Raw genomic sequence first — 115343 nt, 5'->3', positions numbered from 1 at the left:
GGCGTCGAAGCAATCGGACGCGAAATAGCCGCGCAGCTTTCCGCCCACGGACAACAGGCCGATCACGTTTTTTCCTGTGCCGGCGGCGGCGGACTGACGCTGGCCGTCGCACGCGGCTTTTGTACAGCGGTCGAATTCGAATCGATCGACGCTTCTCCGCATGTTCACTGCGTTCAGCCGATCGGCAACAATACCATCGCCGGTCCGCTGCGCGACGGATCGGATCAAGCTCAAGCAACCGTGTGCACCACCAAAATCAGCGGGCTGCAGGTTGCATCGGTGATTGACGGGGACGCCGTTATCGCCGCTTGTCGCGCGAGCGGCGGAACCGGCTGGTTGGTGGAAGACGCGGAGATCTACGAATCGCAAACAGAGTTGGCGCGGCAGGAAGGCATCTTCTCGGAACCAGCCGGAGCCGTACCGTTGACCGGACTAAAACAGGCGCTTGCCGCCGGCCAAATCCCGTCCACCGCGACTATAATTTGCTTGGTGACAGGGACCGGCTTCAAAGACCTCGACTCGGTCGACGCCATGTTGGGCGCCAACGCCTGCCCTACGATTTCGCTTGCTCAGTTCGTACAGCAACTCCGCGAGACGCCGCTCCTTTAAACTCACCACCACATAGGATCGTCTCCGATGCGAACCACAAGTCATATCGCAACTTCGACGCTTTTTGTCCTCACCGCAGCAACCGCCTTCGCAGGCGAGTCAAACAAGATCACAGCCGCTACTCGGAATCAATGCATGAAAACCTTGCGAGATGGACTCTCGACGGATCAGTTCTGGCCCTCGATGCACGCCGCCGAAGCGCTAACCTTGACTGGATGCGGCGATGAAGTCCGCACGGTTCTCAAGCCGAAGCTGCCAACCGTCGAAAACCCGCAACATCGCTGCGGGGTTGCCCGCGAACTCTTTCGCGCGGGCGACGCATCCGCAATCGGCGTCTTGTGGGAAGTGCTCGCCAGCGAAGATCCTTATGGACATGGTCATGCCTGCGAGTCGCTTTTCAAAATCAAACAGATCGGCGACGGCGTGCTGCTCAAGCAACACATGAACGATGAGACGTCGCCAATTAAACAACTGTTGGCGGCGGCGGCTCTTGCACGACATGGCGACGCCGAAGCCCAACAATCGATTCACAACTATTTGATCGGCGACGATGATAACATGGCTCGCCTGGCTGCGTGGACGATGGCGGTCAGCGGCGACGACAGCGATATCGCCGCTTTGCGTAAGCGTGCCCAATCGATCACCGATCCTCGCCACAAAGTTTACTTTCATGCCGCGCTGGCGACTTTTGGCGACGAAGCAGGCAGTACGGCGCTGCAAGCAGATCTCAACCACGAAGAGTCGACGGTACGCGTCTATGCGGCCGAGTTTTGCGGACACGCCAAGCTCGCGACTGCCATCCCGGCGCTGACAAAATTGCTCCACGACGAAGATCTCGACGTTCGCATCCGCGCCGCTCAAGCGTTGTGCATGTTGGGAAAGAGCATGTAACAACAAACGCGTTATTACATCTTCACAGTCCGAAGCGCAAACGCGGGCAATGCGACTGGGCAAAAATGACGAATGTCGAATGAATAACGAAAAATCCGAATGACGAAATCGCTTCGCTATCGGATCTTCATTCCTCATTTGCTTGCGACCCCATTTTTTTTTGCTTTCGCTGCACGCTACGAAGAGAATTCGACAAGCGAAACGAAATATGCCTACCACCCTTCTAATCCTCGGTCGACGCGTCACTCTTTTCCTCGTGGCGACCGGGTTATTGACGGCGACGCCGGCGTTTGCCGAAGAGCGTGCAGACCACCCTCTCAGCAAGGTCCAACAGCAACTCGCCGACGGCGAATTGACCAAGATTGTTTGCTTTGGCGACAGCATCACCGGCGTCTACTATCACAGCGGAAGCAAACGCGCCTGGTGCGATATGCTGGGGCTTGCTTTGAAGACTGCCTATCCGAACGCCGATCTGCAAATGATCAACGCTGGCCGCAGCGGCCACACGACGGTTAACGCGCTCGCACGAATTGACAGAGATGTCATTGCGAAACAACCGCAACTGGTTATCGTCAGTTTCGGCATGAATGACGTCGCCCGCGTTCCGCTCGAGGACTACAAGCGAAACATGCGTGAGATCATTCAGCGCTGCCAGGACGCAGGCGCCAAAGTTATTGTATGTACGCCGAACGCCGTTTCCGAAACGGCAGCGCGTCCGGAAGCGAAACTAGCGCAGTACGTCAACGCCGCGCGATCCATTGCCGCTGACTTCCAGCTGCCGCTTGTCGATCTGTTCGCCGCATGGCGGAAGATTCGTGCAGAAGATCCGCTCGGCTGGTCGTTGCTGATGAGCGATGAGATTCACCCCAACATGACGGGGCATCTTCAATTTGCAGAATTGATCGGTTCGACTATTTCTGGTCGCCCGATTACTTTTGACGAAACCCCAGCTCCGCTCGGCACGCTCCAAGTCACTTTAAATCGACTTGCGCGAAAGGAAACCGTCAAGCTAGTTGCGGCGGCGCCGTACGATTCGATCGTGCCGGAGCAGTTGAAACGACTTTACCCAGATGCGAAGTTTAACGTAGTTGTCTGGCCCGCCGAGGAGCAGACGATCACTGCGGCAGCGCAATGGGCGAAGCAGATTCGCGGCCTGAAACCACACTTAGTGATTCCGCCGCTTCCTCCCCAAGCGTTTGCGGCGCCCCCGGAAGAATTCATTCGCGAGTACGAATGGGTGCTGAATTACAGTTTGCCGCAAAGCGGCGGAACTTGGGACGTCGTGCCGGTCCTGCCGCTAGAATTGCAGCACGCGTCGGCAGAGCAAACGAAGTATCTCGAGTTGGCGATCCGCATCATCGCCGGCAAAGACATGCTCTTTGTGGGACGTCCGCCAGGCGAGTCTGGCAGCGCCGCTGAGATCGTCGGCGATTGGTTCGCGAAACAGCAGCAACCCCCATAAAATAAGGCCTGCGAATCGATCGACTCGCAGACCCTGTTCTGATTTTCAAGGTGATCGCAACTACGCGTTCTTGCAGACCTGTCGTTGCTCGCCCAAACCGGCGATCGACAGCTTGATCGCATCGCCTGATTTCAGAAAGCGGGGAGGTTTCATCCCCAGCCCAACGCCTGGCGGAGTACCGGTCGACAGCAAGTCGCCGGCTTCCAACGTCATGAACTGCGACAGGTAGTAGACCAAATAGTGCGGGTCAAAAATCATCGTCCGCGTATTGCCGGTCTGCATTCGCTCGCCGTTGACGTCGAGCAGCATCGCCAGATCATTGACGTTGGCAACTTCGTCCGAGGTCGCCAAAAACGGGCCGAGCGGGTTGAACGTATCGCAACTTTTGCCCTTCACCCATTGGCCGCCCCGTTCCAATTGGAAGTGACGCTCTGAGACATCGTGCGAGATGCAATAGCCGGCGATGTGCGCCGCAGCATCCTCGACGCTCTCGAGATAGCGAGCCTCTTTTCCGATCACGACTCCCAGTTCGACTTCCCAGTCGGTCTTTTCGCTCTTGCGCGGAATCAACACATCGTCATAGGGACCCACGACGGTATTGGCCGCTTTGAAAAAGATGATCGGCTCTTCCGGAATCGGCATTCCCGATTCGGTCGCGTGATCGGCATAGTTCAGACCGATGCAAACGACCTTACCGGGCCGCGCGATGGGCGCTCCCCAGCGAACATCTTCCGCGACGTCCGGGTAAGTATCTAGCGCTCCGCTGAGCTCAGCCAAACGCCCAAGTCCGCCCGACTGGAAGAACTCGCGGTCGTAGCGGTCGAAAACAGAGCTTAAATCTTTCCTAGCGCCGCTGGAGGTTAATAGGCCGGGCTTTTCTTTGCCCAACGGGCCAAACTGAACTAGCTGCATCGCACCGTATCCTTCATCGATGATTCAATTGCGTTGATCACATGCTCCAAGACGGCTTCATCATGCTGCGTACCAATATACCAGCGCGCGTCCGGCAACAGTTGCACGCCGTTGTCGAGCATCGCCGCCCGAAAACGGGTGTACGTTTGCATGTCGGAACGGGTCGTGTCACGATAGTCACGGGGAGCTTGCTTCACGCCAAAGTGTACGGAAAAGACCGAGCCGACGCCGCTGACGACGACGTCCAGCCCCACATCCGCCGCTGCCGAGGTCAGCGCCTCTGCGATTGCTTGCCCATGGGCGTTCATTCGCTCGTACGTGCCTGGCTTGCGCAATTCGCGAATCGTCTCGATGGCGGCGATGATATTGAACGTGGTGCCATTATAAGTGCCGGAATGAATCGTTCGTTGATCGCGGAGAACTTCAAACATCTCCGCTCGTCCGCCAACGGCCGACATCGTAAATCCGCCGGCCAACGCTTTGCCGTAAACCGAAAGATCAGGCTCAACGCCAAAATATTCTCGCGCGCCGCCCAACGCGATCCGAAAGCCGGTGATCACTTCGTCGAAAATTGATACGGCGCCATGCTCGCGGCAAAGCTCAACCAACGCTTCCAGATAACCCGGCTTCGGCATGCAGCTGCCCGAGTTCGCCAAGATCGGCTCGGTCAAGACGCAGGCAATCTCGTCGCCGCGAAGCGCAAACAGGTCTTTTAACGCGTCGATATCATTCCAAGGCAAGACGAGCGTATCGGCATATTCGCTGGCCGGCTGTCCACCGCAGGTTGGCTGCGCCAGCGTCGTATCTTCCGACTTCGGCCGATAAGAGACCAAAACGTTGTTCAACCAACCGTGGTAATGCCCCTCAAATTTCAAAATTTTGTCGCGGCCGGTGTGGGCGCGAGCGATCCGAATCGCTGACTGGATCGCCTCGGTTCCGGTATTCGAGAATATCACTTGCTCGACGCCGGGGACCGATTCGACGATCAGCTCGGCCAATTCAATTTCGGCGACGTGCTGACAACCGTAGGTGTACCCTTTGGTCAGCTGCTTCGCGACGGCCGCGTTGATGCCGGCATGGTTCGAGCCGACGATCAACGGTCCCCAACCCAGGGTATAGTCGGCTCGGCAATTGCCGTCGACATCGTAAAAGTGAGCACCGTCGGCATGGTCGATATATAAAGGCGTTTCGGTCACAAAGCGCCGCAATGAGCTAGAAACGCCGGTCGCTAACGAGCGGCAGGCACGCTGATAAAGTTCTGCAGAACGCGATGTCGTTTCTGTGGACGCCATGAGGTTCTCCGGAGGGGGGGCCGTTCGTAAGCTTGAACGGCGAAAACGGACGGGAAGGGAACGCTTTGACAGTCGCCCATCGTTCCATTATTCTGAATCTATTATTCCACATCGCAGAAGTCAAGGAGTTTCCGTGAAACCATTTCACGCGATCCACAATCCCGATACGCCGATCAGTCACTTGCCCTTCAGCCCAGCGGTTCAAGTCGGACAATTTGTCTTTGTCTCGGGTCAGGCCTCGGTCGACGAGACCGGCAAGATTGTCCCAGACACCTTCGCCGGAGAGATGCGTCGCAGTCTCGAAAACATTCGTAAAGTTCTCGCAGCCGCTGGCCTGACCATGAACGACGTCGTGCAAACGCGCAACTATGTCGGCGACCAGGCGGACTTGCCCGAGTTCAATCAAATCTATGCGGAATACTTTGAACAACCGTACCCGGCCCGCACCACATTGATGGGCTGCTTGGGCACGCTGTTGAAGTATGAAGTTGACGTTGTCGCCGTCGCGCCGCGTCTTGCTTAGGAGTTGGATATGCGCGTTGGCGTCATCTCGCTGTTGCATGAGTCGAACACGTTTGTCGCGGCGCCGACCACGCTCGACAATTTTCGCCGTGACATGTTACTGGTCGGCGACGAGATCATTCCGCGCTATGAAGCGGCCCACCATGAAGTCGCCGGCTTTATCGCCGGACTGCGCCAAGCCGCGATCGAGCCGGTCGGAATCTTTGCGGCGCGAGCGCTCCCCAGTGGAGTGATCGCGGCCGACGCCTTTGACGAGCTGGTCCGGTGCATGTTGGAACAGTTGGACCAGCATGATCAACTCGATGGACTCTTGATCGCTCCCCATGGCGCGACGGTCGCCGCCAATCATCCCGATGCCGACGGCTATTGGATGCAGGCCGTCCGTGACGCCTTTGGCCGCGACAAACCGATCATGGGGACGCTCGATCCGCACGCGAATCTATCTCCGCAGATGGTCGCCGCGACGGATGCGCTCTTTTCGTATCGGACCAATCCGCACGTCGACCAGGCCGAGCGGGGGCGAGAAGCGGCCGAGATGATGGCCCGCACGTTGCGTGGCGAAATCCGTCCACGACAAGCGGCCGCCTATCCGCCGCTGGCGATCAATATCGAACGGCAATGCTCTTCCGAGTTCCCCTGTCAGCAATATGCCGAGTGGGTGACAGAGGTTCGCAGTCGCCCAGGAATTTTGGGCGCTAGTTTCTTTTATGGATTCCCGTACGCCGATGTCGCCGAGATGGGATCGGCGATGCTATGCATTGCCGACGACAACGCCGATCTAGCGACGAGCACCGCGCACGAACTTGCGGAGCGAATGTGGAACGACCGCGCCAGCACGCTCGGTTCGTTTTGCAGTATCGACTCGGCCATTGATCAAGCGCTCGCGTGCGCGGGTCCGGTTTGCTTGCTCGACATGGGAGACAACGTTGGCGCCGGGTCGCCGGCAGACGGAACCTGTATCGCACAAAGGCTGGTCGATCGTCAAATTCCGCGCGCCTTTGTCGCGATCTGCGATCCGGCGGCAGTCGCCATCGCCACCAAGTCTGGCGTGGGTGCGGTGCTGCCGCTTTCGATCGGCGCCTGGCAAGATCGCTTGCATGGAGAGCCGCTGCAAGTCACTTGCGAGGTCATCTCCGTGCACGCCGGACGCTTTGCCGAAGAAGAGCCGCGGCACGGGGGAAAGACCGAATTCGACATGGGCGCCACGGCGATCGTTCGCACGCAAAGCGGCCTGACGGTGCAAATCACCTCAGAGCGAACCGCTCCCTGGTCGCTGCGGCAACTGACGCACTGCAATTTGGCGCCCACAGACTTCCAGATCCTTGTCGCCAAGGGAGTGAATGCGCCGCTGGCCGCTTATGCCAGCGTTTGTCCCTATTTCTTCCGCGTCGATACGCCGGGCGTCACGACGGCCAATCTCGATCGCCTGCAATACGCGCATCGTCGCGTTCCCATGTATCCATTCGAAATTACCGCAGGCAAGTGAGGGTACCCGAAGTTTTGAGATTTGTTTGTAATATTCAACTTTGTTATCCGCTTAACTAGAAGAGAAGGCAATCCTAATAGCGGAGGACAAAACGATGCCAGACGGATCACGAAAACGACGCTTTTCCTGCGACGCAGCCAAACGAACCTGGTACGCCAACTGGCGTTCGCTCCGCTTTGCTCGTCGCTTTGGTTAAGCCGCTTCCCGCCAACCGCACACCTTGCCAGGCTGCTTGCCTGAAAACTTTGGCTCCATCATTCCACCTGCAGCGAGCCGCTTCTACTCATCATTCTCGCCGATCAGCTTGCGGAGCTTTCTCAATACTTCGTGCTCGTTGAGCCCCTGCTCTTGGCAAGCGAACTCTAAAGATTTGCCGCCGCAGCAGTAGTCGATTTCCAGCTCTTGAAAGACCACGAGCGTCTCTGGATGATCGACCACCCAATCCGGAACGGAAGTCTCTAACGAACAGTGCGACATCGGTGCTTCTCGTCGAATCGCGCAGATTCGCTTGCGGTGCAAATTCAAAAAACGGACCAGCATACCGCGGCGACACGCGGTCCGTTACCGTCGTGGGAACGCTTTTTAGCTTGACGCTGCCGTCGCGACAAGGTATTTCTGTAAAAGATGCACCACTTATACTTCTTTTAAGATTCGAGCCCCATGAAGCTCACGACGCAAACCGATTACGCGTTGCGAACGTTGATGTTTCTCGCAACGCGTTCGGATCGAGCGAACGTCGCCAACGTGGCGCAACTGTTTGGCATCTCGGTCCACCATGTCGCCAAGGTCGTGAACTCCTTAGCGAAATATGGATATGTGCGCAGCATTCGCGGAGTCGGCGGGGGTATCGAGTTGGCTCGGCAACCACGAGAGATTCGCTTAGGAGAAGTCGTCGAACGGTTTGAGGGAAGCACGCACCTTTTGGACTGCATCGACACGGAAGATATTTGCGCGATTCAATCCTTTTGCAAGTTAAAAGGAGTGCTCGCCGAAGCGGAGCGAGTTCAGCGCGCTTACCTCGACAGCGTCACCCTGGCCGACGTCGCTCCTACTTCGCGGCAATTGCAGCTTCTCTAAGAAGCGTCCGCATCATCGGCTGACGCTTTCCCTTCCACTTGCTGGAATCAATTTCGACAGGCAACACCTAAGGCAATAGGCGAAACCAATGGAATACCAAGCGGCCTCGATTCGGCCCCTGCTATGGATCGCAGTCCTACTGGGAGCGAGCGGATTCCCCCTGCAACAAAGCGTGGTCTTGGCTGACGAAGCGGATACCGAAACCACCAGTGAAGCGGTGAAAGCGCCGATCCGCTTGCCAGAGGCTCGTGCGCGGGCGCGACTCTTGCACGAGACGATTCATGGAGCGTTGCAAGTCGTGCATCGCGATTTCTTTGACGAAGACGAATCCCATGCAATCCCCTCGCGCTCGTTGGAAGATGTCTTCGCCGAATTGGCTCGCAGCCATCACGTAACGATTCGGTGGATCTCCGTAAATACGGACGCGATGAATATCGACAACGAACCGACGAGCCCCTTTGAAAAAACCGCCGCTCAAGAACTCGCGAAAGGTCAACCCGAGCATGAAGCGGTCGAGCAAGACCAATATCGTTTCGCGGGCGCGATTCGGCTATCGTCCCGCTGCCTAAAGTGCCATGTGCCGCATCGTACGAATACGAACGATCGCATGGCAGGCCTAGTGATTTCGATTCCGGTGGAGCAGGAGAAATAAGCGATGCTGCAAAGCGCCTACATTCAAAACCTGCGAATGATGCTTGTCGCCGGTTTTCTGTTCACGCTGCCACCCCAACTTTGGGCGCAGTTCGACTTTGAAAAAGAACCGATCCACTACGGCGAAAATCTGCAGCACGACGCTGTAGCGCAGCTCCAACAGCAGCTCAGCGACCAGAAGTCACAGCTTGAATTTGATGCGCAGCACGGATACTTGAAATCGGTGCTGGAGAAACTGAACATCTCGCCTGAATCTCAGGTGCTGGTTTATTCGAAAACGAGTTTTCAGTTATCCAGAATTTCCCCCCGCAGACCGCGTGCGCTCTACTTCAATGACGAATCCTACGTCGGTTGGGTCCAAGGTGGAGACGTCGTAGAAATCATGACGACCGATCCTCAGCATGGGGAAGTCTTCTACACGCTTTCGCAAGAGAAACAGGAGACTCCGCGATTTGTGCAAGATCGCGGTCAATGTATTACCTGTCACGCTTCGTCGCGCACGCAAGGAGTTCCCGGCGGCCTGATCCGTTCGGCATTTGTCAACGCGGCCGGTCAGCCTCACTATGGATCAGGCACCTTTACGACCGATCACAGCAGCCCGTTCGCAGATCGCTGGGGCGGTTGGTACGTCACCGGAACTCACGGAACGATGCGTCATATGGGAAACGTCCTCTCGCTCGATCGCGACGACGCCGAGAACATTGATCGCGAGTCTGGCGCCAACGTGACGGATCTTTCCCGAAAGTTGAAGATCGCACCGTACCTGACGCCGCATAGCGACATTGTCGCATTGATGGTTTTAGAGCATCAAACGCAGATGCAAAACTTTCTGACCCTGGCGAATTTTGAAACACGGATGGCGCAGCATCATGACCAGACGATCAACCAGGCGCTCGATCGTCCTGCCGATTATCAGAGCGACACCACGCGCCGTCGCATCGCTTCGGCCGGTGAGAAGCTGCTGCGGTACCTGTTGTTTGTCGATGAGTTTCCGCTTGAGTCGCCGGTCACCGGCTCATCGGGCTTCGCCCGCGAGTTCGCGGCTCGCGGTCCGTTTGATTCTCAGCAGCGATCTCTGCGAGATTTTGATCTGCAAACACGTTTGTTCAAGTATCCGTGCAGCTACCTGATTTACTCCGACTCGTTTGACCAGTTGCCCGTTGTGGTCAAGAAATACGTTTCACATCGGCTGCGAGAAGTTCTCTCAGGCGACGAAACGGACGAAGATTTTTCGCATCTGACAGCGGAAGACCGTCGCGCCATTCGCGAGATTCTGCAAGAGACCAAGCCCGATCTTTGGGCGACCGCGGATCAGCAGCCGTGATTCACCATTTCCAAATCAAACGGATTTACGATCCGCCCAGCAAGTCGGACGGCCTGCGCGTACTCGCCGATCGTTTATGGCCACGCGGCGTTTCCAAAGCCGCCGCCCAGATTGATCTCTGGGCCAAAGAACTGACGCCTTCGAACGACTTGAGAAAATGGCTGCACGAAGATCCGGAGCGATACGACGATTTTGTCCCCCGGTACCAAGCGGAATTGATGGACCGACGTGCTCAGGTCGATGAGTTTCTCATGCAGTATGGTTGTCCTGTGATGACCTTGCTAACCGCGACCAAAGAACCCAGCCGAGGGCATCTTCCGGTGCTCCAAGCTTACTTGGAACAAAGGATCGCCCAATCGTAGACCAAGACACGCGTCTTGAAGCGGCTTAATCTGAAGCCGTGGGCGCCTCTTTTTCGAGACCAGATGCGAACCTTGCGGGGATTCTACCTCTCCAACTTGGCGCAAAAGAGAGTTTTGTTTCCGCTTCGCCAATACTTCGTCTATTCGCCTGTCCTCGTTTCATGTTCCACTTTCGAGAAATCCGCGCCAGCTTTGATCGCGATACCATTGTGGTCTATCAGGCCTACAACGACGCGATCGCCAACGCGGCTCTGACGGTAGGCAAATTTGTTCCACCGTTCTCATTCCAACGAATGACCTGGATCAAACCATCGTTCTTATGGTTAATGGAGCGAAGCGGATGGGGAACGAAAGCGAATCAAACGCGAATCCTAGCAGTTCGTATTGCCCGCAGCGGTTGGGACGCGGCGATTGGCCAAGGGGTTCTTACTTCGTATCACTCTGACATCCATCGCTCGCAAGATGATTGGCGAACGCAATTTGAAAACGCAATGGTCCATGTCCAGTGGGATCCTGAACGTTCACTGCGCGGCAAGAAGCTGGAATATCGATCCATTCAGGTTGGAGTCGGTCGGCGACTGATCACCGAATTTGCGGAGCAGTGGACGCAAGAAATCGTCGATCTCACGCCTTTGACCGCCAAGCTGCGACAATTCCGCCAGGCAGGCGATCATGACAAAGCGAAGCGACTGTTGCCGCGTGAGTCGATCTATCGTGTCAATAATGCAACGGCATCACGACTCGGCATCGAGTCGTGATGCGGGCGCAGCAGATCGTCTAGCGCCGCATTCAAATTGGGAAACCGAAACACGAACCCTTCGGCCGGCAATCGTTCCGAAACGACATAGCGCCCATACAACGGCAATTCGGGATCGGTCCGCAAAACATAGTGGGCGCCCAAGCGAACCAACCAGGTAGGCGACGGAAGACCGATCGGCATGCCGATCGCCTTCCGCATCGCGCGCATGAACTCCAGCATCGACACCGGATGCGGCGCCGATGCGACATAGACGCCGTGCATCGTCGGTTTGAGGATCGCTCTGGTGATCAGCCGATTCATGTCAAACTCATGAATCCAACTCATCCCTTGCTGGCCGTTGCCGATTCTTCCTCCCAAGCCCCAGCGGGTCAGCCCGGCCAGATGCGCCAATGCTCCGCCGCCGGCGCCTTGATCGCGACCAATCACAAAGCTGGTCCGCAAGATGACGCCGCGTTGCGTCGGCAATCGCGCCGCGTGAAACGCGTCTTCCCACGCTTTTCCGACTGTCGGCGCAAAACCGACGCCGGTTGCGGAATCTTCGCTGCAGACCAGCGACGGCGGATCTCCATAGATATGCGCGGTGCTCATCTGCACCCAGACCGGCGGCGGTGCTGCGACGTTGCGGATGGCTTTTCCCAGTACGTGGGTCGACTCGACGCGCGAGCGGACGATCTCGTCCTGATGATCAGGCGACTTGATGCAGTTGACGCTCCGCCCAGCGAGATTAATCACCGCGGCGGCCCCGTTCAATTCGTCTCGCCAGGGGCCTAGCGTTCTGGCATCCCAAGCAACATGCCGCCAAGGGCCGATCACTGGGGGCGCCGAGCGGGAGAGAACAACGACCTCTGCCCCTGCGGCGGACAAGTGCGTCGCCAACGAAATGCCGAAAAACCCACTTCCACCGGCGATGACGATCCTGCCCGGAACCTTATTCGCGATCATGTTGGTCACTTCTCTTGCTTGCAGAACGATTTGCTATCCGTTCAACCGCAAAAGAAAGAGGCGCATAACCGCAACACCGCATCTTGTCCATCTGCGTCAGCGTTAGACGACGCTCTTCACGATCCCGCCGTCAACGCGCAGCGCCGCGCCATTGATGGCCGACGCGTTGGGGCTGCAAACGAACGTCACTGCGTCGCCGATCTCGTTGGGATCGATGAACCGCTGAATCAACGAAGTTGGTCGGTTCTCGACGATAAACTTCTTTTCCGCTTCTTCTGACGGCAATCCGGGAAAGACGTCCGCGACAAACTGTTGCACGCTTTCCGTCATCGTCGAACCTGGCAATACGGAATTAACCGTCACCGCGGTCCCCTTGGTCAGTTCGGCCAAGCTGCGCGAAATCGACAACTGCATTGTCTTGGTCGCGCTATAGTGGGCCATCTCGGGCGCCGGACTGACGCCGGACTCGCTAGAGATAAATATCACGCGTCCTGCGTCTCGCGATAGCATGCCAGCCAAATAGTGCCGACTGAGCCGCACGCCGCTCATGATGTTGATCTCGAACAATCGCTGCCAGGCCTCATCGGTCTCGTCAAAAAATCCAACCGCCTCATAGATCCCCAGATTGTTCACCAAGATATCGACCGCCGGAAATGCTTCGATCGTCGTCTGACATCCCTGGGCGGTTCCGTTGTCAGCGACCAACGCGACAAGATCGGCGTCGGGAACATCGCTGCGAATCGCGACCAGCGCGGCGGCGACGCTTTTCTCAGATCGACCATTGATAATGGTCTTGGCGCCTTCGCGCGCTAGCGACGTCGCAATCGCCAAGCCGATTCCGCCGGTCGATCCAGTAACTAGCGCGGTTTTACCTGTCAGTTGCAGATCCATATTTGACTTCCTGCTCGAGATTTTGCGTCGCTTGCCGGACGTTTGACAGCGCTCACTGTTGGATTCGATGTCGTAAGACGCTCGGTCGATACGTCGTCACTCCATTTTCTGGTCAAATTGCGCTTGAGCGGCGCCAGGAGAGCGTCCCGTTGATTTCTTCGTGCGAAAACGGAATCAGGCATTTACAATAGAGCAGCGTTCGCCGCGCCATGCCAACTTAGCGGCCGCATTTACGCCAACTGCCCCTTATCATCGAATCGAAAACGCCCTGCGTTATGAGCGAGTTTCTCGAAGCGGTCCAAGCGATGGAGTCCGGCGATCCCCAGGCCGCCGACCGAATTCTGCCGCTGGTCTATGAGGAACTCCGCAAATTGGCGGCGATGCATTTGGCGCATGAGAGACCTGGTCATACGCTCCAACCGACCGCGTTGGTGCATGAAGCCTATTTGCGGCTCGCCGGCGGCGCTGCGCCGGATCAATGGAAGAGTCGAGCCCATTTTCTCTCGGCGGCGGCGATCTCGATCCGGCGAATCTTGATTGACCATGCTCGCCGGCGCAATTCCGCCAAGCGCGGAGGCGACTTCGCACGCACCGAGCTGGATGACTTCGCCGCGGCGCTGCCTCAGCCGCGCGAGGACCTCCTTGCCCTCGACGAAGCGCTCCAACGGCTGCAGAAGATCGACTCGCGAGCCGCCGATCTGGTGCAACTCCTTTATTTCGGGGGGCTTACAATTCCCGAAGCGGCGCAAACCTTAGACATTTCGCCGCGCACCGCTCGGCGGATTTGGACCTATGCGAGAGCTTGGCTCCGTCGCGAAATCGAAGGCACGGAGCCGCCGCCCAATAGTTAGGAAAATCTTTGGCCGCATTTCCAGTTCGTTTGCGCACTTTCCTGTAAGACGATTGCTCCTCTTTGCAGCTTGATTTTGCGACAGCCCTGCTTGCTATGAATGAACAACAAATTTTTCATGCTGCTCTGAAGATCGCCGATCCGCTGGCTCGATCGCAGTACCTGGATTTGACCTGCGGAAATGATTCGACGTTGCGCGGCGAAGTCGAATCGCTGCTCGCCGCTCATGCGCGTTCCGGCGAGTTTTTAGATATCCCGGTTCTCGCCCAACTGGGGTCTCCTGCCGAAGAATCCGGCGAAACGCGCGAGCATCCTAACGGCGCCGACTCTCAAGTCGACCTCTCATTTCTAGAACCATCACAGAAAGCGGGATCGCTCGGTCGACTCTCGCACTATGAAGTGCGTCAAGTACTGGGTCGCGGCGGATGCGGTATCGTTTTCAAGGCCTTTGACGAAAAGCTGCAACGAACCGTCGCGATTAAAGTCATCGCCCCCGAACTTTCGGCGACTTCCCCGGCGCGTAAACGCTTCCTGCGCGAAGCTCGCGCGGCGGCTGGGGTTCGCCACAATAGCGTCGTCAGTATTTATGCGGTGGAGAACCTGCCGATTCCTTATCTCGTGATGGAATATCTCGACGGCGGCACGATGCAAGACAAGTTGGATCAGTCGGGACCGTTTGCACTGCCAGAGATTCTCCTCTTTGGACGTCAGATCGCCGAAGGGCTTGCCGCCGCGCATGCCCAAGGGCTGATCCATCGCGATATCAAACCATGCAATATCTTGCTTGATGCGGGAGGACAAAGCGTCAAGCTGAGCGACTTCGGTTTGGCGCGCACCATGGACGACGCCCGACTTACGCAAAGCGGCGCCGTCGCTGGCACGCCGCTTTACATGTCGCCCGAACAAGCGCGGGGCGAAACGCTTGATCAACGAAGCGATCTGTTTAGTCTCGGCAGCGTGCTGTACGTCATGTGCAGCGGACGCCCTCCGTTTCGCGCACCGACTCACTATGCAGTGATGAAACGGGTCGTCGAAGACGCGCCTCGTCCAATCCCAGATATTATTCCTGAAATCCCCGCTACGTTGACGTCGATCATTGACAAACTCCTTGAGAAAGATCGAGCGGATCGGATTCCGTCAGCGGCGGAAGTTGCGACACGGCTGCGCGAACTAGAGCGACGCGATCTTCACGCGGTCGCCAACCCGTTCCGCACCACCGGCACGCCGCCCGCCGCGAAGTTCGATCCTCCGCCGCGGACTTCGCTGGGCACATGGATCGCTCTGGTGACGGTATGTCTGATTGCCATCGGCGTGCTGTTAGCCGGCCTGATGTTCAATCGGTCGCTTTCTGATCCGAGCGCCCCGCGCGGAGTTTGGGTTCAACGCGAGGATCAATTGATGCAGACCGAACCGCTCGATAGTCAATGGATTTTCGGCGATCCCAACTGGAGCGACTACAACATGGATGTGGAGACAAGAAATCTCTGCAACCACGCCAACGCACGAGTCGGCTCAATCCTGTTTCGCGCCGAATCGCCGCACGATTTCTATCGCTTCACGATCGATAATGTCAGTACCGGCATGACGACACTCGTCAAATCGACAGGAGACGAGACCACAAAAATCGGCCCCTTCCGACAAAATCGCCCGCAGCAGAATCCGTGGTACAAGGCCCATATCGAAGTTCGCAAAGATCGCATTCGCTGCTGGGTCGACGATATCGAACTGTTTGACGAACGAGATTCGACCTTTGCACGGGGGCGAGTCGGCCTGGCGACTATCGGCGTCGCCGCGGCTTGGCGCAATCTGAAAGTGACCAAGCCGGACGGGTCGATTTTGTGGGAAGGATTTCCAAAGATTGAGCCCGGCATGTTCGAGTCTCCCACGACGATCCGCAACTATCCGTGCGGCGAGATGATCATGCCCGCCAAGCTAGTGCTGCCCCCAGACGTTTCGCCCGATCGCCGCGCCGCCGCGTACGTACTTTCGGCAGGCGGTTCCATTCGCATCAACGGCGAACGCTTTCAGTCAATCCGACGTCTCGACCAACTTCCCGACGAACCGTTCGAACTAACGCAAGCGTCGCTCAACGATCCTCGTATCAAAGAGGCCGAGCTCCAGATCTTCGCCGAAACAACCCATCTAACCGAGCTTGCTCTCGGCTCCGAGTTCACTGACGCGGCACTCCAAAACTTTCGCCACAACAAGAACCTGAAGACTCTCTATTTTTTGCACTCCCAAATTACTGGAGCGCCGCTTCACGATTTTGACTTGTCTCAGTTAACCCACGTCGACGTACGCTATTCTCAATTTGACGGCGGCAACGTGATCGTGCTGCAGAACTCGCCAGAATTAATCGAACTCCATCTCACCAATACGAACGTCCAAGATGAAGATCTCGCTTTGCTCACAGGGCTAAGCAAGCTGCAACATTTGCACCTGTATGACACGCGGATTTCGGATGCTGGCTTGGCTCAAATCGGCAAGCTGACAAAGATGAAGATCCTCTCGATCGACAAAACGGAGATCACCGACAAAGGAATCGCACACTTGACGACGCTTCATGATTTGGAGGTTCTGAACGCATCCAACACCAATCTGACCGACGTCAGCGTCAATCATCTCGCTCAGCTGCCGCGACTGCAGCGACTGCAAGTGCAAGGAACCCAGATTACCCGGCAAGCCATCGAAAAACTGCACGCGGCGCTGCCGGATTGCGTCATCACTTGGAACGGCGGAGAAATCCGACCTGCCGGCGATGCGCCGCCGACGCCGGGCCTGGACATCTAAGCTTGAGCGGTGAAATCTCGGCCGAAATGGTCATTCATTTGCGCCCATCGGCATTTCCATTGCCCAAGCTTGCAATCCGTACTCAATCCACCTAATCTGGCGCTATGAATATCGCATCCAAAATCACCGCCGCGTTTGCTCTTTCGTTTCTCTCCTTGGGCTTGGCGATTGCCGAAGAGCCCGCGTCGAGCACGCTGCCTAAAGCGTTTATCGACGGTCAAGGAGACGGCTGGCGAGCGCTCGGCGAAGCCGACTTTCAGAACGTCAACTGCTTTGACGATACCTGGTCCTTCAACGATGGCGGCATCCAATGCACCGGTAAGCCGGTCGGCGTGATGCGAACCAAGCAAGAGTTCACCAACTTTGAGCTGGTCGTCGAATGGAAGCACTTGAAATCGGCCGGCAACTCCGGCGTCTTTGTCTGGACCATTCCGGCCGAAGTCGAAAAACTGACCAAGCCGGGGCTTCCGGCCGGCGGCATCGAAGTGCAGATCCTCGATCACGGCTACAAAGACGCCTACAAAAAGTCGTCCGGCAAAGAGGGAGATTGGTTCAGCACCAACGGCGATATCTTCCCGGTCGGCAAATCGAAGCTGACCCCCTTCCCTCCCCTGTCGCCCAACGGCGCTCGCAGCTTTCCTTCTAAGGAACTGAGCAAAGGGGTCGGCGAGTGGAACCACTACTACGTCCGCGCGATCAACGGCGAAGTCCGCTTGTGGGTCAACGGCGAAGAAGTCTCCGGCGGCAAAGACGCCGTACCGGCCACCGGCTATCTCTGCCTAGAGTCGGAAGGAAGCCCGATCGAATTTCGCAACCTTCGCATTCGCGAACTTCCGTAGAGCGAAGAGCGTAACAAAGAAGCTGGAGGTGCGTCGTGACGCACCTTTTTCTTTGCGCCAGCGCTAGCCCATGCCGCTGCGGCATGCGACGCCACAAGCAAGGACGATCATTCCATCTTGGTGAGCGATTCCAGATAAGTGAGAGTTGCCGTGCGGTCACGAAATATCCTGGTATCGCCATCGCCGATCTCGACCGAGCCGACAATTTGATCTCGCACCTCATCCACACTGGGCCAATCGGGGTAGCGATCCATCGGCGGCGTCACATCACGCGGCTCCATCCAATGGATACCTGAGTGCTTGATCTCAAGCACGACAAATGGCTCTCCCGGCGGCAGATAGTGACCAGTCTGGGTTACCGATGGCAAACGAACCTCTTTTTCTCGCAATTGGCCGTTGACCAACGCGACGAACACGGTCTCTTGCATTCGCGGCGAATCGTCTGGCAAATAGACTCTGCCTGCGTTGACAAGTTCGTTCGGCTCATCGCTGTCCATTCTCCTCGTTCCATCTCGCAGATCGATGTTCCGCTCACCGTTCCAAGCAGTCTCAAAATCATATTGGTCGTAAAAATTGTTCGCTTCGATCTGCGGCAAGATAAGCACGCGCCAACTATGCAGTGACTCTTCAGCATCGTTGGTGACAACGATCGGCGGGTATTCCTTGAAAATGTCACGATAAACGCCGATTGCAAAAGCAATCGTTTCCAACTTGTTGTGATTCGTCCACTGAGCGGGAGAATTCCCACAGCCCAGGAAAGCCGGGAGAACCATTGCTAGAAGCAACCGAGCGAACCAATGCAGCGGCGATCTTTTCGACTCTGCGTTAGACCATTTGCCATTCATGACTAGTTCGCTCGCAGTGAGAACGAGACCGGAATCACCACGCGCGTCGCCACATCCTGCCCTTCGCTTTGAGCCGGCGTAAACTTCCACTGCCGCACGGCGACCAACGCCGCTTGATCAAGCCGCATGAAACCGCTGGATTGATGGATCTTGGCCGCGGCGACTTCGCCAGTTTCGCTGATCGTCAAGCGAAGCAGCACGCGTCCTTCTTCGCGCCGCGCTTGTGACGTCGGCGGATAACCGGGCGCCGCGTTGGTGGGCGCCGGTTGCGGAGGAACGTCGATCCTCGCACCGGCCATGCTGTCTACGGATGGAGAAGCCGCTTCGGCCAACGCCGACTCAGGCAGCGGCTCTTTGGCGGCCTCTTTGCGCGGCAGCGGTTCAACTTGCTGCGGTTGCGACGGCTTCTGCGACGCAGCCTGCGATCGGGACATTGCGGCCGGCGCACTACGCGGCGTGTAGATCACTTCCGACGTTTCTAGCGGCAACGCAATTGCGGTCGGCTGCTTGTGCAGCTCCAACGGCGATTCTTCCTCGGTTAGTTCCGCCGGCTGCTCCGCTTCGACCACTTCCATCTCGATGGCCGGCGCTTCGATCGGCTCAGTAGCGGCGGAAGCCATGGTCGCGGTCAGAATAACGGCCCCGCCCACGTCGACCTGATGTCGCCAATCGTAGGAACGAACGCTCCATGACACCAGCGCAGCCGCCGCCGCGACATGCAGCGAAATGCTGGTGAGATAGGAGATTGTCGAAGTCCGAGCGAACATGTTTTTCTGGAGAAAAGCAGTGACCTAAGTAGCGGCGGAGGTGATCCCTTTCCAAATCGACTGAGCGACCTCCACATCTTCCGGCGCATCAAAGTAAACCGACAAATGAACGTAACCGTCCGCGTCGGCGACAAAGCAATAGAGCGAATCGACATCGACGCCGTCATGATCTTCGACCAACCGATAGGCGATTCTCAGCAACGCGCCCTCTTGCAGCTCTTGATAGTCGAACGCGGCCGAATCACGTTCTCGGGTCAGCTCGCGCAGCGTGTCGGCGGCCGAATCGCCATCTTCGGGCAACCCCCAGACGCTGGCGTAAATCGTCACGCCGGGTCGCCAGAGAACCATTTGCCCATCTTTTTCTAGCCGTTGATTGAAACGGTGCGGCAGTTGCATCGACCAGCGATCGGTCAACTCAAACAAGCCGGCTTCGAGAATGGGAAAGTCGGGGTGCAATAATTCATCCGCGTCAAAGGGACTATCGACCGCAATCAACTGACCGGCGTCCCCTTCGCGCGCATAAGCGCTGCCGATCGGCGAAGAAAGAAACGGAATGACGTCGCGATCATAATTGGCGATCGTATTGACGTCGTAGACTTCCAGGTTGCGCGCCTGATCGACGTATTCTTCCGACTCGTCGCCAGAGAAGAATCGCCATCCGCTGTCCCCCTCATTGTCAGGCGGCTCCCGGTACATGTAGCCGATCGGCATTCCATCCACCGTAATGCGGTCGGTGGCGATGCAGCCTCCCTGGCCTTCGACTAATGCTTCGATCTGATCGGCCGGCAAATGAAACTTCTTTTCGGTCACTCGTTTTCGATTCCTTCGACAACAAAAGAGAGCGGCGACTACTCGCCGCAACAGGGACAGATTTCCGGCACCAAGACGGTCAGCGTCGCCGAATAGGCGGTCTCGTCATACTCGGCCGTTTTTTCATCGGTCGCATGGTGATGCGCCACAATCAGATATTGATCGCCGGTAGTCGGCGTAAACGTGGCGATCCCTTGGGGGTCGGTCTTGCGCTCGTAGGTCTCGTCCCAGTCGGCCTTCAGCGTTGCGCGCCGCGGGACAAACGAGACGACCGTATCCGAGAGCGGTTTGCCGCGAAGCAGTAATTGAACGGTGATCGCTTGCCCTGGCCCCATCGGCGCGACGGTGCTGACCTGCGGGACCAGCTCCAGCGGATGGCCCTGCGGTTGATCAAAGCCGGCGGCGTTCTCGGCGACTTTGTCCAAAGTGTCACTGACCAGGAAGAAAGTTTTGCCGCTCTTCAAGCTGCGCACCGGATGGCCGTGATTCACGATCTTATCCAATGCGTGCGAGACCTGATAAAGCCCCGGCTTGGCGGCCGCGAACTTGGCGTTCCAGAAACCTTCTTTCGGAGCGTAACCCACATCTACCAGCTCGGGTATCAGATCGAACTCCTTCCCAGAGGGGGCCACGATATTCAGCGAGCAGCCTGCCAAATCGATCTTGCTCGCCAACTTAAAATCGCGATGATCATTGCCGTGATTGCCGAGCTTGAGATCGACATAGATCGCGTCGCCGGTCCGGATCACATTGGAGTTGGTTTCCACCCAGGTATCGTGGGCGCATAACGGCGTCGAAAAGCACAATAAGCATAACAGTGCTCGCACGAACATTCGCGGAATCCCTCAAAAACCGAGAAAATCTACGGCCAAGCTTGTAATGGAGCCGTAGAATAAAAATGATGTAACCTTCCCCATGATACCTGCGGCGCTGGTCAGGATCGATCCGCCCACCACCCACCGAGACGAAATGCCTACCGCTATTGCTCCTGTGCTCCCCCGGCACGAGGAGTTCTCGATCGACGAATTGATCGACGCCTACCAAAAAGGGGCCTCTGAAATCCGCGAAGCAATCGAAGGTATGACGGACGAGGAAATCGCCGCCAAACCGGTTGATGACATGTGGAGCACGCTGGAGGTGGTTTGCCATCTTGCCGACTGCGAGCAGTTTTTCGCAGACCGGATGAAGCGAACCGCCGCAACCGATCGGCCAGAGTTGATGGAAGTTGACGGCTATCGCTACAACGACGCGATGGATTATCAACATCACGACCTGGAAGAAGAGTTGCTGCTGATCGAAGCGACCCGTCGGCAAATGGCTCGCACTTTGCGACTCTTGCCGCGAGACGCTTGGAATCGCGTCGCGACCCTCAGCGATCTTGGCACGCTCACGCTGCGGCACTTGGTTTTACACGCAATCAATCACGTCCACCATCATCTGGAATACGTGAAAGAGAAACGCCAAGCGCTCCGCCGCGGCTAGAGATTCATTGGCATCGACCAAAGCGATCGCCGACAGCGACCGCTCTCTCTCCGGGTGATTCCCTCTCGAATCATCCTTGTCGTCGTGGAATCCTCTACTCGGCTCCGCGCCTTTCCATCCAGCGACTTCGCCCTGATTTTTATGCGAACGACGAGACGTCTCGGGATTCATTGATCAGCGCGATTTGGCGAATCGCTCCCATGTGATACGCCAAATGAGCGATTGAAGCGAAGGCGCCGGTCAGCATCATCGAATCCCACTCGTGCGGCGTTTCGCACGCTTCCAGCCAGACGCGACCGAGCGCGTCGATCTCGGCGATCAGCGCGTTCCAATCAGCGTCGCGAATCATCTTTACTTCCCAGGCCGCCGACCAATCGGCCGTCGCAAATGCGTCGGCCTCGCCGCGGAGGGTCGCCTCGATCAGCGAAAGGTGATATCGCAGATGTTCGGCATGAGCAACGATCGGCATCCGACCAGCCGCCGGAGGAGTAGAAGCCTCCAGAGCTGAATAGCGCCGGAGCAGGCGTATTAGACCGGGGTCGTTTCGATGGATGAACCAGCTGCTTTCGACCGTACCGCCATTCAGCGCTTCGCCCAAGAGAGTCGTGAGCGATTGCGCGATCATGTCCGCATGAACCATGGTATTGGATCCGCCTGGACCATGCTGGAAGTACTAGGTCGTCGCCGCTACCTCCGCTGACGGCATCCGACTTTCGGCTAGCGTCGTGTCGATTTCCAGCTTCATCGTCACGCTCCAGCGCCCTTCTTTGTCTCCCTGAATCCACCAATGCGGCATCAGAGCCACACTTTGGTGCACCAACTCAAAGCCTCCTTCGGATTGACTGACCGTCTCAATCGGGAAGGTCCACATGCTGGTCGGCTGATCGGCTTCCCAACGCACATCGATCCCCAACCATTGATCGGTCATGCCCAGCGTCGTCATCTCGTGCAGATCCAACCGTTCGCCCAACTGCCCCAATGGGTCGCTTCCTTGATGGAAATAACGATCGTCGGCGCCCGACGGCAAGCCGGCGAAATTCATCTCAACCGCAAAGTGCATCGGCTGATCTTGCGGAACTCCTTCGATCAGGTAGGCGATCTCGAGCGTCGAACTGCCGGCCGAGAGGGTAACTCCCTTGGTGATCTTCAGCGGCACGCCCCACGCGTTCCCTTCGCGGTACATCTGCACCTGAATGCGATCAGGATTGCGGCGAATCTTCGCTTCGTAGGCGCCGTCGACAAAGTCGCCGCGCTCCTGGGCTTCGCCGTTGGCGACCAATTCGGGAGCGACGTCATTGTCATAGAAATGATCGATCAAGCTTTTTCGAGCGTAAGAGTCGTACTGCAAACGTTCGTCGAGCCCTTCCTGCTTGAAGACGACCCGATCATGGATGCTGGCGACATCGCCGCCGGCAGCCGACGGCCCAGCCAACACTTTGCGGTGATACGCTTCTGGGCGACGCGTCAGCGTGGCGAGCAGATTGTGGCAAATCGTGCGGACGTCCAACTCGTACATCATCCCCCCTTGAGCCGGGGCGAACAGCGCGAGCAGCTTCTCGTCGACCAGTTTGATCTCTTGGCGAGCGTCAAAGTTGAAGTCGGCCGCTTCGGCGTCAATGTAGCTCGCTGGCTGCCCGACTGCGGCGTCGATGAGATTGTCGGCGGCAATCAGAGCGGTGTAGACGGCATTGCGCAGGTGAGGCAGATAGACGCCGCCAAAGGCGCCGTGCCAATAGCTGCAGTTGCATTGCCCTCGGTACAGCTCGGTCTGGGCCAGGTCTAATTGGGCCTGATCGACATCGCTCTGGCGACGCGCGGCGTCCAATCGCTGGCTGACCGCCATCATGCGGCTATACATCTCGTCCGTTTCGGGATAACGAACTTTGAAGTTCCGCCAGTAGCCGCCTCGGACGAACTGCTTGATGCGCGGCCAGTTCGGTTCGTGTTCCAGTTCGTGCACCAAATCTTCATAGGCGACTTGTTGCGGCACCGGCAACACCCATTCGGTCATTTCGCGGTAACTACCTTCCGGCAGAAAGACCTTGCCGACCGGCGGCAACCCATCGACGGCTTCGGCCAGCGTTGTCGTATGGATCCAATCTTTGTTCTTTTCGAGCGCCGTAAAGAAGTCGTTCAACCAGCCCCGATCGTAGACATGCGCCTTGGTATCCGGCCAGGTGCCGAACTTCTCGCCGTCATCGCCAAACACGACGACGCTGTTCGGATGATTCTCGGCGATTCCTCGCAGATAGGCGATCGTGTCTTGCGGCGGTGCAAACGGCAGCAAATAACGCATTCGTTCGCTGCCGGGGAAGATCGAGAGCAGCTTTCCCGCTTCTTCCGTGACGTAGTAGCCATACAGATCGTCTTGCTGAACGCCCGCATTTTTGAAATGGAAGTCATCCAACAGCGTATAGCGAATTCCGGCCTCGGCGATGTCCGAGGTGAGCTGCTGCTCCCAGACGCGTTCCGGCATCCACATGCCGCCGATCGTCGCTCCCAGGCGATTCTCGAGCCACTGGGTGTAAGTCCGGATCTGACCGACGCGATCGCGGCCGGGGATCATCGTCAGGATCGCTTCGTAGAAGACGCCGCCGATGATCTCGATGCGGCCCGAACGCACATGAGCGGCAAGGCGATCGAGATACTCAGGATGATGGAGGTCGAGCCATTCCATCAACGGCCCGCTGGTATGCAGACCGATTTTGATCGCGTCCGAAAAGCGATCAAAAACGTCCAAAAACGGCAGATAGCTGTCTTGATACGCCTGTTCAAAGACGCCGTCAAAGTTGCCGATCGGCTGATGATTATGAAGCACAAGGCAGAGGCGGATCGAGTTGCTCATCGCTTGGTCGTTCAAGAGAAAGGTGAATGCGACTGCTATCTTTACTGATCGGCAAAATTGCCGCCGACGTGAGAGCTTTTCAAGGTTGCGGTCGCCATGATTAACGGCGACGCTGCGGATCTGCCCTACTGCGCCGATCGCATCAGCGCTGCAGCTCGTTCCGGCGGAAGAGGATTCACAAACATCCCAGTCCCCCACTCAAAACCGGCTTGCGTTGTTGCGCGCGGCAATATCACTAAACGCCAGTGATAGTAAGCCTGCGCATTTATGTCAAACGGAGTCGTGTGAATCAGATAGTTGTAAGCCGAGAATTCTAACGCATTTTCGATTTGTGACACGCAGCGCTGAGTAAGCTGGGCAAGCTGTTCCAATCGTGCAAGATCGACCCCGCAAAAGTCGCTATCCGCTCGCCGCGGCAAAATCCAGGTCTCCAGCGGCACGCGAGACGCAAATGGGCAGAACGCGACAAAGTGGTCATCGGCGTAGACAATCCGCTCGGCCGCCGCTAATTCTCGTTCAATCAACTCCGCCCAATAAGAACGGCCATAGCGGTCGAAATAGTCGCGGCTCGCCGCCAACTCTTGCTGCACCCGCAACGGAGTCCGCTCGGTCGCCATGATCTGGCTATGGCTATGCTCCAGCGAAGCTCCGCCGCCCGCTCCGACGTTTTTAAAGATTTGCGCATAAGCGTAACGCCCCTCACTTTTTAGGGCGTTGAGCCGAGCTTGATAGGCGAGAAACGTCAATCGGGCGTTCTCGGGCGAGAGCTCAGAGAAACTAATCTGATGCTGCGGAGACTCAATCACCACATCCTGCCAACCGCTCGCTGACTGACGGGGAAAGAACTCGTCGCCGCATTGCGCCTCGCCGGGCTGCTCTTCGCGGTCGAACGCCGGAAAGCGATTGGGGACGACACGAACTTGCCAGCCGGGACCATTGGCCGGCGAATCGTGCGGGCGAGCCGCCCATAACTCGGGCGGGGCCAGCTGCTCGGCCCCTTCGCAAAAGGGGCAAGCGAGCGACTTCGCGACCGGGGGCGAATGGTCCCATTGTTGCGGACGCTCAGCGCGCCGCGCAGCGATGACAACTTCATAACCCAACAAAGGCTCGCGGCGAATCTCGCTCATAAGGTCCGTCTACGCGTTGATTGCGGCCAATTCCGGCAGCCACTGCGACTGCGTCGCGAAATAGCGTTGCGTCACGCAACGTTTCATGAGGGCGCTACGGCTCTGTGAGCCGTGCTCCCCATTTTCTAGCCGTGATCGCGACTAGCGTTTCTTCTTGGCGCCGTCCACCATTTTCAGCTTGCGGGCAACCGTTTCTTCAAACAGCCGCACGTACTCGACGGCGCTGCGCTTCCACGACCAGTCTTGTTCCATGCCGGTTTCGACGATCTTTTTCCAGGTCGGCTTGTCGCTCTGATAAATTCGGCAAGCACGATGCAACGTATCGGCCAAAGCGTGCGAACTGTACTCGCGGAAACTGAAGCCGTTGGCCGTACCTTCGGCCAACGTCTCTTCGTCCGCATCGGTGATCGTGTCGGCCAGCCCGCCTGTCTCGCGCACGACCGGCACGGCGCCATATTTCAGGCTGTAGAGTTGGTTCAACCCACATGGCTCGTACAAACTGGGCATCAAAAACATGTCGGCGCCCGCCTCGACGCGTCGAGCTTTTGCTTCGCAGAATTCAACTTTGACGCCTACTTTGTCTGGGTATTGCTGGGCCAGAGTCGAAAGCTGGTTTTGGTGGCCCGGTTCGCCGGTTCCCAGAATGACCCACTGCGTATTACGCGTGCGGGCCCACTCTTGAATGACTTCGGCAACCAGATCAAATCCCTTTTGATCGGCCATGCGGCCCACCATGCCGATGATCGGCGCCTGGGGATCGGTCGGCAAATTGAACTCTTGCTGCAGCGCCTTTTTGCAGGCCGGTTTCCCCATTTCCCAATCGTCGATGCCGAATTTTACGGCAATCGCGTCGTCGGTCTCGGGATTCCATTTGTCGTAGTCAACGCCGTTCACGACGCCGGACAAGACCGCAGCGCGATCGCGCAAGACTCCTTCCAGACCGCAACCGAGCGGACTGCTTTGGATCTCTTGTCCATAGCGGGGACTAACCGTGCTGATCGAATCGGCGAAGACGATGCCGGTCTTCAGGAAGTTCAGATGGCCGTAGAACTCCATCTGGTGCATGTTGAAATACTTCCAGTCGAGTCCGGTCAGGACCATGTCCCAGTGCCAGAAATTGCCCTGGTAAGCCATGTTGTGAATCGTCAGCAACGTAGCGATCTTTTCGTAGCCATGCGTCGCCGCGTACTCGATGTCCAAGTAAGCAGGCGCAAGCCCGGTTTGCCAGTCATTGCAATGAATCACGTCGACCGGCAATTCAAGTAGGCGAATCGCTTCGAGAATGGCGCGCGAGAAGAAGACGAACCGCTCACAATTGTCTTGGTAGTCTTCGCCGTCTTCCCGATATAGTTGAGGGCGATCGTAATATTCGTCGTTTTTTACAAGGTAAACGGGAACATCCGAGCCGGGCAAATAGCTCTTTAAAAGCTGACCACTGACGACCTTGCTGCCGATCGGCAGGTCGAAATGAATGGGCAGTTCTTCAATCGGCTGACCGCATGTAAAGGTTTGCCGGAACGCGGGCATGATCACCGCGACATCTTGGCCCAAACGACGCAGTTCTAAGGGGAGAGAACCACATACATCTGCCAATCCGCCAGTTTTGGCGAACGGATAAACCTCACTGCTGGCGAGTAGAATATTCAAAGTCGCCAAACTCCTGGGGCGGGGCTATCTAAGGTGGAGACAGCAAAGGTGCGAAAAATAATAACACACAGACGCATTGTTCGGTAAGACAACAGGAAAGATTGGGGGATTCCGAAAAATGCGCAGATCAAAAGCTTTGCGAAATCTTCGACGTTTTTGCAGGGGTGCAGGTCAACTCGAATCGCATTTGGCTAAAGTGTTGCACAGTATTGGGTTACTTGCAAATCCATCTCTTTCGACGCCGGGGAAGCGGGCAGGTTACGCAATCTGCCTACGTAATTGAACTTACGCCCGTGGGGAGGGCACTAACGTATGTATGGAGAGATCAGGCCAAGTCCGACAGCCAACCCAGGCAGGAAAGATTGCAGGGCGTTAATATACCGTTAAATCGAAACCGATGCGGCGTTACTTCGCCTTGGATTGCCTAGCCTGCCAACGGAGCTTCAAGAAAATTTTTTCATGAAAATTTGTGGACTTGATGTCGAAAAGCTGACCTCCCTCTATTTCGACCGGATTCACCGGGCGGCGCTGCTGATGAGCGGCAATGCCTGGGACGCCGACGATTTAGCGCAAGAGGTCTTTTTGATCGTCGCCAATGACCCGACCAAGTTTGAAGGACGCAGCAGCCATTACACCTATCTGTACGGCATTCTGCTGAACTTGGAGCGCCGGTTGCGCCGGAAAAGGCGAATGCATCAGGAAAAAACCGAAAAGCTGGCTCAACGTCAGGATGGTCCCACGGCGGCCGTCGCGGCGGATGTGCCGGTCGTATCGGAAGAGTGGAAGCGAAGTCTCTGGAGCGTTGCGGCCGAATTGCCCGACGGACAACGTCAGGCGATCGTCCTTCGTTTTGGCGAAGAACTTCCGTATCAAGAGATTGCCGACATCTTAGGGTGCCCCCTGGGAACGGTAAAAAGTCGCATTTTCCATGGATTGGGCACGCTCAGAAAACTAGTTGCCGAAAGCCCCGGCCAACTACGCGAAATCCCGCGCGAACTTGGAGACGCACAGTCTGATGTCATCTGAACCTCGAATTTTTGATCCCGATGAGCATGATGATGTTCATCTCGAAACCGAACTGCCGGAAGCGGAACTCTCGGATGAAGCGTGGGAAACCGCCGCGCTGCCCGATGATTTGCTGTTGCTGGGCGATCAGCTGCGCTGTGACGCGACCCGTCTGCACGAGTCGCATCGCGCCGATCGCTTGCAGCACGAACTGCTCCGTCCCGAACGAGCGCAACGCGCCGAGACCCTGGTTCCGGCTCGCGGAATTTCGGCTTGGCTCCCCCTGCTCTGGCTGCTGCCGGTCGTCTTGATCACCGCCGCGCTCGTCTCCAACGGCCAACCAACGGTTCCCCGCATTCCCGCTTCTCCCGCGGTCGCGGTGACCCCCAGCGTCACGCCGCAGGCTGAATATTCGCCGCAGGTTTACTCGGTTTCGTTGCCGGCCGAAACACCCTCCCAGCATGGCCCCAGCGCCGCTGAACTCGACGCACTGCTTGATTTGATGCAGAACGAGACCGCTTCCGTCGCCGTTTCGCTTTAAAGCCGCTTATGAATTTGAAGTCGACAATTCGATTTGCAGCGCTGCTGTTGGCGCTCGGCGCCGCAGGCTTGGTCCATGCCGCAGAACTACCGCAGTTCGAAACCGCCGTCCAACAGCTGGCCGCCGCGACGGTCACGGTGCGAATGATCGCGCTGTCTGCCGCGCCGCCAGCCGGCGAAGCCGATCCTTTGGCCAAACAACCGAAGTCCCCGTCGCGCGTGACCGTTTGCACCGGCGTCGCCATCTCCGCCAAACAGATCGTCACCTGCTTGCGTTACGAATCGGGCAGTCGACTGCGCGTCACGCTGGCCGATGGACGTCAAGCCGACGCCGAACTCAAGGTGATCGATCACTTTTCCACGCTCGCCATTTTGCAACTCCAAGATCTCGAGGTTCCGCCGATCTCGCTCGCCGCACAAGATCCCGCCGCCGGTCGGTGGGTCGTTTCGGCCGCCGGCTGGGGCGCCGCGCCGGCGGTTCAGACCTTTGGCATGATCGGCGCCGTCGATCGTCAAATCCCCGGCGCCGATTTGCCGCCGCTGCTGGAGTGCGACTTACGCGGCGCCGCGACCGCCGCCGGATCCGGCATTGTCAATCCAGACGCGACCTTAGCCGGCATCGTCGTCGCCGTGCAAAAGCCAAATGACGACGCTCCGCGGACGTACGCCGTGCCGAGCAAACATATCCAGCGTCTGCTCGCCTCCCAAGCGGCCGACAAAGTCATCGTCTTGCAGCGTCGTCGTCCTACCTTGGGACTGACCCTCGCAGCCGGCTCCAAGGCCGAGACGGTCGTTGTTGAAAAAGTCGCCGCCGATGGCCCCGCCGCTCAAGCCGGCATCGCCAAAGGAGATCAGGTTCTCGCCGTCGACGGACTCTACATTCGCTCGGTCTATCAAGCGATCGGCCCGGTTCTCGCCAAACAGCCCGGCGACAAAATTCGCCTGAAGGTGCTGCAAGGCGAAAAGCTGGCGCTCGTCGAAGTCACCCTCGGCGGCGGAGTTGAGTTTCCCAATCAACTGGCCCAGCTCGGCGGCGATCGCCGCCTGCTGACCGATCCGCGGATCGAACTAGCTCGCTTGGCCGCCAAGGATCCCAATCTTCAAGATCCTTTGGCCGCGATGGAAGTCGCCGGCGAAGATGAACAACCGGTCGACCCCCGCGACGAACAAATCGAAATCTTGCAACGCGCGATCGATCGCTACGCCAAATTGATTGAGTTCTACCAACAGCAGCTCGACGCCCAACGCGACAAAGTGAAGCAGTTGGAAGCCAAGCAAGCGACCGCCGACTAATCGTCGGCGATTTCACGTCGTTTACAGCGTAGGGTCCGCTGTACGGACCATCTTTTTAACGTCGAGTCCAACGCACTACGTTGGTCCGCAAAGCGGACCCTACGACTTCTTACAGCAAGGTATCGAGTTCGTCGACCAAGCCTTCAAAGTGGGTCAGCGCCGTTTCGACTGCCGTCGGTTGCTCCATATCGACGCCTGCGTCTCGCAGCAGGTCGAGCGGGTACTTGGAGCAGCCTCCCTTGAGGAACGTCAGGTAGTCGTTCAGTTCGCTCGCGCCGCCGTTCAACACGCGTTTGCTCAGCGCAATTGCGGCCGAGAGTCCAGTCGCGTACTTATAAACGTAGAACGCACGATAGAAGTGCGGAATCCGGAAGCACTCGAGCGATAGATCGTCGTCGATGACGAAGTTCGGGCCGAAGTACTTCTTCAGCAGTTCTAAGTAGGCCTCTTGGAACGACCGCACGGTGAGCGGTTCGCCGGCTTCGCACATCGCGTGCGTGATCTTCTCGAACTCGGCGAACATCGTCTGGCGAATGATCGTGCCGCGGATCGCGTCGATGTCGCGATTGACCAGGTAGGCTCGTTCACGATCGTCCCCCGCGTTTTCCTGCATGTACTGGCTAAGCAACTGTTCGTTGAACGTGCTGGCCACTTCGGCGACGAAGATCGTGTAGTTGTAGTACTGATACGGCTGATTTCCGGCCGAATAGTAGCTGTGCATCGAGTGTCCCGCTTCGTGAGCGAGCGTAAAGACGTCGTCCAACACGTCCGGTTTGTAGTTCATCAAAATGTACGGCGCCCCATCGAAGGTGCCGCAGCTGAACGCGCCGCTTTGCTTGCCGGCGTTCGGATAGCGATCGCTCCAGCGGGCCTTGGTCAGCCCGTCTTTCAGGACGTCGCAATATTCCGTTCCCAGCGGAATCAGCGCGTCCATGATCGACTCGACCCCTTCATCCCACGTATGGCGCGACTTGATCTCGCTCAGGATCGGCACATAGGTGTCGTAGTGATGAATGTCGCGCAGTTTCATTTTGCGGCGACGCAATTCGTAGTAGCGATGCAGCGCAGGCAGATGATTGTGGACCGACTCGATCAGGTTGTCATAAACCGATTGCGGCACGTCGTCAGCGTACAGCGCTTGATGGATGGCGCTGTCGTAGCCGCGGACTTTGGCGTAATAGACGTCGCGTTGGATCGAACCGGACAAGGTCGCCGCGAGCGTATTCTCGTGCCCCTTGAACTGGGCGTAGTATTGATGGAACGCCGTTTTGCGAACGTTGCGATCGCTCGATTGGAAAAACTCGCTCAGGTTCGAGTTCGCCAGTTCGACCTCTTCCCCTTTTTCGTTCTTCAGCGTGCCGAACTTCATGTCGGCGTCCAGCAACTGACGAAACGCCTGACCGGCGGCCGAGGACATTTCGCTTTGCATCGCCAAGATGCGTTCTTCTTTTTTGCTGAGCGTGAATTTTTTGAAGCGGGTCAGTCGTTCGACCATCAGTCGATACGGCTTCATCGGCTTTTCTTCCAGCAGTTCGGCCAGGCGCTTGCCCGGAATCGACTGAATCTCAGGCGAAATGTAACTCGCGGCCTGGCCCAGTTTACTGCCAACCGACTGATACCGAGCGATCCGCCGCTGCGAATCATCATCGGCCTGATTCTCGGTCGTCTTCAAAAACGCGTAAGTGCCGACCCGCTCCAACAAGCGATCGACGTCCAGGTCAAACTTCAAACAAGCGGCCAGGGCGGCGCCGCTTTCGGCCAAGGTTCCTTTGAATTTCTCGAAGCCCTTTTCCTTTTTGGCAAGCTTGGCGAAATCCTTTTCCCACGCCTCCGGCGAGTCATACAGACTCGCCAGGTCCCAGGTATCGCTCACGGCGACTTCGCTGCGCTGCGGCAGGGATTTTGATTTCGACTTCGATTTCAAAGACTTCTTCGCTGTTTTCTTCTTGGCGGCCATCAATTTCCTCGACAATATGTTGCAGGTCTGGTCGCAATCGTATCGGGCTACGCCGCGTGCGAAAAGGGAGACCCTAGTAAAGATTGGCGTCTTACGAGAGAAGAATCGATCACCGCCAAGCCTTCGAGGGTAAACGATAAGTCACTACAAAACGTTCTACCCCAGAGGGCAATTCACCCCGGACCCTAGGACCGGACCGCTCTTCTTTATTTTCGTCGCACCGCTTCCCTTGGGCCGCATGTTAAATTGGGCGATTTGGCAGCCGATGCCAAGCCGTTGGATTGGACGGTTGGACTGGACCGGACCGCTCACGTTTTTTTTCGTCGAAATCCCCCCACTTTGCCCGAGCGTTAACTTGGGCAGTTTATCTACCGGTACCGAGTCGTTGGACCGGACCGGACCGCACGCTTTTTTTTCGTCGAAACGTCCCAACTTGCCCGGGAGTTAACCTGGGCAGTTTGAGTATTGACGCCGCGTCGGTGGACTGGACTCGTTTTTTTCATCGCTCCCCGTTTCCATTGGCTCGTGCGTTGACTTGCGCAATTTAGGAACTGATGCCGAACCGCAGGATCGGACCGGACATGGGTAACGCGGATCAGTTGTCTTACCGTCCCGCTGGTCCCCCGCTCAGTAAGCCGGCGCGCACACCGCCGGACCTTTCAGTCAATCGGCAGGCCGTGCGCAATGTCAATCGACAATATTTGACTTACCTGCGCCGCAAATGTTAGGAAACGCGGTGCAGAATTCGCCTCCCACCTTTTCCGAGAGTGATGACAACCGATGGATCTATCGAAGCGGAAAGCGTTAATCGAGCACATTCAGTCGATCGGCGGACTGGGGATGTCGGCGCCGGCTCCGGTGGCGCCGCTCCACCTGTTCTTTGACGGCAATGACGACTACGGCTCGATCGGTTGCAATCTGACCGATCATCCAGGCCCCCAAGGATTTTACGAAACGCTACGTTCGATTCACCAACGGAGCGATGTCGTTGACGTCCTGGTTCAAATCTACGAAATCGAGGAAGACGACGTCACCATGTGGCCGTTCTCCGAACGGGTGTTTATCGTTACCACGGCCGATCGAGAAACGATTGCCGAACTACTGACCCGCTTACAACCGACCGACATTGAAAGCGAATACCCGCTTCCGCCGCATGCCGAACAACCGCCGGAAGATTGCGTTGTGTATGCAGTCTGGTGGGACTGACAATTCTGTCCTCTCACAGGAAGCGTCGCGCCGATGAATCGCAGCGGGCGTCGCGTCCTCAGCTCGTTTTTTTGTTGAAGTGGCCCGATTGGCTAAAAGAGAAGAATCAAACATGGCGAAGCCACGGCTGAAGAACGGAAAAACAGGGCGGGAAGGTGAACAGCAAGACCATGGAGAAGGTCTGGCCGAAAAGCATTTGATGAATTACGAATGGGAGTGCGCCTGATTGAGCAAGTCAGCACCATCTCGTTTCTCACCGTGTCTTTGCGTCCTTTTTCCATGGCATCCATGTTCTATTTCTTACGCACCTGCCAAAAAGCGCAACGTCAACACGCGCGCCGCAACCGAGGGAAGTCGTCATTCGTTCTTCCCCATTCGTTGCGCCGTTCGCCGCACGCCGTTTTGGAACAATTCGACCGAGACGCCGCGTCCTGACTTATCGACCTGAAACGTAAGCGTTGCGTCCACAACCTTGTAAAACCATTCCGTCTCACTGCGAGGATAGACCCGCAGCATGGACTGTCCGGTCAGACCGACCAGCAATTTGTTTCCCTGGACTGACACCGTGAACACGGCGCCAGGCGCCAACTGATACTTGCCCGTTAGACGCTCCATCTTTTCGGGCGATACCTCGACCAGCTTGGCGAACTCGCGCGGCTTCTCGTCGACGCCGGCCACCATGCGCATCAGTTGCTCGGCCAGCACGTCAACCTCGCCGGTCGCCGTGTTGGCCAGAACGACCACCGCAGCGTCGAGCTTGCGACTGACGAAGATGGACGAATGATAGCCGCCGGTCTGACCGCTATGCCAACGCGTCGAGCCGTCGTGCGCAACGTGCCAGCCCAGCCCCATGGCAAAGTCATTCGCGTCGAGCGGTTGCTGTTGAATCCGCCAGGCGAGGTCGATTGCGACGCCCAGTTTTCCCGCAGGCGGATCCAACTGAGCCTGAGCGAACTTGAGCAAATCATCGACATCGCTGCGAATCCCCCCGGCGCCGGCAAACACGTCAAAGTCCCAGGTGCGCCCCGGTGCGCCTCCGTCGACATGCGGCGACGCCAGACGATTTTGTTGTTTGGCGCTGAGCACGATTTGCGTCTCGTCTAGCTGAAGCGGCGTCGCGATCCGCGTTTGCAACAGCGTCGCATAATCGGTCTTTTGGTCTGCGGCCAACAACATGCCGAGCAGCGCGGTCCCCAGGTTCGAGTATTCCATATTCTCGCCGGGCTTCTTCCGCGGTTGATATTGCGCGAGAAACTCGGCCATGTTTTCGCTCGTATATTCGGCGTACGGATTCGGATCGGCCGCTTTCAGATTGTCCGGCAGCCGCGGCAAGCCAGAAGTGTGCGTCGACAAATGCCAGAGCCGAATCGGCGCCACCTCATCTCGGCGACGCATCGAGAATCCCGCCGGCAGCAACTCTTCAACCGGCGTGACGAGTGACACGCGGCCTTCGACCACGGCGTCGGCCAACAGCAGACCGGTAAACACTTTGGAGATCGAGCCGATCTCGTAGATCGTTCGTCCATCGGGAACCCGGGAATCGTCGGCCGAGAGTTTGCCATATCCGCGGACGACGGTTTTGTCTCCTTGGATGATTCCAATCGACATGCCGACGACGGTTTCGCTGTCGATGTAAGGTTTCGCCAGGCGGTCCACTTGCTGGGCCAGATCGGCCGCTTGGCTTATCGACGCGATCAGCAGTAAGAGGATGGCGATCGTTGCAGAAGTTTTCATGAGGCGCCTCTTACTGGAAATGCACAGTTTAGCAGGGTGGGTAGAGCAATCGCAAATGACTCTGCAACGCTCGCCTGCGCAACCCACCTCTTACCGCTTGAAGTTGAAGATCGCAGCTTGCGGGGTTTCGCTTCGCTGCATCCAACCGACATAGCAAACCGCTTACTCGACTGATGTTGCCGCAAGTTGGCTACCACACCCGCCGCTGCAACTTGGCCAGCAACGGCTGATCGGCAGCCGAGACCGCCAAGACTTGCAAAAGAATTTGTTCCCATGGAGTTGTTGGGCGTTGCCCTGAAAATCGTTTTCCCAATTATGTCGCCAAATAAAGGGAAGGTCGAGCGTTTTCTCCATTGAATCCGGCGTCTGACGCGCGGGCTAGTTCAATTCGAACTTCAGTTCATTCTCGCCCGGTTCGATCGCTGCGCTTCAGTTGCTCGTGGCCGGGTTGGCGTAGTGAGCCGGCAACAAGTTTTTTTCGCGGGGAATGCCGGGAGAGCTTCCCGGCGCGGAGGCGTCGGCTTTTACAACGGGGCCATCGTCTTCGCTTCGTTGAGCAACCTGCGAGAAACGACACAAAGAGAGACGCAAGCGCTCCTCGCCGCAGATAAGCCCAGGCGGGATGCGTAGCCGACGACGTGACGATCGTTCCCAGCTCAAACATAGGAGTACTCTCCACATCTTCTCGAATCGGATTCAAAACCAAGGGACGTGGGAAACTAAGGCAGACTTGGGACTTCTCCCCCTGCTTTGGAAGCGGCCGTACGATACGCCACGCCGTCGATGGTTTCTGGCAGAAAACGAACCGATCCATCGCACAACAAAAACTCGGCGCCGCCAGGATGAAAACTGCGGAAGGCGATATTCTCCTTCCAGTGAGTCCCGGTGGGGCCCAGCGTTCCGTTCATGAAATCACGATTGCGATGATTGATCGGATATGCCGTACTAGAGAAGCAGGTCGCTCCCCAGTTTTGCCACTCGCTCCACGCACCGATGCATTCGCCCACCAGATACGTATTGGATAAGCCGTCGGTAATCTCTGCGAACTTGGCCGAATAATCTCAGGCGCCGATGACGCCGCGGGGGAATTCCAACGAATTGCCGGCGGTTGTGGTGGGCAGAACGCCGACGCCGCCGACGCCGCTTCCCGAGCTTGCTGCACGGCAGGCGACAGCAACGCGATCAGCACGCCGATGATTGCAACTGCGACTAAAAGTTCCACGAGCGTAAAACTTGCTTTTCACTGCACCACTTTTAAAAGGCTCAGAAATAACGAAGGAGGTAAATGGGATTTCTACCAGACTAGGCGGTCGGTTCAATCATTTCGACAGGCAGCCGACGCACGGGTATTTGAGGGGCGTCCCCTTGGGATTGCTCGACGAGAACTTTCGCCAGAAGTGCGCCGACCGAATCGGGCGAGTCGATCGTGCGAATCGATTTCCAGGGCAACCGCGCCTGGCTGCGACCATAGACTTCCGATACGACGATCTTTGTCTTTTTCGCTTCCGGTTGCTGCAAAGTCGTCAGCATCCTGGACGCCGCTTCGACCAACGGTTGCGATCGGCAAATCAGTCCGGTGGCCTCGTGCAGGTGAATCAAATCGCGTGTCGCGTATTGAATCGCCTGGTCGTCGGCGGGAAGAAACCGGACGGTCAAATCGCTCGGCGTCAGGCCATGTTCGGCGGCTGTCTTCCAGATGGAATCCAGAAACGAATGGTCACCCGGCAAAATCCTATCTCGCATTAGGACGCCGATCTTCTTCACGCCTTGCTGGATCAACGACGTCATCAGCAGCTTGCCTGCCGCGAAGTGATCGTTGTCGATCGAAGGAAGCGACTGAATCGACGGAAATCGTGAACCAAAAATAACGCTGGGCAAGCCGCTCGCTTGAAATAAACGCTGCGAGGTCAACGACGAGCGAATCAGAACGAAGCCGTCAGCATACGGCGAACGAGCCGTCGTCGCGATGAGGTCGGAAACCCACTCCGCGTCTTCACTGTCAGGCAAGTGGTTAAACTCGATCTCGGCATGGGGCAGCACGCTTTGGATGCCGACAATTACCCCGTCCATCATCTTGCCTTCGGTCGCCAAGCAAGCCTTGTTCACGACCAGATGAACGCGATCGATCGAACGCTCGTTACCAGCGTGAATGCCGTTCGCAACGAATGTTCCTCGTTTCTGACGACGCGTTAGCACATTGCGTTGCACCAATAGCTGCATCGCTCGGTTGGCCAACGTGGTGCTTACTCCGAGCATTTTGGCCGCATCGGCCGTGCCCAAATAGGGTTCGCCGGAATGCAAGCCGCGCCCCTCGATATCGGCGTGAAGTTGCTCGGCAAGTTGAATGACGCGGGGTTTGGCTGCGGTTTCCATAGTACTTAAGCTATCGCGGTTTAAACGAATTGCAATATTTATTTCCAACCCAAGCAGGAATATTTCTAATTCGTTTGAAAATAAATCCACGGGACATTACAGTGACCTTAGCGAGCTTTGAACGCAGTTCGCATAGCCCCGCCTCCTTGTCCACCTTCGACTTACGAATGGAAATTTACCCATGCCCTGGATTCCCCCTCGATTGCTGGCGACGCTTTTCGCGCTGTCGCTCTCATTCTGTTCGTTCCCTGTGTTTGCCGAGTCGCTCCACGCCATCGAAGGCGGCGTGGCCCAGGAAGTCCGCTTCGACGGGCTCGCCTGGAAGAGCACGGAGTCGGGATTGCAGGGGCACGGCATAGGGACCGTGGCTTGGGCCAATCGTTCGATCATCGGCCCCGACGCAACCGTTCGCGTGCGGCTCTCGTTGAACGAACTTGATCACACGGCGGCGTCCATCTCGTTCGGATACGGCAACCAGTTTGGTTTTGATGGCAAAGAGCAGGCCCTCTTTGTCCAAGGGCCCGCCTTTGGAAACGCGACCACCTATCTGGGCCCGGCGAAGTCGAAGATTCAACCGAACCAAACATTTCTATGCGAGCTGAAGTCTGATCAGGGACGACTCCAGATTTTGATCGATGGCGAAGAAGTCTACGAAGGGCCCCTCGCGCAACCGCTGGGCTCGATCGGCCTACGCCCTTGGCGTTCTTCGATGACCGTGCAAGAGTTCACGCTGGCAGGAGATCTTGGCGCGGGGAATTGGTTGCCCAGTACGCAAGGGCAAGAGATCACCGTTCCCACGATCGATATTTCGGACGATGCCGCGCGGCAGGTGGTTGTTGCACGCGGCACGAAGGACGTTTACCAGGGGCATCCGACCACGTTGTTGATGCCTGATGGCAAAACGATCTTCGCCGCTTGGACCTACAATCACGGCGGCGCTTGCGGCCCCTTGAAACGTAGTGATGACGGCGGCCTGACCTGGAGCGAACTGATCGATGTGCCCGACAACTGGCGCACCGTTCGCAACTGCCCTTGTCTGCATCGGTTGGTCGATCCCGCAGGCGTCGCACGGCTGTTTGTATTTGCGGGCAATGGAAACATGGTTCAATCGATCTCGTTGGACGAAGGCCAAACCTGGTCGGAGATGAAACCGAACGGTTTGCGATGCGTCGTCGCTCCCATCACCATACTGCCCATCGCCGGCGGGAAACGTCACTTGGCCCTCTACCATCGCGGGGCGGGCGATAAGGATCGTCCACCGCTTCAGCTTTGGCAATCAATCTCTGAGGATGGGGGTTTGACGTGGGGGGATGAACGGATGGTCGCCGCTGTCGAGGGCGCCAATCCATGCGAACCCTTCCTGCTGCGTTCGCCTGATGGCAAGCAGATCATGTGCTTGATCCGGGAAAACGCGAGTCGTTTGAACACGCTCGTGATGGTCAGTAACGACGAAGGAGAAACCTGGTCCGATCCGCAAGAAGTGAATTCGGCTCTGACGGGCCATCGCCATTGTGCACGTTACACGGAAGATGGTCGGCTGCTGATCGTGTTTCGGGATGTCGCCAAGTTAAGTCCCACCTATGGCCATTTCGTCGGTTGGGTCGGCTCGTACGACGATATCCTCGCCGGCAAGGCCGGAGAATACCGCGTGCGTTTGCTCAAGCATCATGGCCGCAAGCTAGACACTGGTTACCCCGGCTTGGAACGCCTACCCGATGGGACATTCGTCGCGACCACCTATGTCGGCTATCGCCCTCGCGAGAAGAATTCGGTGGTCGCAGTTCGCTTTCGGATCGAGGAAACCGATCGAATCGCCGCCGAAGCGTCCCCTGGAAATGCAACCGGTAAGTGATCTTGTCGGCGGTCCGCGAACGCGGCGCGAGTCATCGAGGGACGGTGAAGCCAACCGTTCTAAAGTTCGCAACTCGCGTCGACCAAGACTCGCTTGCGCCGCTCGCCTCTCGCCGCTTACAAGTAGACTCCGTCACAAGGTGGGCTGCGCTTGGCTGCGCCCCACCTTCGTGTTTGGAGTGGCGCGTCAGGCTCGGCCAATCGTCTCCCGCTCATGCGGCGCAGAATCCGATCCTCTTCTGATCGAGATCGCGTCCCGCCGTAACGCAGACGCGATCTTGCGACGCTTGCGCTAAGCGATAGGCGAACTTCCCATTCTCTGCCGTCGGCGGCTAACCGGGGATGCCCACACAGAAGAGAAGCTCTCTAGACTCGCCCTACGAAGAGTTCAACCGCCGATAAGCAACCACTAACCTTGCTTTTGGGGCGAACGAACAATCCTCCCCTTTTTTGCTAAACAAATCAAGAAAACCTTTGACCGCATTTATCCCTCGCCCTAGCATGGGATCCCAGTGGGATACTTTCCCTTGCAATAACCGCGGCGCACGACCCGCCGTCAAAAAAACATCGCTCAAAAATTGCTCTTCAAAATTCAATCGAACCTAGCGGCTTGAGACATTCGTCGTTCACCCGATCTGGTTCGAAGAGTTCATGGATCTCTCTATGTCAGATTGCGTATCTCATCTTCGCAAAGGTATCGACTCATGTTTGCTCATTCGACTCAATTTCGAGAACGTCGTGCTGGATTTACGCTTGTCGAATTGTTAGTTGTGATCGCCATCATCGGGGTCTTGATCGCGCTGTTGTTGCCCGCTGTGCAACAGGCGCGAGAAGCGGCTCGCCGGATGCAATGCAGCAACCACTTAAAACAGATCGGGTTGGCTTTGCATACCTATCACGACTCGTACGGCGCTTTTCCGCCGGGGGGCTATAGCGACGGAAATCAACTGAGTTGGCACGCGCGGATCTTGCCGTTCATCGAACAACAGGCCTTCTATGACCTGATCGACTGGAAGGCCAGCGGGTACCAAGCGAATAAGCCGCTTTCGCTTGACTTCATCCCCGACGGCTATCACTGCCCGAGCAACTCTTCGGAGAAGCTGCGAGGAACATGGGGCAGCGGCAAAGTGAACGGCGAACCGACCTACACGCAGCACTACAACGGCGTCGCAGGCCCCATCGGCGTGAATCCGCAAACCGGACAAAACTATCCCCTGTTGATCGGTGCGACCTATCACTCGGCATGTACGGGCGGAAGCGACGAGCGGAACGGAATGGCGATCGGCGGAATGCTCTACGTCAACTCCAAAGTACGGTTTGGCGATATCACCGACGGCGCCTCGAATACGCTGGTCGTCGGCGAGCGATTTGAGGGAGAAACGAGTTGGTTGGCGGGAACCAGCAACACGGTCGCTTGGCCCTGTGACGCCGCCGGCTTTAAGAACCTGGAATATAGCGTCAATTTTTGCGGGCCCAATGAATCATGCGGCTCGTATTACAATTCGCGTCCGTTTTCGAGCAATCACCCAGGCGGCGCCCTCTTTGCGATCGGGGACGGATCGGTCAAGTTCATCGCGGAAACGATCGACTTTGATATCCTCCTTGCGCTCGCTAGTCGCAACGGCGGCGAACCGTTGACCGCGCCTTAAAGCGTTTCGAGCGGGCCAGCGCGGCCGCTAGAAACGGAAGCGGAACGACGAGCTTGAACGGGTCTTTCCACGGCACTATTCCCCACATCCTCCAAGAAGTAACCGAGATGGTGAAGCAATTCCAACTCTGCTCATTGACGGCGCCTTGCTGGCTGGGGCGCCTGTTACTGATCGGCGTGATCGCGCTGTCGGGCTGCTGGTCGCAACCGTCCGATCAGATCGTGATCTCTGGCGAAGCGACCTACGACGGGAAACCGATTCCTGTGGGCGAACTCATTTTCACGCCGGATACCAAAAAGGGGAACAAAGGTCCTCAGGGACGCGCCAAGATCCAACAAGGTAAGTTCACTACCGCCGGCAGTGGACGCGACATCGTAGGCGGCCCGTATCAGGTGGAACTCAAAGCGTTTGACGGGGTCGCCTTTGAAGGGCGCGAGCTGGTGGTCGAAGAAGGGAAGCCCTTGTTCGGTTCCGTGAGATCTCCGATCGATCTTCCCCTAAAAACGGCGACGCTCCATGTGGAAGTGACGACTCACCAAGACAATCCCAGGATGACGCTTTCGGTCGCACCTTAGTCCGGCGGCGTCGGTCAAACTCCGACTTCTTACTTGAAATGCGTATCGCATGAATTGCTGGAAACATACGCGGTTGCAGCGACTCGCAACTTTCGCGTTCTTGTTGTGTGGTCCGATCATGTTCCCATCGTCGAGCAGGGCCGATCCGCAACCCGAAGCCAGGTCGCGGGGACAACGACCTAACGTGCTGTTCATTGCGGTCGACGACCTGCGCGTTCAACTGGGATGTTACGGCGATCCGATCGCCCAAACTCCCCACATCGACAAACTAGCGCAACGCAGCATGCTGTTCGAGCGTGCCTATTGCCAGCAAGCGCTCTGCAACCCGTCGCGCACTTCCGTGATGACCGGATGCTATCCCAACGCGCTGCAGATCTGGGATTTACCCACCCATTTTCGCCAGCTCTATCCTGACATCGTGACCTTGCCGCAGTTCTTCCAAGCACATGGTTACTTCACGCAAAACATTGGCAAAATCTATCACAACTATCGGCAAACGCTGCGCAACGATCCGCAATCGTGGTCGACGCCTGCCGTGCATGACTGGGGCGCTCATTCCAATGACTGGTTCGTGAGCGGCGAGCCGTTTGGGCTGAAGTCGATTTCCAAAGGCCCTGCCGTGCAGAAAGTCGACGTCGCCGACGAAGCCTATCTGGACGGACGAATCGCCGCCGACGCCGTTTTGGCCATCCGCGAACGCGCCGCCCAGAAACAGCCGTTCTTCCTGGCCGTCGGTTTCTGGAAGCCGCACCTTCCCTTCAATGCCCCGAAGCCCTATTGGGACAAGTACGATCCCGATCAAATCAGGGCGCATCTGGATCAGCTCCCAAAATCAGACGCCCCCCAGATCGCGTTCCACCCCTACGGAGAAATTCGGAGCTATACCGACATTCCCAAAACCGGAGACATCTCGGCCGAACAAAATTTGGTTTTAAATCATGGCTATTACGCCGCGATCTCTTTTCTCGACGCTCAGATCGGCAAGGTTCTTCACGAACTCCAGCGCCAAGGTCTCGCCGAAAACACAATCGTGGTTCTGTGGTCGGACCATGGATTTCATCTCGGTGAGCACGATCTCTGGTGCAAGACAAGCAATTTTGAACTCGACACGCGCGTCCCGCTGCTCATTGCGCCCCCCGCCGCAGCGAACGCTGGTCAAAAGACGACGGCATTGACCGAATTGGTCGACCTCTACCCAACTTTGGTTGACCTGTGCGAGCTTCCTATTCCAACAGCGCTGCAAGGAAAAAGCCTCCGACCGATCTTGGCGGATCCAACGGCGACCGTTCGCGACGCCGCATTGTCGCAGCATCCGCGTCCCGCCTACTTTAAAAACAAGCCGGAAGTACTGGGCTATTCACTACGAACCGATCGCTTTCGATACAACGAATGGCGCGACTTTGAATCGGGCCAAGTTGTCGCCCAGGAACTCTATGACCATGAAAGCGACCCGCAAGAAAGCCGCAACCTGGCCAGCGCCAAAGCTTATCAAAGCGATTGTGCGACCTTGGCGAAATCGCTCGCGCAGCGTTTGCAGACGATCGCTCCCGTGCGGCGTATGAGTATGTCGTCCAAGCCACAGGCTCCCCAATAATCGCACGATTGTGCAATCCACCTCTTACCTCGCATTCCCCTAGAAAATTTTCTCAAGCGAGCAGATCACGTTCCGACCTAACGGTTGAGCCAATAGTTCGGTTGTCGACTCGTATGAGCGACTGCAACCACGACAACTTCCGTTTCTAGAATCACGAAAATCACCGCGTACCGAAAGACTTTTAGCAAGGCCCGGCGATACGGATCATTGGGGGGAAGCGTCTCTAGCTTGGCGAAACTCTCGGGACTGGTCGAGATTCGCTCTAGCGCTAGTTCCAGGTCATCTAGAAATCGGTCGCCTAGAGCAAAGGCCTGACGATTGAAATACTGCCGGGCAGCTTCGATCTCCGCTTCGGCCTCCCCTAGAATTCGAAGATTCAACTGTTTCTCTCGTCCGATTGTCGCTGTCGCAAACCGGCTACAACATCCGACGCTGCACGCGATGGAGCTTGGCCAGAGCGATACGCCGCACTGCGTCTCCGCAGTTCGGTCAGCAACTGCTGCCCGGCGGCGTCTGCCGATTCTTCTGTTTCGGGAGCCAAATTGGCGATCAGATGATCTTCAATCGATTGCGCCAGAAAAGCCTGATCGGCGGTCGGCAGAGCCAGGACTTGTTGCAGAAGTTGTTCTCGTGGATTCATTTTGGTAGTCCTGAGTTTCCCTCGTTTGTTTATGGCGTCCATCAACAGGACAGTCGATCATTTTCGGCGCGTTGACGCCAAAAAATCGCTTGCATAATCCACCTATTGCCTTGCAGGTGAACTACCGCTGCTTGTTGGGTTTCGCACCTCTACACCAACCTACATGGATTCCGAGTCTTTTTTCATTACGAGTTCCTCAAGTTCGGCAAATTTCGAAACGTACTCACTCTCCCAGACAGCGAGAAACATTTGTATCTCCTCCAAGTTATCTATACATGGTGGGTCAAGCCTAGCTTTCCAAGACCCGCCACGTCCATTAACCACGTTTTTTCTTGTGTCATGTGTTGGAAACGGGAGAGGCATTTGCGACGGGATTGCTGGAAAATTTGGCGAGGCGTCAACAAGTAATTTTCGCTGAATTTCGGTCAGATCCTGTAACTTACAAAGAAAACGATCACTAGAAACCAATTGGACTCCCGAATCAATCAATCGTTCCCGACGAAAGTCAGGGGCAACTTGGAACTCAAGCGTAACTTTATCCCTGCTATTCTGCATCTTTGGCTCCTCCATCATTGCTATGGGAGGTAGGGAGAATAGATCCGTATCGGCCTTAGCTAAGCGCCCTACATAATCTCGAAGCCTATCCGCGCTACTCTCGGGCCAACGAACAAATTCCTTGATTCGAAAGTGCAATTCTTCTCCTGGATGGCGAATATATATCAGTGATATCCACTTAATCGCATCGCGGATAAAATTGTAACAAGAACCACCGGGGTTTAGCTCCTCGGATTCCTTTACAGTCGCAACCATAGATAAAGCGTAAATTGCATTCTGATAAGCACCCCGAATTTCAGATGCTTGCTCCTTTATTGTGTTGCGCTTCCACGCCAACTCTTCAGCGGTTTGGGTCCTGTCAAATTCTTGTGCTGCCTTGTGGGCCGCAAACCATTGCTGAATGCCATTTCCCACCAAAGAGAGAACGGAACCAATAATCACTCCCCATAGCGTATTGTCCATCTGTCGATCCAGTCGAATACTTGCATAAAAGTTGACCCCAACGATGCTCACTATACCCTACTGATTAGGCACGCCATACCTGCCAATAAATGGGCGACTTGCGTCGGCGAACGCTGAACGCTTTGTAAGCAGAAAGCACATGGCGATGGCCCAACATGAATACAAACTCACTTAGGGATCGTTATGAGTACATGGCGCCCAACACTATCCAATAATCTCTCGCTTATGCTGCACGTAATCCCAGATCACGTACCGATCGAGATCGCGGCCGGCGGTAAAGAAGACGCGGCCTTTGGACGTTTGCGCCAAGCGGTAGGCGAACTTCACATCTTCTTCGGTCTGCGACCAACTGGGGATCAGAAAGATGTTGATCGTGATGCCTTCTCTCGCGCACAGCGCCCCTTCGCGCAGGGTCGCCGCTTCGGTCGCCGGGTCCGGCGGGTAAAGCAGGAAGAGCTGCGAGCCTTCAAAGTGGGCGGTCGGTAGTCCGTCGGTGATCAGAATGATTTGGCGGTTGGGCGTATCTTGGTTGGCCAAAAACATCCGCGACTGCTGCAGCGCGTGTTGGATGTTGGTGAAGTGGGGCGGGATCCGATATTCGCTGGCGCCGGGGTCGCTCATGTCGGCCCGCAGGCGCACCACCGGATCGTGCAGCGTCACCGGTTTGGGCAACAGTCCAATCACGTCGCCGGGGCGAACCGGCTTGGCGAAGGAGTACATCTCGAGCATCTGCAGATAGTCGCCGGGGTACTCGCTGCGGATCAAGCCTTGGAGGGCGAGGGCCATTCGCTTGACGTTGACATACTGTCCTTCGTACCGCATCGAACCGCTCATATCCATGATGACCGTCGTGGCGCACTTGGGAGTGTTGCGCGTGCGGTGGATCTCGATATCTTCGGGCTTCAGCCGCAGCGGCGTCTGACCTTCTTGTCTTAGAATCGCGTTGATCATCGACTGCGGGATATCCATCTGCGTGATCGAATCGCCAAACTCGTACGGTTTGGTCTGCTGCAATTCGACGGCGCCTTCGCCCAGGATCGGGCCTTGATGGCGACCTGACCTGGACGCTTCAAGATTCGAGAAGATCTTCTCCAGCAGTTTGCCCTGGAAAATGCGAAACGCTTGCGGCGTGATCTGGAACGCGCCGTTTTTGTTGCCGGTCAGCCCTTGCTGTTCGGCCATATTGCGAACGTACTCTTCCAGCTGACGCTGCAGGTCCATCAGCTGCTGCATCTGGCCTGGCTCGGCGAACTGCGACAGCTCGGACATGTCGATCACGCCGATCTGAGCCGACTCTTTCGCTTCTTCGAGCTGCTTTAACAGCTCGCCAATTCGCTCCAGTTCTTCTTTGATCGCGATCGCTTCCGGCACGGTCATCGACGTTTGCCCGGTGAAGTCGTACTTGGCCGCAAGTTCGTCGACCTCATACTTTTCGCCGAGACGTTCGATCAGGTGAACCAATTCGCCGGCCAACGGCGAACGCGCTTCGTCGGCCAGATACCAGAGCCGCTCGAGATCGTAGATTTGTTCGCGATCGACGGCGGCTCGCGCGGCGTCGCCTAACCTTCCCTTCGGATAGTGGATCTGCTTGCCGGCTTTGTAGTAATTTTTGCGAGCCTTTTTCAGCACGCTGTCGGTCTCGTACGTCTCGAGGATCTTCCGCTTGCGCTCCTCGAGCATCTTGATCAGCGCATCAAGACTCGGGCCGAGCCCGGCGATCTGACTAGGGTCAAGCTTGATCGCACGGGCTAGTTCTTCCGGCGTCAGCTCGCGCATCTCGCCGTACATCAGCATATGTTCCATCGCCGGCGAGACGAGATCCGGCGCCTCTTGCGTGGGACTAGGGAACCGCTGCGGATCGTACTTTTGGTACGTATGAATCACGCCGCCGGGTCGATAAGGTTGGTTCACCTGAAACGCTTTCTGTTATTCGAACTCGTACTCGATCCGACCATGCTGCTGCGAGCGAGAAATGCGATCGAGCGCGTGCAATCCGGCCAATACAAACTCGACGCAGGAGGCCCGCATCGCTTCGTTTTCCGATGCGTTCAGCTCAAACGCTTTGTCCCAAATCGGCGGCACATGCTGCAGACGTTCGGCGTATTGGCTGGAAGGAAGCAAATCGCCCACTTCGATCTTCACGCCGCGGCTGAAGATCTGGCCGATCTCTTCCAGTCCATGCTGCTCGACATACTCGCTAAAGACGATCCGGACCGCTTCGGCGACCAGCGCATCAAGCACCTGGCGTTCAGACATCTGATGGCTTCCCATCATGTCGAGCTCTAATTTGCCGAGCGACGACGAGTAGAGATGCCCCAGGTCCGAGAGACGCACAACCGCCGGTTTCTCGCCCACGATGACGCCGCGATGGCGAGCGCTGGCGACCGCGGTCCGAAAGTTGGCGATGCTAAAGCGAGCGCTGACGCCGGACTGATGATCGATGTACTTGCTCTTGCGACCGCAGACGGTGATCTGCTCTAAGATTTCGCGAATGAAGTAGGGGACGACGACGGGGTAATCTCCCTCCAGATCGACCGCCGCTTCCTGCTGCATGATCTGAATGCCGAGATCGCGCTCACGCGGGTAGTGCGTATGCACGACCGTGCCGATGCGATCTTTGAGCTGCGGAATCACTTTGCCGCTACGATTGTAGGTCGCTGGATTCGCCGAGAAGAGCAACAGCAGATCAATGTCAAACTGCACGGGATAGCCGCGAATCTGCACGTCCCGTTCTTCCAACATGTTGAACAGCCCGACCTGCACTAGTTCGTCCAGTTCCGGCAGTTCGTTCATCGCAAAAATGCCGCGATGCATGCGGGGGATCAGGCCAAAGTGGAGCGCCTCTTCGGTCGACATGCTGACGCCGCCGACCAGTTTGGCGGGATCGATTTCGCCGATGACGTCGGCAAACTTGGTGCCTGGCGCCAAACGCTCGACATAACGCTCGTCGCGCGGCCACCAAGCGATCGGCACTTGATTTTCGTCATGCGTCGCTAAGTAAGTTTTGGCGATGCTTGAGATCGGATGGTAGGGATCTTCGTGAACGGGACAGCCGGGGATGTCGAGATAGGGCACTTCTTCATCCAGGAACCGCGAGATCATCCGCATGATGCGGCTTTTCGCTTGTCCCTTCTCGCCGAGAAACAGCATGTCGTGCCCGGCGATCAGCGCCAAGTTGATCTCGGGAATGACGGTGTCGTCATAACCGACGATGCCGGGATAGAGGGTCTCGCCGGCGGCGAGCATGCGAATAAAATTGTCGCGAATTTCGTCTTTTACGCTTTTCGATATCCAGCCGCTTTCGCGAAGTTCGCTGAGCGTGTGCGGTCGATGAGTCCGCGGTGCGGACGATTCAGACGCCATAAGTTTCCTGTGGCAAAGATTCGTGAGTGGGAGCGTCGCAGCGCATTATAGCGCGCGGCGACGGATCGCCAACTCACGAGGAAACTTATCCCCTGCCAAGGTTCACATGTTGGTCAAATCGTCGACCCGATTTCCGCCAAACAACGCGTCCAGCGCAGTCGATAACTGCGGCGCGTGGTCCGTATTTCGCGCATAGATGCGACAAATCTTGCGGCTGATCGGCAAACTGCGAAAAATTTGATCGCTCGTCAGCGGTTTCGCGACGTTTTGTGCGGCATCGTACAAATAGTTCTGCTGCGCCGTCTCGTGGCGGAAAATATAACGGCTGACCGCCACCTTTAGCGGCAGCTCTTTGAGTTCTGCGGGCAACCCTTGGCGAATTGCAAATTCGGCCATTTGGTCAGACTGCAAGATGTTCGACTGCTCGGTGGTCGTATCGTTGAATCCGAGCGAGCGCTCGCAGACGAACTTCCACTCAATCTTTCGCTGCAGCAATTGATCCCATCGCGCGCCCAAGGCGCGAACTTCTGGATTGTCGCTTTGGCTCCACCGCGCGACATCGATCAGTAGCGAAAACTCGGTCAACTCGCGATAACGATCCAAATCGGCCGACGGATCGCCGGGAAAGAAATGTTGACGGCTATCGCGAAACAAGTCTTCCAACGTTTTGTCGATCGCCATCACTTCGCGATGGAAATAGACGTTGTGGAACAGTTCGGCTCGCACATTCATAAAGCGGATGAGCGCGCCCATGCCGCGGTGATGGATCGTCAGCCCGCTGGGGGTGAAAAAGCTGTAGTGCAACAAGCGATCGAGATCGTACGACCGACTGCTGTAGCCGGTCATGTAGGCGTCGCGGAGGACAAAATCCATGTTGTCGATCGTATAGATGCCGCTGAGCAAACTGCGCAAATGGATCAACCACTGTGGATAGGGCGCCGCATCCGCTTCGCGAGGGCGCTGAATCAGCCAGGCGATCTGCTGCGGGTCGATCTGCTCATTGGGTTCGAGCACGCTATGGGGGTTTCGCCGCAATTGTGACAGCATGTCGGCCAGTTTTTGTTCAATAATCTGGGCTCCCAGTTTTTCGTGGGTCAGATTAAATTGCGACAAAAAGTGGGTGTCAAAGAAATGGCCAAACGGACCATGTCCGACATCATGCAGCAGTCCCGCCATACGCACCAACGTTTCGACATATCCCCGGCTGGGGACGTCGGCGCACGACTCTTGCAGGCTCGGATAAAGCTGGGCGATGGCGCGGCTCGCTAGGTGCATCACCCCCAGAATGTGCTGAAAGCGGGTATGTTCGGCCGTCGGATAGACCCACCAGGCGGTTTGCAGCTGATGAATCTGCCGCATCCGCTGCACCCAAGGAGAGTCGATGATGTCACGCTCGGTCACTTCTCCCGGTTCGCCGTCCACGACGAAGGGGATATAGCCGTGAATAGGGTCCGAACAGAGACTTTCGCTGGAATATGGATTCATCCGGCCGATTATGGAACTTGTCCCCGATAGCGTCCACCGGGTTTGCCCTCTTCCGTCAGGTCGCATAAACTGCGCAAGCGTTTCAGAGCCATTAATCCGGAACATTCGGTACAGCTTTACGGAAGTACGGGAAGACGCTCAGAATCGCTTTGGTTTCCTGACGACACATTGTTTTTATTTGAGTACGCCGCTGCCGATATTAAGAGAGTGCGCGACGGGCGAACGTCTGGGCACACTCTCTCGATCAGGCAGTTAATCAGAAGGCGGAGGAAGAAAAGAAGTGAAATTTCGCATGCCACCGAGTTTCCGTTTGGCAATTTGCGCAATTTGCGCCGCCACTTCCTCCTCATTGGCCCTGGCCGTACCACCACCGGCGGCCGACCTGCTGCCCGATACGACGAAAAGCTACATCTCGACCCCCGACATGGACGAACTACGCGTTCGTTTTGAAGCGACTCAGTTGGGGGAGCTGGCCGCTCATGAAGACATGAAGCCGTTCGCCGACGATCTGGTCAAACAGCTCAAAGCCAAACTGTCTGACGGCGGCGTCAAACTGGGGATCACCTTCGCCGATCTCGAAGGGGTCTATGCCGGCGAAGTCTGCGCCGCGGCGATTCAACCGAACAACGATGACAAGTTGCACGCGATGGTGCTGCTGGTCGACGTCACCGGAAAATTGCAGCCGGCCAATGCGCTGCTGAAGAAGATCGAGAAAAACCAGATCGAACAAGGCGCCGCCAAAGCGACCTTGAAGATCGAAGGAGTCGATGCGGCGAAGTTCACCTTCCCCAAGAAAAAGGGTGAAGTTGAAAACAAAATCGCTTTCTATCTGATCAACCAAGATTTGCTGCTGGCCGGCGACAACCTGGATGTGCTGACCGCGATCGTGAAAGCCCAGACGGCCGGCAAAGCGGCGAAACCGCTCTCGGACTTCGAGCCGTTCGTCGAAGTAAAAAAACGCTGCGAGCAAGACGCCGACGGCCTGGCCCCCAACATTCGCTGGTTCGCCGAACCGTTCGGCTTTGTCGAAGTGATGCGCGCCCAAGCCGGCGGTCGCAAGAAGCGGGGCAAAGACATTCTGAAGATGCTCGAAGGCGAAGGTTTTGAAGCCCTTAAAGGGGGCGGCGGTTTGATCAATTTCAACGCCGGACCTGACAAGCAATACGATATCCTCCATCGTGAGTTCGCCTATGCTCCGACCGATCCCAACGCGGCCGCTGGGGATCGCTTTGTGCTGGGCGCTCGGATCATGGACTTCCCGAATGGGCCGATCGAAGCGCCGCCGGCGTGGGTTCCGGACGAAGTTGCGACTTACTTCTCGGTTCGCTGGGACATGCAAGACGCGTTCAAGTACGTCAAGTCGATCGTCAACGCTTACGCCGACGACGAGATCTTTGACGAAGTGATGGAAAGTCTGAAAGAAGACAACCTCGGCCCGCAGGTCGATATCCCCCACGACATCGTGCCGTTTCTCGATGACGAAGTCATTATGATTTCAGACTCTGCCGTACCGATTACGCCCAATAGCGAACGCCGGTTATTTGCGGTCGAAATCACGAACGTGGCGATGGTGAAAGCGGCGATTTGGAAGATTCTTGAGAACGAACCGAACGCAGAACCGATCGAGATCAAAGGCGCCGAAGGCAATTTTGACGCTTGGCGAATCGAAGAGGCCGAAGAAGAACTGCCGACGCTGACGATCATCGGCCCCGGCTTTCCGACCGCCTTTGTCGCGGCCCCCAATCCGCAACCGGCGCAAAAACTGCCGAACATGGCGATCACGATCCATGGCAAATGGCTCTTCGTTTCGTCCCATGTCGGACTGCTGGAAAAAGTGTTGCAAAATAAGAGCGACTTGTCGAAGTCGGCCGATTTCGTGCGCGTCAAAGCCGCGTTGACCGATTTGGGCTTGGCCCAGGACAGCTTTTTTCAATTCGGACGTACCGACGAGATGTTCCGCGTCACGCACGAAATGATCCGCACCAATCGCATGCCCGAAGCGAAATCGCTGCTGGGCGAAGCGATCAATCGCATCTGGCGCATCGGTCACGAAGACGAAGTTCGCCGGCAAGAGTTGGACGGATCGAAGCTGCCTCCTTTCGCGCAGGTCGCCCCCTTTCTGGGACCAGGCGGCTTCTTCGTCAACACCGAAGGAAACGGCTGGATGATGACCGGCGTCACCCTGCGAAAGTAGATTCGCCAATCAGGTTTGCCCAGATCGCTCCGCTATCTGGGCCGACGAAGTCGGCAAGCAGCATCACGCCGCGGGCATCCAAAAAGCGGAGGCTTCCCCCGGCAATTTGATCCGGCGTGCCCATTCGCCGCCGACCGGGAACCGATGCTCCCCACGGCTGCGCCGCCCTATCGGGGCCAACCACGCTACTGAGGTGCGCTTCGGCGCACCTTTTTTTGTACCTGGGGGGCAAACTTCCCCGCGATCCCTTGGCCAGGGCGGGAAATTCTTGCAATCTCGCCAACTTTTCGGTTAGCATAAACCGTAAGTCATTCCGCGCCGCGCTTCCTCGGCGGCGCTCCTTCCCTTGCCTGCTCACCAAGCCTCCTTACAAGCCAGCGCTTTCGACAAGGATCCGTTGCGATGCCATCGAAGCTGTTCGTATTCTCGTTGGTCCTCTTCTTCGCCCCCGCTCTGCTGGCGGAAGAAGATCGGACTGTCAGTTACTTCCGTGACGTGCGTCCGATCTTCCAGGCCAACTGTCAAGGCTGTCATCAGCCGGCCAAGCAAGGGGGCGATTATGTCATGACCGATTTTGAGAAGCTGATCGCCGGCGGTGAAAGCGGCGGCGCTGCAATCGTCGCCGGCAAGCCGGACGAAAGCTATTTGATCGAGTTAATCACGCCGGACGAAGGCAAAGCCGAAATGCCAAAAGGCAAAAAGCCGTTGGCCGACGCCGATCGCCAAACGTTGGCGCTGTGGATCTCGCAAGGTGCGAAAGATGATACGCCGGCTTCGACGCGACCCACGATTGATCACGATCATCCGCCGGTCTATTCACTGCCGCCGGTGCTGACCTCGATTGAGTACTCCCCCGACGGCAGCATGCTGGCCGTATCCGGCTATCACGAAGTGTTGCTGCAAAAAGCGGACGGCAGCGGCGTCGCCCAACGCTTGGTCGGCATGTCCGAGCGAATAGAATCCGCGCGGTTCTCTCCCGATGGCGAACGCTTGGTCGTCGCAGGCGGATCGCCGGGTCGCTTGGGCGAACTGCAAATGTGGGACGTGGAGAGCGGTGAGTTGACCTATTCGCTTCCGGTTTCGTACGACACGATCTACGGCGCCAACTGGTCTCCCGACGGTAAACAAGTTTCGGTCGGTTGCGGCGACAACACGGTTCGCGTCTTCAACGCCGAGACCGGCGATCAGGTGTTGTTCAACGGCGCCCATGAAGACTGGGCGCTCGATACGACCTTCTCGGTCGACGGCTCGCACCTCGTCTCGGTCAGTCGCGATATGACAATGAAACTGTACGAAGTCAAAACCGAACGCTTCATTGACAACATCACCAGCATCACGCCGGGCGCACTCAAAGGGGGCATCGCCGCCGTGATGCGTCATCCGACCGAAGATCAACTGCTGATCGGCGGCGCCGACGGCATCCCCAAGATCTATAAAATGTTTCGCGAGAAAGATCGGAAGATCGGCGACGACTTCAATTTAATTCGCGCCTTTCCGGCGCTGCCGGGCCGCGTGTTTGATGTCGCATTTTCTCCCGACGCTTCGCTGGTCGCCGCTTGCAGCAGCAACGACCAAACCGGCGAGATTCATCTGTTTAACACGGCCGATGGCAAACTGCTGCGTCAGATGGCCGCCCAACAAGGCGCCGTCTATTCGATCGCTTTCAGTCCCGATGGGCAGCAGTTGGCTTCGGTCGGATTTGACGGCGTCGTTCGCATTAACCTGGTCAAAGACGGTACGCTGGTGCGTCAGTTTTCGGCCGTCCCGCTGGCCGCTCCGGCGGCTGCGGCAAACTAGATTTTCCGACGTTCTCACGGCGCTATTATCCCCCGGCAAGGAAACGCTTTTATGATTTCGCGAATCTTACTTAGCCTGTTGCTCGCGCTCGCCGTGTCGCTCGGTTCGATACGCGCCGAGAATACGATCCCCGCCGGGAAGCGCCTGGTCAAAGTTGACGTTTGGCCCGAGCGGATCGAACTCGATTCTCCTTTCGCCTACGCCCAGGTGCTGGTCACCGGCACGCTCGACTCAGGCGAGATCGTCGACCTGACCCGCGTCGTCGAACGGCAAGATGAATCGACGCAGTTCAAAATCACGCCCAATGGACTCGTTTCTCCGGTGGCCGACGGCGAGACGCAACTGGTTTTGAAGTACGCCGATCAAGACGTCAGCGTGCCGGTCAGCGTGCGTAACCTGGAAGGGGAAGTTCATGCCGACTATGTCCGCGATGTGAATCCCGCGATGTCGAAGATGGGTTGCAATCAAGGGACGTGCCATGGATCGAAAGATGGCAAGAATGGCTTCAAGCTGTCACTGCGCGGCTACGATCCTCTGTACGATCACCGAGCGCTGGTCGACGATGTCGCCGGTCGTCGTTTCAATCGCGCGGCGCCTGATCAAAGCTTGATGCTGCTCAAATCGAGCGGCGCCATCCCGCATGTCGGCGGTCAACTGACCAAGCCCGGCGACCGCCGTTACGAAATCTTGCGCAACTGGATCGCAGGCGGCGTGAAACTGAATCTCGAATCGCCGAAAGTTACCTCGATCGAGATCCTGCCGAAAAACCCGGTCATTCCGCTGCCCAAGATGAAGCAGCAGTTTGTAATTCTCGCCAACTATGCGGACGGTACGACCAAAGACGTCACCGCCGACGCATTTATCGAAAGCGGCAATATCGAAGTCGCCGTGGCCGACGCCTACGGCGTGTTGTCGCTGCTGCGGCGCGGCGAATCGGCGGTGCTCGCGCGGTTTGACGGCGCCTACGCCGCAACGACGGTCACCGTCATGGGCGATCGCAGCGGCTTTGAGTGGACCAATCCGCCGACCGAGAGCTATGTGGACGAACTGGTGTACGACAAGTTGCAGCGCGTCAAAGTGCTGCCCAGCGGACTGTGCACCGATGAAGAGTTCATCCGCCGCGTTTATCTCGACCTGACCGGATTGCCGCCGACGTCCGAGGACGTGAAAGCATTTCTGGCCGATACGACCGCGACTCAGGCCAAGCGTGAAGCGTTGGTCGATCGTCTGATCGGCAGCGCGCCGTTTATCGAATTTTGGACCAACAAGTGGGCCGACTTGCTGCAGGTGAACGAGAAGTTCCTGGGTGAGCCCGGCGTTCATGCGTTCCGCGATTGGATCAAAGAATCGATCGCCGAGAACAAACCGTATGATCAGTTCGTCCACGAGATCCTGACCGCATCCGGCTCGAACATCGACAATCCCCCCAGCTCTTACTACAAGATCCTCCGCGATCCGGAAGGCGCGATGGAGAACACGACGCAGCTCTTTTTGGCGGTCCGTTTCAATTGCAACAAATGCCATGACCATCCGTTCGAGCGCTGGACGCAAAGCCAGTACTACCAGCTCTCGGCTTTCTTCGCCCAAGTCGGTCGCAAAGAAGACAAGCATTTCGCCGGTCAGCGGATCGGCGGCACGGCGGTCGAAGGCGCCCAACCGCTGGTCGAAGTGATTTACGACACCGGGTCTGGCGAAGTGAAGCACTTGCTCACCGGCAATGTGGCGCCTCCCGAATTTCCGTACCAGAACGAACTGGTCGCAGACGCTGACAGCCGCCGCGAGAAGCTGGCCGACTGGATGATCTCGCCCGAGAATCAATACTTCGCCAAGAGTTACGTCAATCGACTTTGGGGCTATCTGTTTGGCGTCGGCATCATTGAACCGATCGACGACATTCGCGCCGGCAATCCGGCCGCCAACCCGCAGTTGCTCGATCGCTTGACGCAAGAGTTTCTCGAGAGCGATTTTGACATGCAGGTAATGCTCCGCCGCATCTGCAAGTCGCGCGTCTATCAGCATTCGGTCGAAACCAACCGTTGGAACGATGACGACGGCATTAACTATTCGCACGCTCTGCCCCGCCGCCTCCCGGCCGAAGTGCTGTTCGATTCGATTCACTTGGCGACCGGCAGCGCGGCCAAGTTGCCCGGCGTACCGACCGGATTTCGCGCGATGCAATTGCCTGACGTGTCGGCTCGTATTCCGTTTCTCGACGATTTTGGGCGCCCGCCGCGAGAAAGCTCGTGCGAATGCGAACGCTCTGGCGGCGTGATGCTGGGCCCGGTGATGAAGTTGGTGAACGGTCCGACCATCGCTGACGCGATCGCCGATCCCAACAGCGAACTAACCAAGCTGACGCTGGAGACGCCGGATGACGAGCAGCTGATCGAAGAGCTCTTCCTGCGATTCTATGCCCGCAAGCCGACGGCCGAAGAGCGCGACCTGGCGATTCGCACATTGCACGAATCGATCGGCGACTACGAAGAGGCGCAGCAAGAGTTGGCCACCTACGAAGCCGACCTGATGGCCAAAATGCCAGAGTGGGAAGCAAGCTCGGCCCGCACGCCAGAGTGGACGCCGCTGACCGCCGCCGCGATGAAGTCAACCATTGGCGCCGAGTTCAAATCGCTGGAGGATCAGTCGATCGTTGTTTCAGGTGCGCTGGCGAAAGACGAATACGAACTTCTCTTTCCGACCGATCTGACCGGCGTCACCGGAATTCGAATCGAGGCGCTGGCCGAATCTAGTTTGCCTGCTGGCGGTCCAGGTCGCGCCAAAAATGGCAACTTTGTCTTGAGCGAACTGAAAGTCGCCGCGACCAGCGCCACAGACGCCGCCCAAACGGTCGACGTGCCGCTAACCGGCGGCGAAGCCGATTTTTCGCAACAAGGTTGGGACGTACGCGCAGCGATCGACAACAACCCGGCCAGCGGTTGGGCGGTAAGTCCTGAGTTCAACGTGCCGCACGTCGCGATCTTTGAAACGGCCGATGACGCGGGATTCGCCGAGGGAACCAATCTGGCGGTGCGGATGAACTTCCAATATCCCGATGGGACGCACCTGCTGGGCAAGTTCCGCGTTTCCGTCACGACCAGCCCTCGGCCGCTGCACTTGAAAAGCAACCTGCCGCCAGAGATCCAAGAGATCTTGGCGCTCGCCGCGGCCGAGCGGACCGAAGAACAGACGAAAAAGCTGACCGAGTTCTATCGATCACGCGATGGTCGCCTGAAAGAAATGCAAGTTAAGGTTGCGAAACTCGCCGAACTGGAGAAGAATCAACGCTTGACCGGCGTGCAAGACTTGGCTTGGGCGTTGATCAACAGTCCTGCCTTTTTGTTCAACCGTTAGTCACGGCGGCCCCAGGTCGCTACGAAGGGATTCGTTGGATGCGTATCAATTGGTTGCTCCTGGGTGCGTGTCTGGCGATCGTCTCCCCTGCCCTGGGCGACGATTGGCCGCAGTGGCGCGGTGAAAATCGAGACGGCGTCTGGCGCGAGGATCGCATCTTACGCAAGTTTCCGGCGGAAGGGCCCGAAGTCAAATGGCGAGCGCCCATCGGCTCTGGCTATAGCGGGCCGACCGTCGCCGCCGGCAAAGTCTATGTCACCGATCGCTTGGTCGAACCGAAGCAAATCGAACGCGTTCATTGCTTCGACGAACGATCCGGCGAGAAACTCTGGTCGCATGAGTACGACTGCCCATACGTGGGCGTTGGCTATCAAGCAGGCCCCCGGGCCAGCGTGACGATCGACAACGGCAGCGCCTTCGCGCTTGGCACGATGGGCAATCTGTTTTGCTTTGACGCGGCGAGCGGCGCGATCCTCTGGCAGCGCGATCTGAATACCGAGTTAAAGATTCGCATGCCTGACTGGGGCATCGCCGCGGCGCCCCTGGTTTACCGCGATCGCCTGATCTTGCAGATCGGCGGAGCGGACGGCGCCTGCATTGTCGCTTTGAATACGAAAACCGGCGCAGAAGAATGGCGCGCGCTCGACGATCGCGCCGGCTATTCGGCGCCGATCTTGATCAAGCAGGCCGGTGAAGATGTCGTCGTTTGCTGGACCGGCGATAGCGTCGCCGGCATCGATCCCAAAAATGGGAAAGTCTTTTGGCGATTCGCTTGGCCGCCGAGAAACATGCCGATCGGCATTTCTACGCCGGTCGTGCAGGGAGATCGCTTGTTCTTGACCGACTTCTACGATGGCGCACTGATGTTACGGCTGCATCAAAACAAACCGACCGTCGAAAAGGTATGGCTACGCGTCGGCCGCAGCGAGCGCGATACCGACGCGTTGCAGTCGATCATCAGCACGCCGGTCTTTTTGCCAGGCGTCATCTATGGCTGCGACAGTCATGGTGAGCTGCGCTGTCTCGATCCGCAGACCGGCGATCGCATCTGGACCGATTTGACGGCGACTCCCCCCAACCGCTGGAGCAACATACATTTTGTTCAGAATGGCCCGCTCTTTTGGCTCTTCAATGAAATGGGAGAGCTGATCATCGCCAAACTGTCGAAACAGGGTTTCGACGAAATCGATCGAGCGAAAATCATCGAGCCGACCACCGCCCAACTTTCGCGTCGCGGCGGGGTGACCTGGGCGCATCCGGCGTTCGCTGGTCGGCACGTTTTTGTTCGAAATGACCAGGAAATCGTCTGCGTAAGTCTCAAACGTTGATTTTCCCTCGATTTTTCTGCTGCTAGTCGCCTGGCAAAGCCCGATTAAAATAAGGGCTCCTTTCATTTTCACGATCCCCATCAAGGCGAACTAGCGCGTGTGCGGCATCACCGGGGCGGCATGGACCGATCCACAATTGGCGGTTTCGGCCGAGGCGCTGCGGCGCATGACCGACTGCATTTCGCATCGCGGCCCCGACGACGCCGGCTATCTGCATCGTGAGCTAGAAAATCGAAATCCCTATCCCGCGGTTCCCGGGGTCGCGCTAGGGCATCGCCGACTCTCCATCATCGATCTTGCCGGCGGCAAACAACCGCTGGCCAATGAAGATGAAACCGTCTGGACCATCTTCAACGGCGAGATCTTCAACTTCGCCGCGCTGCGTGGTCGGCTCGAAGGGGCCGGACATACGTTCCGAACGCATAGCGACACCGAGACGATCGTCCACCTGTACGAAGACGAAGGGCCCGATTGCTTTCGTCACTTCAACGGAATGTTCGCGATCGCGATCTGGGATCTTCGCGAGCGACGTTTGGTATTGGGGCGCGATCGACTAGGGCAGAAGCCGCTCTATTACTACCATCACGCTGGGCGGATCGTATTTGGAAGCGAACTAAAGACGTTGCTGGCGCTGCCAGACGTACCGCGCGAAATCGATCCGACCGCGATCGACGAGTACCTGACTTACCAATACGTGCCGCATCCCAACACCATCTTGAAAGGGATCAAGAAGTTGGCGCCTGGCGAGTTGGCGGTTTTTAGCGACGCAGGTCTGCATGTCGAGCGGTACTGGAAACCAGACTTCACGCACGAAGATCGCCGCCCCGCCGCGCTGCAAGACGCCGAACTGCGCGAACTGTTTGACGACGCAGTCCGGCTGCGAATGCAAGCCGACGTGCCGTTGGGCGCGTTTCTCTCTGGCGGCGTCGATTCGTCGTTGGTCGTCTCGTCGATGCAAAGACAGAGCGATCGCCCGGTGAAAACATTCTCGATCGGCTTTCCGCAGAAGGAATATGACGAGACCAGTTTCGCACGCCAGGTCGCTGAGCACCTAGGAACCGAGCATCACGAGTTTCAAGTCACCCCCAGCGCGCTCGAAATCTTGCCAAAACTGATTTGGCACTACGACGAGCCGATGGCCGACAGCTCTGCGATTCCGACCTGGTACGTCTCGCAACAAACTCGAGCCGAAGTAACCGTTGCGCTCAGCGGTGACGGAGGAGACGAATTATTTGCAGGCTATCGTCGCTATCGAGCGGTGGGTCTGGGAGCGATGATCGATCGCTTGGGCCCGCTGAAACGCGTGCTGGGCGCCAAACTCTGGCAACAGCTGCCGTCCAGCGGACGTCAAAAGTCGCGAATGCGGCAAGCGAAACGTTTCGCCGAAGCGATCGCGATGGCTCCGGAGCGGCGCTATCTCGATTGGGTCAGTATTTTCAACGAGACGCGTCGCGGGCAGTTATACACCGACGCGTTTGTCGCGCAATTGTCCGATAGCGATCCATTTGACTTTCTAAAATCGGCCTGGCGACGTTGCGGCAAACGGGACGCGATCACCTGCGCTTCGTTGGCCGATCTGACGACCTATTTACCGTGCGACTTAAACTGCAAGGTCGACATCGCGTCGATGGCGCATGGGCTCGAATGCCGGCAGCCGTTTCTTGACTATCGCCTGGTCGAATTTGCGGCCGCATTGCCGATTGGCCGCAAGTATCAACGAGGACGCGGAAAACAGATCCTACGCAAGGTCTTTGGCGATCGACTGCCGGCGCAGATTTGGGATCGCCCCAAGATGGGCTTCGGCGTGCCGCTGGACTATTGGTTCCGGCACGAGCTGAAAGAACTGCTGATCGATTCGCTGTTGTCCGAAAAAGCGCTCAGCCGCGGACTCTTCCGCGAAGAAACGGTCCGCCAGTTGCTCGACGAACACATGGCGGGGCAATTCGACCATAGCGCCCGGCTCTGGGCGCTGCTCGTGCTCGAGCTATGGCAGCGCGAGTGGATCGACGCCTAGGGCATTCGTTCTCTTCGCGCCATTTCGCATCTCTTGGTAGCCCGATTTGGAAGTTGCGATATTCCCACGGTTGGCGGCGATAGCTCCGCTAGCGGGGCGCCGCAGCCGCAGGATGCATTTGTTCTCGGCAAGTAGTTCGGCGGTTTGGCGAAATAACGCAACTTCAAAACCGTTTCGGGCTACGACGACGCGCTGCGATAGCTGAGCAGCGCTCGCTTGAAGACCCAGCGTGAGCCGAGGATACTGCCGGCGGTGGCGACGACGGCGAAACAGGCGAGCATGACATTTTCGCTCGACGAAATCCCCAGCGGCTTGGCCATGATGCGGGCCGGTACGTTGACCACCACCAAAATTGGGATCGCGAACGTAAAGATAATCCGCAGCGTGTCGCCGATTCCACCCTGGTAGATCTCCATCGGGTAGCGGGAAAAGCTGGTGATGTAGAACCAGAAATCGTACAGCGATTGGTTTCGACCGAGCCAAATGCTGGTCGCCGCCAACACGATCATCAAGCTATAGAGAATGCCGACGCCGCAGAGCAAAAACAGGGGATACGCGATCACCATGTACGGCGTGATCACCAGCGGCTGGTCAGGGCGCTCGGTCAAGTTCCAGAGCGAGATGCTGAGCAAGACTAGGCCGAACAAAAAGTTCGACATCGACGGCCAGTTCACCTTCTGGAACGAAATCAAAAACTGCGTATCAATCGGCTTGAGCAGCGCAAAGTCGAGCCGGCCTGTCCGGATGAGCTCTGAAAATTCCTGGGCGTTCGGCATAAAGAAGGTCTGCATCAAACTGTTGATGAACAGCGTCGTCGCCAAAAAGACGAAGAACTCGTACTTCTTCCAGCCGGTGCCGTCGCCGATCTCGGCCGTAAAGGTGAAGATCAGCAGATAAAACCCCAGGTTCATCAACACCCACGACAAGCTCGAAGCGCATTCAATGACGAAATTGCTGCGATAGCTCAAGTCGCGGATCAAACTGTTCCGCACAAATGTGAAAAAGACCGGCCAATACGCCGCGCGATCCGAAGACATCTTAACCCCCGTATCCGCTATAGCGTTTGACGCCGTAATGCAGCGCCATGCGACAGGTCACGTAAAAGAAAATCACCCAGGCCAACTGCACGACCAATCCAATCACCAACTCGGTTCCTTGGATCTTTCCCAGGAAAACCGCCGCGGGAAAATAAGCGAGATACATCAGCGGCAAGACCCGCACGATCGTTCCCCACGGGCCGCCGACGCTGTCGAGCATGTCGAGCGGAAACATATGTCCCGAGAGGAAAAAGTTGAACAGCATATACACGAACAGCAGTGAACTGACTTCCAAAAACCAAAAGCCGATCATGCCGATCGTCGCTTCCATGAAAAAGCCGAGGGCAAAACTCATCAATAGAGACGCAAAGAACGCCAGCAGCGTTGTAGAGTCCGGCCAGCCTCCAAAAAAGTCGCGGCAGAGCCAAAAGACCAGTGCGAACGGCAGCGCGGCGACAATGTAGTAGGTCAGCTTGTGCGCCAAGCGATTGAGAAACATGAACGAAATCAAATCCAACGGCTGGATCAGATACTTCTTGATCTCCCTTCGCGGATCTGCAATGCAATCCCCGAGGCCAGACCCGGCATGCTGGAGAAGGCGCGGCTGACCGTCGAGAGCAGGTAATAGGCGACGATGTTGTCATAAGTGTAGCCGGCGATTTTGGCGTTGCCGGCGTCACTTCCGCTGTTCGCCCGAATCGAGTCAAACACGGCGTACCACAAAAAGACTTGCGTCACGATCGGCAAAAAGCGCATCAGCGTGCCGAGCATGAAGTCGCCGCGATAGACGAGCTTCTCGTGAAAGTTGATCTTAAATATTGCCCACCAGGTCGAAGCGCGGGCCGCCAATTCGGTCATGACGTAGGTCCTTCGCTGCGATGCTTAGTGGATAGCGGCCGGTTCGGGCGATTGCCCTTTGGACAACGAGAAGACCTCGGCGATCACTTCTTCGAGCGGCGGATCTTCGACGCTGACGTCGGCCAACTCATACTGATCCAGGATCGAACCGAGTACGCGGCCGACCGCATTGCGATCGACCCGAATCTTGGCCCGGGGATGCTGAATCTCAATCACATCGCCAAACCGCGATAGATCGCCAGGCACGGCTTCCTGTTCAAACTGCAGCGTGACAATTTTGTGCCCGCCAAAACGATCAATGATTCCGGAGAGCGAACCGTCATAGATAATTTCGCCCCCGGCGATCACCACAACGCGCTGACAGAGCGCGGCGATATCTTTCATGTAGTGACTGGTCAGCAGCACCGTGATCTTCCGCTCGGCCTGATAATGCTTCAGGAACTTTTGAATGTTGTGCTGAGCGACGACATCAAGCCCGATCGTCGGTTCGTCCAGAAACAGCACTTCCGGCGAATGCAACAGCGCCGCGATCAGCTCCATCTTCATCCGTTCGCCCAGCGACAAGTTGCGGACCGGCTGATTGAGCAAACGGCGGACATCCAACAGATCGGTCAGTTCGTCCTGAGTCCGTTGAAACTCGTTGGCGTCAACGCGATAGATCTTCTGGTGGAGCCGGAAGCTGTCTTGAGCCGGCAGGTCCCACCACAGCTGATTCTTTTGCCCCATCACCAGCGCGAAACGGCGACGATACCCATTTTCGCGCTTCCAGGGGACATAACCCATGACGGTCGCGTTGCCGCTGGTGGGGTTAATGACCCCAGAGAGGAGCTTGAGCGTGGTCGTTTTTCCGGCGCCATTGGGGCCGAGAAATGCGACAAATTCGCCCTGATCGACGGTCAGATCAATGCCGCGAACCGCTTCGACTGTCTTATAGTCGCGGCGAAACAGCCCCTGAACCGAGGCCAGCAGCCCCTCTTTTTTCTGGTAAACCTCGTACGTCTTCGTCAGTCGCTGAATTTCGATAATTGGGGGCATAATTCGATTGTAACCCTGACGGGTCATGAAGGAAGTGCAGGTTCAGCCGGTGCGGGAAACGCTGCTTCGTCGGAGTCACTCGTTCGCGTTGTCGGTTTTCGCCAAGTGGGCTATAATCGCCCGCCACTGGGAGTTCACGCAAGGTGCGTAAACTCTGTCGGTTTTTATAGTTACCACCCCAACCCCAGCAACTGGTCATGATCCGCATCGGTTTAGGACACGACACGCACCGGCTCGCCGAGGGCGGTCCGCTTCGCCTGGGAGGGGTCGATATTCTGCACGACCAACACCTGGTCGGGCACAGCGACGCTGACGTTTTGATGCATGCGATTACCGACGCGTTACTGGGCGCCGCCAATTTGCCCGATATCGGCGAGTGGTTCCCCAATAGTGCGGCCGAAAACCGCGGTCGTGATTCAGCCGACTTTCTCCGCTTCGCCTACCACAAGGTGAACGAAGAGGGCTGGCGAATTATCAATATCGACACCGTCATTTTCGCCCAAGAGCCCAAACTTTCGCCTTACAAAGAGGCGATGCGCACGGCTCTGGCGAATATCCTGACGATCGAACCAGCCCAAGTCGGCATCAAAGCCAAAACCGGCGAACAAGTCGGCCTGGTCGGTCGCCGCGAAGCCATCCAAGCCGAATGCGTCGTACTGCTCGAGAAAATTGACGAGTTTATATGAACAAGATTTAAATGGGGTCAGGTCTCATGTTTTGCGACAAAAAATGAGACCTGACCTCATTTCAATCACCGCACGCACATTCTGCACCGTGCTCACCGTGCCATCCGTGTTCCATTCTTAATCCAAAAAGCCATGACCATTCGCGTTTACAACACGTTGTCGAAAACCAAGGAAGAGTTTCAAACGGTGACGCCGGGCAAGGTAGGGATCTATCTCTGCGGTCCCACGGTCTACGCCGAGGCGCATATCGGTCACATGGTGGGCCCGGTCATTTTTGATACCGTCAAACGCTATCTCGTCTACTCTGGTTATGAAGTCAACCTGGTCGTCAACATTACCGACGTCGACGACAAGCTGATCAAAAAGGCGACCGAGCGCGGCATCAGCATGGAAGAAGTCGCCAACGAGAACATCGCCGACTATCTGCACAACCTTGCCGCATTGGGCGTTGATCAGATCGATCAGATGCCGAAAGCGACCGAGACGATGGACGGCATCATCGCGATGGTCGCCGAGCTGATCGAAAAAGGGTTCGCCTACGCGTCGGAAGGAGACGTTTACTTTGAGGTCACCAAAGACCCCGAGTATGGCAAACTGACCAATCGAACCGTCGAAGCAATGCAAGGCGAAGGGGGCGAGGCCGCTTCACGCAAACGCTCGCCGGGCGACTTCGCGCTCTGGAAAAAAGCGAAAGCCGGCGAGCCCAGCTGGAAAAGTCCTTGGGGAGACGGTCGACCAGGCTGGCATATCGAATGTTCGGCGATGAGCAAAGCGATTTTGGGTGAAACCTTCGACATTCACGGCGGCGGGCTCGACCTGATCTTCCCCCATCACGAAAACGAAATCGCCCAAAGCGAATGCTGCCATGCCAAGCCGATGGTCAAATATTGGATGCACAACGGGCTGCTCCGCAGTGATCCCGCGGCCGGCAAGATCGGCGGTCGCGCCGAACGGGAAGGCGCCGCCGAAGCCGGCGGCAAGATGAGCCGATCCGGCGGCGCCGGCGGTCTAGCCAAGTTGATCGAGCGTCAATCGGGCGAACGAATCCGCTTCTTCCTGCTCCGCACGCACTACCGCAGCACGATCCTCTTCAGCGAAGAAGCGATCGCCGAAGCCGGCATCGGACTCGACAGTTTTTACCGCTTGTTTGAACGGTACGAACGTCTGACCGGCGAAAGCTTTTTCGACCTGCCGGCCGCCAAGACGCGGAAAGAGGGAGACTTTGAGCCGAAGAAATCGGAACTGCTGGTCGCAATCGCCAAGCATCGAGACGCCTATCTCGAAAAGATGGACGACGATTTCAACACCGGCGGCGCGGTAAGCGAACTGTTCGAGATGGCTCGCTTGATCAACAAGACGATCGATCAGCAAAAGTTGGAAGGAGACAAGTCGGCCGATTTGACCAACATCAAAAAGGCGTTCTCGGTCTTGCGTGAACTGACCGGCATCCTGGGTATTTTTGTGACGGCGCCAGAGAAATCTTCCAGCGGCGACAGCGAACTGGTCGGCCAGCTGATGCAATTGTTGATCGACGTTCGCGCGTCGGCTCGCCAAAAGAAAGACTTTGAGATGAGCGACGTCATTCGCGATCGTCTGACCGCGATGGGCGTCACCCTCGAAGATCGCAAAGAAGGCGCGACCTGGCGATTGGGTTAGCTCCGCGTCCCCTGCTCTGTCCCTAGCCGTCGAGATAACCTCGGCGGCTTTTTTTGTGATTTCAGCCCAATTTTCATTAGCATTCGCAACCACCGACTGGGGTCGGTACAATCGGCGTATCTCTTCGCCCCTCTCTTTTTAGCGACGCACGTTGACCATGAAACGTTTCTTCCGCTTCTCGCTGCTGGCCCTGATGCTGGCAGTGACCGTTGTCGCGGTTTTGCTCGCCTATGTCGGCTATTATCGCATCCGTTCGGCTCGCTTCGCCAGTCTGCAAAGCGAACTGGCGGCCAACGGTGGAGCCGTGACTTTGACGACAGAAACGGAGGAGGAAGACGAGCAGCCGGCGCCTGGTTGGGCGGATGGCCTCTTTGGCGAAAACGCCTTCGCCGAACTGGAAGAAGTCACCCTGTTCCTGAACCAACCAGCGCCTGGGCTGGTCGGACGAGTCATTCGATTTGACTCGCCGGTCTGCATGAACGCCTATGGCCAAGGAATCAGCGACGACGACGCAGTCGCGATCGGCGCTTCGTCGATCGAAGAACTCGATCTCGACAGCACTACCCTAACGCCGAAAGGCTATGCGGTTCTCGCCCGCGCTCGCCAATTAAAGCATCTGACGCTGGTCGGCGGAGAAACGGAAGCCGAAAAATTGGCGCCGATGGCCGACTGCGCCAGTCTGAGTGAGCTGACGCTGATTGACGCCGAGATGACGCCTGAGCTGGTCGCCGCGATCGCCAAGATCCAGTCGCTCCGCGATCTCTTCCTTTACCAGGTCCGCTGGCCCAGCGCCGCTGGTTGGCAGGCCCTCGGCAAACTTGCTCAACTCGAAACGCTCCGGATCACCTCTTCCAAAACGCCGGCTGGCGCTGCGCCGGCGCTGCGAGAATTGTCGAATCTAAAGCACATCGAAATCGATTTCGGCGAGTTACGCTCGTTTGACGGCGTCCGCGTTTCGCCTGAGTTCGTTCAAGAGCTGACGGCGATCAAGTCACTGGAATCATTAGATATCGGCCTGATGAAAGTCGATCCGCCTTTGGACACGTGGCCGGCGCTGGACGGACTGACGAAGCTGACGCAACTTTCGTTATTGAAAGTACGCGGCGTCGAAGACTTCACCGCGATCGACACCGCGACCCAGCTAGTGTCACTCAGCATCGGCGAAGGCTTTTCCGATGCGACGCTCGCCGGCTTGGACAAGCTGACCAAGCTAGAGCAGCTAACGATCGAAGGGGACACGGTGACAGACGAAGCGATCGCGATCCTAGCGAACCTCAAAACGCTACGGCAGGTCACGCTGGGGCCCAATGTCACCAAGAAAGCCGCCCAGCGTCTAAAAGACGCGCTGCCAAAGTGCAAAATCACGCTGATGTCTTCGACCGGGCAAGAGGTGGAAAATTTCTAGCGTTAAACAGGGTGAGTTTAATGCCAAAAAGCGCGAACGATTTGGCATGAGCAACTCTGGAATCTCCGCCGCTGGCAATACGAGCGATCCTTGCCTGATCTTACTTCGATCAAGGGGATATCACCTCTGGCTTGAACCAACGCAACGAGGCTCACTCTGGGGCGCCGAAAAGTCAGGGATCTCTTTCACGGGATATTCCGGGCCTGAGCTGCTGGGAGTTGTCACGCACGGGGAAGCCTATCCGGGCGATTGGAACCGGCAGTCGCCAGATATCTATGGCGATTTGATGGAGCTCACGGACGAATTGCCGCCGGAAGAATAGTCTCACAGCACGACTCGGAACGCACCACGAAATGCGATCCGTTCGGAAGTAAATCGAACTGTGCCAACGCGACCGTCGATCACGGTTCGCGTTACCAACACGAACGAGATGTACACCCGTTTGTCAAATTTCGGTGCATCTCAAAACGCCAGTCCGCCGCTATTACAGCTTCGGCGGAACCCAAGCCGGGATCCCCTCCCCTTTCTCCTGGGAGTAGTACGCTTCAAAGAACGGTTTGGTCGGCGACATTTTCGCCGTTTCGTTGACCATCATCGGACGGGTCTCTTTCCACCATGCGTCGTAGGCGGTTTTCATCGCCTGCGCGACGTCGGGATGCTGGTCGATTACGTTGGTCTTTTGGCTGGGATCCGCTTCCATGTCAAACAGCGCGTTTTCGCCCACTAGGCGATACTTTTGGTTGCGGACGGCGAAGTGCTTCCACTGGTAGTCGTTCGGTTCTTCGCCGGTCTTCCAGCGGCCTTGATGGGTGAAGAGGTAACGATCTTTCCAATCGGCGTTTTCGTTTTCGGCCAGCGGCAACAAACTGCGGCCTTCGACCTGACCTGCCGGCAGCTCGGCGCCGGCCAAAGCGGCGATCGTCGGGAAGACGTCGATATGGGCCGCGACGGTATCAACGTCGCGGTTCGGCGTGAGGTGACCATCCCAGCGGACGAAAAACGGCACACGCACGCCCCCTTCATCGCTGGATCCTTTCAAGCCTTTCATCTTTGCGTTGTAGGGATAAAGCACTTCTCCGTCGGCCGTCTTGCCGATCGGTTTGCCCAAGCGCCCCGATCCGCCGCCGGTCATGCCGTTGTCCGACATGAAGATGACGACCGTATTGTCGAGCAACTTCCACTCTTCCAACTTGGCCATCAACCGGCCGACGTTGTCATCGATGTTTTCGATCATGCCATAGAAACCGGCCTCGGATTCGCTAAAGCCCATTTCTAGAAACCGCTTCTTATCCGCGTCGGGAGCCAGAAACGGTCCGTGCGGCGCGTTGGTCACGATGTAGGCGAAGAAAGGATCGTCGGCCTCTTTCTTTTCCTGGATCCAACCGAGCGCAGCGGTAAAAAAGAGATCCGTGCAAAAGCCTTCGGTTTTGACGAACTTGCCGTTGTGACGGATCGCCGGATCAAAGTACTTGTTGCCTGGCGCGTCGGCGCAACTGCAATCGTAGGCCTGACCAATGCCGCCGGCGCCATGGATGAACGTCTCGTCAAATCCGCGATGATTTGGCTGGTATTCGTCTTCGTCACCCAGATGCCATTTTCCGAAGATGCCGCTGGTATAGCCGACCTTCTTTAACGCCTGGGGCAACGTGACCGCATCAAGCGTCATTCGCTCTCGCTCCAAGATCGTATGGGTCACGCCGTTACGCATCGGATGGCGACCGGTCATCAGGGCCGAACGCGTGGGCGCACAAGTCGGAGCGACCAACATCCGTGAGAAACGGACGCTCGTGTCGTACAGCTGATCCATGTGCGGCGTCTGAATCCAAGGGTGCCCATGACGACCAACCGGGCCGTAACCCTGATCGTCGGTCATGATTAAAACGATATTCGGACGATCGGATGACTCGGCATTAAGTGATGTAGTAAAAAGAGTTTGTGCAACGAGCGCTGCAAAGCCCGCGAAGACGAGTGCAGTAATTCGGTGTAGTGAACGACGCGGGAAAGTTTGGCGGCAACCGGTTTCTCCAGAATGTCGCGTCGAAATAGCAAGGAATTGAATCATGTTGGCTTCCCCTCTTTGCATAATGGGTGCGCTGCGCCCGTTTTGAATTCGCGAATCGCCGCAGTTCTACGCGGCATTTTCTGCGCACAAAAAAACCAAGGGATCACGGTCGGCAAACCGTATGTTGACACCTTGGCGGCAAGGAACCGAACTCGGCTCCCAACCCTAGTTTCTTCTCTCCGCTTTCCCCAGTCAATTCCTGGCGGCAACCAGGGCAACTGAACTGCCCCGAAAATTTGCGGCGACGGACAGATATTCTCCTCACCATCCGTTTGGGAAAAATGATGGATCGAGTTTTTCGTTTACCAACCAGACAATGGTCACATACCAGCTGTATATCGACATTCCCAGGCTGTTTCGCCGCCTGCGTGTCAGAAGTGGCTGACGCAATGCTTTGAGATAAAAGAGGTTGCGGAATTCACTTTCAAAGTGGAATACAACCTGGTTGTGTCCACGACTAAGTCCAAGTCTACTTTCATGAGCGCCCCACATGATCTCACGGGTGACCGTAGCGCAGAAGAACGGCTTTAATTTCTTCCAAGCTGCATGCCGACCGCTGAGTTTCAATATCGATGATCTTCATAACTGCGCACTATTCCGACGCAAATCAGTTGAGCCAGCGCCCCAGTAGTCGGCGAAGAACTTCTTGCCTCTCCTGTTGATCGTCTCTTGTTCAACCACCTCGGAGTTGTGGATTTCGCAGACTTCCAAGTCGATCTTAAAGCGAATTGCATGAGGGTCGTCGATCCGTTGATCGATGCCGGTTCCGGACGCCATGGTAAGGAACAGTTGAATGAAACGATCCACCGTCGCTGCAGTAGCTTCTCTGGCTGCCGCTTTCTGTTCTGGAGTAAGTGACGCCAGCGTGTCGTATTTTTCTCGACGAATCGTCCCCAAATTTTTCCGCGACTCTTCCGATTCGACCAATTGCGCGGTGGCGGTAACCGACCAATTTCGGAGCCACGTGACATGTTGGCCGAAGAGATCGACCAGCGCCTCATGGCGATCTCGAGGGTCTACGGGAAGACTATCGAAATCAAATTCTATCTTTGGAGGTTTAGGATCGCTCATGGAGTTTCCAGTCGACGTAGCGGTAGATCGTCCTAGGGGATCCGTTTCACGACTCCCTCGAACCAAACCCATTGGTTAAGTTCCTCCGTCATTTTACGCACAAGATTGCCGAAGTAGGAGTAAAAGTGGGAATAGCTAACCAGATCAAGAGATTGGTGCCTGAACCCTCCTGCATCGTCCCTGTTTCATCTCGCAGTCCCGGCAGCGTGCGTTTGGATGCCTATTCCAGTGGAGCTTGAGACCAATCCTTGGGAGCGATCGTATGGTTTGGGCCTAATGGCCATCGACGGAGGTTCTTGGCTTACGTGTAATACTCGCCGTCCCATGGCCCCATGAAGGTCAGAATCGGTCCAGGCTCAAGGTTGACCGATTGCGTTTTTTCGGAAGCGACAAGTCCGAAGGTATTGCCGTCAATCTCGACCTGAAACAATTGCACGCGAATGTCGCCTAGCCGATACGATTCCAGTTCACCTAGGAAGGCGTCCATTTTCTTTTGGAGGTCGATTGGCGAAGCGTCGCTGCCGAAGACCGCGTGGTCGACGCTCTTCAGTTCACCTGACGCGTGAAAGAGGTATCTCACGACACAGGCATTTGATCCATCGCACACATCAGAATAGTCAATAATCATGAACTGGCCACCGCGGGACAATCCGGTCATGTTGGTACGCAAGTCTTCCATGTACTTTATTGGAATAACGCTAGGAATAGACATGTTGCGTCTCGATGTGACTAAGGAGTATTAGGACGAATGGTCATTCCAGTATTAAAGTCTACCGGGCACGGCCAGCGCGCACTTTGGGTAATCTAGCGTAGCGCCTCCGGCTCAATTCTGCGATGATATCGGTTTTCCGATTTCCCGTCACGCGCTGCAGGAAGAGCCGATGTCTCGCCAGGTCGATCAGGACGATGTCGTTTCGATTCTCGAATACTTTGCGGAGCTGGATGATCCGCGTCGCCATATCAATCGTAAGCATTTGCTAGGCGACTTGCTCGTCATTTGCGTCCCCGCGGTGATTGCCGGAGCGGATGGGCCGCGGTCGATCGCTATCTGGGCCGAAGCGCATGTCGAGTGGTTGAAGTCGCGGCTCGAGTTGCCAAGCGGCGTCCCTTCGCACGATACGATCGGTCGCTTGCTCGCGCAGCTCAAGCCGACCGCGTTTCAACAATGCTTTGACGAATGGCTGACTGCGATGCGGCAGGCAGCGACAACCGACGATGATGCCCGCGAGATCATTGCGATCGACGGCAAGACGTTGCGACGATCTCATGATCGTGGGAAAGGACTCGGGCCGCTTTGCCTGGGGAGCGCCTGGGCGGTCAGGGCAGGCGTCAGTCTCGGGCAAATGGCGGCCGCCGACAAGTCGAACGAAATCGTCGTATTCCCCGAGCTAATCGAACAAATCGACGTTCGTAAAGCGATCGTCACGCTCGACGCGGCCGGCTGCCAACGGGACGTCGCCGAGAAGATCATCGCCGGCAAGGGAGACTACGTCCTCGCGCTGAAAGCAAATCAAGAGCGACTGCACGAGCAAGTCCGCGACTACATCACGACGCAGTTGGAAAATGATTTCGCCGGAGTGAAGGTGGAGCGTCATGAAGAAGAAGCAAAAGGGCACGGCCGCCTCGACAAGCGGTTTTACTATCAGGTGAAGCTGCCAGACGAAGTGCCTGCTGGCGAAGATTGGCGCGGTTTGAAAACGATCGGCGTCGCGATTCGCATCAGCCAAGAGAATGGACGAGAAACGTGCGATACGAGATATTATATTAGCTCGCTGAAGCCGGACGCGAAGCAATTCGCCGCCGCCGTTCGCGGCCACTGGGGAATCGAAAACTCGCTTCACTGGACGCTCGACGTAACGTTCCGCGAAGACGAAAGTCGCCTGAGAAATCGGATCGCAGCGGAGAACCTGGCGTGGCTAAAACGCCTCGCCGTGTCGCTGATCAAACAACACAAAAGCAAGGAAAGCGTCGTCATGCGAAGACGTATGGCGGGCTGGAACGTGAACTTCCTGGCTGAAATCCTTGGTCTGGGAAGGAGTTAGTGTGCGTCAGCCGTGTCGCCGATAGTTCCTTGGATTTTGTCATCATCGATATGGAGCATAGCACATCGAATAACGCGCAAGGTTCCCCTAATAGCAGACACGCAACTTTACGGAGCTTTCGACTGCGGCACTTTGTTGAGCGTATAGTAGGCGTCGGGATGGAGGAGCGGGTCCCCTTTGCGGCTGCGGATCCCCTCGGCGCGGAGCTCATGGACGAACAGCTTCCGTAAGCCGGACACTGTCAGGCGGACGCTCAGACCATCCTCAGAAACCTGGGCTTTGGTAATTTCTAGGTCCTGCTTCTGAATCTCGTCACTTCCGTATGCGCCATGGTAAAGATACGTGTGGCTTGTCATCGCATAAGATGCGACGTCGCTGGCGGTCATGAGATCGACAGGCCGGGTGAATTTTAGATCAAAACCGTCTGGTAACGCGCGCATCTCTTGGATCTCAAACGGGGTCTGGCCCGTCCAGACGAGCCGCTGTAAGCCATAAGAAGCGGTCCCCAGACTGCTCCATCCACGATTACTTAGGCCGGCCAGCATGCTCCCATCCGCTCCTTGGCCTAACCGCAAAACAGCAGACGCAAATCCTGAACGAAAAGGAAATACAGCTCCCTGATACTCTCCATCCACCTTCTCCAGAAAGACTCGGTGGACCGACGAAAGCGTAAACTCGCCCACGAATAGTTGGCCGCTAAATGGACCAAACTTGCCATCGCTCGCGTCAAGCAGAATATCGGTCGGGGATTGCCCTACCTTCTTGTAGGGAAACCAAACAGCCGGAGGCCGCATTTGCGGTAGGCGTTGGACTGCTTCGGGAAAAGGGACGCCTTCGGGAATCGCCGTTATTTCGTCGATGGGGGAACCCGGCAGATTCATCGAAGCCAGCGCCTCTGGGTGGTGATAGAAGGCCCCGTCACGCATATGATGCAGGCTGTTCGTCGCTACCCAGTTTCCTTGCTGATCGGTATAAAACATGTCCCCTTCCTGATTCGCGCCCAAACCAGAGGGGGACCGCATCCCGGCGCAAACGGGAATGAGCTCGCCATCCGGCGTAAGCTTCATTCCCCAACCGCGCCAGCGCCCCTGCGTTACATTCAGGATCGGCTCATGGATGGCTCGTTTCAATTGGTCACCGCGGAGACCAAGGCCGATATTCAGCGTGAGCCATAGGTTGCCTTCGCCATCCAACTCTGGTCCGTAGGCATATTCGTGATAATGGCCTGTCACCCCCCAGCCTTTTGTGATCGTGCTGTACTGATCGGCAAGGCCATCTCCGCTCGTGTCGCGAATGCGGGTCAGTTCAGTCCGCTGAACGGTATAGAAGGCTTCGTCTTGCCAGATTAACCCCAGAGGCTCGTGCAGCCCGGCGGCGAATTGGTGATACTCCACGTTTGTCGGTGGATCGTCGAAGACTCCCTTCAAAATCCAAATCTCTCCCTTGCGGATCACTACGGCGACACGGTCGTCGTCCAGCACCGCGATGCCGCTGACTTCCAAGGCAAGGTCCTCAGGCGCGGGCTTCCAGTTCGCCGCGCGGGAGTTCTGAGCCGATTTCGAAGTGTGAACCGAAATCAGCTTGTAGAAGTCGTTCTCGACAGGATTCTGAGCGAGTCCGACCTCTCCTGCCGCAATCCCCGTTGCCATTATGATCAGCAGCGCCAAGCGTCTTACCATTGATAGGTCACCTCCAGCTTACGATGGGAACTGACGGGCACGCGCCATTCCATCCATTCGGAATCGTCCGGATCGTGCCATAGAATTGCGTCGCCGTTCGGTGCTTGTAAAGTAACCATGACGCCGCCGGGGGCAGTGCAGGCATTCTCCTGCAGTTTCAGGTTCTTGCCTCGATGTGCTCGGAACCAAAGCGTATCTTCCACCGCATCTTTGTCCTTGGATGCAATGCTCAGGATGCGTTTCAAGCCTCCGCCGTTGGCGGCTTCAATGCGATCCTCAATCACATAACCGCGATAGCGGTAGCGGAGCGTGGGGATGCCCAGAGGATCGAGTTGATATCCCAGAAATTGATACTGCGCCGCTTCTTCCTCTTCTGCAAGCCAGCGAGCGTCGCCGGTCGGCAATTGAGCAAACGCCAGGCCTGGTGGAAGCGAGACGACATCCGAGCCGAGAGGATTAGCTGGGGGCGCGGCACGAACAAACCAAGTCCCATAAGCATCGAGAAAGCGACCACGCCACGCTTGGGCCAGTCTCATCTGCTCGGCGTCAAACGCATAGTGAACGCGTTCAGGAAATCCCACAGCAATCGCATGCGTTCCCGCCGCTTTCATAAATGTTCTAATCAGTATCGGACGCTCGTCGGGAACGAGCTCAAATTCCTGAGAACGCGCCTCCAATATCTTCTCGGGCAGCTTTTGCGACTTCACATCTTTCAGATAACTCCACATGGCCGCAATTTGACGATCCATGTCGCCGTCCAGGATATCCGGTATCGCGCTCTTTCCGTTAGGAAAGAACGAGGGCATGCGCGTTCGCTTTTTGAGTTCTGTAGGATTTCTCAGGAACTCCAGAAACCAGTCGGGATTCACGCGCTGGGCCGCTAATGCAAGATCGACGCCCATTGCCCCCGAAACCGCTTCTCCACGAATTGGATGACACTGGACGCAGCCGTTGTTGAGCAACATGCGTCCGGCGTCTTCCAAGCCCGGCTGCTTCGAGAAGACTTCCGTTCCATGAACCCGCGATGGTTGATCGGCGCTGGCGAAAGCCTTGGGCAAGCGATCTACCAAGCTCTTGGGAAACTGGGGCATGCGGATCTGCACGTGCGGTCGGACGTCGCCCGACCCCTCTAGCACCTTGGCCAACCAAGCGGGGGTGAGTTTATATCCCACGTGATCGAGCGGAGGAGGTAATCTGCCTTCATCCCCCAAGTCGACGTGAGAAACCGTTTCAAAATATTTTTCTCGTTCCGGACCAATTCCGCCGCGGTCGTTCCGCTGATGGCAGGCATAGCAATTTTGTTGCAGGAGTGAAAGCTCCAGCGAAGCCTGTGTGGATTCCTCGCTACCCTTCGCCGTCAATTGATGGAGAGCAGAAGTAATCGATTTGATTTGCAGCTGGTCCAGACTGAAATGAGGAAGTCCGGACGACGGCTCGCCAAGGCAGCCCAAATCGAAAGTCGGAGTGAGTTGAGCGAGCGACTTTGCATTGCTTGCTGGAGCCAAGCCATTGACCTCGTGACAATTCACGCACGAAAGCGAGGTAAACAGCGCTCGCCCCTTTTCAACAAGGGAGGAATTTTCAGAAAGGGAGGCTTTGTCAGATTTGCGTGGCGTGTCTTTTGTTAGGTAGGCCACGAGATCGGCTGCCTCGACCAATTCCAATTTCAAGTTCGGCATCCGAGCATTGGGGCGCACGCTCTCTGGCGAAGTCAGAAAGAAAGTCAAGGCTTTGGGGGTGTACTTAGCCGACAGGTTCGGGAGAGGAACGGATGGCGCCGGCCGGACCGATTCCGTCAATCCCATCTCTTCGATATCCTCGGGATCCAGTGCCGAAAGAAGCGCCGCCATGGCCGATGGCTGTGAATGCCCTCCCTGATATTCAGCATCGGGCGCGTGACACGCGACGCAGCCGACGAGGTGATATAATTTTTCACCACGCTGGGCGTCCCCCTTCTTCCAAAACTCGTGAGGTAAGGGATTCGCGCCGCTTGCGGTAGCTGTTGGAAAAGGACTTTGTAGCGTCGATAGAAATGCGACCAGCGCATCCACCGTCGCCGCGCGCTCCGCTTCCGGCAGGGAGCCCAGCACATCGGGCATCGTCGTTCCTGGTTTGACCTTGCCTGGTGAACTCAGAAACTCCCGCATCCACTCCTCGCGCACCCGATTTCCGGCGCCTGTCAGACGCGGCCCCCGTTTCGGCATCAGCGTCAACGAGTCGGTTGCGTGACACGCGGTGCAACTAAGCTCCGAAAGCAGCAATCGTCCGCCCACGCTCGGTTCGACGACTTTGTGGCGGGCAAACCGTTCGAATCCAGCGACAAAGGGCGAATCAGGATTTTGAGCGCGCGCCAACGATCCGATCAGCAAAACTACAAGGAGTGTCACCCCTCCGATTCTTCTCGGTCTAGTCACTTCGTTCTCCGATAGGAAGGTAATGTCGGCGAGCCCATCAATCACTCTTGCGGCCTAAACGATCTGCCCAGTGAGTTGCGGCGCCCTGTTACCTACTTGCCGTTCGTCGAGTCATTCGCTCGAGGTGAAAAAAAGGCCCCCCTGTCTTTTACCAATCGGCCAGCGCATTGCCGCGCTGGGACAAGGGGAATGAGACGGCGCGACCCTCTTCTCGATGTGATTGGAACACGCCGCAAATCATTTCCACGGTTGTTGCTCCTTCGTGAATATCACAGATAGGGGCGCGGTCGCCGTCCACGGCCTCGATCAAATCGCGAATCGGCAGCACATGATCATAAACGGAACGGACCAACTCCGGATTCGGTTCCGGCTTGCCCACTCCGGCGGACGTAATCGGTATCCACGGCCGGCCTTCTGGCGAAACTTTGAATGGATTGCCCGGTGTAAAATGGGCTATCGGCGTGCGGTCGATGTGCAGAGTCACCACTCCTTTGCTGCCGATCAGTTGCAGGCAGTAGCCGTCTGGATTCGTACCGTCATCAGCGACCGAATCGAAATAGGCGATTGTGCCGTGTTCCATTTCATATCGAGCTCGGACCTCATCCGCCGCCAAAGGCCCCAACCCTTCTGCGCCCCGTTTAACATCGCCTGCGGTAACCAGGCGTCCCTCTTGTCGTAGCACCGCAGAGACCCTCTGCGGAGAACCGGCAAAATAGGTGAACAGGTTTAGCACATGCGATCCGAGCACCCACAAATCTTCCCCGCCTCCGCGACGATCTCCTTTACCTTTACCGCGGATTTCCAGCAGACGCCCCATTTCGCCTGACTCAAGCAATGCGGTGATTTGAGCCAGGGCGGGATGGTAACGATTACGATGGGCTACCGCCACTTTCGCTCCCCTTTTCTTTGCTGCAGCAATCAACGCATCAGCCTCGGCTGGCGTACGACAAAACGGCTTCTCACAGTAGATGCCTCTCGCGCCTGACTCAATCGCCGCCAAGATCATGTCGTAGTGCTGATCCGGATGCCGCGGAGCGACCGAGACGAATTCCGGCTCAGTTTCCCGCAGCATCTTGTTGTAACTGGAAAAACCGCGATCAAGTTTTAGTTTCGCCATCTCCTGGGCCAGGCCTGCTTCGTCTGGATCAGCGACGGCCACAATTTTCGTTTCAGGAATCTTTTGCCAGACGGTGTCCAATCCATGACCGTAATTGCCGCGGCCGGTGTGCCCGATCACGGCCACGCGTCGCTTCTCTGAATCACCAGCTTGGAGCGAAGAAGAAAGTAACACGGCAGCTGAAGAGGCGGCCAAAAAGGTACGGCGGTGCATGATGAAGAGTCCTGGATTGAATGCCGAGCGGCATCTGCGTGATGCGTGGGAAACTTAGGGGCTTTCCATCCTAACAAGCTTTACGGACAAAGACCACGAAGAGGCGACAATGACCGCAAGGACAGGCTAATGTCATTTATGCACGCATTCGGTCCGTCAGCATTGCCCTCGTTCTTGATGGCAGGAAGCAACTCTCGGCCGTGGGCGCTTGGCGATCGATGCTTCCATGGAAAAAGGGAATCGCCGTCGATCGACAGCATCACGCAAAGATCGACGCGCCATCAGCGTACGCAAGGAGAGTTTTTGGGCAAAAACAGGTGAGACTTTTCAATGATGACAAACATCATCCCTTGGAACAAAATTCCCAACTTTGCCGAGGCCGACGCCTGACGCTTAAAACGACAAGCCCGAACGAATCATCGACGTCGATCAGACTCGCCATGCAGGTGGCCGGCTTGATTAAGAGCTTTTTGGAACTGAGATGCTCCTGCCATGTCGCTCCCAGATCCCACATAGTCATTACGACACGAGAGGGGCCACTGTTGTAGCGAAAATTGAGAATCAAAACGCCGGGGAGAACCTCGACGACCTGAACCTCGGTCGTATCGGGATGTGCGCAGGTACCGACCGCCCTTCGTTCCCCTGCACGTTGACCGTCACGTCAATCACAGGCTTCCATTCGTTCCGAAGGCGATGCAGCGATTCGCCGACTGGATGGGGGAACGCAGCAAGGGACAGCCGATGTTTATTTCAGACAACAACGGCTTCGATTGGCAGTTCATCAGTTGGTATTTCCACCACTTTTTGGGGAGGAACCCGCTGGGGCATAGTTCGACGAACCTGGGATCGCTCTACAAGGGAAAGCCAAAGGACTGTTTCGCCAACTTCAAGCATCTGCGGAAGACGAAACATACGGATCACCCGGTCGATGACGCGCTGGGGAACGCCGAAGCGCTGCACATGCAACGGGAGCTCGGCCTGAAGATCCGCTCGGAATGACGCCGCGATCGGCCCGGCGATCCGGCATGATCGCGCCAAGCCGCAGTTGGAGGTGGGAAAGCGATTTTCTCCTAAGTTTCCGGCCGATGAGAGCCGATACCCAGAGATAAGCGACACTGTTTCTTAAGGGGTAATGATGACAGGTTTGGATCCGGCCGTTTCGAGCGTACTCGCCGCCAAAGAAGCGCAAACGCGGACGCAGATTGACTTCGCGGTTGCGAAAAAAGGTCTCGACGCCATCGAGCAGCAAGGGGATGCGATCGTGGAACTGATCGCGTCGGCTGGTCGTATCGGTAAAGAAGCAGGCAAAGGGAATTCGCTCGACGCATTCGGCTAATCGCAGCGTTGCAAATGGTCGTCCGGCGGCCAATGAAGGTTTCAAATCGAGGTCGCGTTGAGTTAATCATCGCGGCCTTTGTTGTTTCTTGACCGCATCGTCCATGCCTGGCGATGAATCAACACGGGCCAGCGCCTTGTTCGCGCTTCGCCAGTCCATCGGACAACGTTCGCAGCGCGTTCGCATCATCCTTGCAGGGATGATGCAGAGAAAATTTACGGCGCTACATGCTTGAAAGTTATTGCCTTTCTATAGAGCGCTCGTTAGTCTAAAAGAGTTAAGTGAACGCGTGGCTCCTTGAAGACAAGACGCACGCGTGGTGTTCAACGCTTCTAAAACAAACTAAGCGAAGCAAGAACATCCGTTTTGTCGACGACGTTGGTGAGGCTTTGCATGTCGGACGTTTATCGTAACTATCTCGAATCGCCTACGAGCCAGGGCTTCGCCCAGCTGCAGGTCGAGGTAGCCGCGGAACCCGATTTTGATCCGCAAGGTTCGTTCGTCTTCGAGTTGGAAGCGGCGTGCGAGCGCGGCGACTTTCGCGAAACCTACTGGCGAACCTGCGAAATGCCGTTCGCCTGGGTTGCAAGTCCGGCCGCCCACTTCTTTGCAGGCATCGCCGCCCACGAAATGGGCTGTTACGGCGAGGCCGATCTTGAGCGATTCCTCTTCCAAACCATGCTGGAAGGCCTGTTGGCCACCGGGGATGGAACGGCGGAAGCCCCCTACGAAATCACCCATGTGTCGGACGAAAACGACATTTTGGCCTATTACAGCATCTCGCTGGGTAAGAATCGCCGCGTCGGGCAGCAACTAGTGCGGCAAGCGGATCGGCTGATCGATGTCGTCTATTGCGGTGATCTGGATGAAGCCGAAGACGCCGCCCAGGCGATTCACTTTGACGTCACCAACCTAGCCGGCGTTCTGACGACCGCATCCGTGCGTCCGCGACCGGTTTCTAAATTTCGCGCTCTACTCGCGCAAAACCGACTCGGCTTCAACAAGCGAGCGGCGTTCTAAACGCGAGAAGCGCTTCGCCCTTTCCTCTTCGTAGCCCGAGAAGCGCGAGCGAGGGAAAATCGCTTGGCAATTCAAGCGCGATTCGAAGTCGCCAACCGCTTTTCTCACTCCCGCTTCATCGCGGCAAAGAAAGCTCGTCCCGGGAGTGGGGTAAAGTCACCAAAACGCTCTGCTACTTCGACCTGAAAGCCGGCTTGCTCCAGCATCTGGGCGACTTCGTCGCGAGCAAACAGTTGTTGGCGATGAACTTCATCTTGCCGGCGGTAGAACTCCCCCGCTGCACGAAAGGTGGTGATCCGCCGCGTCAGTTGATCGTGGGACTCGTCGTACTGGTATTTAACCAAGCAGCACCAGTCTTCGCCGGCAGTCCAAGTGGGGTCCAATTCGCGTCCCATGCCGATCTCGACGACATCCAAGACCAACAATCCGCCGGCGGCCAGCGCCGCAAACGCTTTCGCAAAGAAGTCTTGCAGCACGGCGACCGGATCGACGCCAGGCGAGAGGTAACAGACGACCTCTCCCAATGCCGAAATCGCAATGCACGGCGGCAACGGCCAAGTCGTCCAGCTTCCCACTTCAAACCGAGCGTGGGGGACGATGCTTTGGGCCAATTCGATCATCGCCGGCGAGAGATCGACACCGATCACGTCATATCCGGCTGCTGCGTATTCGCCGGCTACTTGACCGGCGCCGCATCCCAAATCCACAATCGTACCGCCAGAACATTGGCGATCGCGCAGACGCCGGACCACCTCATGCGCGACAGGCAACATGAGACGGCTGTATCCGGCGGAGTGGACATACGCCAGATCTCGCTCGTAGGGAGCCGTATCTCCCGACATTCTTTAATATCGCTGCGTGGTGTTGGGGTTCTGCACGATGCGGGTATCGCCGGCGGGCGAAAAAGGAGTATCGGCTTGAACCCCTTGTCGGGTCAAGGTCGCGACGCGGGTGCTGACGCCGTCTTGAAAGCTGTTCAGCTGCAGCGATCGCTGATAGTTGGCCAAGGCCTGATTGAGATCGCCTGATTTTTCTCGCATGTTGCCCAGGGCCGCCCAGGCGCGTGCATTGTTGGCGTCAATCGCGACCGCTTGATTCAGTTGGGTCAGGGCCGACTGCTCATCCCCAAATTCCTGGTAGAGTCGAGCCAACTCGATCTTGGGATCGGCCGAACTCGGGTTCTGCTGAGCCCAACGCTCCATCAGCGTATAGGCGCGGTCGGGCTGCTTGGTGTCGATCAACATGACCGCCAGACCGCGATGGCATTCGACGTGGTTGGGGTCTTGATCGAGACAGCGGTTGTAGAACTCTTCGGCCTGCTTCAGCATCGCCGGATCGTTGTTGGTTTTCGCCATCTCATGATAGGTAGCGGCCATGTTGTACAACGCGTCGGCATTGGTCGGGTCGTTGGCCAGCGCATTATGGAAGTGATTGACGGCCGCCATCGGCTGACCGCTTTCGACCGCGCGGACGCCGGCGACGTTCGAGCTGCTGGCCGCCATTTGGCATCCGGTGCAGGCCAGCGCCAACAGAATGCCGCCCTGTCGCAGCCAATGCTTGGCCGAAATCTGCTGTTTTGATGGTTCGCTCACGTTGCGAGCCCTCGTAGTTGGTGAATTCGATCGCTTTGCCGTTGTCCCCGGTTGGAGCCAATCAACAAGTAGGTGGAAGAAAAGCTCTTCGCGCGTGGGGAGAGTAGAGAGATTTTTTGGTCGCGACAAGAGAGAATCGCTCAAGAAACAGAACAGGAAGACCGAGGGGACGGCCTTCCTGTTCTGTTGGTAGCAAGCAGTGATAGCGATTTTGGACCTTACAGGTCGGCATCTTCGGTGATCGGCGACTCTTCGTCGCTGGGCATTTCTTGCTCGACCGGCATATCGCCTCCGCCGATCGATTTCTGGTAGCCCAAGGCTTTCAGCACTTCCAGCACTTCGCTGCACGTCGGGAACATGCGACCACTGGTCCGCTTGTAGGCGTCCAACGCTTGCATGAATTCGATCTCTTCGTTGTTGTAGTCCCGCTCGCAGGTGGTCGGGTCGATCTGGCGGCGACGCGCAACTTTGGCTCGGCGTTCGGTCGGAACCGGCTCTTCTTTGCGACGGCGATCGATCGTCACTTCTTTTTCGGCGGCCGGTTTCGCTTTGACGTCTTCTTCTGTGGTCGCAGCCTTGGTGGCGGTGCGTTTCTTGGGAGCGGCCGTTTTCGGGCTACGCTTTACTTCGGTCTTCTTCGCAGGGGTGCTCTTTTTCGCAGCGGTCTTACGCGGGGTCGATTTGCTGGTCTGGGTTTTGGCCACGAGTAGGATCTCCAACGAACGCGAGAGGGGGAAGGTTACGTGTCGGTTACAAAGTATGGGATCGGACTACCGTGTGGCTAAAATGCAACATCTGGGTAAAACGTGCGGTCTGCGTGACTGTGCCGGTTAGATCGGTTGGTAGGGATCAGGCGAAGGCGCACGGTTATGCCGAGAAGCGGCGAGAGTTAAGAGAGAGCGCCTTGGCGACGGGATCTAACCCGGCGACTTGCCGTCGTCGTCGTCGAAGAATTCGCGGGCAATCTGATCGAGATAGTCAGCCGGGAAGACGGAACCTCCCAGCTGATTGCCCAGTTGCCGGATGTCCTCTTCAAAGCCGTCTGGAAACGGATTGTCAACTTCAGGCTCTTCCGAGTCCCCTGGCCTAGCTGGCTTCGCCGCGCTAGGCGGCGGCGACTTGGGTGCGGCCGGCGGCCGGTTGGGGGTTCGCAGCGGTTTCAGCTCGCGGGCAATTTGGTCGACATCGATCTCTGAGAACTCACGCATCCAGCGAGCCACTTCGGACTGCGACGGGGGCGCTTGAGGTTTGGCCGGCAGTTCGGCCGCTCTGTTCTGAGCCTGACGCTTGCGCCGCATCAGGCTGATCCATTGCCCACTATCGATCGCGGTCGCTTTGCGGCGACGAGCGGCGCGTTGCACGCGATGATCGCTGGAGACGACGGTCAACCGTTTGGGCGCCGTATGGTGCTCGATTAGGACTTCAATCATCTCATCCGCATCCGCATACTCGGAAGCGAAATGAACCACGATGTCGTGGTAGCGAACGGTTCGCGGCAGACCGGGGGGCGCTTTGGCCGAGTCAAAGACGACGACCGTCTGGCGAATCTCCTGCGGATCGACGATGGAGCGAATCAGTTCCAGCAGCATCAGGCGATCCTGCTCGAAGCTGCCGTTGCCATCAAGCGAACTGACCACGCCGGCCGCGTAGAGCAAGTTATAGCCGTCGATGATCAGGGGCATGGTCGTATCCGCAAGGAAGAAGGAAGCCTGCGCGGAATTCTACGTTCTCTCAGCGAACGTATCGACCCGAACTAATCGGTTTTTCGAGTTCTGCCTACAACTTGACGACGCCGCCAACAATCACGTTGGTCGCTTTGCCGATCAATTTCCAACCGTCAAACGGACAGTTAGAGCTGCGTGAAGCGTACTGGGAGGTATCGACGGTCCACGGCAAATCGGGATCGATGATCGTGACGTCGGCGTCGGCGCCGACCATCAACGTTCCTTTCGGAACGCCCAGAATGCGTGCCGGAGTCGTGCTCAGCTTGTCGATCGCCTGACTCCAGGTCAAATGCCCTGGGCGCACCAGCTTGGTCGCCGTCAGGCCGAGCGTCGTCTCGAGCGAAACCATGCCGAACGGCGCGTCGGTCATCTCATGCATCTTCTTTTGCGACGCGCGGGGAGCGTGCCCGCTCGAGATGACGTCGATCGTTCCGTCCTTCAAGCCAGCGATGCAGGCCGCGACATGATCGGCCGAACGGAGCGGCGGATTGACTTTGCAGTTGGGATCGAACTCTCGCAGCGCTTCGTCGGTCAGCGCGAAGTTGCAGGGATGAATCTCGGCGGTCGTCCGCACTCCGCGAGCTTTGGCGCGTCGCAGGATCTCGACGGTTCCGCTTGACGAGACGCTCATCAAATGCAGCCGGCCGCCGGTGGTTTCGCACAGACAGATGTCGCGCGCCGCCATCACGTCTTCGGCGGCTGCCGGGATCGGCGCGAGTCCCAGCACGAGCGAAACCATGCCGTCATGCATGACGCCGTTATGCGTCAGTTCGATCAGCTCGGGACGATTGAGAACCGGCTTGTCGAACATCTGCGTATATTCAAGGGCGCGGCGGAGTAATTCGGGATTGGTGATCGCGCGGGACGCGTCGCTAAAGCCGACGGCGCCTGCTTCCACCAACGTGCCGATCTCTGAAAGTTGCTCTCCCTTGCGTCCGCTACTGGCGCAAGCGATGACAAAGACGTTGCACTTATCGGCGCGGGCCGCTTTGTGGCGCACATATTCGATACTCGCCGGCGAATCGAGCGGAGGTTCGGTGTTGGGAATGCACGCGATCGAAGTGAAACCGCCGACAATCGCCGCCGCCGCGCCGCTGGCGATCGTTTCGTCTTCTTCCCAACCTGGCTCACGCAGTTGCACATGCATGTCGATCAGGCCCGGCGCGACGATCTTGCCGGTCGCGTCGATCACCCGATCAGCATACGTCTCTTGTGCGTCCAACGAAGCGACGACCCCATCCTTCAACAAGATGTTGGTCACGCGATCGAGTTGTTGACTCGGATCGATCAGGCGGCCGTTTTTCAGCAGGATCGTCGACATATTTTCTTTACCGGGGCGCCTTGGCGACCAGATACAACGCGGCCATCCGCACCGCCAGGCCGTTGTTCACTTGATGCAGGATGACCGATTGCGAGCCGTCGGCGACTTCCGGCGTCACTTCGACTCCGCGATTGATCGGGCCTGGCGCCATGATCAGGATATCTTCTTTCGCCTGCTCCATCCGTTCACGATTCATCGCATAGAGCAGTGCGTACTCGCGGACCGAGGGAAAGGGACGCGTGTATTGGCGCTCGAATTGAATCCGCAACAGGTTCAAGACGTCGCAGCGAGCGACGATGTCATCCAGATCATGCGAAACTTCGACTCCCAGCTTTTCCCATTGCTTCGAGACCAACGTCGACGGACCGCAGACAATCACATGAGCGCCCAGCTTCTGCAGTCCCCAGATGTTGGAGCGAGCGGTGCGGCTATGCGCAATATCGCCGACCAAGGCGACGGTCAAACCGGCGATCGCGCCGCGATGCTGACGGATGGTCAGGATGTCGAGCAAGCCTTGCGTCGGATGCTCGTGCGGTCCATCACCGGCATTGATCACGCAACAATCGAGATTTTTCGCCAACATTTGCGGTGCGCCGGGCGACCGATGCCGAACCACCATCGCGTCGATTTGCATCGATTCGATCGTTTTGGCCGTATCGAGCAACGTTTCCCCCTTCGAGACGCTGCTGCTAGAGGCCGAGAATTCGATATTATCGGCCCCCAATCGACGGGCCGCCAACGAAAAACTAGTCCGTGTGCGGGTCGAATCTTCGAAGAAGAGGTTGACCGACGTGACCCCCGCTAATGTCGGTAATTTGTCTTTACAGTCGCGAGTTGCGTCTTTAAAACTCTGAGCGACGTCTAGCGCCGTGGTGATTTCTGCGGCGGAAAGACTCTCGAGGTCGAGTAAGTGGCGCCGCGTCCAAGGGACGGGCGGCGACTCCAATTCCGGGGGAAGTTCGATCATCGTGTCATGTTGGTTGGCTGCCGAGCGATTGCTGGCGTGCGATTTTAGGTGGTATTACGGGCTCCAGCAACCAGACGCACGCAAGTGGAAAATGGATCGAAGCTTGTTATACTGGCAATTCGCGCCCCATGTTCGCCACCCCCAGGAATTTCCCCTACATGCCGTCGGTTAGCTCGACTGCCGCCCGTGGGCAGTCTGTTTCACAATTCTCAGATCGCAGTCCGTTACGGCAACTGCTGGGCGTGCAGGTTCTCGGCGTCGGCAGCTTCGTGCCGGCGCATATCGTGAAGAACGAAGACCTCTCTTCGCTCGGCTGCGACCCCGACTGGATCGTACAGCGCACCGGAATTCGTGAACGACGGCATGCTCCGCCGACCATGGCGACCAGCGACATGGCGTTGGCGGCCGCCAACGCGGCGATCGAAAACGCCGGAGTCGACCCGCGCGAGATCGATCTGATCGTCGTCGGTACGTTTACGCCCGACATGCCGACTCCTTCGACGGCCTGCATTCTGCAAGATCGGCTGGGGATCCGCTGCGCGGCGATGGACGTCAGCGCCGCATGCGCTGGTTTTATGTACGCGATGATCACGGCTTCTCAGTTCGTACGCTGTGGAACAAGTCGCCGAGCGCTGGTTGTCGGCGCTGACCTGTTGTCCCGCATCGCGAATCCCGCTGACAAGCGGACCTATCCGCTGTTTGGCGATGGCGCCGGCGCCGTCATTTTGGGAGCAGGCTCCGAGGAACAAGGCTTCCTCTCCTATACGCTCGGCAGCGAAGGAGAAGGAGGCGAATTGCTGTGCGTCCCCGGCGGCGGATCGGCCGAACGATTGGACGATCAAAGCCTGGCCGCTGGCCGCGGTTTTCTGCATATGGATGGCCGCAGCGTTTTCAAATGGGCGGTCCGCGTGATTACCGACAGCATTCAAGACGTGCTGACTCACGCCAATCTGACGGCGGATGACATCTCGCTGGTGCTGCTGCATCAAGCGAACGTGCGGATCATCGACGCCGCTTGCGAGAACCTGGGATTCGATCGCAAAAAGGTCGTGATCAATCTCGATCGCTACGGCAACACTTCGGCCGGCAGCGTACCGCTGGTGCTGGACGAAGCGTATCAAGCCGGCAAAATTCGCCGCGGCGATAACGTGCTCCTCTCCGGCTTTGGCGCCGGGCTCTCTTGGGGTACGGCGGTCATGCGCTGGTAGATCGGATTTCGCTGCAATCCAATTCCATCCATTTGGCGCAGCACCTTCCGGTGGTGATCCAGACCGGAAGTTCAGTATTGAGCTTCCGATCAACCGGCGCTTCGACGCCGCACTGGCTTTCGCCAGACGCTTGCCAGCGCCAAGCGAACCCGCCGACCAACCACGGCCATCTCTGCCCAGTCGTGGTCTTTGCGAAAAAGAATTCAATTCACACCTCATATTTGTCACCCACTTGCGTTCCCTGGTGACTCATTTGCATGCAGCTCTGCCATACGATTGCGCAGTTGCTATTTCTCCGCAATCTGAGCAAAAAATGTCCATAGTGCGTTATATCCACAGTTTTGCATCGGATTCCGACAAAAGCCCCCTTCCTGTGGTCGGTCAGCCGTCCATTAAACGAACCATTTTTCCGTTATTTGCCACATTTGACCATTCTTTGGAATGATTCTTGTTATTAGTCGTGACGAGCGAATTCGTTTCCGTCAACGGACGCTCTTGTTGGAAATCATTCATCGTCATTATGAGGTCTATCAATGTCTCGCTTACGTCCGCATCGATCGGGGTTCACACTGGTCGAACTACTGGTTGTTATCGCTATTATCGGGGTCTTGATTGCGTTGTTATTGCCGGCGGTGCAGCAAGCTCGCGAAGCGGCTCGTCGTTCGTCGTGCCAGAACAACATGAAGCAACTCGCGCTCGCGTGTCACATGTACCACGACACCTACCTGATGCTGCCCTACGGCGAAGCCCAGTACATCACTTGGAAAATTTCGATTCTGCCGTTCATTGAACAAAGCAATTTGTCGGATCAATTCGACTACACCGTCAGCTTTAAAAGCAATGAAGACACGGTGAACTCCAATCTCCTGTCCAATGTAAATATCTCGGCGTTCAACTGCCCTTCGTATTCCAAAAACCCCACCGATCAAAATTACTGGGGCAACAACAACCGGAATCACCAATTTCACAGCTATGTCGGAATCAACGGCGCGTTAAACGAAAGCAACACCGACAAGCATGCCGACTGGGGCGAATGCTTCTCGTGGTACGGCTGGAAGTGCAACAACGGGGCCTTCGGTTACAACGAGAAACTCGGTTTCAATTCGCTGACCGATGGAACGTCGAACACGCTGCTCCTCGGCGAACACTCGGGACGTGACCTGACGGTTGTTGGCAACGGAGCCGACATCACCTATGGCGACTGGGGCGGTTGGGCCGGATCCGGCAATACCGGCGATATGTTTGCTCAAACCGAACACGCCGGCGGCGGCATCCTGCCGATCCAAGACGGCCCCAACGCCAACTGCAATGGACGCTCTGGCTTCAATTGCGACGCGTCGTATCTCTCTTCCGTCATGGTCAATTCCGAACATCCCGGCGGCGCCCAATTCGCCATGTCGGACGGCTCGGTTCGCTTCGTCGCCGAAACGGTCGACGTTACGAGCTTTCGTCGCATGGCGATGCGCGGCGATGGCCAAATCATCACCCCGTAGTGACTTCGTCGCTACTCCCAACCCGACGACGCTCCTTCCTCGACATTACATCCAACTGAAAGTTCACATTCACCATGATTTCGTCTTTTCGCATCCGTGCGACAATTCATTTACCTCTGCTGCTCGTAGCCAGCATGTTCCTCGGCTGCAACACGTCGACCACGGGATTGGAAAAAGCCCAAGTCCGCGGCAATATCACGCTCGATGGTCAACCATTGTCCAACGTCTCCGTTCGATTTTTCAGTAGCGAAGGGGGCGGTGGAGGCTTCCCGCTCTCGGAGGATGGAAGCTTCCAATCGACGCAGCCGATCAAAATCGGCGTCTATTCGATCGCCTTGGTTTCGTTGTCGACACCTCCCGGAGCAGCGCCCCCTAGCAGCGGACTGTTGGGGAAAGTGCCGCCGCATTTCTGGTCGGTCCGCAGCAGCGAGTTGCAAGTCGAGGTCACCGGTGACGGTGACAACACGTTTCAGTTCGACCTGTCGAGCAAAGAACGCCCTCCGACCGGCTTTCGCCCGCCGAGCACCAAGCCAAGCGGTGCAGGCCCCGTCTTGCCAGAACCTCCTACATCGTCGTAACGGCGAGCAACTTTCCGCGATATTCCCTCCCCCACGCCGAGCCTCAACCGCTCGGCGTTTTTTTTGTCTCCGCAAATGCCGGCTCGGCGCAATCCCCGCTTGGGCGGCGTCGACTTCTGCTCGCGGCAATGTCTCGCTCTGAGAATTGCGTTGTCATCTTGATATCATTTGCCCCTGATGCGCCCTGCAAATTTGCCCAACCCGAGTCTTCTGAAAAACTTTCAAAATCGGCAAGTTGTTGGAAACAAGCGACTTACAACCAAACACCCACCAAGGTGGCATCTTCTGGCGCCAGCGATGCCATTACCTCTCTCCGACGCCGACCGGCAATGTTGCTGGTCGTTCAACTTCGGAACGAAACTCGCTCGGGGGGAACTTTCACGATGAAACGCCAAATCGCCTTTTTCTCGATCGCCGCCGCTATCCTGTTCGCCGCTCCGCAATTGGCCAACGCCGGCTATTGGCAATACCAAGATCGCTTAGCGAGCGACGCTTATCAGTTGCATCAAGCGACCCATCGGCTACATGGTTTGATTCATCATCGAACCGGCTTCTCGCATTTGGATGACGAAGCGCTCAACCTGGATGAAGCGGCGGCGCATTTCGCCGAAACCGCTCGCCACGGCGGTTCGTTGTCGCACTTGCGACTTGATTTCAAAGTAGCGAGCCGCGAACTGCAGCATGTACAGTCGTTGATTACCTATACCTACCGAGTCCGCCGCGATTGGGCGGTGCAGCAAGCCTGGGCCGACGTCGAACGCGCCTTCGACCGGGTTTACTACGACCTCTACTCCAACCATTGCCGTTATGTGTCGTACACCTGTCAGATCGGCGGCGTCATTCATGACCATGGGCACGATCACCACGACCATCACGGACCATTCCACAACAATACCGGCCCCTTTCATGGCCCGCAGATCGGCGGATTGATCAAGGTTGGTCCCGTCACGATTCAGACCAAAAAGGTCTTCACCAATCCCAGCTCGGCATGGAACAACCGTTTCAACAAGGGCTTTAACCGATAGTCGCAGTGCGACACGTATCAACCTCGAGCCGACCTCCCCCCCGGGGTGCGTCGGCTTTTTTTGTTGCTCCGTTTCCAACAGCACCTCTAGAATCAAAGGTAGGAGTACCTTTTACAGGGAAGAGAAAGCCGATGAAAACCGCATCCCTTTCGCTGCTGCTCGCTGCTCTGCTGACCAGTTCGGCCGCGGCGCAAAATCAATTCATGAATCAACACCGCATCACGCCGGATGCGACCAAGCTGGAACATGCGGCCGCGCGGCTTGGCGCACAGCTGACCTCGGCCAATCAGGCGCAACTGGCGTCGGCCGCCAACACGCTGAAGGCGCTGTGCGAGCGCTATCGCCAAAATGCCGCTCGCCAAGCCAACTACTACTATCTGCAGCGCGAGTTCCGCAGCGTTTCGGTCGCCTACAAAGAGCTCGAGCGGTTTCTCGACAGCACCCTTCCAGAGCCGCGGCCCTATGGGATTCGGACCGCCTGGCACGATTTGCAAAAGTCTTATGACCAGCTTTACTTCGACTTGTTCGGCTACGACGCGATCGATCCCTACTTTGGCCAGCATGCCGACTTCGCCGCAACGCCGCCGATGACCTACTATCAGCCGTCGCTCCGCCGGCGCAGCTACTATTACTCGGCGCCGTTGATCTACGACTATGAAGAACGAGAAACGACCCGCATCACGCCGGCGATCATCCCCTATCGCTCGGTCCCGTTAAATCCAACGCCGCCGCAGGCGCCAACCGTTCGCCCCCGACCGCGCCAGGAAGCGTTCGACCTGGACCCGTCGACGTCGGCCCTCGATTTGTAAAACAGACGCACGAAAGCACGAAGGTCTAAACCCTAAGGCCTAATCCATACAAAACGGATAGCTTTTGCAACGAAACATGGGACAGGACTGGATCGCGTTTCTTCGTATCGGAACATGGGACAGGACTGGACCGCGTTTCTTCGCATCGGAACCTGGGACAGGACTGGATCGCGTTTCTTCGTATCGAAACCTGGGACAGGACTGGATCGCGTTTCTTCGTATCGGAACCTGGGACAGGACTGGATCGCGCTTCTTCGTATCGAAACCTGGGACAGGACTGGATCGCGTTTCTTCGTATCGGAACATGGGACAGGACTGGATCGCGTTTCTTCGTATCGGAACATGGGACAGGACTGGACCGCGTTTCTTCGTATCGGAACCTGGGACAGGACTGGATCGCGTTTCTTCGTGTCGGAACATGGGACAGGACTGGATCGCGTTTCTTCGTATCGGAACGTGGGACAGGACTGGATCGCGTTTCTTCGTGTTGGAACGTGGGACAGGACTGGATCGCGTTTCTTCGTATCGGAACGTGGGACAGGACTGGATCGCGTTTCTTCGCCGGGAGTCCAACGGTCCAACTGGATTATGGCGCACCAGGACTCCCCAGCGGTAAGTGCGCAGCCTGAGCGGTCCCGTCGGTCTGTCGCAGACGCGTGGATAGCTTTAAGCAACGCAGGTGCAGCGCCGCTTTGCCCGCGGTGGGATCTAGTTTTCTTTAATCGACCCGAACTGCGTGCGCTCTGTCAAGCGACAATTTTGGGCGCCGCTCCTCTGGCCTTCCGCGGTCATCTGGCCGCAGTCGCTTCTTCCTGCGGCGAATTTGACTCCACCACGCCGGGCCCTGACCAAACCGAGCATTTCTGGCTAAAATGCAGGTTTTCCTGCCCTGTTTCGCTTTACGCTGTGGAAACGCCGATGTCGCACGACCAGTACGAAAACCCACTGATTTCTCGCTACGCCTCGCAAGAGATGAGCCAAATCTGGGGCGCCCAGCGTAAGTTCAGCACCTGGCGGAAACTGTGGATCGCGTTGGCCGAGGCCGAACAAGAGCTCGGTCTGCCGATCAGCGACGCTCAAATCGCCGAGCTCAAGCAACACATCGACAATATCGACTTCGCCAACGCCGCGAAGCACGAAAAGGCGCTGCGTCACGACGTCATGGCCCACGTTCACGCCTACGGCGACCTTTGCCCCCAGGCCAAAGGCATCATTCACCTGGGCGCGACCAGTTGCTATGTGACCGACAACGCCGACCTGATTTTGCTGCGCGACTCGCTCCATTTGGTCGAAAAGCGCCTGGCTGCGGTCATTTTGAAGTTGGCCGATTTCTCCCACCAACATCGGGCCCTTCCCTGCCTTGGGTTCACGCACTTGCAACCGGCTCAGCCGACGACCATCGGCCGCCGCGCCTGCTTGTGGAACTATGATCTAGTGATGGATCTGCAAGAGCTGGAGCATCGTCTGCAAACGCTCAAAGCTCGCAGCACCAAAGGAACCACCGGCACCCAGGCGAGCTTCCTGACGCTGTTTGACGGCGATCACGAGAAGGTTCGTCAGCTAGAACAACGCGTCGCCGAGAAGATGGGCTTTGACGCAACCTACGCCGTCACAGGGCAAACCTACTCGCGCAAGATCGACTCTCAGGTGCTCGACGCGCTGAGCGGCATCGCCCAATCAACCCACAAGATCGCGACCGACTTGCGGATCCTCTCGCATCGCAAGGAAGTGGAAGAGCCGTTTGAAGAAAAGCAAATCGGCTCGTCGGCGATGCCGTACAAACGCAATCCGATGCGAAGCGAACGAATCTGTGCGTTGGCCCGCTTTGTGATGAGTCTGCAGTCGAGCGGCGCCAACACGTTGGCGACGCAGTGGATGGAGCGCACCTTGGACGACAGCGCCAATCGCCGCTTGACGTTGCCGCAATCCTTCCTGGCGATCGATGCGATCTTGATCATCTTGGAGAACGTCGCCAGCGGCATGGTCGTTTACCCGGCGATGGTCGCCAAACACTTGAACGAAGAACTCCCGTTCATGGCGACCGAAAACATCTTGATGGCGGCCGTCGCAGCCGGCGGAGATCGCCAAGAGCTGCACGAAAAGATCCGCGAGCACTCCATCGCCGCCGGCATGGTCGTCAAGATGGAAGGCAAACCGAACGACTTGCTCGACCGCCTGCAAGCCGATCCGGCCTTTCCCGAACTCGACATGGAAAAGGTGCTTGAGCCCTCGCAATACGTCGGCCGCTCGCCGGAACAAGTCGATGAGTTTTTGGACAACGTGATCGCGCCGATCCGGCATCGGTATGAGTTTCGGTTGGCGAAGCCGGAAGAGCTGCGGGTTTAGAAGAAAAGCAGACAGCGGGGGAGCAGAAAGCCGGATTGGTTCGCCGTGGAGCGCGGTCAACTTTCTGCTGTTTCGTGGAGGTTGGATCCCATGCGATGCGATGAAACTTAAACTCTCGCTTCTATTTGTCACGCTCTTGCTGATGGCGGTCAGCTTGGTCGGTTGGTATTTGCGGCAGCCGGTTTCCTCGTTGCCGCCTGCGGTACGAACCATCAACGGCATCACTCTCGTTGATCCTCAGGCGCCGCAATATCAGGCGTTCCTTTTTTGCGACGAACAGCGGCCGGTCGTCGTCTATTTACTTCAACTTCCGGCAGGCGTGAAGCGACTGGGTGGAAGCGACGCTCGCGCGCAGTTGCAGCAAGAAATTGAAACGAGAATGACCCACCTTGCCCGTCTCAACGGCGAATACGCGTTATTTGCCGGCGAAGCGGCTGAAGAGAAACGGCCGATCCCGATAAGTCCAGACGAGTTTGAACTCCTCTTCGATATCCGCAACGGCGCGTTGAACAACCAACCCCCTCACGATGCCTTGGGAGAGATCTGGGCCAGTCACGTTGCTCCACATTGGCAATCCTCTTCGCCAGAAGCCGCCGCGGTGGATTGATCGTTGCGTACAACGATCAATCCCTCTCCGGTATGCGCGAGCAGGGCGTTTCTTTCGCGTGCTTAACAAGATCCCCACAAGCTGCCGGTTGCTCCTCTCCCGTCGGCGGTTCAGAATGGATCGATCGCCGCACCGGAAATTGAAATTTCTGTCAATTGCGGAGATTCGCAGCAGTTTTCTCCTTCGCCCAATGCCTGGTTTTCTCGGCAAAAAAGCCACACGGCACAGAGACGCGTGGCCGGCGCAAAGGCGAGACTGGAGCCATTAATTCCTACCATGCATACTCAATGGTTCGGTAACTGCTCGATGCCCTGACCTGGAACTCTATGATTCAAAACATGACCAACAGCGCCTCGTTGCCGACCGCGGCCCCCGTCCGCGGCGTGCGCATCCCCACTTTCACTTTTCCTACCAGCGAAGAACTCGCTCGTCACGTCGCTCGGATTGTGGCCAGCGTGATTCGTGAGCGCAATTCGTATGGTCAAACGGCGGTCTTGGGCCTGCCGACCGGATCAACGCCGACCGGCGTTTATCGCGAACTGGTTCGCATGCACCAAGAGGAAGGACTCGATCTGTCGAACGTCATCACGTTCAACCTGGACGAGTATTACGGCATCTCGCCCGATCAGCTGCAAAGCTATCACCGCACGATGCACGAAGTCTTCTTCAACCATGTGAACGTGCCGGCCGAGAACATCCATATTCCCGACGGCAACGTCCCGCATGCCGAAATCGAAAGCTACTGCCGCGAGTACGAACGCGAGATCGAAGCGGCCGGCGGCATCGATCTGATGCTGTTGGGCATCGGCGGCAACGGGCACATCGGCTTCAACGAGCCGTTCTCGATCCGCAATAGCCGCACGCGGCTGTGCACGCTTGATCCGATCACCCGCAAGTCGGCCGCCAGCGATTTCTTCCAGGAAGAAAACGTCCCGACCAGCGCAATCACCATGGGGATCGCGACGATCATGGACGCGCGGAAGATCTTGGTGCTGGCGCTAGGGGAAGGTAAATCGAACGTCATTTGCGAAACGGTCGAAGCGACGCCGTCGGACCGGATTCCGGCCAGCTTTTTGCAGGATCATCCTGACGCGCAAGTCTTGATTGACGAAGCGGCCGCCAGCAAGCTGACCGACGTCAAAACTCCCTGGGCGCTGGGCAGCGTCGAGTGGGATGAATCGCTCATCAAAAAAGCGGTCATTTGGCTCTGCCAACAAACCGGCAAGGCGCTGCTGAAGCTGGACGACGACGACTTCCGCAAATTCAATTTGCATCAGTTGCTGCGGCATCATGGCCCGGCCGGTCCGCTGGCGCATCGCGTCTTCAAGTGGATGCAAGAGACGATCGAATATCACCCCGCCGGCAAAGAGCGGAAGAAGACGATCTGCTTTAGCCCACATCCCGACGACGACGTCATCAGCATGGGCGGCACGCTGATTCGCCTGATCCAAGATGGTCACGAGGTCCACATCGCCTATATGACCAGCGGCAACATCGCCGTCTTTGATCACGATGCGCAGCGCTACGCCGACTTTGTCAGCGAATACAACCGCATGTTCGGCGTCGACGGCGAGCGTTCGCACCAGGTTGAGCAGGAAGTCGCCGGATCGCTCTCGGCCAAGAAGCCCGGCGAGCCTGACATCGAATCGGTCATGAACATCAAAGGATTGATCCGCCGCAGCGAAGCGAAGGCCGGCGCGTTGAAGGTTGGCTGCCGGGAAGAGAACCTGCACTTCTTGGATCTGCCGTTCTATCAAACCGGCACCGTCTCGAAAAACCCGTTGGGCCAGATCGACGTCGACATCATTTATGACCTGTTGATGAAAGAGCAGCCCGACCAGGTTTACATCGCCGGCGACCTGTCGGATCCGCATGGAACGCACCGCGTCTGCGCGATGGCGATCTTCCGCGCGATGAAGCGCATCGAAGCCGAGACCGGCTCCCGGCCTGACGCGCTGCTATATCGCGGCGCCTGGCAAGAGTACCCGCTGCACGAGATCGAAATCGCGGTGCCGCTGAGCCCCGGCGACATCACGCTGAAGCGTCAAGCGATCTTCATGCACGAAAGCCAAAAAGACCGCGCGCTCTTCCCCGGCAGCGACCCCCGCGAATTTTGGCAACGCGCCGAAGATCGCAACAAAGGGACCGCCGACAACTACAACCAGATTGGTTTGCCAGAGTACTACGCGATCGAAGCGTTTGTGCGTTGGAATGGGGTGCCGTTGTAAGAAAAGCGGAAAGCGGAGGGAAGAAGAAAGCCTTCGGGATGGATTTGCTTGTCCGCTCATTATCAAAAATCGAGAAGCCGCAGTTTTGTGACTGCGGCTTTTTTTTGCGCAAGCGGGCAAACTTCGCGATCGTTCCTGCGCCGCGTGTGAGAACATGCCGTTCGAAGGTCGCTGGCAGCCTAGATGAAGATCCGTTAACCGATTCAGGCTCATTTCCAATAGGAAGAATCTTCTCTGGTTCCTTCGAAGAAGATTTCGCCAATATTCGGATCCACTGTATACGCTTCATGTATACTCCTCGCATATCATCAGCGTCAGGCAATAAAACCATGCCAAAGCTGGTTAACCAGACATTGATTGGCGCCGCAAGAGATCGCTCTCCAGGCGAACCCAATTCGAGCTGCGGTCAGTGCAACATCGTTCCATGATCGATATGGATGGACAGCATGATTGACGTTTCCGATGTCGACTTCATCGACTATGGCTGCAAGTTTGGAGGTAGTTTTAGCATTGGCCACCAGCTTGGCGGCAAAAGCGGACTCGGCTTTGACATTCGACCAGAGGTCGTCGAAGAAGCAGTGCGCCGAGGTCATCGGGCCGTGGTCGGGGACGCAAGAGAGCTCGCAATCCCCGACAAGTCCGTTCGCTTTTCGATCATGAGCCATTTCCTGGAACACTTGCCCGATCTGACCAGTGTCGAACAGGCGATCGCGACGGCCCTACGCGTGTCGACCGACGGCATCTATCTCCGCGGCCCGATGTTTGACGACGAGTACCTTGCCCAATACGGACTGAAAACCTACTGGTCAGATTGGACCGGCCACCCTTGCCATGTGACGGACAAGCAGGTCGAATCGATCCTGACCAAACTGGGCGTTGAACCCTCCTCGTATCGCATCCGGTGGGTGCGGCGGATTCGCAATTCAGGCAGCCGCACCATCCACCCGCTCGATTCGCCCAAGGATCAACAATACTACAACGCGAAGTTGCATCCCCCCAAGCCGCGAGTCGCATTCACGCGCAAACTCTACCGCGAATGGATTTGCATTGTCGCGTTGAACAACGATCCACGACTGTTTTCCGAACTGTACCCAGGCAATCTATTCTTGCGCACGCTGGCCAAGTGCGGGTACGACCTCTAGGCAAGGATTCCGTCCCGGCTCATCCCTGGGCGGCGGAGAAAAAAGACTCCATCTACCCAGGGATTCCATGTCCGGACCTACTTCACTTCAAACTCAAATTTGGTCGTCTTCGGCTCCGACTGATTGTTGGGAAACACGACCGTGATCGTCGCAGTGACTTTACCCTTGCCGGTCGGCTTCAGGTCGTATTGCTTGACTTGCATTCCCAAGAGCGGACTGTCGCCGGAGACTTTCTTGACGAAGTAGATCATGTCGACTTCGGCCGGGCCTTTGATGTCCATCTTGATCCGCGATCCAGAGATCCCTTCGCCGGTTAACCGAACATAGTCGGTTTCACTGACGGAGAACGGCTTGTCATCGGCCGGAATGACGACGTAGCGCTCTTTGCTGTTCTGCGCAACCGCAACGCTGCTAAGTAGACATGCCAAGACGAGTGCGGAAAGGACGGACTTGAACATCGCGAAACTCCAAACGCTGGTGGGTGAGACAAAGGGCCGATGGCCGAAAGCGCCGACATTTCAGAAATGTAGCACGATACATAGACGATTCAGCGCCACGCGTTTGTTTCGAATTAATTTTACCCGACGCACAATCGACAGAACCCCACAAAAAAAACCGCCGTCCCAAGGGACCGCGGTTCTCTCATCGCAGTGGTGGTAAACGAGCAAGCGAACTAGGGAGTCGTAATCGAAGAGGGAAATGTTCGCGTGAACTCGTCGGTCGCGTGCTGATAGCCGGCTCCGACTTGTGTCCCCATGATGCCGATCGCCGTCAGGCAAATGACCAAAAACGCGAGCATGACCGCGTATTCCACCGCGGTTGGCCCATCCTCGGACAACAAAAAGTGAATCAAGTGAGACATGCATCGGTTCCCGGATAAGTAGGACCCTGAACTGGATGTGTCCCAGGAACCACCAGGATCGTTGAATGGAAGAAAAGTTGGTTGTATTGGAAACTTAGCTCACGATCACTCGGAGAGCAATAATTAGGAGGGAATTCAATTATCCCCTAGACAGCGACCGGTGTACAAACGCTATTGCAGTATGTACAGCCGTATATTATGCTGAAGTCAGGAAAAGCGAAGTCACCCCACCGGAGCTCGGCTACATGGCCTCCTCGACCACCGTCAGCGCACTTGACCAACTTACCCGACGCCAGCGTGACGTTTTCGGATTCATCCGAGAGAAAATCGTCTCTCGCGGGTACGGTCCAACCGTTCGCGAGATCGGCGAACAGTTTGAAATCAGTTCGCCCAACGGGGTGATGTGCCATCTGAAGGCGCTGGAGAAAAAAGGATTGATCTCTCGCGAGCCGAACATGTCGCGGGCGATTCAATTGACCTGCGACGAAGCGGACGAAGTTGGCTTGCCGCTGGTCGGGCAGATCGCCGCCGGCGTCTTGCACGAAGCGATCGAGCAAAAAGAGCTGATCGATTTTCGCGACATGTTCGCCCGGCACGACCAATTTGTGCTGGCCGTCAAAGGGGATTCGATGATCGAAGCGCACATCGAAGATGGCGACTACGTCGTCGTCCGCAAGCAAGATAGCGCCTCGCTGGGTCAGATTGTCGTCGCCGAAACTGACGACGGCGAAGCGACCCTCAAATATTGGTTCCCGGAGAAAAATCGCATTCGCTTGCAGCCAGCCAACTCGTCGATGGATCCGATCTATGTGAAGAACGCCAAGGTTCGCGGCGTGGTCGTGGGCGTTGTAAGGAAGATGGCGTAGATCTGCGGCTCCGCTACTTTACTCGTATCCGATCCCCATTGGCCATATCGATCGCAATCCAGCGATCACTCGCTTGACCAAAGACGTACAAAGAATTTCCGTCCAGAACCTGGATCATCGAGTTTCCTAACATCGGGTGCGCCTGGCTTCCTTCGGAAAGCGTCGCTTTGGCCCACGTTCCCTGTTTTACGCCAAAAGCATAAATACAGTCAGCATTCCTGATCGCGACAAATTTGCCGCCAACAATCGGAATCGCTGGTTCCTTTGGCTCTTGTAATTTGATGCTCCCCCATTTGCCGGTCTCAGCACTGAAGCCATAGGCGCTGCCATCGTGAATGAAGACGGCCACATTACTCCCCAACACTACCGGCGAACTTTCCGCGGGAATTGGTGTTGAGAGTTCGACCTTATCCGCATTGTCCGCATTCGTGCTGAACGCCCAAACGCAATCGCGTGACTTGGGGATGACGATCAAGATGGATTCAGCCTCATACAGGCCCTGCGACGTCCCTCCTGCTCCTCCAAACGAGCCTTCCTGCGGCCCGCCAAATTGTCCCCAGGCGACACTCGTACAACTGCAAATCCATACCAGCGCCAGCGCAGAAAGTGATTGTCGCGCAAATTTCATCGACAACTCCATTGATTCATGGAATTCGGAACAGAGCCTAGGGACGTACGAGTATTCTAGGAGATCGCGTGAAACCCAGCGAGTTAATTGCACGAAAAAGCCGCCCGCGAATCGCTTCGCAGGCGGCTTTGATATTTCACGAGACGCATCAATCTCTTCAGGCCGACTTATCCATGCTGGAGGCCTGATTCAGCTTATTGTAGAGCGTCTTCAGACTGACGCCCAACTCTTCGGCGGCTTGCGGCTTGTTGCCTTCGTGTCGTTCGAGCGCCTCGTAGATCGCCTGCATTTCTAGTTCGCGTAGCGATAGCGGGCCGATCGCCTTTAAGACCGGTTTACCGCCGAGATTGGCGTTGGCGGCCGATTCGGTGCTCATCAGGCCGAAACGACGCGGCAAATGATCAGGCTCGATCGGCGGCTCTTCACACAAAATCGTCGCGTGCTCAACGACGTTCGCCAGTTCGCGAACGTTACCGGGCCAGTCATGCGACTTGAGCGAACGAATCGCGTCCGACGAGAAAATGGTCTGCGTCAGCGGCACGTTGGGCCAGAAGCGGCGACACAGATGTTCGGCCAATTCTGGAATATCTTCGGTCCGTTGACGAAGCGGCGGCAGATGAATCTCGAACGTATTGATGCGGAACATCAAGTCTTCGCGGAAATCTCCTTCGGCGACCATTAGTTCGACGTCACGATGAGTTGCGCACACGATCCGCACATCGACTTGCATCGAGTCATTATCGCCGACGCGGCGAATCTCGCCGGTCTCCAGCACCCGCAATAGCTTCGCTTGCAGCGACTTCGGCAGTTCGCCGATTTCGTCCAAGAACAACGTGCCGCCGTTGGCGACTTCAAACAGGCCGATCCGCGTATCTTCGGCGCCGGTGAACGAGCCTTTACGATGGCCGAACAGTTCGCTTTCGATCAGGTTTTCCGGCAATGCGCCGCAGTTGACGGCGACAAACGGCATCTCGATGCGATGACTTTGGTCGTGCAGCGCTCGGGCGACCAGTTCTTTCCCGGTTCCTGTTTCGCCGCGGATCAGCACGGTCGAATTGGTCGGCGCCACTTTGGAGATTAAGCGGCCGACTTGCTGCATGCTGGGAGAATCGCCGATCAGGTTCGACTTTCCTTCCAGCTTTTCGAGCCGGCTTTTCACCGCGCGATACTTGCGGGTCAGCTCTCGCTTCTCGGCGACCCGCTCGAGCAAAGCTTGCAGTTCGACCAGACGACACGGCTTGGTCAAATAGTCGAAAGCGCCATAGCGGAGCGCCGAGATCGCCGAATCGGTCGATGATTTGCCGGTCAACACGATCGCTTCGGTCTCCGGCGAAAACTCTTTCGCTTTCGCGATGACCTGAATCCCGTTGAGGCCCGGCATGTCGAGATCGACCAAGATACAGTCGTAGGTGTTGCGTTCGAGCGCAGCGACTGCAGTCAGACCATCAGGACAAACCGTCACCTCATGTCCCAAACGGGGAAGTTCGAGACTCATTAGTTTCTGCAACGATTTTTCGTCGTCGGCGAAGAGGATCTTCAACCGACTAGGCGGCTTGGTAACGATGATGCTGCTCCTTCCCTGGAGTGCTAGCGGGCAACGTGATACGAAATTCCGACCCGCACCCCGGTCCTTCGCTTTGCGCGTCGATCTGCCCGCCGTGATCTGCAATGATGCGATACGTGATGGATAAGCCGAGCCCTGTCCCCTGTCCGTTACGACGGCGCGTAAAGAAGGGTTCAAACAAGTGTTTCTTTACTTCTTCGGTCATGCCGCAGCCGTTGTCGCGAACGACGACCGTAATTTGATCATCGTCGAGCGCGACCAGTTCGACGATCACCTCTCCGCCGGGGTCCAGACTATCCAGCGAGTTGGTGATCAAGTTCAACATGACTTGTTTCATCTCTTGCGGATTGACCGGAGCGATGGCCGCGTCACGCGAGTGGAAGTGGACCTTCTTCTCGCGATATTTGCCGAGATGGCTGACCATGTCGATGACGTTGCGAACGAGTTCGCCTAGATCGGTGTCCACTTTTTCGACATCGCCCAGTCGCGAATAGTCGAGCAACCGTTCGGTGATTTCTTTGCACCGGAACGCTTCGTCCTGAATCATGCCCAGATAGTTGCGGAGCAGTTCGACGTCAGTGACGTTGCAGACTCCTTCGTCGGCGCCATCGACCGGCAGCGACTCGGCCAACCGACTTTGCAGCGACTCGGCGCAAAAAGCGATCGACGCGAGCGGGTTGTTAATCTCATGCGCGACGCCGGCCGCTAAAAAGCCGACGCTCGCGAGTTGTTCGCTCCGTACGACTTGTTTGGTGCGCTCTTGAACTTGCCCATCCAGGTTGCGGCGAATCTCTTCAAACCGCTGCGTCATCGCGTTCATCGCATCGGCCAGAACGCTCATCTCGTCATGCGTGTTGAGCTGAATACGATGCGAAAAGTTGCCGTTGGCGACCAATCGCGAACCTTGCATCAAGACGCGTAGCGGTTGAAAAATCCAAACCCAACAGAGCCACATGAAGATCGCCAGCAACGTTACGCCGGCGACAGCGGCGCAGAGCGAGATCACGATCCAAGTGCGATATTGCGTTTGCGCTTCGTCCTTAAGACGCTGCATGCGTTGAATTAAAAAACTAGGCAATTCCATCGCCAGCGTATGAAGTCCGTCGACTTCTCGCTTGAGTTCGGTCCTGTTGACCAGACCGAGCGCCCAATCCGAGTCGGTATTGCCGGCTTGGATTTTGGCGATCAGCTGATCAATCTTACGAATCGTTTCCCGTTCGTAAGAGTAATCGCTCATGTCATTAGCGAGAGAGTCGTTCGCTTCCAATTGCTGCTTATAAACTTGCAGCGAACGTTCGACGTGCATCAGCCGCGCCGCGAGTTCTTCACGCGGAAGCGTCGGATCCGGCGTTTGCGGAAAGAGGTCGTGATTGGGATGATTGGTTTCGCGCAATTGCCCCAGCGCGTGCCGCAGATCGGTCACCGCTAAGCTGAAGTCGATCGCCAAGGGAAGCTCGTTGGCGCGCACGCTGACGCTGCGAGCCAAGCCGCGATAGCTATAGCTGCACCATACGGCGGTCGCCGCCATGCCGAACACAATCGTGCTCAGCAATATGGCTCCGACCAGCATCTTGTCCCGAATCGGGCGTCGGGTAAGCACAAGCGACCTCCTTGTCGCAATGGATCGCCTGGCAGCGGCAAGACATCCTTTGTCTCGTCTTGGGCGGGCAATCGCCTGGTGAGTGTAGCAAGCTTCGCCTTGCCGATTCAAGGCGAACCCAACAAGACATTCGCCAAACTTCTGCTAATAGCGCCAAACCATTCGCAGGTAGTAAAGACTGACCAACAGCAGCGCCACATTCCCGATCCAGACGGCTTGCGGCGGCACTGCGCCATCTTTGGCCCGATCGACGGCAAATGCTAGCAGCGGATAAAAGACCAGCAGGACCGGCAAAAAGGCCATGAAAAAGCTGGTCACAAAATCAGGATTTCGTTGCTTGATCGCTAACGGCACTCCCAGCAATACGAAAAACAGACAACTGAATCCATTCGCCCAACGCCGCCAAGGTTCGGTCCGCAAGCGATTGATCTGCGAATTGATATAGGAGATATCAAACGGCGGAGTGCGTTGCGCTGCGTCCAACGTTGCGATTTGTGCGAACGCACTCCAAGCGATATCGGCTTCTTTTTGGGTCTGCACGATCTGGCGTTCTTCGCGCAGCACTTGGGGAATTCGGGACGATAAAATTTTTGAAGGACTGCGATGTTCCGGCGATAATTCGTCGCTCAGCGAGACGACATGATCCATACGGCCAGGATGCTCGAAGACCCCTTGCTGCGAGCCGTCGCTCTCGATGCGGCTGTCAATCAGCGAGATGATTAGCTGGTGGTTTTCGTCACTGTGCAGTTCGGCTTCCGCCGCACTAATCAACAATTGGGGCGAAGTCGGGGTCGCGGCGGCGACAATTTGCGGACGCATCAGACGGCGTCCGTCGACTTCACGCACCAAGATCGAGAGCTTGTCGCTGCTAAACGATTTGTGGGTCCGCAGCATTCCGTAGGCGATTTCCTCGAACGACTGCACCAACACGCGGCGCACTCCCTGACTCCCCCACGAGACACCGATGTCGTTCAGCCACACGCAAGCGATTGATAGCACCAGCGCGATCGCGTAACCGGGCCACAGGGCTGCTAGCGGAGAGACGCCAGCCGCTTTGAGCGCGGCAAGTTCGTTGCCGGAAGCGAGACGTCCGTAAACGCTGCAAGACGCGAACAGGATCGTTCCCGGGATCGAAAATCGCAGCGCGTCCGGAATCATGTAGGGAATGATGCGCGCAATCGGTCCCGGTCCCAAACCTTCGCGCAGCGCTTGCTGGACAACGCCGACCAGTACGATCAGCAGCGTCAATGCGCCGAGCGCGAGAAAGAAGATCTTAAGGATCTCCCACAGGATGTAGCGGGTAATGATTCGCATCAGGGGTCGCGAAGAATGCGGCGAAAGCGTGTGGAACTCTAGCAAGTTCCCCCGGCCGAAGGAACGACAGTTTCGTCCCCTACTTTTGAGTAGAAAGCAGCGCGCCACGGCACGCCAAAAGATGGGCGCTAGATCAGGTCGACTTTCGACTCATCCTCCAGCGGATTCTTTTTCTTGCTTTGCATCCGGATCTGGGCCATCATCGCGCCGATGCAGATCAAAAAGAGTCGCGTCGCATTAAAGTAGTCGCCGGCAGCTAGCTCGAGCTGGGCCTGACTGCGCAGCTGGTTGACGCGGTCCCAGTCGAGCTTCCAGTGGTTCGTTTCAGAAGCTTCCCGCAGTTCGACCACCGTCGCGGCTAGATTGCGGGCGACATTTTCGGTCGTGTTGCAGAAGGTTTCTTCATATGGTCCGCGGCCGAGTCGACGTTTGGGAGTCGCTTTGATCGGTTCTTCATCGGTCGGCGGGGCCGAGTACATATAGACCGCCCCAAACACGAAGGCCGCAAACGCCGCGAGCCCCGAGATCAGCGCTTCAAACGGCCGGTCGAGATAAACCAGCGCGGCGGTCGCAAAGCCAAACAGCAAGAGCAGCGCCCAAATGGTCCAAGGAGGATTGCGCAATTTTTGGCGCGGCGGCGGATTGGCCGGGCGAGCTTCTTCCATAATGAGGGGTTCGGTCCGCGTCGGATCTTGGGTGATCGCTTCGCCGGTGATCTTGGCCACGATGACGGTAATGTTGTCCGGCCCCCCGCGTAGATTCGCGAGATCCACCATCAGTTGCACTGCATGCGACGGATCGAGCGTTTTTAGAATGATCGCAATTTCGTCGTTCCGCAGCGGTCCGGTGGCGCCGTCGCTGCAGACGAAGAAGGTATCCCCCACTTGTAGCGGAAACGGTCCTTCCAGATCGACTTCAACAGTCGGACCTGGTCCCAAAGAGCGGGTAATGACATTTTTGGGAATCGCGTCATAGACGTCGGCGGCGTCGAGTCCCTGGGTGGCGGCCCGAATCTCCCACGCCATCGAGTGGTCGAAGGAGAGCTGCTCGAGCTTGTCCCCTCGTAAGCGATAGACGCGACTGTCGCCGACCTGCGCCACGATCGCGCCTTGCGGCAAGATCAGCAGCGAACTGCATGTCGTCCCCATCTTATGGAACGCAGAGTTCTCTTCCCCTTTGCGATTGATGACGGCGTTCGCCTCTTCGACGGCGGCGACCAACGCATCGGGCGGGGTTTTCTCGACATATTTGCGGTAAAGATGGCCGACGCGGTCGACCGCGATTTCGCTGGCAAGTTCGCCAGCCGCATGAGCGCCCATGCCGTCAGCAACGACAAACAGGTGCCCCCGCTTTCGCCATTCATCCCAATTGGCCGAGAGAACGACCCCGTAGTGGTCTTGGTTGTTGCTACGGCGCATCCCCACATCGCTGAGCGCAGCGATCTGAATCGTGTTATGCCACGTATGGGACTCAACCGACATGCGTCGCTCTTCTCCGGTCCAATAATTCGCCGTCTTGGCGGCCCTACCTATTATTTACAGAAACTTGCGATGTTAAAGCGGATTTTTGACAGCAACAAGTACTTACTGCGAAAAGATTTAACCACGATCACCGTTTTCGTCTAGTCGCTAAGGCGACAGATTGCTAAACTTCGCCCCCACTTCCCCTCATAATCGGACCAGGCCCATCGGCATGAACCGCCGGACTTTCCATTTTCGTCACTTTCTCTTGCTGTCCATGCTATTGGCATGCGCCAGCACGGGATGCGTTCGTCGTCGGATGAATATTCGCACGAACCCGCCAGGCGCCGTGGTCTATGTCGACGATCAGGAATTGGGCGTGACGCCGGTGTCATCCAGCTACGTTCATTATGGAACGCGCGAGATTCGTCTCGAAAAAGATGGCTACGAATCGGTGTCGCAACTGCACACCTTCAAAGCGCCCTGGTATGAGTACCCCGTGATCGAGTTCTTCAGCGAGAACGTTTGGCCTTGGGAGATTCGTGACACGCGCGATCTCGACTTCCAGATGACGCCGCGCCGGATTGTGCCGCCCGAAGAACTGCGTGCTCGCGCCGAACAATTGCGAACCAACGCCCAAGCCGGCTACATCACGCCGATGAACACGCCTCCCAATCCATCGGTCAACGTCGCGCCCCAGTATCAACCACAACCGCAACTCGCGCCGCCGGTGATGCGCCCTGAGACGTTGCCCGAAGGCGGGTTCGCCTTGCCGCCGCCGGTCATGGCGCAATAAAAAAGCGGCGAAACAAGTCCGCTGACTTGTTTTGCCGCTGCGAGCGTTTTGCTTCTGCAACCGCGATCGTCGCCGTTGCTTCAACTTGCAAATTGGAGAAGCGACCTACGTCATGTCGACTTCGTTCCCTTCGTCGTCAAAGCGAACCAGCCCGAACCACAAAAATACGATCAGGCAGATCGGCAGATAGACCAAGCTGACGTAAAACAGAATTTCGTTGAGCGTCGACAAGAAGAATGTGCCGCTCACGATCAGCACCCACAACCACCAAGTCGACTTCCAGAGCGAGTAATAACGTTTCATTGGATCGAATCCCTGATTTTAGTTTTGAAGTATAGCAGCTTCCGCACGGCCCACCTTGGCCAATAACGTTTCGCGTCCTAGACGAGCGCAGTAATCGCCGAACGCTTCGTCACCCGATTTCTCCGCCTGGTAACTGGCGAGCAGCGGCGACAGTTGGGCAGGAATCTCTTCGAGCGGCGTCGCGTCTTGATAGACGAAACCGATCCGCGTCCCTTGCGGATTGCCGCCTAAATAAATGGTGTACTTGCCGACCGACTTGCCCACCAAACCGATATCGGCCACATAGGGTCGAGCACAGCCGTTGGGACAACCGGTCATCCGGATCGAGATCTGGCTCTTCTCCAGACCATGCTGGGCCAGCACCGGTTCGATCTGATCAATCAGTTGCGGCATGACCCGTTCAGATTCGGTGATCGCCAAGCCGCAGGTCGGCAGCGCCGGACAAGCGACCGCAAACCGTCGAGCCAGCGAAAGCTCATCCGCCGACTTCAGGCCATATTCGCCCAACAGCGCTTCCACGCCGCGCCGATCAGCCGGATCGATATCGCACAAGATCACCGACTGCAGCGGAGTCAGCCGGGTCGGCATTCCATACCGCTGCAAGATCGCGCGCAGCCCGCTCTTGATCCGCACGTCTCCGACATCGACGATCCGACCGTTCTCGATGTTCACGCCGAGAAACAATTTGCCGTCTCCCTGGACGTGCCAGCCAACATGATCGTCAACGCCGGTCACCGGAGCATGTTTCGGCTCCGGCAGCGGAGCTCCGTAGTACGCTTCGACCTGCGATTTGAACTTCGCAACGCCCCAGTCATGCAGCAGGTACTTCAGCCGGGCCCGCTTGCGATCTTCGCGGTTGCCAAAGTCGCGCTGGACTTTGACGATCGCTCCGCAAACGGCGATCACCTGGTCCGGCGTTGCGAAGGTCACCTCGTCGCCGAGTCGCGGAAACGTTTTGTCGGCGGACGGCGTGTTTCCCATCCCGCCCCCCACGATCACGTTGTAGCCGATCACCTCATTCTCTTCGACAATCGCCAGCAAACCGACATCTTGCGTGTAAACGTCGATGCAATTGTCGGCGGGCTCGGCGACGCCAAACTTGAACTTTCGCGGCAAATAACGCTCGCCATAAATTGGCTCGGCGACCGGCTGGAAGTCGGCGACATCTTGTTTGTTCCCTTCGTCGTCGGTCAGCCACAACTCATAGTAAGAAGTCGACCGCGGACGGAAGTGGACCGCGATTTCCTGCGCCAGCGTCTGCATCTGTTCACGAACGGGATTGTTCTTAAAAGGCGCCGGGCAGCACATCACGTTTCGGCTGACGTCGCCGCATGCGGCGAAGGTCGACAGCTTGATTTGATTGATCGTGCGGATCGTCTCTTTCAAATTGCTTTTCAAAACGCCGTGCAACTGGAAACCTTGTCGCGTGGTAATCCGTAGCGAACCGTTGCCCAGTCGATCGCAAAGATCTAGTTCGGCCAGAAACTGCTCGGCCGACACGCGGCCGCCGGGGACCGCAGTCCGAATCAAGCAGGAATAGGCTTTCTCTTTTTTCGTGCCGTCGGCGTTCTTTTGCTTCCGGACGTCACGGTCATCCTGCTGATAGCTGCCGTGGTACTTCAACAGCTGAATCGCGTCGGCCGAAAAATCAGGGCGATCGTTTTGCAGTTCGTCTGCTAGCGTGCCGCGCAACTGCCGGCTGTCGAGTTTCAGATTTTCGATTTTGCTGAGCGTCGGTTGACTCATTGCGTCTTGCTCCGTCCTTTGGTCGCCGGAATTACTTTCCACGTCTCTAAGTAAACCGACTTGCCCGACATAAAGCAAAGACATAAAATTCATGGATTACATAACCTGAGTCTATATCATGAATTTACACCATCTGGCCATCTTTCACGAAGTCGCCGAGACCGGCAGCGTGAGCCTGGGCGCGGAACAACTGATGATCAGTCAGCCGGCCGCGTCAAAGCAGCTGCGTGACTTTGAAACGGCGCTCGGCGAAAAGTTGTTTGATCGCACCGGTCGCGGATTGCGACTGACGACGGTCGGCAAGCTGTTGAACGAGTATGCACGGAAGATTTTTACGCTGGAAGCCGAAGCGGAACGCGTTGTCGCTTTGGTTCGTGATGTGCGTCGCGGCGAGTTATTTTTGGGAGCCAGCACGACGATCGCTGGATACCTGTTGCCGCAAGTGCTGGCCCGGTTTCATCAGCAACACCCGGAGATTCGGGTTCACGTCTCCGTCGGCAACACCGACTTTGTGCATCGCCAGGTGCTCGATTATCGGGTCGACCTCGGACTGACCGAGGGCTTTGTGAATGAACCCGGGCTGACGGCGACCAGCTTTGCCGAGGATGAACTAGTGGTCGTCGCAGCCGCGACGCACCCGCTGGTGAAAAAGCGACGGGTCAAAGCGGATGATCTGAGCGGGCAAAGCTTTGTGCTGCGCGAGTCTGGCTCCGGCACCCGAGCGGTGCAAGAGCAAGCGATCTCGATGTGCGGGGTCGAGGTCCGCGAAGTGATGACCCTTAGCAGCACCGAAGCGATCAAGCATGTGGTCGCCGCCGGAGTCGGCTTGGCGATCGTCTCTCGTCTCTCGGTCGGAGCGGAATTGGTCTCGGGCGAGCTTTGCGCGATTCGTCTGGCCGATTTGCAGATTCCCCGACCGCTGCACCTCGTGCAAGCGCAAGATCGTTTCGCGAGCCCCGCAGCGCGGGCATTTCACGAAGCGCTATTCGCTCGGAAGTAAATGCAGGGCCTACTTCAACTTCTTCCGCAGTTCGCCGAGCGCAATACCGGCGACGCCGCTGCGAGCCGAAACCGACTTGAGCGATTCGGCCAAATGCTCACGATTGAAGCGCTGCGGCACGGCCTGATATTGTTGGTGTAACGAATCGACGCTTGCTTCGACGACATCGGGGTCGTCGCTTGCGAGCATTGAAATCAACATCGCGCCGATTTCGTCGTGCCAGGGAGTTACGTCTCCCGCGACTTCGGCGATGCGAGCCTGCACGAGCGGATCGTAGCTTCTCCACGCGTCGCACAGAATAATCCAATCGGCCACAGGAAGCGGTTTGGCTAACTTTCCGGCTTCTAAGACGGCGACGTCCGTCCAATAACCGTCTGAGTAGTCATGAGCGAGAAACTGCAGAAAAATCTCTTTGTCTTCCATTCCAAATTTCCTTGTGGGGGAAAGCGGCAAATCCGTATCGCATAAAAAAAAGGGCTGCTTTGATCGGCAGCCCTTTTTTATTGGTTGACCGTACTCGTCAGACCCAGGCCTGACCGAATGCCAGGCTATTTGCTGTATGCCGCGTCGTTCGGATTACCGCCCGAGCGAAGATAAGCGATCAGATCGAGAATTTCTTCCTGCGTCAGCGTGTTCATTAAGCCATCAGGCATTTCTGACTGCGGCGAATGTTTCATCCCTTCGACTTCGTCCTTCTTGACGGTGGTCAGTTCTTTGGCGAACGGGCCGCTCCGAATTTGGTAGGCGTCGTCAGTCTCGTTGATAATGCGGCCCACCAGAATGTCGCCGGTATCGGTCTGGAAAACCGTATTGACATATTGGTCCGACACGACCTTCGACGGCACAATCATCGCTTCCAGCACATACAGCGGGGCAAAACGATTGCCGACGCCGGTCAGATCAGGACCGGTGCCGCCCCCCTGCCCTGCGTAGCGATGACACTTGGCGCACTGCGCCGCTTCAAAAACCAGGCGCCCCTTCTCGAAGTTGCGGCCGGACTCGACTTCCGGCAGCTTTTCGATCAGGTCGTCGACTTGCCAGTTATGTACAAACTGGCGCGTCGTTTCGAGATTGGCGACCTCTTCGGTCTGAGCGCCTTCCATGATCTCTTTCAACTCGGCCAGGTCGGCCTTGGCCAACTTCTCGGCAGCGTCGTTGCGGATCTGCATGACGAACTTCTTGAAGCTGTTGCCCCCGCGATATTTCGTCTGAGCCAGGTTCATCCAGCTGAAATACGCTTTCCGCTGATCCATAGTCCAGTCGCTCGTCGCATTCCGCAGTGCGAATGCGTAGAACATCTGTTCTTGCTGCGTTTGACCGGCGAACAACTGCTGCATGCCGCGCTTCACAATGCCGGGCGCTTCCAGGTAAACCAACACGTTGAACAACTCGTGGTTGACCTCTTCGCTTTCGCCGGGAAAGCGCGGATTCAGCCGCGCGATGACCGCTTCGTTCGCCGTCTCATTTTGTTTGCCGCCCAAACGAATGTAGGCGAGTTCGTAAACGCGCAGCGCGTCGAGCGTCTGCTCTTCGCTCATTCGATCGTACGGGAGCGAATTCAATTTCGCGAGCACCGCCGCCTGATCCGTTTTGTCGCCGACGCGACAGAGTGCGGTCAGCGCCTGGATCGTCCCGTTCGTGTTCGTCTCCGCGAGCGCCCGCGCTTTCCAATCGGCGAGCGATTGATTTTCGAGCGCAACGCGAGCAGCGTAACGAATCGATCGATCATTGCTTCCCAAGCTGGGCCAGATCTTGGCCAGCGCGCCATCGGTCGTCGTCGTATGCAGCGCTTCCAATTCTCGGCGTAACGCGCGAGCTTCGCGACCTTCTTCACTTTCGGTCGTCGCAATCGGAGCGGTCGACTCACTGCCGTCATAAGTGACGCGATACAGGCCCGATTGCGTTTTGCGTCCACCGATAGCGAAGTAGAGAGCGCCATCTTTCGGATTGACGCAAATGTCGGTGACCGGCAGCGGTCGTCCGGTGATGAACTTCTCAAACGTGGCCGTGTAAGTCGCGCCTTGCGGTTGCATGTGCACCGCATAGATCACACCGTAGGTCCAGTCGTTGATATAGAGTGCGTTTTGATACTTGGCCGGAAACTTGGCGCCGAGTCCCATTTCGATCCCCGTCGGCGAGCCCAGGCCGATGTCAACGACCGAGCCGACGCTGTCGACGTAATAATCGGGCCATTTGCCGGTGCCGTAGCGCCAGCCGAACTCGGCGGCCGAGACGGCGTGATTCACCCGCGTCGGGCGATACCAAGGTGCGCCCGTATCCCATTCCATGTCGGCGTCGTAAGTGAACAGTTCGCCATCGGCGTTGAACGCGATGTCGTACGGGTTACGGAAGCCGGCGCAGAGGAGTCGCCAGTCTTCGCCATCTTTGTCAGTCCGGGCAATCCAGCCGGCCGGCGCCATGCGCCCAGTCGCATGGCCGTTGCCATCGGGGTTGCGCGGCAGAAATAGATCTTCCGCCCAATTCTTGTGCGGCGCGCCCACTTCGCTTCCTTCCGGAATATCGGTGTGGTTGCCGGCGATCACATAGAGCATGCCATCGGGGCCCAGGCGAATCGCATGCGGACCATGCTCGCCGCCCCCTTTGAACTTCTTCAGCAACTCGACTTTGTCGTATTGATCGTCGCCGTTGGTGTCGGTAACGCGATAGAGGCCGGAACCTTGCGCCGCGTTTCCGTTGACCGACACATAGAGCGCGTCGAAGGCGCACAGCAAACCTTGGGCGTCGCCGATCGCAACATCCAATTTTTCAATCTTGGTCGTCTCGGCGTCAGCGCCGGGGGTGACGCGAAACAGTCCCCCGTATTGATCGGAGCAGATCAAACGTCCTTGCGGATCGGCGGTCATGCTGACCCAAGACCCTTCCTGACCTAGCGGAACCGAATACAGTCGCTCGACCTTGAATCCGTCGAGCGCCTGAATGTTTTCGACCGGGGTCGCTTCGCCGGGTGCGGCGGCGACAGTCGCTCTGCCGACATTGCCCCACGGCTGTATCCCCAACTTGCCGATGACCGTCGCCTGTTTCCAGTCGGCGGCAAAATCAGCACGGTCCCAACCAGGGGACGGTTCGGTCCCCACGACCCACGTGCCGTCGCTGGCGAACGTCGCCTTCTTGCCATCTTTGTATTCGACTTCTAGCTTGACCAGCAGCGCGGCCGAGCCTCCTTCGTTCTTTCCGGCAGCCGCGATCAGAGCGCGATCATCCCGAATCAAATCAGTGACATTCGCTTTTCCCCAAGAGCCCCAGTCGCGATGCTGAATGACCGGCTTGCCGTTAAAGCTGACCGTGATGCTGTTGTCGGCGGTCGCATACAGCGTCGCCGTTTTGACCGGCCCCGCAAGTTCAAATTCTTTTCGTGCGTAGACCGTCTGGTTGTCGGTCGCTTTTTTGGAGTTCCAGATCCACATCGGCGTTTCCGCAACAGCGGCCGATACGAAACATAACAAGACGAACCATGACCCAAGTCGACGCATTCGATAGGATTCCCAGAAGAGGAGCGAAGGATGATCGATGAAGCTTTACAAGGAGGGCAGCAGAATGAACTTGATGTTCTCGACGACCCCAGGAGAGAACAAGTCGCCGCATCCAACCAAGCTCTACCGATGGACGATGCGTGTAAAACAACGTCCACTGGCTAAGCAGGATTATAGGTTAAGCAGAGTGATACGCCAGTATCATCCCCGAATACGAACAGCTAAGGGCCGCTTCTGTGCCATAACAACCGTAAAGCTTCTCCATTGCGTGATGAAATCTTTTGTTTCTTGACAAAACGATTGCTCCGCCAAGCTCGTCTACGCTACAAAGCCCGATGTCCTGTCGCTAGGAGCACCACCATGTCTCGCTATGTTCGCCTTTCTCTGTGGGGGCCGCTGGCTCTCTTTTTCGCCCTGTTTAGCGGGGCGCTGGGCGTTTCGGCCCAAACCGTCGTGATCATCCACGATCCGATTCGCCCCATTCCGTTGCCGCGTCCCATTCCGCGCCCTTCGCCGCAACCGGTGACCGAGTCGTACAAAATCAAAAGTCTGGAAGTTGACGCGAACATCGAAGACCAGATCGCCAAGGTCCAGGTCTCTCAAACCTTTGAGAACACTTGCAGCCGCCAACTCCAAGTTTCGTTTCTTTTTCCGCTGCCGTACGACGGCGCGATCGACAGCCTAACGCTGCTGGTCGACGGCAAAGAGTATCCGGCCAAACTTCTTCCGAAAGAGAAGGCCCGCGAGATCTACGAAGAGATCGTCCGCAAGAATCAAGATCCGGCGCTGTTGGAATGGATCGGAACCGGCATGTTTCAGACCAGCGTCTTTCCGGTCCCGGCCGGCGCTAGTCGCACGGTGACGATCACCTACAGCCAACTGTTGCGCAAAGACAATCGCCTGACCGATTTTCTCTTTCCGTTATCGACGGCCCGCTTCACCGACAAGCCGCTCGAAAAACTGCGCCTGCGCGTGAGCGTTGAAACCAAAGAAAAATTGAAGAGCGTCTATAGCCCCACGCACGAAGTGGAGGTCAAGCGCAAAGGAAAGAATCGCGCGGTCGTCACGATTGAACAAAAGGATTGCGTGCCGACCAATGACTTCCGCCTGTTCTTTGATACGGCCAAGACCGATCTCAGCGCCAGCGTGTTGACCTATCGACCTGACAAGAGCGAAGACGGCTACTTTTTATTGCTCGCTAGTCCGCCGGTCGAAGAAGTAGGAGACGTTAAGACCAAGAAAACGGTGATCTTTGTCGTTGATCGCTCCGGCAGCATGAGCGGCGAGAAAATCGAACAAGCGAAGGAAGCGGCCAAGTTTGTGCTGAACAACTTGAACGAAGGGGATCTGTTCAACATCATCGCCTACGATAGCGACGTCGAATCATTTGAGCCGGAACTGCAAAAACTAGATGACAAAACGCGAGAAAAGGCGCTCGGCTTTGTCGACAACCTCTATGCCGGCGGCAGCACCAATATCGACGGCGCGCTCGCCAAAGCGATGGGCATGCTGAAAGATGACAAGCGTCCCAGCTATATGCTGTTTTTGACCGACGGCTTGCCGACGCATGGCGAACAGAACGAAGCGAAAATCGTCGATAACGCCAAACAGAAGAATGACGTGCGAGCCCGCGTGATCAGCTTCGGCGTCGGCTACGACGTCAACAGCCGCCTGCTGGATCGTCTCTCACGCGAATGCTTTGGACAAAGCGAATATGTCCGTCCCAACGAAGACATCGAGACGCATGTCGCCAAACTGTACAACAAGATCAGCGCGCCGGTCATGACCAACGTCGCGATCAAGTACGACCTAGAAAAAGGGGGCGACAATTTTGTAAATCGCTTGCAGCCGAAACAGTCGCATGATCTGTTCGCCGGCGAACAGCTGATCATCGCCGGGCGCTATCGCAAACATGGGGACGCCAAAATCACGATCGTCGGCACGGTCGGCGACAAAAAGCAGAAGGTCACTTTCCCAGCCGAGTTCGTCAAAGAGAGCGACGATCAAACCTATGCGTTTGTCGAGAAACTGTGGGCGATGCGCCGCATCGGCGAGATCATTGATGACATCGACCTGAACGGCAAGAACGATGAGTTGGTCAAAGAGCTCGTCTCCCTCTCGACCAAACACGGCATCATCACGCCGTACACGTCATTCCTGGCCGACGAAAATTCGAGCGTCAGCGATCTGGCCGACGCTCGCCGCGGCGGAACTCGCAGCTTTGGTTTGGCCGAAGCCGAGACGCGCAAACTGAGCGCAGCAGGCGGACGCTTGGGCTTCTCGCAGCGAGCCCAGAAAGGCGCCTATCAGCAAGCGGATCGCGCCAACAGCGGAGGCTTTGGCGGCATCAGCAAAGGTAATGGGATAAATGTGGCTCGCATTGAGGCCTCGTCAGGATTCTCTCCAAAGACCGCAGCGGCCAACGCTTATGCCGGAGGCGCCGTCTACCAGGATGTAGAGAACGATCAAATGGTCGTCGCTTCCAATATTCGCAACATCGGCAACGAAACTCTCTTTTTGCGAGACAAGATTTGGATCGCGGAAAGCGCCGGGGATATCGATCCGGCGAAGGATCAAAAGGATATCAAGACGGTCGAGCGGTATAGCAAGGAATATTTCGAGCTGGTCGCTGCGAACAACAAGCAGCAAAACTCGCTGTTGGCGCAGCAGCAACCAGGCGAACAACTGCTCTGTAACCTGCGAGGTCAGTATTACCTGATCAAATAGGGCCGGAACCAAAGAGGCTAGCCACGTCGTCGCTTTGCCAAAAATGCCGAGCGATTGACAACACCCCCGCAGAGGATGACCAGCTTGGTCATCCTCTTTTTTTGTGCGCCGCTGGAGAAACTTTTCGTAGCCCGAATCGCAAGTTTTGTGGTTGCGTTTTCTCGAACCA

99 protein-coding genes and 1 pseudogene (1 of these 100 only partly in view) are annotated in these 115343 nt (G+C 56.9%); 50 read left to right on the top strand and 50 right to left on the bottom strand.

What is annotated here, in order from left to right:
• The 3 genes from DSM3645_RS07970 to DSM3645_RS07960 form a co-directional block, all read left to right on the top strand.
• Positions 1–609: the 3' portion of a pyridoxal-phosphate dependent enzyme gene (locus DSM3645_RS07970; protein WP_002651603.1), read on the top strand. Its footprint begins 453 nt before the window's first position; only the last 609 of its 1062 coding nucleotides appear in the window; its start codon lies beyond the left edge, outside the window; its stop codon occupies positions 607–609.
• Positions 610–744: 135 nt separating this feature from the next.
• Positions 745–1500 carry a HEAT repeat domain-containing protein gene (locus DSM3645_RS07965; protein ID WP_002651602.1) on the top strand — a complete coding sequence of 252 codons (756 nt, stop codon included), beginning with the start codon at positions 745–747 and terminating at the stop codon, positions 1498–1500.
• A 208-nt stretch (positions 1501–1708) separates the two neighbouring features.
• A complete protein-coding gene (locus tag DSM3645_RS07960; RefSeq protein ID WP_050769328.1) occupies positions 1709–2962 on the top strand; it encodes an SGNH/GDSL hydrolase family protein in 1254 nt (417 codons plus the stop codon).
• 60 nt (positions 2963–3022) lie between these two features.
• On the opposite strand, the gene DSM3645_RS07955 is transcribed toward DSM3645_RS07960, so the two are convergent.
• Positions 3023–3874, bottom strand: a complete 852-nt coding sequence (locus DSM3645_RS07955; RefSeq protein WP_002651600.1) for a fumarylacetoacetate hydrolase family protein — start codon at positions 3872–3874, stop codon at positions 3023–3025.
• Complete coding sequence (locus DSM3645_RS07950; protein ID WP_002651599.1) at positions 3865–5166, bottom strand: aspartate aminotransferase family protein; 1302 nt, start codon at positions 5164–5166, stop codon at positions 3865–3867. The genes DSM3645_RS07955 and DSM3645_RS07950 overlap by 10 nt, the downstream gene beginning before the upstream one ends.
• Before the next feature lie 133 nt (positions 5167–5299).
• Here DSM3645_RS07950 and DSM3645_RS07945 point away from each other — a divergent pair, with 133 nt between their 5' ends.
• Both DSM3645_RS07945 and DSM3645_RS07940 read left to right on the top strand, forming a co-directional pair.
• Positions 5300–5689 (top strand): RidA family protein, encoded by a 390-nt coding sequence (locus DSM3645_RS07945; RefSeq protein ID WP_002651598.1) that lies wholly within the window; start codon positions 5300–5302, stop codon positions 5687–5689.
• Between the two features lie 9 nt (positions 5690–5698).
• Positions 5699–7174 carry a M81 family metallopeptidase gene (locus tag DSM3645_RS07940; protein ID WP_002651597.1) on the top strand — a complete coding sequence of 492 codons (1476 nt, stop codon included), beginning with the start codon at positions 5699–5701 and terminating at the stop codon, positions 7172–7174.
• Positions 7175–7453: 279 nt separating this feature from the next.
• Here DSM3645_RS07940 and DSM3645_RS07935 read toward each other — a convergent pair whose 3' ends face one another.
• Positions 7454–7651, bottom strand: a complete 198-nt coding sequence (locus DSM3645_RS07935; protein WP_040352277.1) for a DUF542 domain-containing protein — start codon at positions 7649–7651, stop codon at positions 7454–7456.
• A gap of 183 nt (positions 7652–7834) precedes the next feature.
• On the opposite strand from DSM3645_RS07935, the gene DSM3645_RS07930 reads away from it, so the two are divergent.
• The 5 genes from DSM3645_RS07930 (at position 7835) to DSM3645_RS07910 (ending at position 11346) form a co-directional block, all read left to right on the top strand.
• Positions 7835–8251, top strand: coding sequence for an RrF2 family transcriptional regulator (locus DSM3645_RS07930; RefSeq protein WP_002651595.1), 417 nt, complete (start codon positions 7835–7837; stop codon positions 8249–8251).
• Between the two features lie 88 nt (positions 8252–8339).
• Positions 8340–8903: a c-type heme family protein gene (locus DSM3645_RS07925; RefSeq protein ID WP_002651594.1), complete on the top strand. Its 564-nt coding sequence runs from the start codon at positions 8340–8342 to the stop codon at positions 8901–8903.
• 3 nt (positions 8904–8906) lie between these two features.
• Positions 8907–10226, top strand: coding sequence for a hypothetical protein (locus DSM3645_RS07920; protein WP_002651593.1), 1320 nt, complete (start codon positions 8907–8909; stop codon positions 10224–10226).
• Positions 10223–10588 (top strand): DUF488 domain-containing protein, encoded by a 366-nt coding sequence (locus tag DSM3645_RS07915; protein ID WP_050769433.1) that lies wholly within the window; start codon positions 10223–10225, stop codon positions 10586–10588. The genes DSM3645_RS07920 and DSM3645_RS07915 overlap by 4 nt, the downstream gene beginning before the upstream one ends.
• 161 nt (positions 10589–10749) lie before the next feature.
• The gene (locus DSM3645_RS07910) at positions 10750–11346 is read left to right on the top strand and encodes a DUF4291 domain-containing protein (RefSeq protein ID WP_002651591.1); all 597 of its coding nucleotides are present in this window, start codon (positions 10750–10752) and stop codon (positions 11344–11346) included.
• Here the strand turns inward: DSM3645_RS07910 and DSM3645_RS07905 are convergent.
• Both DSM3645_RS07905 and DSM3645_RS07900 read right to left on the bottom strand, forming a co-directional pair.
• Positions 11298–12290, bottom strand: a complete 993-nt coding sequence (locus tag DSM3645_RS07905; RefSeq protein ID WP_040351694.1) for a TIGR01777 family oxidoreductase — start codon at positions 12288–12290, stop codon at positions 11298–11300. The two genes, DSM3645_RS07910 and DSM3645_RS07905, sit on opposite strands and share 49 nt — an antisense overlap.
• Positions 12291–12392: 102 nt before the next feature.
• Positions 12393–13181, bottom strand: coding sequence for an SDR family NAD(P)-dependent oxidoreductase (locus DSM3645_RS07900; RefSeq protein ID WP_002651589.1), 789 nt, complete (start codon positions 13179–13181; stop codon positions 12393–12395).
• Positions 13182–13456: 275 nt separating this feature from the next.
• Here DSM3645_RS07900 and DSM3645_RS07895 point away from each other — a divergent pair, with 275 nt between their 5' ends.
• From DSM3645_RS07895 to DSM3645_RS07885, 3 genes are all read left to right on the top strand, one after another.
• Positions 13457–14032 carry an ECF-type sigma factor gene (locus DSM3645_RS07895; protein WP_002651588.1) on the top strand — a complete coding sequence of 192 codons (576 nt, stop codon included), beginning with the start codon at positions 13457–13459 and terminating at the stop codon, positions 14030–14032.
• A 95-nt stretch (positions 14033–14127) separates the two neighbouring features.
• Entirely contained in the window at positions 14128–16821 is a 2694-nt protein-coding gene (locus tag DSM3645_RS27910; RefSeq protein ID WP_002651587.1) for a protein kinase domain-containing protein, read from the top strand.
• Positions 16822–16925: 104 nt separating this feature from the next.
• On the top strand, positions 16926–17660 hold the full coding sequence (locus DSM3645_RS07885; protein ID WP_002651586.1) for a 3-keto-disaccharide hydrolase: 735 nt from the start codon (positions 16926–16928) through the stop codon (positions 17658–17660).
• A gap of 107 nt (positions 17661–17767) precedes the next feature.
• Here DSM3645_RS07885 and DSM3645_RS07880 read toward each other — a convergent pair whose 3' ends face one another.
• The 4 genes from DSM3645_RS07880 to DSM3645_RS07865 form a co-directional block, all read right to left on the bottom strand.
• Entirely contained in the window at positions 17768–18370 is a 603-nt protein-coding gene (locus tag DSM3645_RS07880) for a DUF1559 family PulG-like putative transporter (protein WP_161603308.1), read from the bottom strand.
• A 137-nt stretch (positions 18371–18507) separates the two neighbouring features.
• Positions 18508–19272, bottom strand: coding sequence for an energy transducer TonB (locus tag DSM3645_RS27905; RefSeq protein ID WP_002651584.1), 765 nt, complete (start codon positions 19270–19272; stop codon positions 18508–18510).
• 24 nt (positions 19273–19296) lie between these two features.
• Positions 19297–20082, bottom strand: coding sequence for a DUF2185 domain-containing protein (locus DSM3645_RS29340; RefSeq protein WP_002651583.1), 786 nt, complete (start codon positions 20080–20082; stop codon positions 19297–19299).
• A 38-nt stretch (positions 20083–20120) separates the two neighbouring features.
• A complete protein-coding gene (locus tag DSM3645_RS07865; protein ID WP_002651582.1) occupies positions 20121–20915 on the bottom strand; it encodes a DUF4198 domain-containing protein in 795 nt (264 codons plus the stop codon).
• A 136-nt stretch (positions 20916–21051) separates the two neighbouring features.
• Between DSM3645_RS07865 and DSM3645_RS07860 the strand changes: the two genes are divergently transcribed.
• On the top strand, positions 21052–21564 hold the full coding sequence (locus tag DSM3645_RS07860; RefSeq protein WP_161603307.1) for a DinB family protein: 513 nt from the start codon (positions 21052–21054) through the stop codon (positions 21562–21564).
• 139 nt (positions 21565–21703) lie between these two features.
• Here DSM3645_RS07860 and DSM3645_RS07855 read toward each other — a convergent pair whose 3' ends face one another.
• From DSM3645_RS07855 to glgA, 4 genes are all read right to left on the bottom strand, one after another.
• A complete protein-coding gene (locus tag DSM3645_RS07855; RefSeq protein ID WP_002651580.1) occupies positions 21704–22204 on the bottom strand; it encodes a hypothetical protein in 501 nt (166 codons plus the stop codon).
• A gap of 33 nt (positions 22205–22237) precedes the next feature.
• Complete coding sequence (locus tag DSM3645_RS07850; RefSeq protein WP_040352272.1) at positions 22238–24409, bottom strand: alpha-amylase/4-alpha-glucanotransferase domain-containing protein; 2172 nt, start codon at positions 24407–24409, stop codon at positions 22238–22240.
• A 125-nt stretch (positions 24410–24534) separates the two neighbouring features.
• On the bottom strand, positions 24535–25536 hold the full coding sequence (locus tag DSM3645_RS07845) for a galactose-1-phosphate uridylyltransferase (RefSeq protein WP_002651578.1): 1002 nt from the start codon (positions 25534–25536) through the stop codon (positions 24535–24537).
• A 141-nt stretch (positions 25537–25677) separates the two neighbouring features.
• The gene (gene glgA, locus DSM3645_RS07840) at positions 25678–27183 is read right to left on the bottom strand and encodes a glycogen synthase GlgA (protein WP_040351692.1); all 1506 of its coding nucleotides are present in this window, start codon (positions 27181–27183) and stop codon (positions 25678–25680) included.
• 459 nt (positions 27184–27642) lie between these two features.
• Here glgA and DSM3645_RS07835 point away from each other — a divergent pair, with 459 nt between their 5' ends.
• The 3 genes from DSM3645_RS07835 to DSM3645_RS07825 are packed head-to-tail and all read left to right on the top strand — an operon-like array spanning position 27643 to position 30021.
• Positions 27643–28209: an RNA polymerase sigma factor gene (locus tag DSM3645_RS07835; RefSeq protein ID WP_002651575.1), complete on the top strand. Its 567-nt coding sequence runs from the start codon at positions 27643–27645 to the stop codon at positions 28207–28209.
• A complete protein-coding gene (locus tag DSM3645_RS07830; RefSeq protein WP_002651574.1) occupies positions 28199–28729 on the top strand; it encodes a hypothetical protein in 531 nt (176 codons plus the stop codon). Before DSM3645_RS07835 ends, DSM3645_RS07830 begins: the two co-directional genes overlap by 11 nt.
• 8 nt (positions 28730–28737) lie before the next feature.
• Positions 28738–30021, top strand: coding sequence for a S1C family serine protease (locus DSM3645_RS07825; protein ID WP_002651573.1), 1284 nt, complete (start codon positions 28738–28740; stop codon positions 30019–30021).
• Positions 30022–30130: 109 nt separating this feature from the next.
• Here the strand turns inward: DSM3645_RS07825 and pepF are convergent, their stop codons facing one another.
• The gene (gene pepF / locus DSM3645_RS07820; protein WP_050769327.1) at positions 30131–31978 is read right to left on the bottom strand and encodes an oligoendopeptidase F; all 1848 of its coding nucleotides are present in this window, start codon (positions 31976–31978) and stop codon (positions 30131–30133) included.
• Between the two features lie 780 nt (positions 31979–32758).
• On the opposite strand from pepF, the gene DSM3645_RS27900 reads away from it, so the two are divergent.
• Complete coding sequence (locus DSM3645_RS27900) at positions 32759–33184, top strand: hypothetical protein (RefSeq protein WP_002651570.1); 426 nt, start codon at positions 32759–32761, stop codon at positions 33182–33184.
• Positions 33185–33541: 357 nt separating this feature from the next.
• On the opposite strand, the gene DSM3645_RS07805 is transcribed toward DSM3645_RS27900, so the two are convergent.
• The 3 genes and pseudogenes from DSM3645_RS07805 to DSM3645_RS07790 form a co-directional block, all read right to left on the bottom strand.
• Entirely contained in the window at positions 33542–34918 is a 1377-nt protein-coding gene (locus DSM3645_RS07805; protein WP_002651568.1) for a serine hydrolase, read from the bottom strand.
• A gap of 719 nt (positions 34919–35637) precedes the next feature.
• Positions 35638–35958: pseudogene (locus DSM3645_RS07800) on the bottom strand (DUF1559 family PulG-like putative transporter); the annotation flags it as partial.
• Between the two features lie 262 nt (positions 35959–36220).
• On the bottom strand, positions 36221–37291 hold the full coding sequence (locus tag DSM3645_RS07790; protein WP_002651564.1) for a GntR family transcriptional regulator: 1071 nt from the start codon (positions 37289–37291) through the stop codon (positions 36221–36223).
• Between the two features lie 181 nt (positions 37292–37472).
• Here DSM3645_RS07790 and DSM3645_RS07785 point away from each other — a divergent pair, with 181 nt between their 5' ends.
• The 4 genes from DSM3645_RS07785 (at position 37473) to DSM3645_RS07770 (ending at position 42960) form a co-directional block, all read left to right on the top strand.
• Positions 37473–39143, top strand: coding sequence for an exo-alpha-sialidase (locus tag DSM3645_RS07785; protein WP_002651563.1), 1671 nt, complete (start codon positions 37473–37475; stop codon positions 39141–39143).
• A 703-nt stretch (positions 39144–39846) separates the two neighbouring features.
• Positions 39847–40791, top strand: a complete 945-nt coding sequence (locus DSM3645_RS07780) for a DUF1559 domain-containing protein (RefSeq protein WP_002651562.1) — start codon at positions 39847–39849, stop codon at positions 40789–40791.
• A 53-nt stretch (positions 40792–40844) separates the two neighbouring features.
• Positions 40845–41366, top strand: coding sequence for a hypothetical protein (locus DSM3645_RS27895; RefSeq protein WP_131282325.1), 522 nt, complete (start codon positions 40845–40847; stop codon positions 41364–41366).
• A gap of 49 nt (positions 41367–41415) precedes the next feature.
• Positions 41416–42960, top strand: a complete 1545-nt coding sequence (locus tag DSM3645_RS07770) for a sulfatase (protein ID WP_116344379.1) — start codon at positions 41416–41418, stop codon at positions 42958–42960.
• 77 nt (positions 42961–43037) lie between these two features.
• Here the strand turns inward: DSM3645_RS07770 and DSM3645_RS07765 are convergent, their stop codons facing one another.
• The 6 genes from DSM3645_RS07765 to DSM3645_RS07740 form a co-directional block, all read right to left on the bottom strand.
• The gene (locus tag DSM3645_RS07765) at positions 43038–43340 is read right to left on the bottom strand and encodes a type II toxin-antitoxin system RelE/ParE family toxin (protein WP_002651559.1); all 303 of its coding nucleotides are present in this window, start codon (positions 43338–43340) and stop codon (positions 43038–43040) included.
• Positions 43337–43600 (bottom strand): addiction module protein, encoded by a 264-nt coding sequence (locus DSM3645_RS30625; protein WP_002651558.1) that lies wholly within the window; start codon positions 43598–43600, stop codon positions 43337–43339. Before DSM3645_RS30625 ends, DSM3645_RS07765 begins: the two co-directional genes overlap by 4 nt.
• A gap of 159 nt (positions 43601–43759) precedes the next feature.
• Positions 43760–44617, bottom strand: coding sequence for a hypothetical protein (locus tag DSM3645_RS07755; protein WP_002651557.1), 858 nt, complete (start codon positions 44615–44617; stop codon positions 43760–43762).
• Positions 44618–44821: 204 nt separating this feature from the next.
• Positions 44822–46528 carry a hypothetical protein gene (locus DSM3645_RS07750; protein ID WP_002651556.1) on the bottom strand — a complete coding sequence of 569 codons (1707 nt, stop codon included), beginning with the start codon at positions 46526–46528 and terminating at the stop codon, positions 44822–44824.
• A gap of 15 nt (positions 46529–46543) precedes the next feature.
• Positions 46544–47980, bottom strand: coding sequence for a hypothetical protein (locus DSM3645_RS07745; protein WP_002651555.1), 1437 nt, complete (start codon positions 47978–47980; stop codon positions 46544–46546).
• 102 nt (positions 47981–48082) lie between these two features.
• Positions 48083–49465 carry an HD domain-containing protein gene (locus DSM3645_RS07740; RefSeq protein WP_040351691.1) on the bottom strand — a complete coding sequence of 461 codons (1383 nt, stop codon included), beginning with the start codon at positions 49463–49465 and terminating at the stop codon, positions 48083–48085.
• Positions 49466–49775: 310 nt separating this feature from the next.
• Between DSM3645_RS07740 and DSM3645_RS07735 the strand changes: the two genes are divergently transcribed.
• From DSM3645_RS07735 to asnB, 5 genes are all read left to right on the top strand, one after another.
• Positions 49776–51659 (top strand): hypothetical protein, encoded by a 1884-nt coding sequence (locus DSM3645_RS07735; protein ID WP_131282322.1) that lies wholly within the window; start codon positions 49776–49778, stop codon positions 51657–51659.
• A gap of 402 nt (positions 51660–52061) precedes the next feature.
• A complete protein-coding gene (locus DSM3645_RS30870) occupies positions 52062–53456 on the top strand; it encodes a WD40 repeat domain-containing protein (RefSeq protein ID WP_002651551.1) in 1395 nt (464 codons plus the stop codon).
• Between the two features lie 51 nt (positions 53457–53507).
• Positions 53508–56804 (top strand): DUF1549 and DUF1553 domain-containing protein, encoded by a 3297-nt coding sequence (locus DSM3645_RS07720; protein ID WP_002651550.1) that lies wholly within the window; start codon positions 53508–53510, stop codon positions 56802–56804.
• A gap of 38 nt (positions 56805–56842) precedes the next feature.
• The gene (locus DSM3645_RS07715) at positions 56843–58132 is read left to right on the top strand and encodes a PQQ-binding-like beta-propeller repeat protein (RefSeq protein ID WP_002651549.1); all 1290 of its coding nucleotides are present in this window, start codon (positions 56843–56845) and stop codon (positions 58130–58132) included.
• A gap of 97 nt (positions 58133–58229) precedes the next feature.
• Positions 58230–60146 (top strand): asparagine synthase (glutamine-hydrolyzing), encoded by a 1917-nt coding sequence (gene asnB / locus DSM3645_RS07710; RefSeq protein ID WP_002651548.1) that lies wholly within the window; start codon positions 58230–58232, stop codon positions 60144–60146.
• A 179-nt stretch (positions 60147–60325) separates the two neighbouring features.
• Here the strand turns inward: asnB and DSM3645_RS07705 are convergent, their stop codons facing one another.
• Genes DSM3645_RS07705 through DSM3645_RS07695 form a run of 4 tightly spaced genes read right to left on the bottom strand, consistent with a single transcriptional unit; the run spans position 60326 to position 63076 of the window.
• Entirely contained in the window at positions 60326–61183 is an 858-nt protein-coding gene (locus DSM3645_RS07705) for an ABC transporter permease (RefSeq protein WP_002651547.1), read from the bottom strand.
• A 1-nt stretch (position 61184) separates the two neighbouring features.
• The gene (locus DSM3645_RS31260; RefSeq protein WP_002651546.1) at positions 61185–61682 is read right to left on the bottom strand and encodes an ABC-2 family transporter protein; all 498 of its coding nucleotides are present in this window, start codon (positions 61680–61682) and stop codon (positions 61185–61187) included.
• Positions 61683–61708: 26 nt separating this feature from the next.
• Positions 61709–62041 (bottom strand): hypothetical protein, encoded by a 333-nt coding sequence (locus tag DSM3645_RS31255; RefSeq protein WP_002651545.1) that lies wholly within the window; start codon positions 62039–62041, stop codon positions 61709–61711.
• Between the two features lie 24 nt (positions 62042–62065).
• A complete protein-coding gene (locus tag DSM3645_RS07695; protein WP_040351688.1) occupies positions 62066–63076 on the bottom strand; it encodes an ABC transporter ATP-binding protein in 1011 nt (336 codons plus the stop codon).
• Positions 63077–63273: 197 nt separating this feature from the next.
• On the opposite strand from DSM3645_RS07695, the gene ispF reads away from it, so the two are divergent.
• The 4 genes from ispF to DSM3645_RS07675 all read left to right on the top strand — a co-directional run bounded on the left by ispF (position 63274) and on the right by DSM3645_RS07675 (position 67145).
• The gene (gene ispF / locus DSM3645_RS07690) at positions 63274–63762 is read left to right on the top strand and encodes a 2-C-methyl-D-erythritol 2,4-cyclodiphosphate synthase (RefSeq protein ID WP_002651542.1); all 489 of its coding nucleotides are present in this window, start codon (positions 63274–63276) and stop codon (positions 63760–63762) included.
• 132 nt (positions 63763–63894) lie between these two features.
• The gene (gene cysS, locus DSM3645_RS07685; RefSeq protein WP_002651541.1) at positions 63895–65418 is read left to right on the top strand and encodes a cysteine--tRNA ligase; all 1524 of its coding nucleotides are present in this window, start codon (positions 63895–63897) and stop codon (positions 65416–65418) included.
• 157 nt (positions 65419–65575) lie between these two features.
• Complete coding sequence (locus DSM3645_RS07680; protein ID WP_002651540.1) at positions 65576–66823, top strand: hypothetical protein; 1248 nt, start codon at positions 65576–65578, stop codon at positions 66821–66823.
• Between the two features lie 46 nt (positions 66824–66869).
• Positions 66870–67145, top strand: a complete 276-nt coding sequence (locus DSM3645_RS07675; protein WP_002651539.1) for a hypothetical protein — start codon at positions 66870–66872, stop codon at positions 67143–67145.
• Positions 67146–67307: 162 nt separating this feature from the next.
• Here DSM3645_RS07675 and DSM3645_RS07670 read toward each other — a convergent pair whose 3' ends face one another.
• The 3 genes from DSM3645_RS07670 to DSM3645_RS07660 all read right to left on the bottom strand — a co-directional run bounded on the left by DSM3645_RS07670 (position 67308) and on the right by DSM3645_RS07660 (position 70536).
• The gene (locus DSM3645_RS07670) at positions 67308–68708 is read right to left on the bottom strand and encodes an arylsulfatase (RefSeq protein WP_261339711.1); all 1401 of its coding nucleotides are present in this window, start codon (positions 68706–68708) and stop codon (positions 67308–67310) included.
• A gap of 756 nt (positions 68709–69464) precedes the next feature.
• Complete coding sequence (locus tag DSM3645_RS07665) at positions 69465–69956, bottom strand: hypothetical protein (protein WP_002651536.1); 492 nt, start codon at positions 69954–69956, stop codon at positions 69465–69467.
• Positions 69957–70257: 301 nt separating this feature from the next.
• Positions 70258–70536: a hypothetical protein gene (locus DSM3645_RS07660; protein WP_131282319.1), complete on the bottom strand. Its 279-nt coding sequence runs from the start codon at positions 70534–70536 to the stop codon at positions 70258–70260.
• A 301-nt stretch (positions 70537–70837) separates the two neighbouring features.
• Between DSM3645_RS07660 and DSM3645_RS07655 the strand changes: the two genes are divergently transcribed.
• A complete protein-coding gene (locus tag DSM3645_RS07655) occupies positions 70838–71998 on the top strand; it encodes an ISAs1-like element ISBlma7 family transposase (protein WP_002651534.1) in 1161 nt (386 codons plus the stop codon).
• Between the two features lie 107 nt (positions 71999–72105).
• On the opposite strand, the gene DSM3645_RS07650 is transcribed toward DSM3645_RS07655, so the two are convergent.
• From DSM3645_RS07650 to DSM3645_RS07640, 3 genes are all read right to left on the bottom strand, one after another.
• The gene (locus tag DSM3645_RS07650) at positions 72106–73677 is read right to left on the bottom strand and encodes a hypothetical protein (protein WP_002651533.1); all 1572 of its coding nucleotides are present in this window, start codon (positions 73675–73677) and stop codon (positions 72106–72108) included.
• Positions 73671–76136 (bottom strand): cytochrome oxidase, encoded by a 2466-nt coding sequence (locus tag DSM3645_RS07645; RefSeq protein ID WP_131282316.1) that lies wholly within the window; start codon positions 76134–76136, stop codon positions 73671–73673. The genes DSM3645_RS07650 and DSM3645_RS07645 overlap by 7 nt, the downstream gene beginning before the upstream one ends.
• A 103-nt stretch (positions 76137–76239) precedes the next feature.
• Positions 76240–77421: a Gfo/Idh/MocA family protein gene (locus tag DSM3645_RS07640; RefSeq protein ID WP_040351686.1), complete on the bottom strand. Its 1182-nt coding sequence runs from the start codon at positions 77419–77421 to the stop codon at positions 76240–76242.
• Between the two features lie 741 nt (positions 77422–78162).
• Between DSM3645_RS07640 and DSM3645_RS07635 the strand changes: the two genes are divergently transcribed.
• The 3 genes from DSM3645_RS07635 to DSM3645_RS07625 all read left to right on the top strand — a co-directional run bounded on the left by DSM3645_RS07635 (position 78163) and on the right by DSM3645_RS07625 (position 79777).
• The gene (locus DSM3645_RS07635) at positions 78163–78420 is read left to right on the top strand and encodes a hypothetical protein (protein WP_237564776.1); all 258 of its coding nucleotides are present in this window, start codon (positions 78163–78165) and stop codon (positions 78418–78420) included.
• Positions 78421–78556: 136 nt separating this feature from the next.
• Entirely contained in the window at positions 78557–78757 is a 201-nt protein-coding gene (locus DSM3645_RS07630; RefSeq protein ID WP_237564775.1) for a hypothetical protein, read from the top strand.
• Between the two features lie 393 nt (positions 78758–79150).
• Positions 79151–79777 (top strand): hypothetical protein, encoded by a 627-nt coding sequence (locus DSM3645_RS07625; RefSeq protein ID WP_002651526.1) that lies wholly within the window; start codon positions 79151–79153, stop codon positions 79775–79777.
• A gap of 104 nt (positions 79778–79881) precedes the next feature.
• Here the strand turns inward: DSM3645_RS07625 and DSM3645_RS07620 are convergent, their stop codons facing one another.
• The 6 genes from DSM3645_RS07620 to DSM3645_RS07595 form a co-directional block, all read right to left on the bottom strand.
• Positions 79882–80619, bottom strand: a complete 738-nt coding sequence (locus tag DSM3645_RS07620) for a class I SAM-dependent methyltransferase (protein WP_040351685.1) — start codon at positions 80617–80619, stop codon at positions 79882–79884.
• A 3-nt stretch (positions 80620–80622) separates the two neighbouring features.
• Positions 80623–81369, bottom strand: coding sequence for a tetratricopeptide repeat protein (locus DSM3645_RS07615; protein WP_002651524.1), 747 nt, complete (start codon positions 81367–81369; stop codon positions 80623–80625).
• A gap of 218 nt (positions 81370–81587) precedes the next feature.
• Positions 81588–82073: a hypothetical protein gene (locus DSM3645_RS31785; RefSeq protein WP_002651523.1), complete on the bottom strand. Its 486-nt coding sequence runs from the start codon at positions 82071–82073 to the stop codon at positions 81588–81590.
• A 213-nt stretch (positions 82074–82286) separates the two neighbouring features.
• Positions 82287–83051 (bottom strand): NYN domain-containing protein, encoded by a 765-nt coding sequence (locus DSM3645_RS27890; protein ID WP_002651522.1) that lies wholly within the window; start codon positions 83049–83051, stop codon positions 82287–82289.
• A gap of 94 nt (positions 83052–83145) precedes the next feature.
• A complete protein-coding gene (locus DSM3645_RS07600) occupies positions 83146–84414 on the bottom strand; it encodes a dihydroorotase (RefSeq protein WP_002651521.1) in 1269 nt (422 codons plus the stop codon).
• Between the two features lie 7 nt (positions 84415–84421).
• Positions 84422–85381 (bottom strand): aspartate carbamoyltransferase catalytic subunit, encoded by a 960-nt coding sequence (locus tag DSM3645_RS07595; protein ID WP_002651520.1) that lies wholly within the window; start codon positions 85379–85381, stop codon positions 84422–84424.
• Positions 85382–85539: 158 nt separating this feature from the next.
• On the opposite strand from DSM3645_RS07595, the gene DSM3645_RS07590 reads away from it, so the two are divergent.
• From DSM3645_RS07590 to DSM3645_RS07550, 10 genes are all read left to right on the top strand, one after another.
• Positions 85540–86589, top strand: coding sequence for a beta-ketoacyl-ACP synthase III (locus DSM3645_RS07590; protein WP_002651519.1), 1050 nt, complete (start codon positions 85540–85542; stop codon positions 86587–86589).
• Between the two features lie 533 nt (positions 86590–87122).
• The gene (locus DSM3645_RS07585) at positions 87123–88082 is read left to right on the top strand and encodes a DUF1559 domain-containing protein (protein ID WP_002651517.1); all 960 of its coding nucleotides are present in this window, start codon (positions 87123–87125) and stop codon (positions 88080–88082) included.
• 74 nt (positions 88083–88156) lie between these two features.
• Positions 88157–88660, top strand: coding sequence for a hypothetical protein (locus tag DSM3645_RS07580; protein WP_040351684.1), 504 nt, complete (start codon positions 88157–88159; stop codon positions 88658–88660).
• 383 nt (positions 88661–89043) lie between these two features.
• Positions 89044–89685 (top strand): hypothetical protein, encoded by a 642-nt coding sequence (locus DSM3645_RS07575; RefSeq protein ID WP_131282313.1) that lies wholly within the window; start codon positions 89044–89046, stop codon positions 89683–89685.
• 131 nt (positions 89686–89816) lie between these two features.
• A complete protein-coding gene (locus DSM3645_RS07570) occupies positions 89817–90494 on the top strand; it encodes a hypothetical protein (RefSeq protein ID WP_002651514.1) in 678 nt (225 codons plus the stop codon).
• Between the two features lie 918 nt (positions 90495–91412).
• A complete protein-coding gene (gene purB, locus DSM3645_RS07565; RefSeq protein WP_002651513.1) occupies positions 91413–92840 on the top strand; it encodes an adenylosuccinate lyase in 1428 nt (475 codons plus the stop codon).
• A 100-nt stretch (positions 92841–92940) separates the two neighbouring features.
• A complete protein-coding gene (locus tag DSM3645_RS07560; protein WP_002651512.1) occupies positions 92941–93447 on the top strand; it encodes a hypothetical protein in 507 nt (168 codons plus the stop codon).
• A gap of 326 nt (positions 93448–93773) precedes the next feature.
• Complete coding sequence (gene nagB, locus DSM3645_RS07555) at positions 93774–95675, top strand: glucosamine-6-phosphate deaminase (protein WP_002651511.1); 1902 nt, start codon at positions 93774–93776, stop codon at positions 95673–95675.
• A 38-nt stretch (positions 95676–95713) separates the two neighbouring features.
• Positions 95714–96103, top strand: coding sequence for a hypothetical protein (locus DSM3645_RS31245; RefSeq protein ID WP_237564774.1), 390 nt, complete (start codon positions 95714–95716; stop codon positions 96101–96103).
• Between the two features lie 18 nt (positions 96104–96121).
• A complete protein-coding gene (locus DSM3645_RS07550) occupies positions 96122–96817 on the top strand; it encodes a class I SAM-dependent methyltransferase (protein ID WP_161603306.1) in 696 nt (231 codons plus the stop codon).
• A gap of 77 nt (positions 96818–96894) precedes the next feature.
• Here the strand turns inward: DSM3645_RS07550 and DSM3645_RS07545 are convergent, their stop codons facing one another.
• Together DSM3645_RS07545 and DSM3645_RS31240 are read right to left on the bottom strand one after the other, a co-directional pair.
• On the bottom strand, positions 96895–97275 hold the full coding sequence (locus tag DSM3645_RS07545) for a hypothetical protein (RefSeq protein ID WP_002651509.1): 381 nt from the start codon (positions 97273–97275) through the stop codon (positions 96895–96897).
• A 215-nt stretch (positions 97276–97490) separates the two neighbouring features.
• Positions 97491–97679: a Flp family type IVb pilin gene (locus DSM3645_RS31240; protein WP_002651508.1), complete on the bottom strand. Its 189-nt coding sequence runs from the start codon at positions 97677–97679 to the stop codon at positions 97491–97493.
• 245 nt (positions 97680–97924) lie between these two features.
• Here DSM3645_RS31240 and lexA point away from each other — a divergent pair, with 245 nt between their 5' ends.
• Positions 97925–98545 carry a transcriptional repressor LexA gene (gene lexA / locus DSM3645_RS07535; RefSeq protein ID WP_002651507.1) on the top strand — a complete coding sequence of 207 codons (621 nt, stop codon included), beginning with the start codon at positions 97925–97927 and terminating at the stop codon, positions 98543–98545.
• A gap of 13 nt (positions 98546–98558) precedes the next feature.
• Here lexA and DSM3645_RS07530 read toward each other — a convergent pair whose 3' ends face one another.
• The 5 genes from DSM3645_RS07530 to DSM3645_RS27885 all read right to left on the bottom strand — a co-directional run bounded on the left by DSM3645_RS07530 (position 98559) and on the right by DSM3645_RS27885 (position 105132).
• A complete protein-coding gene (locus DSM3645_RS07530; RefSeq protein ID WP_131282310.1) occupies positions 98559–99173 on the bottom strand; it encodes a hypothetical protein in 615 nt (204 codons plus the stop codon).
• 157 nt (positions 99174–99330) lie between these two features.
• Positions 99331–100713, bottom strand: a complete 1383-nt coding sequence (locus tag DSM3645_RS07525) for a sigma-54-dependent transcriptional regulator (RefSeq protein ID WP_002651505.1) — start codon at positions 100711–100713, stop codon at positions 99331–99333.
• A gap of 4 nt (positions 100714–100717) precedes the next feature.
• Positions 100718–102337, bottom strand: a complete 1620-nt coding sequence (locus DSM3645_RS07520; RefSeq protein ID WP_050769325.1) for a sensor histidine kinase — start codon at positions 102335–102337, stop codon at positions 100718–100720.
• 144 nt (positions 102338–102481) lie between these two features.
• The gene (locus tag DSM3645_RS07515) at positions 102482–103651 is read right to left on the bottom strand and encodes an LptF/LptG family permease (protein WP_002651503.1); all 1170 of its coding nucleotides are present in this window, start codon (positions 103649–103651) and stop codon (positions 102482–102484) included.
• A 128-nt stretch (positions 103652–103779) separates the two neighbouring features.
• On the bottom strand, positions 103780–105132 hold the full coding sequence (locus tag DSM3645_RS27885) for a PP2C family protein-serine/threonine phosphatase (RefSeq protein ID WP_002651502.1): 1353 nt from the start codon (positions 105130–105132) through the stop codon (positions 103780–103782).
• Positions 105133–105343: 211 nt separating this feature from the next.
• On the opposite strand from DSM3645_RS27885, the gene DSM3645_RS07505 reads away from it, so the two are divergent.
• Positions 105344–105907: a PEGA domain-containing protein gene (locus DSM3645_RS07505; protein WP_002651500.1), complete on the top strand. Its 564-nt coding sequence runs from the start codon at positions 105344–105346 to the stop codon at positions 105905–105907.
• A gap of 105 nt (positions 105908–106012) precedes the next feature.
• On the opposite strand, the gene DSM3645_RS07500 is transcribed toward DSM3645_RS07505, so the two are convergent.
• Both DSM3645_RS07500 and DSM3645_RS07495 read right to left on the bottom strand, forming a co-directional pair.
• Positions 106013–106210 (bottom strand): hypothetical protein, encoded by a 198-nt coding sequence (locus DSM3645_RS07500; protein WP_002651499.1) that lies wholly within the window; start codon positions 106208–106210, stop codon positions 106013–106015.
• An 18-nt stretch (positions 106211–106228) separates the two neighbouring features.
• Positions 106229–107998 (bottom strand): NADPH-dependent assimilatory sulfite reductase hemoprotein subunit, encoded by a 1770-nt coding sequence (locus tag DSM3645_RS07495; protein ID WP_261339710.1) that lies wholly within the window; start codon positions 107996–107998, stop codon positions 106229–106231.
• Positions 107999–108074: 76 nt separating this feature from the next.
• Here DSM3645_RS07495 and DSM3645_RS07490 point away from each other — a divergent pair, with 76 nt between their 5' ends.
• Positions 108075–108956 carry a LysR family transcriptional regulator gene (locus DSM3645_RS07490; protein WP_002651497.1) on the top strand — a complete coding sequence of 294 codons (882 nt, stop codon included), beginning with the start codon at positions 108075–108077 and terminating at the stop codon, positions 108954–108956.
• Positions 108957–108965: 9 nt separating this feature from the next.
• Here the strand turns inward: DSM3645_RS07490 and DSM3645_RS07485 are convergent, their stop codons facing one another.
• Positions 108966–109379 carry a hypothetical protein gene (locus DSM3645_RS07485; RefSeq protein ID WP_002651496.1) on the bottom strand — a complete coding sequence of 138 codons (414 nt, stop codon included), beginning with the start codon at positions 109377–109379 and terminating at the stop codon, positions 108966–108968.
• Between the two features lie 125 nt (positions 109380–109504).
• Positions 109505–112381: a c-type cytochrome gene (locus tag DSM3645_RS07480; protein WP_002651495.1), complete on the bottom strand. Its 2877-nt coding sequence runs from the start codon at positions 112379–112381 to the stop codon at positions 109505–109507.
• Positions 112382–112477: 96 nt separating this feature from the next.
• Between DSM3645_RS07480 and DSM3645_RS31615 the strand changes: the two genes are divergently transcribed.
• Together DSM3645_RS31615 and DSM3645_RS07475 are read left to right on the top strand one after the other, a co-directional pair.
• Positions 112478–112612 (top strand): hypothetical protein, encoded by a 135-nt coding sequence (locus tag DSM3645_RS31615; RefSeq protein WP_002651494.1) that lies wholly within the window; start codon positions 112478–112480, stop codon positions 112610–112612.
• 195 nt (positions 112613–112807) lie between these two features.
• The gene (locus tag DSM3645_RS07475) at positions 112808–115174 is read left to right on the top strand and encodes a VIT domain-containing protein (protein ID WP_002651493.1); all 2367 of its coding nucleotides are present in this window, start codon (positions 112808–112810) and stop codon (positions 115172–115174) included.
• The last annotated feature ends 169 nt before the right edge of the window (positions 115175–115343 follow it).

Origin of the sequence: Blastopirellula marina DSM 3645 (genome assembly GCF_000153105.1) — a bacterium.
Lineage (GTDB): Bacteria > Planctomycetota > Planctomycetia > Pirellulales > Pirellulaceae > Blastopirellula > Blastopirellula marina.
Note: the sequence above shows the minus strand (reverse complement) of the source record. Positions and strands in the feature narration are given on the sequence as shown.

Coding starts and splice junctions, on each gene's coding strand:
- DSM3645_RS07965 (WP_002651602.1), top strand. CDS start 745: ATGAAAACCTTGCGAGATGGACTCTCGACGGATCAGTTCTGGCCCTCG.
- DSM3645_RS07960 (WP_050769328.1), top strand. CDS start 1,709: ATGCCTACCACCCTTCTAATCCTCGGTCGACGCGTCACTCTTTTCCTC.
- DSM3645_RS07955 (WP_002651600.1), bottom strand. CDS start 3,874: ATGCAGCTAGTTCAGTTTGGCCCGTTGGGCAAAGAAAAGCCCGGCCTA.
- DSM3645_RS07950 (WP_002651599.1), bottom strand. CDS start 5,166: ATGGCGTCCACAGAAACGACATCGCGTTCTGCAGAACTTTATCAGCGT.
- DSM3645_RS07940 (WP_002651597.1), top strand. CDS start 5,699: ATGCGCGTTGGCGTCATCTCGCTGTTGCATGAGTCGAACACGTTTGTC.
- DSM3645_RS07935 (WP_040352277.1), bottom strand. CDS start 7,651: ATGTCGCACTGTTCGTTAGAGACTTCCGTTCCGGATTGGGTGGTCGAT.
- DSM3645_RS07930 (WP_002651595.1), top strand. CDS start 7,835: ATGAAGCTCACGACGCAAACCGATTACGCGTTGCGAACGTTGATGTTT.
- DSM3645_RS07925 (WP_002651594.1), top strand. CDS start 8,340: ATGGAATACCAAGCGGCCTCGATTCGGCCCCTGCTATGGATCGCAGTC.
- DSM3645_RS07920 (WP_002651593.1), top strand. CDS start 8,907: ATGCTGCAAAGCGCCTACATTCAAAACCTGCGAATGATGCTTGTCGCC.
- DSM3645_RS07910 (WP_002651591.1), top strand. CDS start 10,750: ATGTTCCACTTTCGAGAAATCCGCGCCAGCTTTGATCGCGATACCATT.
- DSM3645_RS07905 (WP_040351694.1), bottom strand. CDS start 12,290: ATGATCGCGAATAAGGTTCCGGGCAGGATCGTCATCGCCGGTGGAAGT.
- DSM3645_RS07900 (WP_002651589.1), bottom strand. CDS start 13,181: ATGGATCTGCAACTGACAGGTAAAACCGCGCTAGTTACTGGATCGACC.
- DSM3645_RS07895 (WP_002651588.1), top strand. CDS start 13,457: ATGAGCGAGTTTCTCGAAGCGGTCCAAGCGATGGAGTCCGGCGATCCC.
- DSM3645_RS27910 (WP_002651587.1), top strand. CDS start 14,128: ATGAATGAACAACAAATTTTTCATGCTGCTCTGAAGATCGCCGATCCG.
- DSM3645_RS07885 (WP_002651586.1), top strand. CDS start 16,926: ATGAATATCGCATCCAAAATCACCGCCGCGTTTGCTCTTTCGTTTCTC.
- DSM3645_RS27905 (WP_002651584.1), bottom strand. CDS start 19,272: ATGTTCGCTCGGACTTCGACAATCTCCTATCTCACCAGCATTTCGCTG.
- DSM3645_RS07865 (WP_002651582.1), bottom strand. CDS start 20,915: ATGTTCGTGCGAGCACTGTTATGCTTATTGTGCTTTTCGACGCCGTTA.
- DSM3645_RS07860 (WP_161603307.1), top strand. CDS start 21,052: ATGCCTACCGCTATTGCTCCTGTGCTCCCCCGGCACGAGGAGTTCTCG.
- DSM3645_RS07855 (WP_002651580.1), bottom strand. CDS start 22,204: ATGGTTCATGCGGACATGATCGCGCAATCGCTCACGACTCTCTTGGGC.
- DSM3645_RS07850 (WP_040352272.1), bottom strand. CDS start 24,409: ATGAGCAACTCGATCCGCCTCTGCCTTGTGCTTCATAATCATCAGCCG.
- DSM3645_RS07845 (WP_002651578.1), bottom strand. CDS start 25,536: ATGAGCGAGATTCGCCGCGAGCCTTTGTTGGGTTATGAAGTTGTCATC.
- DSM3645_RS07835 (WP_002651575.1), top strand. CDS start 27,643: ATGAAAATTTGTGGACTTGATGTCGAAAAGCTGACCTCCCTCTATTTC.
- DSM3645_RS07830 (WP_002651574.1), top strand. CDS start 28,199: ATGTCATCTGAACCTCGAATTTTTGATCCCGATGAGCATGATGATGTT.
- DSM3645_RS07825 (WP_002651573.1), top strand. CDS start 28,738: ATGAATTTGAAGTCGACAATTCGATTTGCAGCGCTGCTGTTGGCGCTC.
- pepF (WP_050769327.1), bottom strand. CDS start 31,978: ATGGCCGCCAAGAAGAAAACAGCGAAGAAGTCTTTGAAATCGAAGTCG.
- DSM3645_RS27900 (WP_002651570.1), top strand. CDS start 32,759: ATGGATCTATCGAAGCGGAAAGCGTTAATCGAGCACATTCAGTCGATC.
- DSM3645_RS07805 (WP_002651568.1), bottom strand. CDS start 34,918: ATGAAAACTTCTGCAACGATCGCCATCCTCTTACTGCTGATCGCGTCG.
- DSM3645_RS07790 (WP_002651564.1), bottom strand. CDS start 37,291: ATGGAAACCGCAGCCAAACCCCGCGTCATTCAACTTGCCGAGCAACTT.
- DSM3645_RS07785 (WP_002651563.1), top strand. CDS start 37,473: ATGCCCTGGATTCCCCCTCGATTGCTGGCGACGCTTTTCGCGCTGTCG.
- DSM3645_RS07780 (WP_002651562.1), top strand. CDS start 39,847: ATGTTTGCTCATTCGACTCAATTTCGAGAACGTCGTGCTGGATTTACG.
- DSM3645_RS07770 (WP_116344379.1), top strand. CDS start 41,416: ATGAATTGCTGGAAACATACGCGGTTGCAGCGACTCGCAACTTTCGCG.
- DSM3645_RS30625 (WP_002651558.1), bottom strand. CDS start 43,600: ATGAATCCACGAGAACAACTTCTGCAACAAGTCCTGGCTCTGCCGACC.
- DSM3645_RS07755 (WP_002651557.1), bottom strand. CDS start 44,617: ATGGACAATACGCTATGGGGAGTGATTATTGGTTCCGTTCTCTCTTTG.
- DSM3645_RS07745 (WP_002651555.1), bottom strand. CDS start 47,980: ATGGCGTCTGAATCGTCCGCACCGCGGACTCATCGACCGCACACGCTC.
- DSM3645_RS07740 (WP_040351691.1), bottom strand. CDS start 49,465: ATGAATCCATATTCCAGCGAAAGTCTCTGTTCGGACCCTATTCACGGC.
- DSM3645_RS30870 (WP_002651551.1), top strand. CDS start 52,062: ATGCCATCGAAGCTGTTCGTATTCTCGTTGGTCCTCTTCTTCGCCCCC.
- DSM3645_RS07720 (WP_002651550.1), top strand. CDS start 53,508: ATGATTTCGCGAATCTTACTTAGCCTGTTGCTCGCGCTCGCCGTGTCG.
- DSM3645_RS07715 (WP_002651549.1), top strand. CDS start 56,843: ATGCGTATCAATTGGTTGCTCCTGGGTGCGTGTCTGGCGATCGTCTCC.
- DSM3645_RS07705 (WP_002651547.1), bottom strand. CDS start 61,183: ATGTCTTCGGATCGCGCGGCGTATTGGCCGGTCTTTTTCACATTTGTG.
- DSM3645_RS31260 (WP_002651546.1), bottom strand. CDS start 61,682: ATGTTTCTCAATCGCTTGGCGCACAAGCTGACCTACTACATTGTCGCC.
- DSM3645_RS31255 (WP_002651545.1), bottom strand. CDS start 62,041: ATGACCGAATTGGCGGCCCGCGCTTCGACCTGGTGGGCAATATTTAAG.
- DSM3645_RS07695 (WP_040351688.1), bottom strand. CDS start 63,076: ATGCCCCCAATTATCGAAATTCAGCGACTGACGAAGACGTACGAGGTT.
- ispF (WP_002651542.1), top strand. CDS start 63,274: ATGATCCGCATCGGTTTAGGACACGACACGCACCGGCTCGCCGAGGGC.
- cysS (WP_002651541.1), top strand. CDS start 63,895: ATGACCATTCGCGTTTACAACACGTTGTCGAAAACCAAGGAAGAGTTT.
- DSM3645_RS07680 (WP_002651540.1), top strand. CDS start 65,576: ATGAAACGTTTCTTCCGCTTCTCGCTGCTGGCCCTGATGCTGGCAGTG.
- DSM3645_RS07675 (WP_002651539.1), top strand. CDS start 66,870: ATGAGCAACTCTGGAATCTCCGCCGCTGGCAATACGAGCGATCCTTGC.
- DSM3645_RS07665 (WP_002651536.1), bottom strand. CDS start 69,956: ATGAGCGATCCTAAACCTCCAAAGATAGAATTTGATTTCGATAGTCTT.
- DSM3645_RS07655 (WP_002651534.1), top strand. CDS start 70,838: ATGTCTCGCCAGGTCGATCAGGACGATGTCGTTTCGATTCTCGAATAC.
- DSM3645_RS07650 (WP_002651533.1), bottom strand. CDS start 73,677: ATGGTAAGACGCTTGGCGCTGCTGATCATAATGGCAACGGGGATTGCG.
- DSM3645_RS07640 (WP_040351686.1), bottom strand. CDS start 77,421: ATGCACCGCCGTACCTTTTTGGCCGCCTCTTCAGCTGCCGTGTTACTT.
- DSM3645_RS07635 (WP_237564776.1), top strand. CDS start 78,163: ATGTTTATTTCAGACAACAACGGCTTCGATTGGCAGTTCATCAGTTGG.
- DSM3645_RS07630 (WP_237564775.1), top strand. CDS start 78,557: ATGACAGGTTTGGATCCGGCCGTTTCGAGCGTACTCGCCGCCAAAGAA.
- DSM3645_RS07625 (WP_002651526.1), top strand. CDS start 79,151: ATGTCGGACGTTTATCGTAACTATCTCGAATCGCCTACGAGCCAGGGC.
- DSM3645_RS07620 (WP_040351685.1), bottom strand. CDS start 80,619: ATGTCGGGAGATACGGCTCCCTACGAGCGAGATCTGGCGTATGTCCAC.
- DSM3645_RS27890 (WP_002651522.1), bottom strand. CDS start 83,051: ATGCCCCTGATCATCGACGGCTATAACTTGCTCTACGCGGCCGGCGTG.
- DSM3645_RS07600 (WP_002651521.1), bottom strand. CDS start 84,414: ATGTCGACGATCCTGCTGAAAAACGGCCGCCTGATCGATCCGAGTCAA.
- DSM3645_RS07595 (WP_002651520.1), bottom strand. CDS start 85,381: ATGATCGAACTTCCCCCGGAATTGGAGTCGCCGCCCGTCCCTTGGACG.
- DSM3645_RS07590 (WP_002651519.1), top strand. CDS start 85,540: ATGCCGTCGGTTAGCTCGACTGCCGCCCGTGGGCAGTCTGTTTCACAA.
- DSM3645_RS07585 (WP_002651517.1), top strand. CDS start 87,123: ATGTCTCGCTTACGTCCGCATCGATCGGGGTTCACACTGGTCGAACTA.
- DSM3645_RS07580 (WP_040351684.1), top strand. CDS start 88,157: ATGATTTCGTCTTTTCGCATCCGTGCGACAATTCATTTACCTCTGCTG.
- DSM3645_RS07575 (WP_131282313.1), top strand. CDS start 89,044: ATGAAACGCCAAATCGCCTTTTTCTCGATCGCCGCCGCTATCCTGTTC.
- DSM3645_RS07570 (WP_002651514.1), top strand. CDS start 89,817: ATGAAAACCGCATCCCTTTCGCTGCTGCTCGCTGCTCTGCTGACCAGT.
- purB (WP_002651513.1), top strand. CDS start 91,413: ATGTCGCACGACCAGTACGAAAACCCACTGATTTCTCGCTACGCCTCG.
- DSM3645_RS07560 (WP_002651512.1), top strand. CDS start 92,941: ATGAAACTTAAACTCTCGCTTCTATTTGTCACGCTCTTGCTGATGGCG.
- nagB (WP_002651511.1), top strand. CDS start 93,774: ATGATTCAAAACATGACCAACAGCGCCTCGTTGCCGACCGCGGCCCCC.
- DSM3645_RS31245 (WP_237564774.1), top strand. CDS start 95,714: ATGGATTTGCTTGTCCGCTCATTATCAAAAATCGAGAAGCCGCAGTTT.
- DSM3645_RS07550 (WP_161603306.1), top strand. CDS start 96,122: ATGATTGACGTTTCCGATGTCGACTTCATCGACTATGGCTGCAAGTTT.
- DSM3645_RS07545 (WP_002651509.1), bottom strand. CDS start 97,275: ATGTTCAAGTCCGTCCTTTCCGCACTCGTCTTGGCATGTCTACTTAGC.
- DSM3645_RS31240 (WP_002651508.1), bottom strand. CDS start 97,679: ATGTCTCACTTGATTCACTTTTTGTTGTCCGAGGATGGGCCAACCGCG.
- lexA (WP_002651507.1), top strand. CDS start 97,925: ATGGCCTCCTCGACCACCGTCAGCGCACTTGACCAACTTACCCGACGC.
- DSM3645_RS07530 (WP_131282310.1), bottom strand. CDS start 99,173: ATGAAATTTGCGCGACAATCACTTTCTGCGCTGGCGCTGGTATGGATT.
- DSM3645_RS07515 (WP_002651503.1), bottom strand. CDS start 103,651: ATGCGAATCATTACCCGCTACATCCTGTGGGAGATCCTTAAGATCTTC.
- DSM3645_RS27885 (WP_002651502.1), bottom strand. CDS start 105,132: ATGTCGGTTGAGTCCCATACGTGGCATAACACGATTCAGATCGCTGCG.
- DSM3645_RS07505 (WP_002651500.1), top strand. CDS start 105,344: ATGAACCGCCGGACTTTCCATTTTCGTCACTTTCTCTTGCTGTCCATG.
- DSM3645_RS07500 (WP_002651499.1), bottom strand. CDS start 106,210: ATGAAACGTTATTACTCGCTCTGGAAGTCGACTTGGTGGTTGTGGGTG.
- DSM3645_RS07490 (WP_002651497.1), top strand. CDS start 108,075: ATGAATTTACACCATCTGGCCATCTTTCACGAAGTCGCCGAGACCGGC.
- DSM3645_RS07485 (WP_002651496.1), bottom strand. CDS start 109,379: ATGGAAGACAAAGAGATTTTTCTGCAGTTTCTCGCTCATGACTACTCA.
- DSM3645_RS07480 (WP_002651495.1), bottom strand. CDS start 112,381: ATGTGGATCTGGAACTCCAAAAAAGCGACCGACAACCAGACGGTCTAC.
- DSM3645_RS31615 (WP_002651494.1), top strand. CDS start 112,478: ATGATCGATGAAGCTTTACAAGGAGGGCAGCAGAATGAACTTGATGTT.
- DSM3645_RS07475 (WP_002651493.1), top strand. CDS start 112,808: ATGTCTCGCTATGTTCGCCTTTCTCTGTGGGGGCCGCTGGCTCTCTTT.